The organism is Acidobacteriota bacterium (assembly GCA_035471785.1).
GTDB lineage: Bacteria > Acidobacteriota > UBA6911 > RPQK01 > DATIPO01 > JANQFM01.
This window is the reverse complement of sequence record DATIPQ010000017.1, coordinates 1-115,343: the sequence shown is the minus strand read 5'-3', so window position 1 is coordinate 115,343 and position 115,343 is coordinate 1. Positions and strand designations below refer to the sequence as shown.

Annotated in this window: 95 protein-coding genes (1 of these 95 running past the window's edge); 37 read left to right on the top strand and 58 right to left on the bottom strand. The window is 62.9% G+C overall.

What is annotated here, in order from left to right; genetic code table 11:
• From VLU25_02790 to recG, 4 genes are all read right to left on the bottom strand, one after another.
• Positions 1-2,451, bottom strand: partial view of a DUF349 domain-containing protein gene (locus VLU25_02790; GenBank protein HSR66844.1) — the 5' portion only. It extends 315 nt beyond the left edge of the window; the window shows 2,451 of its 2,766 coding nt (coding positions 1-2,451); its start codon is at positions 2,449-2,451; its stop codon lies off the left edge, out of view.
• Positions 2,452-2,637: 186 nt separating this feature from the next.
• Positions 2,638-4,215, bottom strand: a complete 1,578-nt coding sequence (locus VLU25_02785; GenBank protein ID HSR66843.1) for a GWxTD domain-containing protein — start codon at positions 4,213-4,215, stop codon at positions 2,638-2,640.
• Between the two features lie 160 nt (positions 4,216-4,375).
• On the bottom strand, positions 4,376-7,786 hold the full coding sequence (locus VLU25_02780) for a TonB-dependent receptor (protein ID HSR66842.1): 3,411 nt from the start codon (positions 7,784-7,786) through the stop codon (positions 4,376-4,378).
• Between the two features lie 449 nt (positions 7,787-8,235).
• On the bottom strand, positions 8,236-10,386 hold the full coding sequence (gene recG / locus VLU25_02775; protein HSR66841.1) for an ATP-dependent DNA helicase RecG: 2,151 nt from the start codon (positions 10,384-10,386) through the stop codon (positions 8,236-8,238).
• 77 nt (positions 10,387-10,463) lie between these two features.
• Here recG and VLU25_02770 point away from each other — a divergent pair, with 77 nt between their 5' ends.
• The 3 genes from VLU25_02770 (at position 10,464) to VLU25_02760 (ending at position 15,150) form a co-directional block, all read left to right on the top strand.
• Positions 10,464-11,030: a type II secretion system protein GspG gene (locus VLU25_02770; protein ID HSR66840.1), complete on the top strand. Its 567-nt coding sequence runs from the start codon at positions 10,464-10,466 to the stop codon at positions 11,028-11,030.
• On the top strand, positions 11,027-11,905 hold the full coding sequence (locus VLU25_02765) for a thioredoxin fold domain-containing protein (protein ID HSR66839.1): 879 nt from the start codon (positions 11,027-11,029) through the stop codon (positions 11,903-11,905). The genes VLU25_02770 and VLU25_02765 overlap by 4 nt, the downstream gene beginning before the upstream one ends.
• A 134-nt stretch (positions 11,906-12,039) precedes the next feature.
• A complete protein-coding gene (locus VLU25_02760; protein HSR66838.1) occupies positions 12,040-15,150 on the top strand; it encodes a TonB-dependent receptor in 3,111 nt (1,036 codons plus the stop codon).
• Positions 15,151-15,209: 59 nt separating this feature from the next.
• Here the strand turns inward: VLU25_02760 and VLU25_02755 are convergent, their stop codons facing one another.
• On the bottom strand, positions 15,210-16,604 hold the full coding sequence (locus VLU25_02755) for an MATE family efflux transporter (protein HSR66837.1): 1,395 nt from the start codon (positions 16,602-16,604) through the stop codon (positions 15,210-15,212).
• Positions 16,605-16,662: 58 nt separating this feature from the next.
• Positions 16,663-17,223, bottom strand: coding sequence for a hypothetical protein (locus VLU25_02750; protein HSR66836.1), 561 nt, complete (start codon positions 17,221-17,223; stop codon positions 16,663-16,665).
• A 119-nt stretch (positions 17,224-17,342) separates the two neighbouring features.
• Here VLU25_02750 and VLU25_02745 point away from each other — a divergent pair, with 119 nt between their 5' ends.
• Positions 17,343-17,498 (top strand): hypothetical protein, encoded by a 156-nt coding sequence (locus VLU25_02745; protein HSR66835.1) that lies wholly within the window; start codon positions 17,343-17,345, stop codon positions 17,496-17,498.
• 9 nt (positions 17,499-17,507) lie between these two features.
• On the opposite strand, the gene VLU25_02740 is transcribed toward VLU25_02745, so the two are convergent.
• The 9 genes from VLU25_02740 to VLU25_02700 are packed head-to-tail and all read right to left on the bottom strand — an operon-like array spanning position 17,508 to position 23,516.
• Positions 17,508-17,954: a DCC1-like thiol-disulfide oxidoreductase family protein gene (locus VLU25_02740; protein HSR66834.1), complete on the bottom strand. Its 447-nt coding sequence runs from the start codon at positions 17,952-17,954 to the stop codon at positions 17,508-17,510.
• Between the two features lie 40 nt (positions 17,955-17,994).
• Complete coding sequence (locus VLU25_02735) at positions 17,995-18,579, bottom strand: tetratricopeptide repeat protein (GenBank protein ID HSR66833.1); 585 nt, start codon at positions 18,577-18,579, stop codon at positions 17,995-17,997.
• Positions 18,576-19,511, bottom strand: a complete 936-nt coding sequence (locus tag VLU25_02730; GenBank protein HSR66832.1) for a class I SAM-dependent methyltransferase — start codon at positions 19,509-19,511, stop codon at positions 18,576-18,578. The genes VLU25_02735 and VLU25_02730 overlap by 4 nt, the downstream gene beginning before the upstream one ends.
• Before the next feature lies 1 nt (position 19,512).
• Complete coding sequence (locus VLU25_02725) at positions 19,513-20,322, bottom strand: hypothetical protein (protein ID HSR66831.1); 810 nt, start codon at positions 20,320-20,322, stop codon at positions 19,513-19,515.
• Between the two features lie 3 nt (positions 20,323-20,325).
• Positions 20,326-20,574 (bottom strand): hypothetical protein, encoded by a 249-nt coding sequence (locus VLU25_02720; GenBank protein ID HSR66830.1) that lies wholly within the window; start codon positions 20,572-20,574, stop codon positions 20,326-20,328.
• Positions 20,571-20,765 (bottom strand): hypothetical protein, encoded by a 195-nt coding sequence (locus VLU25_02715; GenBank protein HSR66829.1) that lies wholly within the window; start codon positions 20,763-20,765, stop codon positions 20,571-20,573. Before VLU25_02715 ends, VLU25_02720 begins: the two co-directional genes overlap by 4 nt.
• 21 nt (positions 20,766-20,786) lie before the next feature.
• Positions 20,787-21,098 (bottom strand): cytochrome C oxidase subunit IV family protein, encoded by a 312-nt coding sequence (locus VLU25_02710; protein ID HSR66828.1) that lies wholly within the window; start codon positions 21,096-21,098, stop codon positions 20,787-20,789.
• Between the two features lie 13 nt (positions 21,099-21,111).
• Complete coding sequence (locus tag VLU25_02705; GenBank protein HSR66827.1) at positions 21,112-21,720, bottom strand: cytochrome c oxidase subunit 3; 609 nt, start codon at positions 21,718-21,720, stop codon at positions 21,112-21,114.
• Positions 21,717-23,516, bottom strand: coding sequence for a cbb3-type cytochrome c oxidase subunit I (locus tag VLU25_02700; GenBank protein ID HSR66826.1), 1,800 nt, complete (start codon positions 23,514-23,516; stop codon positions 21,717-21,719). The genes VLU25_02705 and VLU25_02700 overlap by 4 nt, the downstream gene beginning before the upstream one ends.
• Positions 23,517-23,799: 283 nt before the next feature.
• On the opposite strand from VLU25_02700, the gene VLU25_02695 reads away from it, so the two are divergent.
• Positions 23,800-24,603 carry a carboxypeptidase regulatory-like domain-containing protein gene (locus VLU25_02695; GenBank protein HSR66825.1) on the top strand — a complete coding sequence of 268 codons (804 nt, stop codon included), beginning with the start codon at positions 23,800-23,802 and terminating at the stop codon, positions 24,601-24,603.
• Between the two features lie 116 nt (positions 24,604-24,719).
• On the opposite strand, the gene VLU25_02690 is transcribed toward VLU25_02695, so the two are convergent.
• The 8 genes from VLU25_02690 to VLU25_02655 form a co-directional block, all read right to left on the bottom strand.
• Positions 24,720-24,911, bottom strand: coding sequence for a hypothetical protein (locus VLU25_02690; GenBank protein HSR66824.1), 192 nt, complete (start codon positions 24,909-24,911; stop codon positions 24,720-24,722).
• 68 nt (positions 24,912-24,979) lie between these two features.
• Positions 24,980-26,542, bottom strand: a complete 1,563-nt coding sequence (locus tag VLU25_02685) for a S8 family serine peptidase (protein ID HSR66823.1) — start codon at positions 26,540-26,542, stop codon at positions 24,980-24,982.
• 260 nt (positions 26,543-26,802) lie between these two features.
• On the bottom strand, positions 26,803-27,507 hold the full coding sequence (locus VLU25_02680; protein ID HSR66822.1) for a PspA/IM30 family protein: 705 nt from the start codon (positions 27,505-27,507) through the stop codon (positions 26,803-26,805).
• Between the two features lie 36 nt (positions 27,508-27,543).
• Positions 27,544-27,942, bottom strand: coding sequence for a YbjN domain-containing protein (locus VLU25_02675; protein ID HSR66821.1), 399 nt, complete (start codon positions 27,940-27,942; stop codon positions 27,544-27,546).
• Between the two features lie 89 nt (positions 27,943-28,031).
• On the bottom strand, positions 28,032-29,570 hold the full coding sequence (locus VLU25_02670) for a polyamine aminopropyltransferase (GenBank protein ID HSR66820.1): 1,539 nt from the start codon (positions 29,568-29,570) through the stop codon (positions 28,032-28,034).
• Positions 29,571-29,583: 13 nt separating this feature from the next.
• Positions 29,584-30,432 (bottom strand): DUF350 domain-containing protein, encoded by an 849-nt coding sequence (locus VLU25_02665; GenBank protein ID HSR66819.1) that lies wholly within the window; start codon positions 30,430-30,432, stop codon positions 29,584-29,586.
• A gap of 28 nt (positions 30,433-30,460) precedes the next feature.
• Entirely contained in the window at positions 30,461-31,171 is a 711-nt protein-coding gene (locus VLU25_02660; GenBank protein ID HSR66818.1) for a hypothetical protein, read from the bottom strand.
• A gap of 37 nt (positions 31,172-31,208) precedes the next feature.
• Positions 31,209-31,748, bottom strand: a complete 540-nt coding sequence (locus VLU25_02655) for a DUF4178 domain-containing protein (protein HSR66817.1) — start codon at positions 31,746-31,748, stop codon at positions 31,209-31,211.
• 106 nt (positions 31,749-31,854) lie between these two features.
• Between VLU25_02655 and VLU25_02650 the strand changes: the two genes are divergently transcribed.
• Positions 31,855-32,418: a DinB family protein gene (locus VLU25_02650; protein ID HSR66816.1), complete on the top strand. Its 564-nt coding sequence runs from the start codon at positions 31,855-31,857 to the stop codon at positions 32,416-32,418.
• Positions 32,419-32,826: 408 nt separating this feature from the next.
• Here the strand turns inward: VLU25_02650 and uvrC are convergent, their stop codons facing one another.
• On the bottom strand, positions 32,827-34,641 hold the full coding sequence (gene uvrC, locus VLU25_02645; protein ID HSR66815.1) for an excinuclease ABC subunit UvrC: 1,815 nt from the start codon (positions 34,639-34,641) through the stop codon (positions 32,827-32,829).
• A 226-nt stretch (positions 34,642-34,867) separates the two neighbouring features.
• Between uvrC and VLU25_02640 the strand changes: the two genes are divergently transcribed.
• The 4 genes from VLU25_02640 (at position 34,868) to VLU25_02625 (ending at position 40,803) form a co-directional block, all read left to right on the top strand.
• The gene (locus VLU25_02640; protein HSR66814.1) at positions 34,868-35,068 is read left to right on the top strand and encodes a hypothetical protein; all 201 of its coding nucleotides are present in this window, start codon (positions 34,868-34,870) and stop codon (positions 35,066-35,068) included.
• Positions 35,069-35,681: 613 nt separating this feature from the next.
• Positions 35,682-38,135 (top strand): ABC transporter permease, encoded by a 2,454-nt coding sequence (locus VLU25_02635; protein ID HSR66813.1) that lies wholly within the window; start codon positions 35,682-35,684, stop codon positions 38,133-38,135.
• Between the two features lie 124 nt (positions 38,136-38,259).
• The gene (locus VLU25_02630) at positions 38,260-39,105 is read left to right on the top strand and encodes a hypothetical protein (GenBank protein ID HSR66812.1); all 846 of its coding nucleotides are present in this window, start codon (positions 38,260-38,262) and stop codon (positions 39,103-39,105) included.
• Between the two features lie 483 nt (positions 39,106-39,588).
• Positions 39,589-40,803, top strand: coding sequence for an ATP-binding protein (locus tag VLU25_02625; GenBank protein ID HSR66811.1), 1,215 nt, complete (start codon positions 39,589-39,591; stop codon positions 40,801-40,803).
• Between the two features lie 426 nt (positions 40,804-41,229).
• Here the strand turns inward: VLU25_02625 and VLU25_02620 are convergent, their stop codons facing one another.
• From VLU25_02620 to VLU25_02600, 5 genes are all read right to left on the bottom strand, one after another.
• Positions 41,230-41,913: a thymidine kinase gene (locus VLU25_02620; protein HSR66810.1), complete on the bottom strand. Its 684-nt coding sequence runs from the start codon at positions 41,911-41,913 to the stop codon at positions 41,230-41,232.
• Positions 41,910-42,557, bottom strand: coding sequence for an inosine/xanthosine triphosphatase (locus tag VLU25_02615; GenBank protein HSR66809.1), 648 nt, complete (start codon positions 42,555-42,557; stop codon positions 41,910-41,912). Before VLU25_02615 ends, VLU25_02620 begins: the two co-directional genes overlap by 4 nt.
• A 320-nt stretch (positions 42,558-42,877) precedes the next feature.
• Positions 42,878-44,818 (bottom strand): ABC transporter permease, encoded by a 1,941-nt coding sequence (locus VLU25_02610; protein ID HSR66808.1) that lies wholly within the window; start codon positions 44,816-44,818, stop codon positions 42,878-42,880.
• Positions 44,819-44,820: 2 nt separating this feature from the next.
• On the bottom strand, positions 44,821-46,698 hold the full coding sequence (locus VLU25_02605) for a hypothetical protein (GenBank protein ID HSR66807.1): 1,878 nt from the start codon (positions 46,696-46,698) through the stop codon (positions 44,821-44,823).
• Complete coding sequence (locus tag VLU25_02600) at positions 46,695-47,720, bottom strand: ABC transporter ATP-binding protein (GenBank protein HSR66806.1); 1,026 nt, start codon at positions 47,718-47,720, stop codon at positions 46,695-46,697. The genes VLU25_02605 and VLU25_02600 overlap by 4 nt, the downstream gene beginning before the upstream one ends.
• A 236-nt stretch (positions 47,721-47,956) precedes the next feature.
• Here VLU25_02600 and VLU25_02595 point away from each other — a divergent pair, with 236 nt between their 5' ends.
• From VLU25_02595 to VLU25_02585, 3 genes are all read left to right on the top strand, one after another.
• Positions 47,957-48,496: a UpxY family transcription antiterminator gene (locus tag VLU25_02595; GenBank protein HSR66805.1), complete on the top strand. Its 540-nt coding sequence runs from the start codon at positions 47,957-47,959 to the stop codon at positions 48,494-48,496.
• Between the two features lie 31 nt (positions 48,497-48,527).
• Positions 48,528-50,834 (top strand): mechanosensitive ion channel domain-containing protein, encoded by a 2,307-nt coding sequence (locus VLU25_02590; protein HSR66804.1) that lies wholly within the window; start codon positions 48,528-48,530, stop codon positions 50,832-50,834.
• 110 nt (positions 50,835-50,944) lie between these two features.
• On the top strand, positions 50,945-52,129 hold the full coding sequence (locus VLU25_02585; protein HSR66803.1) for an ATP-binding protein: 1,185 nt from the start codon (positions 50,945-50,947) through the stop codon (positions 52,127-52,129).
• A 281-nt stretch (positions 52,130-52,410) separates the two neighbouring features.
• Here VLU25_02585 and pcaF read toward each other — a convergent pair whose 3' ends face one another.
• Genes pcaF through paaA form a run of 7 tightly spaced genes read right to left on the bottom strand, consistent with a single transcriptional unit; the run spans position 52,411 to position 58,243 of the window.
• On the bottom strand, positions 52,411-53,616 hold the full coding sequence (pcaF, locus tag VLU25_02580) for a 3-oxoadipyl-CoA thiolase (protein HSR66802.1): 1,206 nt from the start codon (positions 53,614-53,616) through the stop codon (positions 52,411-52,413).
• A gap of 33 nt (positions 53,617-53,649) precedes the next feature.
• Positions 53,650-54,861: a 3-hydroxyacyl-CoA dehydrogenase NAD-binding domain-containing protein gene (locus tag VLU25_02575; GenBank protein ID HSR66801.1), complete on the bottom strand. Its 1,212-nt coding sequence runs from the start codon at positions 54,859-54,861 to the stop codon at positions 53,650-53,652.
• Between the two features lie 12 nt (positions 54,862-54,873).
• On the bottom strand, positions 54,874-55,662 hold the full coding sequence (gene paaG, locus VLU25_02570; GenBank protein ID HSR66800.1) for a 2-(1,2-epoxy-1,2-dihydrophenyl)acetyl-CoA isomerase PaaG: 789 nt from the start codon (positions 55,660-55,662) through the stop codon (positions 54,874-54,876).
• 25 nt (positions 55,663-55,687) lie between these two features.
• Positions 55,688-56,155, bottom strand: a complete 468-nt coding sequence (paaD, locus tag VLU25_02565) for a 1,2-phenylacetyl-CoA epoxidase subunit PaaD (GenBank protein ID HSR66799.1) — start codon at positions 56,153-56,155, stop codon at positions 55,688-55,690.
• Between the two features lie 7 nt (positions 56,156-56,162).
• On the bottom strand, positions 56,163-56,966 hold the full coding sequence (gene paaC / locus VLU25_02560; protein ID HSR66798.1) for a 1,2-phenylacetyl-CoA epoxidase subunit PaaC: 804 nt from the start codon (positions 56,964-56,966) through the stop codon (positions 56,163-56,165).
• Positions 56,935-57,279, bottom strand: a complete 345-nt coding sequence (gene paaB / locus VLU25_02555; GenBank protein HSR66797.1) for a 1,2-phenylacetyl-CoA epoxidase subunit PaaB — start codon at positions 57,277-57,279, stop codon at positions 56,935-56,937. The genes paaC and paaB overlap by 32 nt, the downstream gene beginning before the upstream one ends.
• Before the next feature lie 19 nt (positions 57,280-57,298).
• Positions 57,299-58,243 carry a 1,2-phenylacetyl-CoA epoxidase subunit PaaA gene (gene paaA / locus VLU25_02550; protein HSR66796.1) on the bottom strand — a complete coding sequence of 315 codons (945 nt, stop codon included), beginning with the start codon at positions 58,241-58,243 and terminating at the stop codon, positions 57,299-57,301.
• Positions 58,244-58,377: 134 nt separating this feature from the next.
• On the opposite strand from paaA, the gene VLU25_02545 reads away from it, so the two are divergent.
• The 3 genes from VLU25_02545 (at position 58,378) to VLU25_02535 (ending at position 61,215) form a co-directional block, all read left to right on the top strand.
• A complete protein-coding gene (locus VLU25_02545; protein ID HSR66795.1) occupies positions 58,378-59,655 on the top strand; it encodes an SLC13 family permease in 1,278 nt (425 codons plus the stop codon).
• Between the two features lie 150 nt (positions 59,656-59,805).
• On the top strand, positions 59,806-60,480 hold the full coding sequence (locus tag VLU25_02540; protein ID HSR66794.1) for a hypothetical protein: 675 nt from the start codon (positions 59,806-59,808) through the stop codon (positions 60,478-60,480).
• Between the two features lie 18 nt (positions 60,481-60,498).
• On the top strand, positions 60,499-61,215 hold the full coding sequence (locus VLU25_02535) for an HAD family hydrolase (GenBank protein HSR66793.1): 717 nt from the start codon (positions 60,499-60,501) through the stop codon (positions 61,213-61,215).
• Between the two features lie 85 nt (positions 61,216-61,300).
• Here VLU25_02535 and VLU25_02530 read toward each other — a convergent pair whose 3' ends face one another.
• Positions 61,301-62,032 (bottom strand): ZIP family metal transporter, encoded by a 732-nt coding sequence (locus VLU25_02530; GenBank protein HSR66792.1) that lies wholly within the window; start codon positions 62,030-62,032, stop codon positions 61,301-61,303.
• A 21-nt stretch (positions 62,033-62,053) separates the two neighbouring features.
• The gene (locus VLU25_02525) at positions 62,054-62,812 is read right to left on the bottom strand and encodes a ZIP family metal transporter (protein ID HSR66791.1); all 759 of its coding nucleotides are present in this window, start codon (positions 62,810-62,812) and stop codon (positions 62,054-62,056) included.
• Between the two features lie 321 nt (positions 62,813-63,133).
• On the opposite strand from VLU25_02525, the gene VLU25_02520 reads away from it, so the two are divergent.
• From VLU25_02520 to VLU25_02505, 4 genes are read left to right on the top strand one after another with little or no spacing between them, the layout of a single operon-like run.
• The gene (locus VLU25_02520) at positions 63,134-64,585 is read left to right on the top strand and encodes a hypothetical protein (protein HSR66790.1); all 1,452 of its coding nucleotides are present in this window, start codon (positions 63,134-63,136) and stop codon (positions 64,583-64,585) included.
• A gap of 33 nt (positions 64,586-64,618) precedes the next feature.
• Positions 64,619-65,239: an FMN-binding protein gene (locus VLU25_02515; GenBank protein ID HSR66789.1), complete on the top strand. Its 621-nt coding sequence runs from the start codon at positions 64,619-64,621 to the stop codon at positions 65,237-65,239.
• Positions 65,236-65,709 (top strand): hypothetical protein, encoded by a 474-nt coding sequence (locus VLU25_02510; protein ID HSR66788.1) that lies wholly within the window; start codon positions 65,236-65,238, stop codon positions 65,707-65,709. The genes VLU25_02515 and VLU25_02510 overlap by 4 nt, the downstream gene beginning before the upstream one ends.
• Positions 65,710-65,743: 34 nt before the next feature.
• Positions 65,744-66,823, top strand: coding sequence for an FAD:protein FMN transferase (locus tag VLU25_02505; protein HSR66787.1), 1,080 nt, complete (start codon positions 65,744-65,746; stop codon positions 66,821-66,823).
• On the opposite strand, the gene VLU25_02500 is transcribed toward VLU25_02505, so the two are convergent.
• Together VLU25_02500 and malQ are read right to left on the bottom strand one after the other, a co-directional pair.
• Positions 66,811-68,709 (bottom strand): alpha-amylase family glycosyl hydrolase, encoded by a 1,899-nt coding sequence (locus VLU25_02500; protein ID HSR66786.1) that lies wholly within the window; start codon positions 68,707-68,709, stop codon positions 66,811-66,813. The two genes, VLU25_02505 and VLU25_02500, sit on opposite strands and share 13 nt — an antisense overlap.
• 286 nt (positions 68,710-68,995) lie before the next feature.
• Positions 68,996-70,516, bottom strand: coding sequence for a 4-alpha-glucanotransferase (gene malQ, locus VLU25_02495; GenBank protein ID HSR66785.1), 1,521 nt, complete (start codon positions 70,514-70,516; stop codon positions 68,996-68,998).
• A gap of 152 nt (positions 70,517-70,668) precedes the next feature.
• Here malQ and VLU25_02490 point away from each other — a divergent pair, with 152 nt between their 5' ends.
• The 3 genes from VLU25_02490 (at position 70,669) to lipB (ending at position 73,830) form a co-directional block, all read left to right on the top strand.
• Positions 70,669-71,736: a methyltransferase domain-containing protein gene (locus VLU25_02490; protein HSR66784.1), complete on the top strand. Its 1,068-nt coding sequence runs from the start codon at positions 70,669-70,671 to the stop codon at positions 71,734-71,736.
• Between the two features lie 24 nt (positions 71,737-71,760).
• A complete protein-coding gene (locus VLU25_02485) occupies positions 71,761-72,684 on the top strand; it encodes a radical SAM protein (protein HSR66783.1) in 924 nt (307 codons plus the stop codon).
• 498 nt (positions 72,685-73,182) lie between these two features.
• The gene (gene lipB, locus VLU25_02480; GenBank protein HSR66782.1) at positions 73,183-73,830 is read left to right on the top strand and encodes a lipoyl(octanoyl) transferase LipB; all 648 of its coding nucleotides are present in this window, start codon (positions 73,183-73,185) and stop codon (positions 73,828-73,830) included.
• Here lipB and VLU25_02475 read toward each other — a convergent pair.
• Positions 73,812-74,390, bottom strand: coding sequence for a dihydrofolate reductase family protein (locus VLU25_02475; GenBank protein HSR66781.1), 579 nt, complete (start codon positions 74,388-74,390; stop codon positions 73,812-73,814). The two genes, lipB and VLU25_02475, sit on opposite strands and share 19 nt — an antisense overlap.
• Before the next feature lie 367 nt (positions 74,391-74,757).
• On the opposite strand from VLU25_02475, the gene VLU25_02470 reads away from it, so the two are divergent.
• From VLU25_02470 to VLU25_02455, 4 genes are all read left to right on the top strand, one after another.
• Positions 74,758-75,948, top strand: coding sequence for an RtcB family protein (locus VLU25_02470; protein ID HSR66780.1), 1,191 nt, complete (start codon positions 74,758-74,760; stop codon positions 75,946-75,948).
• Between the two features lie 48 nt (positions 75,949-75,996).
• Complete coding sequence (locus tag VLU25_02465) at positions 75,997-77,061, top strand: PA0069 family radical SAM protein (protein HSR66779.1); 1,065 nt, start codon at positions 75,997-75,999, stop codon at positions 77,059-77,061.
• A 46-nt stretch (positions 77,062-77,107) separates the two neighbouring features.
• Positions 77,108-77,728: a molybdenum cofactor guanylyltransferase gene (locus VLU25_02460; GenBank protein HSR66778.1), complete on the top strand. Its 621-nt coding sequence runs from the start codon at positions 77,108-77,110 to the stop codon at positions 77,726-77,728.
• Positions 77,729-77,848: 120 nt separating this feature from the next.
• Positions 77,849-79,537 (top strand): AsmA-like C-terminal region-containing protein, encoded by a 1,689-nt coding sequence (locus VLU25_02455; protein HSR66777.1) that lies wholly within the window; start codon positions 77,849-77,851, stop codon positions 79,535-79,537.
• Positions 79,538-79,888: 351 nt separating this feature from the next.
• On the opposite strand, the gene VLU25_02450 is transcribed toward VLU25_02455, so the two are convergent.
• Both VLU25_02450 and VLU25_02445 read right to left on the bottom strand, forming a co-directional pair.
• A complete protein-coding gene (locus VLU25_02450) occupies positions 79,889-81,538 on the bottom strand; it encodes a CRTAC1 family protein (GenBank protein HSR66776.1) in 1,650 nt (549 codons plus the stop codon).
• Complete coding sequence (locus VLU25_02445; protein HSR66775.1) at positions 81,535-82,791, bottom strand: tetratricopeptide repeat protein; 1,257 nt, start codon at positions 82,789-82,791, stop codon at positions 81,535-81,537. Before VLU25_02445 ends, VLU25_02450 begins: the two co-directional genes overlap by 4 nt.
• Here VLU25_02445 and VLU25_02440 point away from each other — a divergent pair.
• The gene (locus VLU25_02440; GenBank protein ID HSR66774.1) at positions 82,767-84,776 is read left to right on the top strand and encodes a sulfatase-like hydrolase/transferase; all 2,010 of its coding nucleotides are present in this window, start codon (positions 82,767-82,769) and stop codon (positions 84,774-84,776) included. The genes VLU25_02445 and VLU25_02440 overlap by 25 nt on opposite strands.
• Before the next feature lie 60 nt (positions 84,777-84,836).
• On the top strand, positions 84,837-85,667 hold the full coding sequence (locus VLU25_02435; GenBank protein ID HSR66773.1) for a ComF family protein: 831 nt from the start codon (positions 84,837-84,839) through the stop codon (positions 85,665-85,667).
• A gap of 471 nt (positions 85,668-86,138) precedes the next feature.
• Here VLU25_02435 and VLU25_02430 read toward each other — a convergent pair whose 3' ends face one another.
• The 5 genes from VLU25_02430 to VLU25_02410 form a co-directional block, all read right to left on the bottom strand.
• Complete coding sequence (locus tag VLU25_02430; GenBank protein ID HSR66772.1) at positions 86,139-87,200, bottom strand: hypothetical protein; 1,062 nt, start codon at positions 87,198-87,200, stop codon at positions 86,139-86,141.
• 756 nt (positions 87,201-87,956) lie between these two features.
• Complete coding sequence (locus VLU25_02425; GenBank protein HSR66771.1) at positions 87,957-88,388, bottom strand: hypothetical protein; 432 nt, start codon at positions 88,386-88,388, stop codon at positions 87,957-87,959.
• 19 nt (positions 88,389-88,407) lie between these two features.
• Positions 88,408-89,241, bottom strand: a complete 834-nt coding sequence (locus VLU25_02420; protein HSR66770.1) for a hypothetical protein — start codon at positions 89,239-89,241, stop codon at positions 88,408-88,410.
• Positions 89,241-90,020 (bottom strand): hypothetical protein, encoded by a 780-nt coding sequence (locus VLU25_02415; protein ID HSR66769.1) that lies wholly within the window; start codon positions 90,018-90,020, stop codon positions 89,241-89,243. The genes VLU25_02420 and VLU25_02415 overlap by 1 nt, the downstream gene beginning before the upstream one ends.
• Complete coding sequence (locus tag VLU25_02410) at positions 90,017-90,583, bottom strand: RNA polymerase sigma factor (GenBank protein ID HSR66768.1); 567 nt, start codon at positions 90,581-90,583, stop codon at positions 90,017-90,019. Before VLU25_02410 ends, VLU25_02415 begins: the two co-directional genes overlap by 4 nt.
• A gap of 346 nt (positions 90,584-90,929) precedes the next feature.
• Between VLU25_02410 and VLU25_02405 the strand changes: the two genes are divergently transcribed.
• Positions 90,930-91,331 (top strand): CBS domain-containing protein, encoded by a 402-nt coding sequence (locus VLU25_02405; GenBank protein HSR66767.1) that lies wholly within the window; start codon positions 90,930-90,932, stop codon positions 91,329-91,331.
• Positions 91,332-91,348: 17 nt separating this feature from the next.
• A complete protein-coding gene (locus VLU25_02400; GenBank protein HSR66766.1) occupies positions 91,349-92,533 on the top strand; it encodes an alanine--glyoxylate aminotransferase family protein in 1,185 nt (394 codons plus the stop codon).
• A 697-nt stretch (positions 92,534-93,230) separates the two neighbouring features.
• Here VLU25_02400 and nagB read toward each other — a convergent pair.
• The 7 genes from nagB to iolB form a co-directional block, all read right to left on the bottom strand.
• The gene (nagB, locus tag VLU25_02395) at positions 93,231-93,992 is read right to left on the bottom strand and encodes a glucosamine-6-phosphate deaminase (protein ID HSR66765.1); all 762 of its coding nucleotides are present in this window, start codon (positions 93,990-93,992) and stop codon (positions 93,231-93,233) included.
• 21 nt (positions 93,993-94,013) lie between these two features.
• Complete coding sequence (locus tag VLU25_02390; GenBank protein HSR66764.1) at positions 94,014-95,033, bottom strand: hypothetical protein; 1,020 nt, start codon at positions 95,031-95,033, stop codon at positions 94,014-94,016.
• A gap of 7 nt (positions 95,034-95,040) precedes the next feature.
• Positions 95,041-95,934 (bottom strand): sugar phosphate isomerase/epimerase, encoded by an 894-nt coding sequence (locus VLU25_02385; protein ID HSR66763.1) that lies wholly within the window; start codon positions 95,932-95,934, stop codon positions 95,041-95,043.
• 71 nt (positions 95,935-96,005) lie between these two features.
• On the bottom strand, positions 96,006-97,484 hold the full coding sequence (locus VLU25_02380) for a CoA-acylating methylmalonate-semialdehyde dehydrogenase (protein HSR66762.1): 1,479 nt from the start codon (positions 97,482-97,484) through the stop codon (positions 96,006-96,008).
• Positions 97,481-98,470, bottom strand: a complete 990-nt coding sequence (gene iolC / locus VLU25_02375) for a 5-dehydro-2-deoxygluconokinase (protein HSR66761.1) — start codon at positions 98,468-98,470, stop codon at positions 97,481-97,483. Before iolC ends, VLU25_02380 begins: the two co-directional genes overlap by 4 nt.
• Positions 98,471-98,503: 33 nt before the next feature.
• Positions 98,504-100,360, bottom strand: coding sequence for a 3D-(3,5/4)-trihydroxycyclohexane-1,2-dione acylhydrolase (decyclizing) (gene iolD, locus VLU25_02370; GenBank protein HSR66760.1), 1,857 nt, complete (start codon positions 100,358-100,360; stop codon positions 98,504-98,506).
• Positions 100,357-101,241, bottom strand: a complete 885-nt coding sequence (gene iolB, locus VLU25_02365; GenBank protein HSR66759.1) for a 5-deoxy-glucuronate isomerase — start codon at positions 101,239-101,241, stop codon at positions 100,357-100,359. The genes iolD and iolB overlap by 4 nt, the downstream gene beginning before the upstream one ends.
• Positions 101,242-101,512: 271 nt before the next feature.
• Here iolB and VLU25_02360 point away from each other — a divergent pair, with 271 nt between their 5' ends.
• The 3 genes from VLU25_02360 (at position 101,513) to VLU25_02350 (ending at position 107,693) form a co-directional block, all read left to right on the top strand.
• Entirely contained in the window at positions 101,513-102,559 is a 1,047-nt protein-coding gene (locus tag VLU25_02360) for a LacI family DNA-binding transcriptional regulator (protein HSR66758.1), read from the top strand.
• Between the two features lie 221 nt (positions 102,560-102,780).
• On the top strand, positions 102,781-106,098 hold the full coding sequence (locus VLU25_02355; GenBank protein ID HSR66757.1) for a TonB-dependent receptor: 3,318 nt from the start codon (positions 102,781-102,783) through the stop codon (positions 106,096-106,098).
• A 203-nt stretch (positions 106,099-106,301) separates the two neighbouring features.
• Positions 106,302-107,693: an APC family permease gene (locus VLU25_02350; GenBank protein HSR66756.1), complete on the top strand. Its 1,392-nt coding sequence runs from the start codon at positions 106,302-106,304 to the stop codon at positions 107,691-107,693.
• A gap of 16 nt (positions 107,694-107,709) precedes the next feature.
• On the opposite strand, the gene VLU25_02345 is transcribed toward VLU25_02350, so the two are convergent.
• A complete protein-coding gene (locus VLU25_02345) occupies positions 107,710-109,413 on the bottom strand; it encodes a CRTAC1 family protein (protein ID HSR66755.1) in 1,704 nt (567 codons plus the stop codon).
• A 6-nt stretch (positions 109,414-109,419) separates the two neighbouring features.
• Positions 109,420-110,289: a creatininase family protein gene (locus tag VLU25_02340; protein ID HSR66754.1), complete on the bottom strand. Its 870-nt coding sequence runs from the start codon at positions 110,287-110,289 to the stop codon at positions 109,420-109,422.
• Between the two features lie 102 nt (positions 110,290-110,391).
• Here VLU25_02340 and VLU25_02335 point away from each other — a divergent pair, with 102 nt between their 5' ends.
• The 3 genes from VLU25_02335 to VLU25_02325 all read left to right on the top strand — a co-directional run bounded on the left by VLU25_02335 (position 110,392) and on the right by VLU25_02325 (position 114,563).
• The gene (locus VLU25_02335) at positions 110,392-112,098 is read left to right on the top strand and encodes a tetratricopeptide repeat protein (protein ID HSR66753.1); all 1,707 of its coding nucleotides are present in this window, start codon (positions 110,392-110,394) and stop codon (positions 112,096-112,098) included.
• Positions 112,099-112,113: 15 nt separating this feature from the next.
• Positions 112,114-113,070 (top strand): carbohydrate kinase family protein, encoded by a 957-nt coding sequence (locus VLU25_02330; protein HSR66752.1) that lies wholly within the window; start codon positions 112,114-112,116, stop codon positions 113,068-113,070.
• Between the two features lie 122 nt (positions 113,071-113,192).
• The gene (locus VLU25_02325; protein ID HSR66751.1) at positions 113,193-114,563 is read left to right on the top strand and encodes a 6-phospho-beta-glucosidase; all 1,371 of its coding nucleotides are present in this window, start codon (positions 113,193-113,195) and stop codon (positions 114,561-114,563) included.
• A gap of 519 nt (positions 114,564-115,082) precedes the next feature.
• Here the strand turns inward: VLU25_02325 and VLU25_02320 are convergent.
• Positions 115,083-115,343, bottom strand: a 261-nt coding sequence (locus tag VLU25_02320; GenBank protein HSR66750.1) for a hypothetical protein, incomplete at its 5' end; no start/stop codon positions are given.

Genomic DNA, 115,343 nt, shown 5'->3' with positions numbered 1-115,343 from the left:
GGCTTGGCAGGCCTGATCAAAACGCCGGCGCATGCGCTGCTCGTCCTCTTTGGAGAGCTCAGGCAACTCCTCCCACTGGGCTTGCGCGCTTTCCACCATTTTCTTTGCCTTGGCTGCGGACAGGCCCTGCACAGCTTCTAGTTCAGCGCACAGATCCCCCTTGCGGCGCAACGACTGCATGCGTTCTTCGGCCTGACGGCGGCGGCGCTCCTTGGCCTGATCGCGCCGAATCGCCTTGAGCTTGCCGCTGAACCGCCCGCAGCACCGGACGAAGCGCCGCTCCAGACCAGGCGAACGCGACTCCGCCTCGGCCCAGGACTGGCGGGCTTTCTCGAACTCCTCTTCGGCCTTGACCAGTTGCTCGCCCTCCAACTTGCACAGTTTCTCGATCTCGGCACAGATCTGCATGAGTTCGCGGTTGTGTTGCTGCTGGGCTTGCTCTTCTTCCTTGCGCTTGGCCTTGAAGCGCTCGAATACGGCGTTGCAGGCCGCCCGGAAATCCTTCCACAGGGCCTGCTCGCGGGGGCGCGCGGTGGTTCCCGTTTCCTTCCACTGCTGTTGCAGGCGGCGGATCTCGGCGGTGGCCTGCCCGATGTCCTCGGCTTCGATCTGAGCCTTGGCGGCCTCGATCAACTGCTTCTTAGCCTCCTCGTGGGGCTTCTGCAGTTCCCGGAGGCGCCGGTCCAATCCCTTGAGCGCCTTGCGGATGCGGCGCGCCATGGGACCTCGCTTTTTGGGCTCGATCTCGTTGAGCCTGCGCAAAGAACGGGCTCCTTCGCGGATGAGGCGGTCCAAGGGCTTCCAGTCGGGCGGGTCCCCGCTCAGTTCGGGATCGGCTTCCAGGCGCCGGCAAACGGCTTCCAACTCGGCGGTCTTGGCCTTGCGTTTCTCGGCCCTCTCCTTGAAGAACTGCTTGCAGGGCTCGTAAGCCCGGTTGCAGGCGGCGTGGAAGCGCCTCCACAGCCCCGGCCCCGAGGCGTAGTGAGGCGGATCGTCGGGCAGCTTCTCGCTTTGCTCCAAGCGCATCCATTGGTTGCGGGCGGCCTTGATGCGCTTGTTCAACTCCTCCGGATGCAATTCGCTCCCGGCCAGGGCTTCCATGCTCTCGATCAGGCGCAGCCGCTGCTGGTTGTTGCCCCAATGATGCCAGTCCTTGAGTTCGCGAACGCCGGCATGCACGGCCTTGAGCCGGCTGCGCATGGTGTCGCGCTGCTTGCGGGTGAGTCCGGGCAGTCCCTTGAAGCGGCGCGAGCACTTGCGGAAGAGGAGCCGCGCCTCCCGCAGTTCCCCCTGGCCCAGATGCTGCTCCACCTGGCCCAGATGAGAGCGAATCTCGGAGAGAATTTCCTCATTGCGCTTGGATTGCTCTGCCAACAGTTGCTCAAGCTGCGACAACGCCGTCTTGAACTGCCGCGTCTCTTCTTCCGAAACCTCCTCCTCGCGTCGGGCCGTTTGCCAGGATTCCTTGAGGCGGGTGAGGAGGCGTTGCTGCAGTCCGGCTTTTTTGTCTCGGGCCAGACGCTCGGCCCGCTCGATGACGGCTTGAGCTCCGGCTTTCTGCTGGGAGGGAGCGGCGGCCTCGGCGGTCTCTCCTTCATCAGCCTCGCCGGTCGGAGCAGGCTCTGGAGGCTCTTGGGCCTGGTCTGCTGATTCTTTGGCGGAATCGACGGCCTCGTCGCGGTTCAATCCGCGGTGGCAAATGGCGTCGAAGCGCTCCTGAAGCTCCTCTTCGGCGGCTACCGGCAGGCTCTTCCATTCCTCCACGATGACTTCAAGCGACTTGGCGTCGCGATCGGCATCCACCGTCCACGCCAGTTTCTCGGCTTGCTGGCAGAGTTCCTCGCGGCGGCGGCGCACGGCCTTGGGATCTCCCCGCTGCAGGCGTTTTTGCTGCAGCTTGGCGCGGGCCTCGCGGTGGATACGCTTGTCGTGGCGCCGGGTGTCGCGCATCACGCGCGCCAGCAACGCTTCCTCCTCAAGGCGCTGGAGGGCCAGCAGGCGCAAGTCATGGTCGGTGTCGTCCACGGCCATGTCGGCCACCGCCTTCTGGCGCGGGCCCATTTCCAGCAAAGCCCGCCGCAGCTCGCTGTGCGGAGCCGTGCTCAAGAGGTCTTCGATCAATCCCTGGTCGTCGAGTCCCTTGAGGAAATCGATGCGCTGCGAGAGGGGGAGAGCGTCCTCGGAGGGATCGCGCAGAAGCTGGCGCAGGCGCTGGCCGGCGGCCTCGCGCACCTCTTCTTCATCCTCTTCATCTTCTCGACACAGCCGATGCAGGGTTTCCAAGGAGCGGGCCCGTTCCAGGGCCGCGATCCGCACCTGGGCCTCAGGATCCTCGAGCAACTCGCTGAGAGCCTCCTCAAGCTCCTGATCAGACAACTCGGCGATCACTTCCCGGCGCACCGAGGGATCACGATGCTGCCATTTCGGCTTGTTGAAAAGATCTTTGAGCATGTTGAGACTTCGGTCGCTGGAAAAGACCTGGATTTTACCGCAATCCGCTCCCCAAGTCCATGCCCCCGAAGTTCTCTGAAGTGGAGAAGTGGTCTTACCTGCGGCAACTTAGAGGCACCGGGCCGTCCGTCCCGCCGGGGGAGCGAAGGATCAGCCGTGGGGGAGTTGCCGCCGCCCATCGAGGCCTCAAGAGTCTGAGTCCTCTTTCTTGAGGATGCGGAAAGACGCCTCGCTCCGGGTGCTCTGGCCGCTGAGGCGGTCCTTGGCCTCGACCTCCACAACCACGGTGCCCGCGGGGAACTTGGCCAGCGGCAGACTGATGGTCACCGAGGCCTGCTCGCCCCTGACTTTGCCGAAGGTGCTGAGGTCGTCCTCGATGGTGACCAGGTTGCGGTCGCCCTGCTTGAAGCGCACCGTCAGCTCGACGTCCGGACGCAGCGAGGACTGATCGATCTGCAGGCCGTAGAGCTGGAAGAAGAGCCCCACCCGCTGACTGGAGCGGAATTCGTTGCCCACGTTGGGCACCACCTTGTGATCGCCGATGGCGAAGGGATCGGCCAAGGTCTCTTTTCCCATCAGCGGACGCATCACGTCGGCAAGAATGAGGGAGCTCAGGCTCAGTCCTTCTTGCACCTCGAGGTGGACGAGTTGCTGCTTGTTTCCCACTTTGCCCGAATGGACGTCCTTGACCACCACGTCCAGCAGGTGGCGGCCCGCCGGCAGCAGGATCTTCTTGGAGTAGAGGGCGTTGCCCCGCCGCATGGCCGGCAACTGCTCCTCGGTTCCCGTCAGTTCCAGGGTGTCTTCCACCATGGCGCTGATGCGCTTGGAAAGGTCCCGGGCCTGTATGAAGATGTTGACTGAGGCCTTGTTGGCCTCTCCCTCCTTCTTGAAGGTGAGATCCGAGACGGGCAGGGTGAAGGTCACCGGCACGTAGTAGGAGCTGTCGGTCACCTGCACGTGGGACACGGCGAGCTGAAAAGGGATCTGGTCGTAGGTGACCCGCGAAGAAACCACTCCCGCCAGATCGGCGAACTTGACGACGGGCGCCGAAGTCACCTTGCTCAACAGTTCGGTCTTATAGAACTGGCGGTCCTTGGAAAGGCGGAAAAGGTCGCTCTTGGCCGCGCTGGCCGGGTCGGCCAGGGGGTCCTTGTAGGCGTAGACGTTCTTTTCGTCTTCATCGAGGGCCAGCTTGTAGAGTCCGGCGCCGGAACGGTCCACGAATTCCAGGGTGATGCCGCTGCCGATGCCCTCGATGTAGTTGTAGTACCAGGTTTCAAAAGGAAAGGTGATGATCTCGCGCTGGGTGACGCCGCCCTCGATGCGTCCCTCGAGGGCGTTGGCCACGCCGCCCCGGGGATCGGCCAGGGTGGTCCCGGTGGGATTGACGTCGCGCTGGGTGGGAGGACCGAAGCGGATGTAGACGCGTCCCCGGTCGGTCTTCCAGCCGGGCAATCCGGCCGAAAAGTGTTCGTTGGCGTAGGCGATCCTGCGGTAGTGCTCTTCCTTGTAGCTGTTCTCGATCGTCTGGGGATCGGGATCGCGCCGCTTCCAGAAGGCCTCGATAAAGCGCGTCTTCTCTTCTTCAGTCCGCAGGTCCTCGAAAACGGCCCGCTCCTCGGGGGTGATGATGTAGAGGACGTCTTCCTGCAGCCATTTCTTAAAGTAGTCGCGGCTCTCTTCCTGGCGGGCCGCCGGCTCGTCCTGGCCCGGCAGAGCCGGAGCCGTCCATAAGAGCAAAGGGATAAGGGCTAAGATCAATCTTATCTTCATCATCGATAGTGTAGCGGATATTAAAGGCCCGCCGACGTCTTTGTAGAGGGACGAGGCGGTCCGATGTTTCAAAAACACTTTGTCCTAAACGAACGAGCCCCGCCGGATCGATCCGGCGGGGCTCGTAGTGTTGCATGCGCTCAGGCCCCTAGAAGGAGACGCGCAGCGCAAACTGGAAGGAGCGCGGGATGCCCTGCGAGAAGCTTCCCGATCCCAATCCGATGAGGTTGGTGCGGGTGCCCTGCACCGTGCCGTTGGGGGCGCCCGGCTGTCCGCTGAGGATGCCGTTGGCGCTGTTGCCCAGGCGGCCGTAGTTGGCCACGTTGAACAGGTTGAAGATCTCCACCGAAGGAGAGATGGTCACGACCCGGTCGCCGCCGCCGATTTCGAAGTGCTTGGTGACTCGAATGTCGGAGGTGATGAAGGAGTCGTTGAAGACCTGTCCGGCCGGAGCCAGTTGCAGGCTGGGAGCGACCGCTCCCAAGGCGATCAGTTGGGCCTCGGTGAAGAGTCCCGCGCTGACCAAGGCGCGGCCCGCCGGGGTGATATTGCCGGCGATGCTGCTGTTGAAGCCGTTGATCAGGGCGTTGAGTTCGTCAACGCTGCTGATTCCGCGGCCGAAGTCGCCGCGGTCGCCCACGAAGTCGCCCGAGGTTCCGTCGCCGTCCAGGTCGGAGGTGAAAATGTTGTTTCCACCACCGGCGCCGGACAGAAGCAGGTTCTGGGGCAAGGCCGTGGCCCAGCGCTGGTTCCAGTTCAGCCCGAATCCCCAGGGGAGATCCATGAAGAACTGGGCGCTCAACTGGTGGGTGCGGTCGGTTCCGCCGGGGCCGCGGTTCTGATCGCTTAAGAAGTTGTCGTTGAAGGCAACCGAGGGCAGAAAGTCCTGGTCGCCTGAGATCACTTCAAAGCGGCTCAAGTTGTAGGAAATGTTCATCCACATGTTGCGGACGAACCCGTCCATGTCGGTGAAGCGGCCGGTGGTGCGGAACTGCAGAGCGTTATAGGTAGAGCGTCCGCTCGACTCCAGCACGTTGATGGCCGTGAAGTTGGGGTCCACGCCAACAAAGAAGTTGGCCAGCCCGAAGCTGTTGATGGAAGCTCCGGCGGCGATGGCCTCGTCGATGCTGCCAACTCCCATGCTGTTGAGAGTGGACTGAATGGCGCCGGCGGCGCCGGCCACGTCCAGGGTGTCAGCAGCAAAGTGACGGTTGAAGTCACGCACCAGGTTGTGGTGCAGGCTCTTGTTGCGGAGGTAGTCGACCGACATCGTCCAGGTATCGCTCAACTGGTGCTCAACGCCCAGGTTGGTCTGGATGGAGTAGGGCGTCTGGTAATCCTGGGAGAAGATGGAACTAAAAGTGGTTCCGTTGACCAGGATCAGAGGCGTTCCGTTGGGATCGAAGGGGACCTGAGCAGAGGCGGCCTGGAAATCGGCTTGAGTCTGCCCGATCTGGTCGATCACCGTGCCCAGGGGGACGCCCGACCAGGCGGTGGTGTCGATGTTGTTGACGGGCATTCCGCTCACCAGCACGCGGCCCATGGCGTCGATGTTGCCCAGGGGCGGCACGGCGGTGTTGAAGCCCAGACCCTCGGCCAAGCGGTCGGTGCGGTCGAAGATCACGTTGTTGAAGATGTTGGTCTCGTAGTAGATTCCGGCTCCGGCGCGGATGACGGTCTCGTTGTTGCCGAAAGGCTGCCAGGCGAAACCGATGCGCGGTCCGAAGTTGTTCTTATCGAGATCAACCGGGTTGACGATGTCGGGGCCCAGCACGGTGGACAGTTGTGAAGGCAGTCCCAGGTCATCGTTGACCTGACCGGTGTTGATGTCCCAGCGCAAGGCCAGGTTGAGGTTGAAGGTGGGCGTGACGCGCCAGGAGTCTTCAACGTACCAGGCGAAACGGGTGTTGTTGATGCCGCCGCGGGGACGGTTGTTGTTGGCGATCTCGGTGAAAGACCCCTGCCCGTTGCCCAGAATGGCGAAGCTGACGGGGTATTCCAGCGGATCGTTGGGGTTGCCGCCACGGTCGATGATGGCCTGACGGATGTTGCCGTCGAAGGCCAGGCGGACCTCAGGTCCTACGCCGAAGAAACTGGCGAAGAGGTTGGTCTTGGTCCACTTCAGCTCGGATCCGAAACGGAAGGTGTGGTTGCCGCGAATGTAGGCACCGTCGTACTTCCACTGATGGTCGGTCTGATAAGTGGCCTGGGGCGCCAGACGGTTGGGTCCGGAGAAGAAGGTGGCGCGGCTGTTGATGGCCACCGAAACCGGAGTCCCGTTGGAAGCCGAGAACTCGGGCAGACCCAGGTTGTTGGTCGAGATCTCGTTGTCGAAGCTGGTGAAACCGTAACGCACCGAATGGGTCAGCGAAGAGGTGGCGGCGTCGAAACCGAAAGCGGTCACGTTGGTGACGTTCTGGTTGACGAAAGGCGCCAGGTTGGTTCCGCCGAAACCGGTGGCGGCGTCGTTGGTCTCGTGACTGAAGCGGCCAAAGGCCGTCATCGAATCGCTCAGGTTGAAGTCCAAGCGCCCGATTCCCAGGTTGTCGTTGAAGGGCGTGGTCACAGCCCCGTTGAAGTTGGGGAAGGAAGGCAAGGACGTAAAGGTGCTTCCATCCTGGTTGAGCTTCTCGTAGTTGATGAAGAAGAACACCCGGTCCTTGACCAGAGGTCCGCCGACTTCAAAACCGCCTTGCTCGCGGTCGAACTCAGCCGACTCCAGGTTGGCGATCGTCTGAGGGCTGCCGGTGCGGGTGGTGGGCAGGGCGGCCACTTCTTCGTCACGGTAGAAGATGAATCCGCTGCCGTGAAACTCGTTGCTGCCGCTCTTGGTGATGATGTTGACCGAACCAGCCGAACCCAGCGAGGTGGAGGCGTCGTAGGAAGACTGACTCACCTCGAATTCCTGAACGGCGTCCACCGAGATGTTCTGGGTGGTGGTTCCGACAGTCTCGTCGGAGATGTCGATGCCGTCAATGGAAATACGGGTTACGCGGCCGCTGCGGCCGGCCACCGAGATGCCGGTGAACTGGTTCTTGGTGGGGTCGAAGGATCCGCCGTCCACCAACTGCACGCCCGGCTGGGTTTGGGCCAAGTCGAGAAAGTTGCGGCCGTTCAGAGGCAGGTTGCGCACCTGCTCCGAAGTGATGGCCCCGCTCACCTCGTGGTCGACGGTGTCGACCCGGATGGCCTCGCCCGAAACCGTGATGACTTCGTCCGGCGTACCCACTTCCAAAGTGACGTCGCCGTTGGCCATGGCGCCGACTTCGATGGCCACGTTGATGATCTTGGTCTTGAAGCCTTCAATCGAGGCCTTGACCTCGTAGCTGCCCGCGGGCAGCGAGCGCACGGTGAAAAAACCGCTGTCGTTGGTGATGGTATTGATGGTGCGGCCCGTGCGCGGATTGGTAATGCTCACTTCCACTCCCGGGATGATGCCTCCCGAGGCGTCGCGCACAACGCCCTGGATGCCTCCCGCGCCGGTTTGGGCCATCAGCGGCAGACCCGCCAACAGCAATACCAGCAGAGCGGAAATGGTCCTGAAACCAGATAATCTCATGCTCGTTGCTCTCCTGTTGAGTTGATTCGCAATACGTCCATGTTCGATTCGTTCGTTTAACATCGTAGAGTCCGAAGATTCCGCTTCGGACCCGGCAAAATGGCGTCAGACGCACTGCGTCATCTTGGGTTGTACAACGTTGCACGAATCATGCCAAAGCTTCGGCCCTGATCCTCATCTTTTCCTCATTTGCCGCTCTATCCCTCTGTTTGCGTTGAAAATCAACCGTTTTCGCAGATTTAGAGAATCTCGGGCCGCCCTCTTCGGAGACATCTCATTCAAAGTTTTGAATTAGAAACCAATTCTTTGAATCAAATGTTTGAATGTCAACTTTTTCCCTGCTTAAGCCATGTTCTGCGCTTCAAGATCGTTTTTGCCAAGCGCGTTCGAAGGGTTTATTCCACATTGTTGAATAAAATTTGCCCAAGGCAGCGGCGGGACAGGCGCACTCAGCCCACTCGGGCCAAGGGAAGGCGCCCCTTGAAGAGGGCTTTGAGGCGCTTGAGGAGGCGTTGGCGGTCTCCCCCTTCCCGGCGCAGGCTTTCCTCAATGAAGTGACGGGCGTCCTGGTGGCTTCGGCTCACCCATTGGCGGTCCCGCACCAGGTTTGCGAAAGCGAATTCCGGCAGTCCCGACTGGCGGGTTCCGATGAATTCTCCAGGCCCCCTCAGTTCCAGGTCCTTTTCGGCGATCTCGAAACCGTCGTTGCTTTCGCGCATGATGAGCAGGCGTTGCCGGGCTTTCTGGCCCACCTTGGGACCGATCATCAGCACGCAATAGGAATCGTGAGAACCCCGGCCGATGCGTCCGCGCAGTTGGTGCAACTGGGAAAGCCCGAACCGCTCGGCGTGCTCGATCACCATGATGGAAGCGTTGGGAACATCGACGCCCACCTCGATCACGGTGGTGGAGACCAGGATGTGGTACCGGCCCGCCACGAAGTCTTTCATGACCGCTTCCTTCTCGTCGCTCTTGAGGCGGCCGTGCAGCAGTCCGACGCGCAGGTCGGGAAAGACTTTTTCCTGCAGGTGGGCGGCCATTTCCACGGCGGCTTTGAGATCCACTTTCTCGGATTCTTCCACCAGCGGATAGACCACGTAGGCTTGGCGGCCCTTCTCGATCTGGCGGCGCAGCCCGCGGTATATCTCAGCGCGCTTCTTTTCGCCCGCCAACACCGTTTCGACGGGCCGGCGCCCCGGAGGCAGTTCGTCCAGCACCGAGAGATCGAGGTCGCCGTAGAGGGTGAGCGCCAGAGAGCGGGGAATGGGGGTGGCGGTCATTACCAACACGTCTGGCAGCGGGCCTTTTTCCATCAGGCGCGAACGCTGCATGACCCCGAAGCGGTGCTGCTCGTCCACCACGATCATGCCCAGCCGATGGAAGTCGACCGGGTCCTCGATCAGGGCGTGAGTGCCGATGAGAAGGTCGATCTTGCCTTCTTTCAGATCGTTGAGCAGGTTCTCGCGCTGGCCTCCCTGTACAGCCGACGTCAAATATCCCGCGCGGAAGCGGGTGCGATCGTGAAGCAGGGGGGAAAGACTGCGCCAGTGTTGCTCGGCCAGTATCTCGGTGGGGGCCATGAGGGCGGCCTGGTAGCCGTTTTCCATGGCTACGGCCATGGCTTGCAGGGCCACGATGGTCTTGCCCGATCCCACATCCCCCTGCAGCAGTCTCGACATCACCTCAGGCCGGGCCAAGTCGCGCACGATCTCTCCCAAAACGCGCTTTTGAGCCCGGGTGGGGCGGAAGGGGAGGATGCTCTTGAGGGTGCGCCGCTCCTTCTCGCCCAGCTCGATGCGGCGTCCTTTGCGCAGCCGGGTGCGCTGGGAGCGAACCACTTGCACGGCGCTCTGAAAGGCGAACAGGTCTTCATAGATGAAACGCTGCTGGACGGGCGTGGCCATGTCTTCCAACTGCTTGAGGAGCGCCTCCGTCCTCGCCCCGCCCGGTTGGGGAAAGTGGAGTTGGCGGAAAGCCTCGGGCAGGGAGGGAAAACCGTAACGGCGCCTCAACTCCTCGGGTAAGGGGTCTTGGCACCTTCCCCCAGCCTTTTCCAGCGCATCCAGGGCGTTGGAGATGATGGTGCGCAGGATGCGGGGAGTGAGGCTGCTGATACGCCGGTAGACGGGGACGATGCGTCCGATGTGGGGAGAACCGGTCTCGTCCTCTTCCTCCAGCACCTCGAATTCCGGATTGGTGAGGGCGAGCCCGCGGCTGTACTTGTCGTATCGGATGGTGCCGAAGAAGACCCCCCGAACGCCCCGCGTCAGAACCTTTTCCAGGCCGGGACGGTTGAAGAACTTAAGGGCCAGCCTTCCGCTTTGGTCTTCGGCCACCGCTTCAAAAAGCCGGATGCGCCGGGGACCGGCCCGGTGTTCCCCGCAAGCCGCCACCCGGGCCACAACCGCCGCCGTCTCCTCCGCCTCCAGACTGGCGATGGGTTTCAAGCGGGTACGGTCCTCGTAGCGCATGGGCGGGTAGCGCAGCAAGTCGTCCAGATTGCGGATTCCCGCTTTGGAAAGCAATGCGGCTCTGACTTCTCCCACCTTCTTGACGAACTGAACCGATGTTTCAAGCTTCATGGGCCGAGAAACGGTTATGATAGCGCGCCGGCGCCCTGCCGGGCGAGTCCGCCGCGGGCTCTCTGCAATTCACCCTATGCTATTCTAATGAGGTTATGAGGCGGCTTACTTTCGCGCTTATTTTGACGGCTGTGGCCGTTTGTTCTTGCGGCAAGAGCACCCAGGATCAGGTTGCGGCGGCGGTGGGCGGATTCGACAGCGCCCAACTCGGCGAAAAGAGCGTCCAGGTCGAGAACCTGAAGGCCAGCGGCGACTTCGCCACCGCCGAGGTTACCGTCAGGACGGCCGTCAAGCTGCGCAAGAAAGAGGGAGTCTGGCACCTCGAGGAGATCCGCCTGGGCGACCGGCGCTGGGAAAAGGCCGAACATCTGCTGGCCCTGCTCAACGCCCAACGGGCCGAGACGGGCCGCCGGCATTTGAATTTGATCGCCCAGGGTCTGCAACGCTACCGCCAGGAGCACTCCAGGCATCCTCAGGCGGTCGACTTTCGGGCCTTGATCGACCTGCTCACCCCCAAGTACATGGCCCAGGTCATTCGTTTCGACCCCTGGTCCCGACCCTACCGCTACCAGGTCAAGGGCGGGGGATTCGATTTGCGCTCTGCCGGTCCTGACGGCATTTTCGACAGCGGCGACGACCTCGTCGCGGAGAACACACCATGAGCAAGCTGTTGACCCACCTCCTCATCTTCCTTCTCCTCCCTGTGGCCGCCGCCTGCATGAGCGCGCAGGCCGATGGATTCGACTGGATCCACGACTATGACGAGGCCCTGTTCCGTGCCCAGGAGCAGGGAAAGCCCATTTTCGCCTACCTTGAAACCGACACTTGTACCTACTGCCGCCAGATGGAGGCGACCACGCTCAAGGACCGATCGCTGATCGAAGACGTCGGTGACGATTTCATCTGGCTCAAGCTGGACGCCGAGAAGGACCAGCATGGCATCGCCTTGCGGGAGCGATTTCGCGTCGACAGCTTTCCGGGAATGCTGGTGCTCGACGCCAAAGGCCGCGAGTGGGACCGTTTTACGGGATATACGCCGGCTGACGAACTGCGGCGCAAGCTCGACCAGGCCACCGGCCCCAACAGCTTCCGCGTCCTGCTGGAGAGGATCGACGCCGATCCTTCCGACGCCCAAGCCCAGTTCCTGATCGCCGAAAGGCTGCGCGACAGGGAGCAGTGGAAGGAGGCTGCCCAAGCCTACGCCGATTATCTGCGCGCCGATGCCGGGAACAGCCTGAAGAGGGCCGATCAAGCCCTTTATTATCGCGCCGTAGGACTGTCTATGTCGGGCCAGGTCATGGAATCGCTGAAAACGCTCGAAACGCTCGAAGCAGGCTATCCGTCCTCCCCCTTCATGCCCGACTCGGTGCTCTTTCGGGGCCAACTCCTGCAACACCTGGAACGCAACCAGGAGGCCCGCATCGCCTTCGAGACGTACTTGCAGCGCTATCCCGAGCATGGCTACGCCCCCCAGGTCCGCGACATCCTCTCCAAGCTGCCGGGCGGGACGGCACTCCCCATGGCCCGATCCCATTAGCCAGACCCTCAACGGTCTGCTGACGAGGCCGTTTCAGGGGAATACTCATTGCGTCCTGCATACCCCCCTTCTATAATCGAATTCCAGCCGAACAACGAATCGATTCACGCTCAAGGGGACCTAGAAATCTACTGATGGAGGACCGAACGATGCAGCTACCGAGAAGAGGGGTATTGTGCGTCCTGTTCGTCTTGCTGGCCGGAACGGCGGCACTGGGACAGGCGCAAATCACAACCGGCGTTATCGAAGGAGTCGTCACCGACGAATCGGGCGGCGTCGTGCCTGGCGCCTCGGTTCGGGTGGTGAACGTGGGGACCAATCTGGAGAGAAATTTCATCACCGGCGACGACGGCCGTTTTCTCGCTCCCCAGCTTCCCTCAGGCCGGTACAACGTCGAAGTGACGATGGAGGGCTTCGCCAACCTGCGCCAGGAGGACGTGCAATTGACGGTGGGGAAAGTCATCTCCCTGGACCTTCAACTGAAGGTCTCTTCGGTGGATGAAACCGTCGTTGTCACCGGAACGCCTCTGCTGGACACGGCCAAGATCGAATCCTCCACCACCCTTGATTCCGCCACCATCGAATCCACGCCGGTGCTGGGACGCAAGTTCGAAGACCTGCTGACCCTGACGCCGGGCGTCAGCATCGTTCAGGGACCGGACGGCGACGAGATCAACTTCAACGGCCAGCGCGGCATCTTCAACAACATCAGCTTGGACGGAGGCGACTACAACAACGGCTTCTTCGGGGAGCAGGTGGGCGGACAGCGGGCCGCCGTCGACATCACCATGGAAGCCGTGCAGGAGTTTCAGGTCATCGCCACCGGCGCCAACGCCGAATTCGGACGCTCGGCCGGCGGCATCGTCAACGTCGTCACCAAGAGCGGCACCAACGAAGTCCACGGCAGCCTCTTCCACTTCCAGCGGCTGGAGTCGCTGAGCGCCAACACCTCGGACGGCAGGCCGCTGACAGACTTTCACCGCGAGCAGTTCGGGGGAACCATCGGCGGCCCCATCCAGCGCGACAAGATGTTCTATTTCTTTGCCTTCGAGCAAATCACGGGAAATCTCACCCGCGACAATCTCAGCGCCGTGGTGGGCGACACGCCCTGCCCCACCGCCAGCCCCAACCTCATGGACAACCAGGACCTGATCGGCTCCAACGCCGATTGCCAGCGCTTGGCGCTGATCGATTTCTTCCAGCAATCACGGGGACAGAACGAGGGAGCGCCGGTTGAGCGTCCCGTCAACAACAGTTCTCTTCTGGCCAAGTATGACTGGACCATCAGCGACACCAACAACCTCTCGGCCTCCTACAACTACACGCGCTCCAAGAAAGAGAACGAAACCTTCGACGTGCCCACTTACGGCAACTCGGCCAACGGCACCGAGGGGCCGGGCGAGATCCAGACGGCACATTTGAATTGGTTTTCCAGCATTACGCCCACTGCGCTCAACGAGTTTCACTTCACTTACTCGCGCGAAAACAGGCCCCGCTCGGCTACCGAATCCAATGTCCCCGCCGATACCGCCATCGGATTCGAGACCACCTTCCGCTTCGGCAACCCTTTCTTTCTGCAGCCCGATATCGACGAACTCTTCTGGCGCACCCAGTTGCGCGACAACTTCACCTTGATCAGGGGCGACCACACCATCAAGTTGGGGGGCGAATGGCTGCATTCGCTCAACGAGCAGGTCTTCCGCGGGTTCTTCACCGGACGCTACATCTTCGGCGACGTGGTGGGATTCCTGCGCTATGCTTCTCCCGCCGACATGGGACCCGGCTTCGGGCCTGACGTGGAAGCCTGCGCCGACGGAAGCTTCACCGATCTATCCATCGGCTGCCCGGACGGCGTAGGCTCTTTCGGAAGCCCGCTGCTGCTCTATCTGCAGGGAGCGGGAGTGCGCGGTCCGACGAGCGACGCCACCGGCTTTTCAAACATCACCAACGAGGACCTGGCCTTCTTCATCCAGGACAAGTGGCAGTTGCATCCCACCTTTACGCTGAATCTGGGCCTGCGCTATGAAGCCCAGCTCTTCCCCGAAGTGGTCGTTCCGCCCTCTCAGACGGCTTACGGAAACCTCTTGGGCGATCCCCGTTTTCCCTCCGACGGCACCATCCCCGACGAAACTTCGATGTGGCAGCCCCGCATCGGCTTCGCCTGGGACGTGGGCGGCACCCGCAAGTCGGTATGGCGGGCCAGCGCCGGCGTCTTCAACGCGCGCCAGAACATGCTCACCCAGGTGGGATCGATCACCACCAACGGCGAGCAGCAGCAGACCATCGCCGGAGGCGCTTTCGCCAATCCCACCATCCGGCCCACTTGGCCCTTCACGGTGGAACCCGATCCCCTGCCGCCCGGCGAGTTCCCGCTCTTCACAGGCGTGCGCATCTTTGCCGAGGACTACCGCAATCCGCGCATCTACACCGTCAATACGTCCTTTGAGCAGCAATTCGCTCAGGATTGGGTGGCCTACGTCGATTTCACCTGGTCGAAGGGCGTCTACCTGACCCGTTTCTTGAACATCAACAACGGTTCTGCTCCCACGGCCCTGCCCGAGAACGGCGACGTCGTCACCTATCTCGGCCCCAACCCCTTCGGCCCCCAGTTGGGCGAAGTGGCGCTGACCAGTTCCAGCGCCAAGTCGCTTTACCGCGGAGTGGTGGTGGGAATGCGCAAGCGCTTTTCCAACGACTTCTCGATGGAGTGGAACTACACTTACGCGCGCGACTACGACGACGATTCCAACGAGCGCGATCCTTTCACCTTCCGCGCCTTCAACCGCTTCAACCTGGACGCCGACTATGCCCTCAGCGACCGCGACATCGCCCACAAGTTCAATCTGGTGCTGTCGGCGCTGCTTCCCGGCGGCATCGACTTCAGCAGCCGCGTCCAGGGCCGTTCGGCACAGCCCATCACCACCAATCCGGCCGGCAACGGATCGGGCCCTCCCTGCAACCCGCAGAACATCCGCACCCGGGTGGTGGACGGCATCGACTGCGGACGCAATACCTTGAGGAAGGACAACGAGTTCTTCTCCTGGGATTGGCGCATCCAGCGGCCCTTCCGCTGGGGAGACGGCCGCTACGCCCTCATTCCCCTGGTGGAGATGTTCAACACCTTCAACAACGACAACAACATCAATCCGCTCACCACGCCCGGATTGTTCAACTTCGACGGTTTCCTGCGGGCCGGAGTCGGCGATCCGCGTCAAGTGCAACTGGGCCTCAAGTTCACGTTTTAGAGCGGCGCGTCCTCTCATGAGGCGCAAAGAGCACTCAAGGCCCGCCCCGGCGGGCCTTTTCAGTTGTCGATATCGACTTTGATGTCGATCCAGCGGCCCTGGTGGAAGCGGATGACGTTGAGGGTGCCGCGAAGGAAGTGTCCGATGACGATGGCCAGCCAAACATGGCCGGGCTGAAGCGTCGAGTAGTGCTGGACGGCGAAGAGGATGCCCACGGGGACGATCAGTTGCGAGATGACCGTGACCACCATCGGAGAGCGGGTGTCTCCGCTGCCCTGGAGGGCTCCGTTGTAGTTGAGCGCCACTGTCACGAAGAGTCCCGACACGCTCAGATAGCCCAGCAATTGGCGGCCCAGCGCCAGCACGGTTTCGTCTTCCAGTCCGAAGATCTTGAGCAGCGGCTCGGGGAAGGCAAGGTAGAGCGTCCCCATGGCTATGGCAACCAAGAGGCCGATAGCGGCTCCGGTGACGGCTGCGCGTCTGGCCCGGTGGAGCAGGCCGGCGCCCAGGTTCTGTCCCACCACGGTGGAGGTGGCGGCCATCAGTCCTACCGAGGTCCAGGTAATGAGCGAGAAGAGCTGAGTGTAGGCCACCACGTAGGCGGCCTGGGCCTCCGCGCTGTTGGGCAGGGCCCCCACGAATCCCATCAGCAGCACGCCTCCCAGGTTCATGGCGATTCCCTGGAATCCGGTAGGCAGTCCGAAGCGGAAGAGTTGGCGGATGATGCGGAAGTCAGGCTTCCAGCAGCCGCCCATGCGCACCACCAGTTGCTTGCTCCAGAGCAGGTAGAAGGCTATCAGCGACACCAGTCCCGAGGCGATCACCGTCCCCATGGCGGCGCCTATGGTCCCGAAGGCGGGGATGGGGCCCAGTCCGCGGATGAGGATGACGCTCAGCCCCAGGTTGAGGAAGGTCATCATCAGGCCCAGCCGCAGCGGAGTGCGGGCGTCCCCGGCGGCGCGCAGCGCGCCGGCGATGAGAAAATAGAAGAGCATCCCGATGCTGAAGACCAGGATGGTGCGCAAGTAGGGCAGGGCTTCGGCCTGGACCTCGGGGGCGGCGTTGACCCAGTCGAGCAGGGTGGGGGCCAGCAGGTATCCGGCGGGGGCCAGGATGCCGCCGGTGATGATGAAGGCCACCAGGCAGGCCTGGTAGACGACGCGGTTGACCTTTTCCGAGTCGCCGGCGCCGGCGAAGCGGGCCACCAGGATCCCCATGCCGGTGAAGACGGAGCCCACGAACACCACCACCACCAGAAAGATCTGCCAACTGACGCCCACGGCGGCGTTGCCTTCAAAACCGACATAGTGGCCGATCAGGGTGTGGTCGACGATGCCTTGCAGTCCGGCTACCACGTTCTGCAGCATGGTGGGCCAGGCCAGCTTCCAGACCGCCGAGTGAATGGGGCCCTCGACAATGTGGCGGTCGAATTTCTGAGACTTGACGCGCGCCATGGCGGTGCATTCTACGACGGTCGAGCGCTCTTGTGCGATTCGGGAGCCGCTTTGCGCCTCAATCGGTGGCGGCCTCGAGGTCCGACCAGCGGATCAGCAGGCAGACAAACCCCGGCAGGAAAGCGAACGTCCACTTGAGAAAGAAAACAGGATAGTCGGGGCCGCCGGGGGGAGGAGAAAGCCACATGTCGGAGACGGCATAGAAGGCGGCTCCCGAGAGGAGGGCGGCGCACAGGCCACGCAGCAGGCCGACGGCCGCAGTGGAGGTCTGGGCCCTGATCCAGCGGTTGAGCATGGCCGTCAGCAGCCACAGGATCATCCAGGAAGCGAATAGGGCCGACCAGCCCAGCAGGGGAGCCAGCAGATAAAAGGAGGCCGCCGAGGCCACGCCCACCAGCAGCGCGCCCGCCCCCGCCCGCATCCAGGGGCGCCGGGGAGCCAACAGGCCCAGCACCAGGCCCAGAAGAAGGCACAGCAGCGCTCCGTGCAGGAGTCCGTAAAGCATGCGGTGAGGAAGGCTCCAGTAAGCCCATAGGAAATCCGCCAGCGTGCTGGCGGCGCCCATGGTTGCCGCGGCTATCAGGGCCTCCTTGAGGCTGGAGTATTCGACTCGCGTCATGGCCCGACATCATACCGTCGGTCTCGTCCATGCGCGACCCTGGGCACATTGAGGGAACTTCCGCCTCGCCAAACCGTGTGTGCATGAGAGCTCGCGCTTTTCCGTGGCCTACGGCACCTATGCTGCGCTTCCTGCCCGACGCTCTCGACCTCATCAAGGTTCTCGAGGGAGCCGGCGGAGAGGTCCATGTCCTGGAGTTTCCGGAGGGCCACAGCACCAGAGCCTGGCGCCCCATCATCGACGATGTGCTGCGTCCTCTGTTGGCGGACGACTGAGGCGGCTTACTATTCGCTGTCGAGAAAGCGCTGCTTCCAGTTGTCATCCGGAAGCCAGCATTGCTCCTTGCGGCCGAACCAGCGGTAGCGGTTGCGGGCGATGAAGCGATAGAGCAGGTCGCGCAGGGGACGGGGAACGATGACAAAGGCGTATAGCAGCGGCCAGGGGAATCGCAACCGCCGGGCAATGCGCAGCGCGGCGGCGGAACGCGCCCAGCAGCCGTCCCGATCAACCAGCACCACGCTGTCCAGATCATCCTCGTCGAAGCGGCAGCCATCCAAAATCTCGGGTGCCACATCGGACTGCAAGGAAGCGAACCGAAACACCCCCTCCCGGTCGCGCTTGAGAACGAACTGCACCGACCAAGCACAAAGATTGCACACCCCGTCAAAAAGGATGACTGGACGTTCCTTACCTCTCCAAAGTGAGTCGTTGCGCGGCGCTTGCTTGTCCATAACCGTGCTCGCCCACATCTTAGCAGGGGAGGCGGGTGCTTCACCCTGCCGACTGCTGCTTGCGTTTGCGGCGGATGGCGTTGGCGCGGGACAGGAGGCGGTCGGATTCTTGGTCGCGGTGGAGCTTGCGCATGACGGCGGCCAGATTGCCTAAGAGGACGGGGATTTCCTTGTCTTCGGGGCCGCGCGCGTCCTCGATGATCTTGAGGACACGCTGGTAGAGAGGGACGGCTTCTTCGAACTTGCCCTGGGCGTAGTGGAGAACGGCCAGGTTGTTCATGGTGCGTCCCAGGTCGAAATGGTCGGGTCCCTGGATTTCCATGCGGCAGCGGATGGCTTCTTTGTAGAACTCCTCGGATTGGACATAGTCGCTGGCGTTCTCGTAATAGTCGGCCAGATGCTCGACGCTTTCTACGTAGCGCAGGTCGTCCTTGCCGAAGGACTGGGCCAGCTTGTGGGCGGCTCGCAACTCAGCTTCCACCTTGCGGCGGTCGCGACGGGCTTCGGCTTTGTCGGCTCGGCGCAGATAGCGGCGCCAGAGGGACTCCCGTCCCAGGTCGGAGGCAGGGGAGAGGAAGCGCAGGAACCAGCCTGCGAGGCGGCGGATGGGGCTGGGGTTGTTCATCGTAGGTCTCTCATGTCCGCCTTCTTGCGGGCGACGATCAGGAGCATTCCGTAGCGGGCGCTCAGGCGCTCGGCCCAGTTTAAACAGAAGACGCTCCATTTCAGCAAGTAGTAGGGCAGGCGCGAGGAGAAGCGGTGAAGGCTCCACTCCAGCAGGCTGTGCTTGATGTGGTGAATGTTGACGGGAGAGGACTGAAAGCGCTGCTCCACCAGGGTGAAGCCGGCGTCCTCCACCAGCTTGCTGAGGACGTGGGGCGAGTAGTGGAAGAGATGGCGGGGAACATCCAGCCCCATCCAGTGACGAGCGAAGAGGCGGGCCTGCAGGCTGTCCAGGTTGGGGACGGCCAGCAGCAGGAATCCGCCCGGCTTGAGCAGCGCGTTAAGGCGCTGCAGGGCCTGAGGCGGACGGGGCAGATGTTCCAGCACGTGCCAGAGGGTGACGGCGTCGAAGGAGGACTCGGGCAGCGACTCCTGCCCCAGCCTCCCGGCGGTCAGTTGCAGGCCGGGCATCTCCCGCGAGACCAGGCCCACCGTCTCCTCCAGAAACTCCAGTCCGCAGCGCTGCCACCTCTGCGGATCAAGCGCCCACAGAAATTTGCCGTCGGCGCAGCCCACGTCGAGGATGCGTCCTCTCTGCAGGTGGCGCTCCAGGTGACGCACCTTGTCGGTTTCATTGCGCCAGGAGCGCGACTTCTGCAATTTCCCCCTTCGGAACTCCAGCATCGTCTTCTCGGTGTCGCCCAGGTAAGCGGAAGGATAGGCCTGGCGGATCTGTTCGGGCGTGGGCTGGGGATGGGTCCAGCCGATGCCGCATTGCCGGCAGCGGCGCACCTCCCAGCGGGGGCGCGGACGCTGAGGCGATTGGCGGTCAGGGGCCTTGCACAGGCTCAGGCTTTCCCCCGACCCGCACAGGGGGCAGCGGGGCTGAGGCAAATTACTGGTTCCAGAAGTCGTCGCCCGACGCAGGCGCGGCTTGCTCGGCCCGCTGCTTGAGCCAGGCTTCGAACTCTTCTTCGCTCTCCACGGTCAGGAAGCCGCGCATGCGGTAATGGCCCAGTCCGCACAGTTGGGCGCAGGCGATCTCGTAAGTGAAACCGTCTTTCCCCGTGCGCTGGGCCATTTCGGCGTTGGTCACGGTGGGGACGAACCAGACCGGAATGCTGAGCCCCGGAATGGCGTCCTGCTTGACGCGATGGTGAGGCAGGTTGAAGCTGTGGATCACGTCTTTGCTGGAAAGGTAGATGAGAGCCGGCTTGTCGACGGGCAGATGGAGCTGATTAAGAGTCGTGATGTCGTCCTTGGCATAGGGATCGCTGGTGTCCAGCCCCAGTGGGTTGGTTTCCACGTCGATGAGGTTGATGTCGGTGCGTCCGAAGACGCCGTCCGCTCCCGGGTAGTGGACGTTCCAGGCGAACTGCTCACCAACGACGCGGGCCACCACGGCCTCTTCCTCGGAGGGGAACTCGTTGACCCGCTCGGCCCACAGTGGCATGGAGAACCCGATCAGCAGAACGGCCTCGGCGATGGCTACCGCGGCTTCCACGTAGCTGGAAGCCTTGCCCTTGACTCCGGTGGCGTCGGCAGTCGGCTGCCTGGAGGCGCGGAAACGGTAGAGGACGTAGAGGAAATAGAATCCCCATCCTACGAAGAGCAGCAGCATGAGGATGTGCACCAGCCCCATCATGTAGTCGATTTGTCCGGCGTGAGCCGAAGCCTGTTCAGGTAGTCCCAGAAACCGTTCCATGTTCTACGATCCCTCCTCGCAGCGCTTCTTGGCCAGCGCCTTGCGGCGCAGCACGAAGAACCCTCCGGCCATACCCACGATGAGGACATAGGTGGTGGCCAGCATAAAGAGAACCGACATGTTCATGCCGTCGATGATGGGCGACTCGGCCTTGCCGTAACAGACCTCGCAGGCCCAGGCGTCCGAGGCCCAAAACTGCAGCAGCAGGCACAAGGCCAAGCCTCTTGCAAGTACTTTGGCGATTCTTCTCATAGCGTGCTCACGTGCTTGAGTTTTCTCAAAAACCACAGGCCATAGCCCACCAGTCCCGCTCCCATGGCCAGCGAGAGGACTGCCAGAGCCGTGTACCCGCCACCGTCCTGTTGCAGCGCCCACAGCCCCACGACGAAGGCCATGGCCGAGGACAGAACGATGAATACGATGTGAAATCCTTTTAACGACATAAGTCCATTTTAGACGACGGCTCAAGTCTGCACTTGATCAAGCTTCGAAAAGAAGGGCAGCAGCAGCAGCCCGACAAAGAAAACCGCCGTCAGGATGAGCGTCCAATAGATCATCTTGCGCTCGTCGATCAGGTGCATGAAGTAGCAGGCCACCAGCGATCCCTTGATGATGGCGATGAAGAGCGCGATGACGATGGAAACCGACATCGGCACCACGTGATGCAGGTAAGAAGCGGCCACCGTGATGACCGTCAGCGCCAGCAGGGCGCCGAAGACGAACAAGTAGACGCGGACGTGTTTTCTGATTTCCTCTTCACTCATCTCATGGGCCATGAAGAACTCCCTCCTAGAGCAGATAGAGAACGGGGAACAAGAAGATCCAAATGAGGTCGACCAGGTGCCAGAAGAGCCCGGCAGCCTCCACCCGGTTGGTGAACATCTCGGGATCGGTTTTCCACAGCTTGGCCCCCGGTCCCCAAAGGTAGGCGTTGACCACGCTTCCTCCCACCACGTGAAGGGCGTGCAGCCCGGTCATGGTGAAGTAGATGGCCAGGAAGGTGCTTGAACTGGGCAGCAAAGGCGGATCGTGGGCGAACTTGGAATTGTATTCGACGGCCTTGATGACCATGAAGATGACGCCGCAGAGGATGGTCAGGCCCATGTAGAGCTTGTATTTGCCCAGGTCCTTGCGCTTGAGCGAAGCCCAGGCCATGACCATGGTCACCGAGGAGGTGATGAGCACCACCGTGTTGACGAAGGCCAGAGGCACGTTGAGTATCGACGCTCCTTCCGGCCAGGTCCCCGGCGCCGCGCCCACGCGCAGAAGGATGTAGGAGGCGAAGAAGGACCCGAAGAGCATCACTTCAGAGGCCAGAAAGAGCCAGATGCCGATCTTGACGTTGTTGAGTCCGGTATCGGGCCGGACGTCGACCGTGTAGGGAATCTCGCTGCTCATTCTCCACCTCCCTTGGACTTGTACTGGGGAATGTAGCCGTCGTCGCCCGATCCGGGGACGTTGTACTCATAGGGCCCGCGGTAGACCTCAGGCACGGTCTCGAAGTTGCCGTGAGGCGGCGGCGAGGGAGCCAGCCATTCCAAGGTGGTGGCTTGCCAGGGGTTGCGTCCCACCTTGGCGCCTTTCCAGATGCTCCAGAAGAAGTTGAAAATAAAGGGGATCTGGACAAGTCCCAGTCCCCAGGCCGAGTAAGACATGACCTGGTTGAGGTAGAGCGTGTCCTGGGCGAAGTCGTAAATGGCGCCGCCGTCGTAAAGACGCCTGGAAACGCCCGCCATCCCCTGGATGAGCATGGGGAAGAAGATTCCGTTCATGAAGATCAGCGAGGGCCAAAAGTGAAGCTTGCCCAAGAACTCGTTCATGCGGCGTCCGGTGGCTTTGGGGAACCAGTAGTAGACCCCCGCCATGAGGGCGAAGATGGTGCCGGGCGCCACCACATAGTGGAAGTGCCCGATGACGTAGTAGGTATCGTGCAGCGGAATGTCGGTCGCCGTCAGTCCCAAAGGCAGTCCGGTCAGTCCGCCGATGCCGAACATGGGCAAGAAGGCCAGGGCGAAGAGCATGGGGGTGTTGAAGCGGATCGACGCCCCCCACAGCGATAAGAGCAGGGCCGTCAAAATGATCACCGAGGGGATAGAGATGATCATGGTCGTGGTCTGGAAGAAGGCGGCCATGGCCGTTCCCATCCCAGTGATGAACATGTGGTGGGCCCACACGATGAAGCTCATGAATCCCAGGAAGACGAGCGCGTAGACCAGCGACTTGTAGCCCCACAGGGGCTTGCGCGTGTTGTTGGCGATGATCTCGGACACGATTCCCATGGCCGGAAGAATGAGGACGTAAACCTCGGGGTGGGCCAGGAACCAGAACAGATGCTGCCACAGAATGGGGCTGCCGCCGCCGCTCAGCTCCAGCACCTGTCCGCTCACCACCAGGCCCGAAGGCATGAAGAAGCTGGTATCGGCCAGACGGTCCATCAACTGCAGGATGGCGGCCCCTTCCAGCGGCGGGAAAGCCAGCAGCAGCAGGAAGGCCGTAACGAATTGGGCCCAGACGAAGAAAGGCAGACGCATGAAGCTGAGCCCGGGAGCCCGCAGTTGAATGATGGTGGTGATGAAGTTGATGGCTCCGAAGAGCGAAGAGGTGATGAGGAAGACCATTCCCAGCAGCCAGAAGGTCTGTCCGATGGTGGCGATGACCGAGAGCGGCGGATAGGCCGTCCAGCCCGAGTTGGCGGCTCCTCCGGGAAGGAAGAAGCTGGCCAGCATGACCACGCCGCCGATCCAGTAGACGTGGTAGCTGAACATGTTGAGGCGGGGGAAGGCCATGTCGGGGGCCCCGATCTGCAGGGGCACCACGAAATTGCCGAATCCGCCGACCGCCAGCGGGACGACGCCCAGGAAGACCATGATGGTGCCATGCATGGCCCCCAACTCGTTGTAGAAGTCGGGCAGCATGACCCCGCCCGGCATCCCGTCTCCCAGCAGGGCTCCCAGAAAGGGCAGCGGCTGCTCGGGAAAGGCCAGCTGCCAGCGCATGATCATCATCAGGCAGAAGCCGAAAAACAGGAACAACAAAGCGGTGATGGAGTACTGGATTCCGATGACCTTGTGATCGACCGAGAAGACGTACTTGCGCCAAAAGCCCAGTTCGTGATGCTCATGGTGCCCATGCTCTTCCGGGTGGTCGAATTCCTCGGGATGGTCGGTCCTGGTATGGTCGTGGTTGCCCCCCATAGGCAAAGATCCCCCCTTGACGGTTGCGTTTTAGTCCCGCTCGCCGTCGAACCGGCGCGCGACGGGACGCAGTATAGCAGCAGCGCCGCACCTTTCCAACAGGCTGTCCCAAAAATAGGGGATTCTTGACCCTGTAGGGGCTGCGGGATACAATCCGATGCACTTGCCGACCCACGTAAGAAGCGGGGGCGTTGCGGGGAGTTCCCGATTCGGGATCGCAATGAAGAGCGATTCGGCGTCCCCTGCGGGCGATAATTGGATTTTGAATGGAGGGATTGATTTCATGAGCAGATTGAGAGGATTACTGGCCTTGATGATGATGCTGACGTTGGTGGTTTTCGCCGCCGCCTGCGGAGGCGGGGGCGGAGGCGGCGAAGAAGGCGACTCGGCCGGCGGAGGCGGGGACGAGGCCTCCGGCACGGCCCAGACCGCGCCCAGCGGCACTGCCAAGATTTCGGGGACCGTCGTGTTCGAGGGCACCGCGCCCACGCCGCGTCCTCTGAGCATGGAAGCCGACCCCAAGTGCCAAGAGATGCACGAGACCCCGCCCATGAACGAAATGCTGATGCTGGGCGAAGGAAAGACTTTGGCCAATGCCATCGTGCGCGTGACCGGCGGACTTCCCGAGGGCAGCCACGCCACTCCTTCCGATCCCGTCATCATCGACCAGAAGGGATGCAAGTACGTGCCCCGCGTAGTGGGCCTGATGGCCAACCAGACGCTGCGCTTCCATAATTCGGACGGCATCCTGCACAACGTGCACGCTTTGCCCAACGTCAACCGCGAGTTCAACGTGCCCATGCCGGCCTCGGTCACCGAAACGGACAAGACCTTCTCCAGGCCTGAAGCCCCCTTCGAGGTCAAATGCGATGTCCACCCCTGGATGAAGGCCTGGGTCCAGGTCTTCGAACATCCCTACTTCGCCGTCACCGGAGCCGACGGGAGCTATGAGATCGCAGGACTTCCCGCCGGAACCTACACGGTGGAACTGTGGCACGAGGTGTTCGGAACGCAAAGCCAGGAAGTGACCGTTACCGACGGCGGAACGGCCACCGCCGACTTCACCACCAAACCGCCCCAGCGGTAGGGTCGGCAGAGAACAATCAGGCTGGGAAAAAGGAGCGCCGCCTACGGCAATCGCCGGGCGGCGCTTTTTCTGTCGGCCCCCTTCGCCACGGCTATGGAGGGCAGGCAGGCACCTGGTTAGATGGCTTTTAAGACCCGGGCGGGCAGAGTCAGGACAGCCCACAGGAAGTCGAAGACGGCTCCCACGGCGATTCCCAGCAATCGAAATGGCAGCAACACAAGCCATACGAAGGGGTAGAGAATCAGGGCCAGAATGGCAACCGGCCAGCACAATACGAAGAGCAGGCACCAAAGCAAAAACTTCAACATCGTCTTCTTTTCACCTCCGTAGGATCTCTACGCAATGGGGACGCCGATTGTTCAGGCCCGAGGGTCGGTTATTCGGGGTCTTCAGTGGTGCTGTCTGTCCAAATGGCGCCGTCGGTCCAGATGGCGCCGTCGGTCCAAATCGCCCCATCGGTCCATATCGCTCCGTCGGTCCAGATGGCGCCGCTTGCGGCGGGGGTCTGTGACGGGGTGAGGAGCAGGGCCGAGACGGGCAGTCCGTTCAGCGATTCGGCCAGCCTCAAGGCCGAAGGGAGATGGGGGAGTCCGCTGCCTTGCTCGAGCAGATGGGGACGCGCCAGGCGGCGGGAGGAGAGCGTCAGGATGCGCTTGAGCATGGAGGGCTGCATCTCGGGAGCCGCCTGCAAGAGCAGCGCGGCGGCGCCCGCCACGTAAGGCACCGCCATGCTGGCGCCGCTGAGTTCGAGAGTGCGGGGATCCTGCCCGCTGCGCCAACGCTGACGCTGCAGGCTGCTGCCCGGCGCCGCCAGCGAAGGGATGCGGTTTCCGGGAGCGGTCAGGTCGGGTTTGAGTCCGCCGTCCCAGAGGGCCGGTCCGCGAGAGCCATAGGTGGTGGCCAGGTCGTCATCGATGTGAGCCGAACCGCGGGTGTTGAGAGGCGAAACCGTGATGAGGTCGGGATGGTGCGCGGGAGAAGCGATCAGTCCCCACAGGCGGTCGCCACGCGGCGTGCGTCCGAAGTTGCCCGCCGAGGCCACCGTCACGATTCCCGCTGCTGCCATGCGGGCGGCGGCCCGGGCCAGGGGATCGGTGTGCGGCGACTGCAGGGGAAGGTGACCCAGGGAAAGGTTGGCCACCCGAATGTTGAAGCGGCGGCGGTTGTCGATCACCCATTCGATGGCTGCGATGAGGCCGCTGGCCCGTCCGCGTCCAGCGGCGTCGATCACCCGCACGTCGATGAGGTGAATGCCCGGGGCTATGCCCCGAACGTCGGCGCTCAAGCCCGAAGCGGCCAGGATTCCGGCCACGTGGGTGCCATGGCCGTAAGGGTCGAATCCGGCGCGCCGCCAGCCGGATTGCTGCCCCGCCCCATCGCTGAAGTCGACGCGATGCACCACCTTGCCCTCCAGATCAGGAAGGTCGGCGATGCCGGAGTCGAAGACCGCCACTCCCACGCCGGCTCCGTCGCGTCCTTGGGAGGCCAGGCCGGCTGCGCCCAGGGATTGGAGGAAGGGCTCCGACAGGCTGGCCGGAGAAGGCGGCGCCAAGCGGGACGCTGAGCTGAAAGTCCGCAGCGGCGCGTCGTAGGAGATCCGCACCACCTCGGGGTGACGGTCCCACAGGCGCAATTCCTCAAGGCTGAGCCTGGCGCTGAGAGAGCTTGAGCGGCCGATCATGCGAGCCGAGCGCGAGCGGGGCAGGCGGTTCCAAGCCTGCCGCCCGCGCACTTCGACGATTACAGGGAGTCGGGCGGTCGCGCCGCCTGCCTCCAGCTTGCGCTGGAGAAAGGGCGAGAGCTTGCTTTGGGGAGGACCCGAAGCCTGGCCGTTGGCCGTCATCAGGACGCATCTGGCCCAGAGCAAAGAACCCGCCACAATCACGCAGAAAAGAAGAAAGCGCGAAACGAATCGGGGGAAATCGGATGGAACGTACATGTCTTGACCTCCAATGCGGTTGTTAGTGGCAGCCTGTCGGCGGCCGCACTGGAGAGACTAGACTGCAGAGAATGCGCTAAGAACCCCCCGGGAGGGGCGAATCTGAAGCCGGGAGCCTACCGCTGGTTCGAGATCAAGACCCGAGGGTCACTTGAAGCGCATCAGTCGACACGAACAGCCGGCAAAGATCCCCAAGCCAGCACCCATCCCCAGGGGCCGCGGGCGCTCTAGAAGATCATGGCCATTCCTTTGCTGGTAGCTTATTGAATGCCCATCTTCTTCTTCAAATCGGCCAGAGAATCGGCGGCTTTAGCGCTGGCCTGAGTCCCCAGGGCGCCTTCGATCTCATCGTCCACGCTGGTTTCCTGTCCGGCGATTTCGCCGTAAGCCTCGGCCAAGGTTTCTTCTTCCTGAACCTTGGCCTTCATCTTTTCCAGCATGGCGATGGTCCCTGAGGAATCGATGGAAGACATCTGCTGGTTGATCTTGCGCATCGACTCGGCCGTCTTGGCCCGGGCTTTGAGTGTCGTCAGCTCGTTTTCGTAGCGGGCGATGGAGCGCTTCAGCTTCTCGATTTTGGCCTGCAGTTGGTCGGCCATCTTCTGCTGGGTCTCGTGCTCGCCCATTTGTTGCTTGGACCTCATGTCGCTCTCCTCTTTCTTGGTGAGAGCTTCCTGGGCCAGCGATTCGGCCCGCTCGGCTTCCAGCTCGCCGGACTGCATCTTCTTGAGCAGCATCATGGCCTTGCGCTCGTAGTCGGCGGCACGCTTTTTGGCGTCCTCCGATTCCTTCTTGAGGCGGATGGCCAATGATTTCACCTGGGCCAGGCTGGCCAATGCATCGCGCAAGTCGTCCTTGAGGTCGCGCAACCCTTGTTCGGTCATCTTGATGGGATCCTCCAGTTGGTCCACCACCGAATGGGCTTCCGATTGGGCCACTCTGAAGATTCTTCGAAAGATGCTCATGTTGGTCTCCTAATGATCCTGGCTGGGGCTGACAGCTTAGTTCGATTTGGCGTAACGCAAGAGTTCGTCGGCATGCTCGGCCATGGCCAGCGAAAGAGCGCTGATGGAAGCCTCCAGCTCGTTGTGGTCCAAATTCTCCAACTGCAAGGTGTCGCGAAAGTAAACCCTCTTGCCGTCATCATCGAGCACGAAGGCTCCGTGCACCAAGGTGCTGTTCATTTTGAGAAGGCGCTCGAAAAGATCGCCCGGCTGGGACGGCACCGGCATGATGAACTGCTCCAAGATGACGATGGGGGGTTCGCAGTCGAGAATCAGGTTGTGGATGCCGTTGTCGTCGTCCCGCACCACGATGACTTCTTCGTTTTCGTCCTCGTGGACGACATCCAGGTCCATATCGAGCACGTAATTTCTTACCAAGTCCATGTTGTCGGACATCGAATCTCGCCTCCATGTTCAGTTGACACTGCCTAGTACGCAGCCTTGTCTGACATATTCAAAGCCTCGTTCGAAAAGGGACCTGGAACTCAATAGAGGTCCCAATCGCCCCCCTGATAGTAGCGTTGCAAGCGTAAGGACATCTGGCGGTTGACCTCGATTGCCTCCAGGTCGCGGAAGGTGTCCTTGCCGAAATAGAGTAGCGTGTGGAGGGCGTCGCGGTCGAGGTAGCGCGTGGACAAGTCCTGGAAATCCAGCTCCAGCAAGCGCTCCCTCACCTGCTCGCTGCTCAGCGGCGGTCCCTTGATTCCCACTACCCAGCCCCACTCTCCCATGGTGGGGACGTGGTTGTGCATGGCGGCGGTGGAGAGTCCGGCCTCGCCCATGGTCTTGTAAATGCACAAAAAGGCGCGGCGGGCGAAGAGCGGACTGGTGGCTTGAGTCACCAGAACGCCTCCCTGAGCCAACTGACGCGAGGCCAAGCTGTAGAACTCGAGGCTGTAGAGGCGGGCCAGTTCCACCGACTTGGGGTCGGGCAAATCGACGATGATGACGTCGTAAATCTGCGAGCTTTCGTCGAGAAAAGCGTAGGCGTCCTGGTTGACGACCGTCACCCGCTCATCTTCAAATGCCTCCTGATTGAGTTGCAGCAGAACCGGATGATTGCGGCCCAGCCGTGTCATGGCCGGATCGAGGTCGACCAGGTCCACCGCCTCCACCTCGGGATGCTTGAGGACTTCGCGCAGGGCCAGTCCGTCGCCGCCGCCCAGAATCAACACCTGATGACGGGCGGCAGCGGCTTTCATGGCCGGATGCACCAGAGGTTCGTGGTATCGCTCTTCGTCATAGCTGCTGAACTGCTCGGCTCCATTGAGATAGAGCCAGTGGTGGTTCTTCCAGCGGGTGATGACGATCTTCTGGTAGGGCGTTTGCTCCTGGTAGACGACCAGGTCGCGGTATCGGCTCTGTTCCGCGTAGAGGACGATGGGCCGGGCCAGCAAGAGCAAGGCGGCCAGCAACAGGGTAAGGGCGGCGAAAGCGAGGGTGAAAAAGCGGGGGCGGGCCAGTTGGGAGCGGAACTGCCAGAAGAGCGCCGCCGCCACGGCGAAGTTGACCGTCCCCAGCAGTATGGGCGTGTAGGTCAGTCCCAGGTAAGGCAGGGCCAGGAAGGCGAAGAGGAGTCCGCCCAGGAGGGCGCCGTAGTAGTCCTTCTCCATAACCGAGGAGATGTTGATGCGCAATTCCTCGTAGTAGTCGTTGAGGCGGGTAGCCAGCGGCATTTCCAGTCCGATGAGGAGTCCGATGGCGAAGGCCAGCGGGTAGACCACCATGCTGACGGGCTCGATCCACACGGCCAAGGTGTAGGTGAGCAGGGCGGCCGAGGCGCAGAGCAGCGAGAGCAGCAGTTCCACGGCCACGAAGGCGTCCAGCAGGCGGCGGCGGAAGCGGCGGCTGAGGCGGCTTCCCACCCCCATGGCGAAGAGCATGAGGGAGACGGTGAGCGTCCACTGGCGTACCGAGTCGCCCATCAGGTAGCTGGCCAGGGTAGCCATCACGTACTCGGCCACGATGCCCGCCAGTCCGGTGGCGAAAATGCAGGCTTTCAGCAGTTGGTTTCGCGCGGCCATTGACGTAGAGGACTTACACGATCCAGCCGATCAGAAAAGAGGCGGCGATGTAGGAAAAGGCTTCGATGATGCCCGCTCCCAGGTTGGGATGTTCCTGATTGACCAGCTCGTCGGTGAGGCTGGCCCCCGGCAGCAGCACTTTGTCGGTCACCCAGCGCACCACGGGCAGCAGGATGAAGCCGAAGAGGACGAATTGGCCCAACACCGTCAGATTCTCGGTCCAGGAGTAGAAGTCGCCGTAGATTCCGGCCCCCACGATGTTGCCGAGGGCGACCAGCACTCCGGCGAAGGCCACGCCCACGGCCACGTTGTCTTTCTCGATTTCGTCGTGCAGCGAGTAGGGGGTGATCCAGTCGTAGATGCGGGCTCCCACGATGAGCACGGCTTGGGCGATGATCCAGAAAGCCAGCGCGGTGCCGATGCCGCCGCCCTGCCCTGAAATGGCCCCTGCCACGATGAGTCCCACGGCGACGTGGTTGCCCGCCTCCACCGCGCCCATGCCGGCGTTCCGGTCTTGAATGATCTCCTTCTCGTTGGAAAAGCTGGAGAGAAGGATGCGGTCGTTGACCCAGATGGAGAAGTTGAGGAGGACGATGGAGAGCAGGCCGTAGACGAAAATGTCGATGAGGTCATTGACCAGTCCGCTGGAGGGCCCGAAGAGGACGCCTCCCAGCGCTATGACGAGTCCGAAGTAGTACCCGGAGACGGCCAGCGCCAGAGCTACGTTGTCTTTCTCCAGCAGTTCGTGGCGCAGTGAGAAGCTGCGGTGCAGGATCTTGTCGAAGACGAAGCGTCCGATGAGAAAGAGGATGAGGACCGAAACGAGGTAGACGAGTCCGCTCAGGACTTGATCGAGGGTCATGGCGAGCTTCCTTTCCGGCTCTTTGCCGCTACTTGCCGGAGCTGAATCCGCGGGACCGGGCTCCGCTGCTGCGGCTGCGTCCTGCGCGGGAACGGACTTTCTGGCCGAAGCTGGCTTTTCGGGCCGCCTCGCGGGCCTGACGCCGCTGAAAGAAGTTGGGGCGCATCTTCCGGGTGTGAGTGCCGCTGGTGCCGTAGGTCCCGTTGCCGAAGTAGGGACGGCTGTTCTGGCGGGCGGTGCGGTAGCTGTCCCATTCGCCGCGGCCGATGTTTCGGTCGCCCCAGTTGAAGATGGCCCTTGCCACGGCGTACTTGCCGGCGAATTCCCAGAAGGTGTTGCCGCGGCTGTCGGTCCGCCATCTTCCATAGCGGCGGTCGCCTAAGTACTGAAATCCGGCCGGATAGCAGTCCTGAGACACGTCGCCCTGCCCGCCCTTGGAGCGCAGCGCCATGCCCAGGCAATCTTCATAGCGGCGGAAGGTGCTCTTGTCGACCCGCTCCCAGTCGGTCTCGCGGCTGCGCAGTTGCCCGTCCTCTCCGGGCTCCTGCCACACCAACTTGTACTTGTGGTAGTAGTCGGTGAAGAAGTTGCCTTCCCGGTCCATGTCTTCCAGGACGATGGAGTATCGCGGGTATTCCCTGAGCTGGTCCTGAAGACCGTCGAGAGGGTCGCGCCGGCAGGAGGAGGTGGCCAGCGAAACCAGGATGATCAGGATTGCCGGAATGGTTCGTTTGCTCATAAGACAGCGCCTCTGCTTCTTCGCATTCGCACCCGGATCAGCCGGGCAGGACGTTGGTGAATTGGTACTCTTCCACCGGATGTCCCTCGGAGGCCTCGAAATCGGTTTCGCCCCACTGCTCGATGGTCAGGTAGTGCTTCTCGCTCTCGTCGGCAAAAGACCAGTAGACGAATCCCTCTCCAGAGCCTTGTTCGTTCTTGAAGAAATATCCCGCGCCCGACTCTTCCAGGTAATAGGTGCGGCCCTTGCAGGTGATGCACTCGGGCGGGTCGTCCTGCTCGATGATGGTTTTGCGGACGTCGCCGTCGATGGCCGCCAGGGGGATCTTGCGCGACAGCGACCAGTAGGCTTCGTCGTCGACTTCGCGTTCCAGAAACCAGGTCTCGTCGCCGTCCTGCAGCTCCCACTCCAGAGTGGTGTCACCGTCGAAGTCGTAGCGGTGGCGGGCCGTCACCTTCCAACTGCGCATGTCGTAGTCGACGATGTAGCCGGGCTGCATCTTTTCGAGGCTCAGATCATGAAGGGGATCGAGGCCCTCGGGCTCTTTCTTCTTTTTCAGGAAATCGAAAAGTCCCATAACTCGGCAGCGCTTTTCAGTCTATCGCAAGCACCTGGTCTACGCGAACGACTACGCAAGGGGCCGCCGATTATTCAAGACGAGATTTTGTTGTATATTCACCGTCATGAGCACGCCTTCACCCCGCATGAGCTCCCAGGAACATCAGCAGGTCATGACTTTGCTGCAGGAAACTCGGCAGGACTTCCTCAAAGCCTTGCAGCAGGTGGCTGAGGAAGACTGGAACCGCTGTCCCCGGGAAGGTTCCTGGACGCCGGCCCAATTGGCCCAGCATGTGGTGTTGGCCGAGACTGCGGTATTGGAGGGGTTGCTGAGATCTTTGCAGAGGGAGGCCGATCCGCAGTGGCAGGAGACCCTGGGCAAGGAAGAGCTGATCATCCGCCTGCTGCCGGCCCGCCGCCGCAAGGCTGAAGCGCCTCCCCACGTGCGCCCCCGCGAGGAAGGCTTGCAGCGCCAGGAGGCTGTCCGCCTCTTCGAAGAAGTCCGAGCCCGCACCCTGGCCCTGGCCCAGGAGACGGAGCGTCCTTTCAAGCAGCACACCCGCGTCCACCCCTTGCCCGCCATCGGCAAGCTCAACGGCCACCAGTGGCTGCTCTTCAACGCCCAACACCTGCGCCGCCACATCCTGCAACTGGAAGAGATGCTCAGCCTTTTGGCAGCTCAGCCGTAGCGAGCGACCTCATACAAGGATGCGCCTGCCACCCGGCCCGGACACCGCCCGGCGGCCTATCCATCTGGCCGCGTTGAAGCGTTGCCAGGCTCGCACGGATGTGCCTGCTTCAGTTGCAGTCTCCTATGCTACTCGCCTGGTGGGAGGCGCATCCTTGCGGCGATGGAGGTAATGTTCATCTGGGACGAGCTGGCGCAGGCCTTCGAGGGCGGTCAAAAGAACAATCTCCCAGCCTCCAGTCCTCAACGCTTTGGATGCGCCTCCCACCTGGCCGGGGACGGCCCGGCGACCTGCCCCATCTGGGCGTGTTGGGACACTGCCTGGATCGCCGCAAGGATGCGCCTCCCACCCGACCTGGGGACGGTTCGGCGGCCTGACCTGGTTCTTGGACATTGGAAGTTGCGCAGCCTAGAGATGCTGTTTGATGGCTTCGGCTACCTTCTTGCCTACGAAGGGGGTGAGTTCTTCTACGCTGGCGCGGCGGATGCGGGCCAGGGAACCGAAGTTTTGCAGCAGGCGCTTGCGTCGCTTGGCGCCTACCCCGGGGACCGAGTCGAGTGCTGAAGCGAAGTCGCGCATGGAACGGCGCTTGCGGTGAAAAGTAACCGCGAATCGATGGGCCTCGTCGCGGATCTCCTGAACCAGATGCAGGACCGGCGAAGTGTGGTCGAGCACTACCGGCTCGGCCTGACCCTGTACGAAGAGATGCTCTTCTTTCTTGGCGATGCTGGCTAGAGGAAGGTCCTCGATGCCCAGCTCGGCCAGCGCCTGATAAGCCGAGTGCAACTGGCCTTTGCCGCCGTCGATGAGGATCAGGTCGGGCAAGGACGCCTCCTCGTCCTGAAGCCTCTTGTAGCGGCGGCGCACCACTTCGAACATGGCCCTGAAATCGTCGGCCTGCCCCTTGACGCTGCGGATCTTGAACTTGCGGTAGTCTTTGCGCTGCATGATGCCGTCGCGGCAAACCACCAGCGAGGCTACGTTCTCGGTGCCGTGGATGGTGGAAATGTCGAAGCCCTCGATGTGCTGGGGCAGACGGGGCAGGCTGAGGGCCTCCTGCAGATATTCGAGCACTTCGAGCTTGCGCGACTTGAGGATGCGGAAGCGGGTCTCGAAGGCGATCTTGGCGTTGCGTTCCACCAGCAGCAGCAAATCGTGCTTCTCGCCCTTTTTGGGAACCACGATGCGCACCTTGCTGCGGTTGCCCTTTTCCTGGTGCTTGGCGGTCAGCCATTGCAGCATCAAGGCCTGGTCTTCGATCTTGACGGGCAGGTGAATCTCGCGGGGGACGAATCCGGCGTTGTAGTAGTACTGCTGCAAGGCGTCGCGCAGGAACTCGGTGGGCTTGAAGAACTGGAGGTCCTCCCAGAAGAACTCGCGCTTGCCCACGATCTTGCCCCCGCGCAGGGTGAACAACTGCAAGGCGCAGCGGGGACCCTCGCGGTAATAGGCGAAGACGTCCACGTCGTCGACTCCCGACAGCACCATCTTCTGGCGCTGTCCCAGGTCGCGGATCATCTTGAGGCGGTCGCGGTAGAAGGCGGCGGCTTCGAAGTGCTGCTTGTCGGCGGCCTCCATCATGCGCTTTTCGATCTTCGCTTCCAGCTCTTCAGTCTTGCCGTCGAGAAAGAGGATGACGTCGCGCACCGCTTGCAGGTATTCCTCTTTGCCGCACAGTCCTGAAACGCAGGGTCCCAGGCAGCGCTTGATGTGGTATTCCAGGCAGGGACGGTCGAGGTTGCCGTCGATATCGATGGAGCAGGTGCGCAACAGAAAGTGGCGGTTGATGATCTTGACGGTATTGCGGGCCAGCGAGGCCGGCAGGTAGGGACCGAAATAGCGGCCTCCGTCTTTCTTGATGCGCCGCGTCAGCAGCACCCGCGGAAACTCTTCGTTGGTGGTCAGCTTGATGTGCAGGAAGGCCTTGTCGTCCTTGAGACGGACGTTGAAGGCGGGCTGGCGCTTCTTGACCAACTGGCTCTCCAGCAGCAGCGCCTCGACCTCGGAGTCGGTTTCCACGTAGTCGAGATCGGCGACATGAGACTTGAGCACCTCGGTCTTGTGATCAATCGCCCGCGCCGCCTGGAAGTAGGCCCGCACCCGGTTGCGCAGCACCTTGGCCTTGCCGATGTAGATGACCTTCCCCTTGGCGTCCTTGAGCAGATACACTCCGGGCGTCTCGGGAAGATTCTCCAACTTGGCCCGCAGCGCCTCGTCCGACATGCCCCCATTATATCGTCGGCCTTCTGCCGGTCCCGCTTCCACCCGTGTCAGAGGAGCTTGGCATTCCATATCAAACCTTGATCAATTCATATCTGCGTGACTGCTCGACCAAGAAGCGGCGTCTCTCTATGAGGTGGAAGCCCGCACAAGGGACCTCCGATCCACGTAGAAGTCCATCGCTTTTCCAATAGCCATCCACGAAAAACCGTTATACTTATAGGCAGCCGTGGCACGAGTACTCAAATCAGGTCTGTGGATAGTCCTCTTCATGCTGGTTGCCGCGCCGGCTTTGGCGCAGGATTCTAAGACGCTGGCGTTTTCGATCAAGCCTGATGCGGAGAAGAGAGCTCTCTTCGGTACCGTTGCGCGTCAAGACGGCTTGTGGAAAGTCCACAGCATCGGCCTGACCGTCCATTCAGTGATGTAGTTGGAGACCTGTCGTTTAGGTTTCAAGACCCGAGGGGAGTTCTGTCGAGGTGGAAGGACGAGCATGGGTGCTGGATCTCCGATTGCCATGTTTCCGACTGCCGAGAATTGTGGCCGCCCTTTCGCTGGTTTCGATCCTCTGCCCAGCCTGTTCAGAATCCCGTCCGGCTGATTCGCACGAGCCTGCTGATGCGGCCTCGATTTCCACGGCCCGGGCTCGTTACAAGGAGTTCTTCGATGCCCACCGGCAAGAGAGCCCGATCGGGATCCTGCCTCGGGTTGCTCTCTACGGCGGCCCAGATACATTCGGCTTGCTCACGAGACTGGCGGTGGTTGATCACAGAATCATCGCCATCGTGCAAAACGATTCTAAGCGGATGGGCATTAGGAATGCCTGTGCCCAAACAGGCACCTGCAAAGCCAGCATGGGCGACATCTGTTTTGTCAATGGAGAACAGTTCGACGACCGCAGGTGGATAGGCGCCGCCTCAATCGGTGTCCGAGGAACCGCCGGTCTGGTCCGATAGAACGGCGACAACCCTAGGAATCAAAACTGAAAGAACGCCTAACGACTTGCGTGCGTCATTTTCCAGGAGGCGGTTTTTTTGCAGGCGATGAGGCTATGGGATGAATTGGTCGTCGATGGACGCTCCGCCTTCCGCGCCTTGCGCGCCCGCACCGGGTTGGCGGCCGTATCGGTCTTGATCCTCGCGATCGGTCTCGGTGCCTCGAGTGCGGTCATCCGGTTGATGCGGGGACTCCTGCTCGACCCTCTGCCGGCTGTAGAGCATGAGGCGCTCTTTGCGTTAGGCCGCAACACCCTTTCCCACCCGGACTACCTGGACCTGCGGAGCGCGGCCACGGATATTGCCGATGTTGCCGCCTACGTGAATGTTCGTTTGGGAATGGCGGACAACGACGGCGAGAGGCTCGTAAGAGGAGCGTTGGTTTCTGACAACTACTTCGAGGTCTTGGGCATCAAGCCGCTTCTGGGACGGTTTTTTGACGCCGCTGACGAGAAGAGTCCGGTGGCAGTGATAGCGAACAGTTTACGGCGCAGCCATTTTCCCAGAGAGACGCAGGTAATCGGTTCCGAAATCCGATTGGGAGCCGAGACATTGACCGTTGTCGGCGTGGCGCCTCCCGGCTTTGGGGGAATCGACCTGGAATACCCAACCGCCGTCTGGGTGCCTCTTGGGCTGCAGCCGCTGGTGCAGCCGGGCCAAGCGCGATTCAATCTGTTGAACCGCCGATCAGTACGCTGGCTTGGGGGCATCGCTCGAGCCTCCCAGGGCATTGACCTCAATCGCGCCCAGGAATGGATTGATTCGTGGACAGCCCGCATGGCGGAATCGTTTCCCAGAGGACGCGCCGGCTGGTCGATTGCTCTCACCCCGCTGGCACAAGCAGTGATTTCTCCGCAGCCCCGAGTCACCGTCATTAAACTTCTGCGGGTTGTCGGCATTGTCGCGCTGCTGATTCTGCTCATCACGAGTGTCAACCTCTCTATTCTGTTCCTTCTCGGGCTAGTCTCCCGCAACGAGGAGCTGGCCGTAAGACTGGCTCACGGCGCCAGCCGGGCAAGGATCGCCCGCCAACTGGCCCTGGAAATGTTCCTGCTGGCCGCCGCCGGCGCGGCTGGCGGCTTGCTGGTCGGAGGCTGGTTAGCGCGGCTTGGGCAGAGGCTCGTGTTACCACCCCAGATCGCTCCTCAAGTTCTTTCCCTCGATGGCTGGAGTTTTGCGGCAACACTGGCTGCGGCGGTCATATCCTGTTCGCTGGCTAGCCTTCCGCTCCTGCGGCAGCTTCGCCAGGTTGAAATTTTCCATGTGATTCGCCGTGCATCAGCGGGACTGACCGGCTTGGGGCCGGCTGGCCGCAACCGGTTCGCCCTGATCTCGGGACGGAGCGGTCTAGCTCTCTTGGTGGCCGGCCAAACCGCTTTGAGCCTGCCCTTGCTGCACGGGGTTCTCCTCGTGGGCAGCAGCCTGATGGCGCAAAAACGCATCGACTTGGGCTTTACCGTCAATGGAGTGACACTGGCGAAGGTGACTCCCAGCGTAACGCAACTAGGGCGGAGTGAGGGCCTGCTTCTCTACCAATCGCTGTTGGAAGCACTCAAGGCGGCCTCAGGCGTGGAAGCGGTCGGGCTGGCGGCTCTGGCACCGATAGGCGATAATCGCCTGCTCTGGGAAGTGATCTTATCGCCGGGCGAGGACCCCCAAGAAATCGCCGGCAATGTCGTCTCCCCCGGGTACTTCGCGAGCATGGGCGTGCCGCTGCTGCGCGGTCGCGACTTCGACTTCGAAGTCGACGGCCCGGGGCGGGAGCCGGTCGTTTTGATCAACGAATCTCTGGCCAGTCGGCTGTGGCCCGGCCGGCAGGCCGTAGGGCGCGAACTCGCCTTAATGAGTTTCGACGGCCCCGAGCCGCATCGTGTAATCGGCGTCGTGCGAGACATGCGCCATGGTGACATGCAAGCGGCGCCCGAGCCCTTCCTCTACCGTCCTCTGGCTCAAGACTATCAGTCTCACGTCACTTTGCACGCACGTACCTCCCTGCCCCCGTCCGCACTGACCCAGCTCATCCGAGAATCCCTCCAGCGGCTCAACCCCAGGGTTCCGGTCGACCAGGTACGGACCCTGGCCGACGATGTCGATTCTGCTCTGGCGCGAGCCTATTACCTAACCCTTGGAATGGGACTCCTGGGTGCAGTCGCCGCACTTCTCGCCGCAGTCGGCCTCTACGGAGTCTTGGCCTTCGCCGCCCGGCGGCGAGCACGAGAGATCGGCATCAGAATGAGCCTTGGAGCCCGTCCCGGCACGATCCATGGCCAGGTACTTGCTCGGGGACTCCGCCTGGCCTTGGCCGGGATGGTTCCCGGTACCGTCCTGGCCCTGATTTTCGGTCACTTTCTGTCCGCTCGTCTCTATGGCCTCTCTGCTTTCGAGGGGTATGCCCTGGTCATAGCCGCCTGCCTGCTGACGGCAGTCGCGCTGCTGGCCAGCGAACTGCCCGCCTTCCGGGCAAAGACAGTCGATCCCGCAGAAATCCTACGGCAAACCTGACTGCTCTCAAAGCGCCCTGACCTGCTGGAGCCGACTCCGATTCCGCGGACTGATTGATTTTTGAGCATTGTGTGAGAAGGCAGCATCTAATCGGGTGTAGTTGCTTTCTTTCTGGAGGAAACTCATGAGAAGATTAGGATTATTCGGGTTCTTCGCTCTTTGGGGGTGGCTTGCCGCTTCCTTCCTGTTCGCGGGCGAGGGACAAGCGCCTGACCTCGAAACCACCTATCTGGCCCATTTCGTCAACGCGCCACTCGATGGCGGTGCCACCCAGTCGACCATCCTGGTGCTTTCCAATCCCGGTGAAGAGGCGGCCCAGGCCACCCTCAGCTTCTTTTCCGGCAACGGTGATCCGGTCTCGCTTTTCGTTGACGGGAACGAAGTGGAAATCGTCGAGCGGACCCTGGCGCCCGGGGCTTCGAGCATCGTCTTCACTCAATCGTTGGAGCCGGTGTCAGGCTGGATTCAGGTCGTCTCGCCGGAAACGCTTCGGGCCACCGGCATCCTCAGCGCGTTTGTTCCCGGGCTTAATCGTGAGCCGGGAACTCCCGTCGTGTATAGCCGCATCGAGGCCAGCATCTTCGCCGTCGAGGCCACCTTGCGCGCCAGCGTCCCGGTGGAACGCTCACTGCCCGGCTTTTTGTTCTTTCCCGACTTGAGCACGGCGGTCGCCGTGGTCAATCCGTCGTCCCAAGCGGCCCGGGTGACTCTGACATTGCTGGACGATGAGGCAAGCGAGTTGTTCGAGGTCGAGTTGGTTTTGGAGCCACGCACCCAACAGGCCCGCTTCGTGGAGGAGCTCTTTCCCGACATTCCCCTTGAGCAGGCCAGCTTCGATGCGCCCTTCCGCTTTGCCGGCAGCCTGCGGGTGTCATCCGACACGCCCATCGCCCTGACCGCCCTGCGCACCCAGGGCGGCGTGCAGCTCTCCAGTCCGCCGGTGGGCCAACTCAGGCAAGTTTCGCCCTAGTGAGCTTTCCAAGCGCCCAAGAGGCGACGCAAGTCGACCAGTTGGCCCAGGTGGTAGGCATTGTGGTCGGCCGCCACATGGCGACAATCTATATCAACAGGGGAAGACACGCCACATGCTTGTGCATGCTGTCGTCCTGGAGCCTGGCGGCTGCCGGGGGCTTTTGGTGGAAATGTCCGTGAGGATGCGCCTCCTACGGGTTGCTGCCACCCCACCGCGGTTGCTGAGAGAGGGTGGTGCTGCCGACAAGGCTGATCTTGCCAATATCTTGCCGGCTTGACTCGTGCTGCCCCAGTTAGCCCTTACCTCCATCGCCGCAAGGATGCGCCTCCCACCAGGCCGGGAAGTGGGTAGCTGGTCCTGATGACGCGGGGTGGGCTGGGGGCATTGTGGGGGCCGCAAGGAGGCGCCTCCCACCTGTCTTGCGGGTCCATGGAGCCGAGCTTGATTTCGTACGATTTTGCAATTAAAATGCAAAGTTGCATGGAGCCAGAGCATTACATCGAGCGTGGACTGGAAGCGACGGTGGGGAAGGCTGCCGCGGAGTTTCCGGCGGTGGTGGTGACGGGGCCGCGGCAGAGCGGGAAGACGACGCTGTTGAAGCACCTCTATCCCGAAGCCCGATATGCATCGCTGGAGCGGCCCGATGTGCGCGAGAGTGCGCAGGCCGATCCGGTCGGGTTCTTGGAGCTGCATCCGCCGCCCGTCATTCTTGACGAGATTCAGTTCGCCCCCGATCTCTTGCCCTATGTCAAGGAACGCATCGATGCCGAGCGCGACCGCAAGGGTAGCTATTTGCTTACCGGATCGCAGAACCTGCTGCTGATGGAGAAGGTCACCGAGACGCTTGCCGGCCGAGCCGCCATACTCAGGCTCCTGCCCCTGTCGGAGCGGGAGATCAGGGGGCGGCTGCATGATCCGCTGCCCTGGGAGGAGGGATGGAAACCTTCTCCATGCCCCGGAATGGACCAGATTTGGGAGGGCTTCTTGCGGGGAGGATTTCCGGAGTTGGTGCAGGAACCCCAGAGAGACCTGGTGCTGTGGTACGCCAGTTATGTGCAGACTTACCTGGAACGGGATGTACGCCACCTGCGCCAGATCGGGGATTTGACGCAGTTTCAGGCCTTCTTGCGGATGTTGGCCTCGCGCAGCGGACAGTTGCTGCAATACAGCGATATCGGGCGTGACCTGGGCCTGAGCGTCAATACCGTCAAGGCCTGGGTGTCGGTGCTGGAGGCCACCCATCAAATCGTCATCATCCGGCCCTACTTCGCCAATATCGGGAAGCGTCTGGTGAAGACGCCAAAGGTCTATTTGACCGACGTCGGACTGCTCTGCTACCTGACTGGATTGCGGGATGCAGGACACGCGGCCCAGGGGCCGATGCGGGGAGCCATTGTGGAGACGGCGGTGCTCAGCGAGATTCGCAAGATCTACCTGAGCCGGGGCGAGGATCCTCAAATTTACTTCTGGCGCACGTCCAGCGGGCAAGAAGTCGATTTCTTGGTCCAGCATGAGACGGAGACCGTGCCGGTGGAGGTGAAGGCTTCGGCCACTCCCTCCCCTTCCATGGCTTCGTCCCTGGCGCGTCTCAGGCGAGATGTCGACGGAGTTCGGCCAGGATTCCTGATTCACCTGGGCAAGGATGTGCTTCCACTGGGCGAAGGGGCGCTTGCTGTTCCCTTTCATCTGTTGTGAGCTTTGGTCCGGGCCGCCTGCCTTCGGTGTCGCGGCCTGAACTGCCGTGAGGATGCAAGCCGGCTACGGTCGTATTTGCCAACTGTCTTGAGTGGCTTGGAGCGGGCAGCCCTGGTTGGCCGTTGCCTCCATCGCCGCAAGGATGCGCCTCCCACCAGGCCGGGAAGTGGGTAGCTGGTCCTGATGACGCGGGGTGGGCTGGAGGCATGGCTGGGTCGCCGCAAGATGCGCCGCGGCTACGCAATCACCAACTTCCAAGCCTTCCGAGCATCAACTCCCAAATCTCCCAAGCAGGGAGAGGACGTCTCGCCCCGTCGCCAAAGCCCTCCGTAGCCTCGGCGAAGGAGGGCGAAGGATGCGCCATGGCTGCGCAACTCCCAGTTGGCAACCACCAACTCCCAAGTCTCCCAATTAGGGGGCAGCGGGTCAGGCTTTGGCGGCTACTTTTACGGGGCGGGGGGAGGTTTTTTCGGAGTGCTCCCGGATGGGTTGGGAGTTGGTCTCTTGGGCCTTGGGAGTTGCGCGCTCCGAGCGCGCCGGGGCTTCGTCGGGGGGTTCGTAGCAGCGCCGGCAGCGCGCTTCGTAGGCGTCGTCGGCGCCCACCAGGATGCGTTCGCCGCTTTCGACCAGGCGCTGGGTGCAATTGGCGGCCGGGTTGCCGCAGCGCATGCAGATGGCCAGGGTCTTGGTGATGTATTCGGCGATGGCCAGCAGTTCGGGCATGGGATCGAAGGGGCGGTTGCGGTAGTCCTTGTCGAGGCCGGCCACGATGACCCGCTTCCCCATGTTGGCCAGCCGCTCGCAGACCTGTACGATTCCGGCGTCGAAGAACTGGGCCTCGTCGATTCCGATGACTTCGCAACGGTCGTAGATGGTCTCGAGGATCTCCTGGGAATTGGAGACCTGCTGGGAGCGGATGCGCAGTTCGCTGTGGGAGACGATGTGCTCTCCCGAGTAGCGGTCGTCGATTTTGGGTTTGAAGACCTGAACCCGCTGACGGGCGATTTGGGCCCGGCGCAGGCGGCGGATGAGCTCCTCGCTTTTGCCCGAGAACATGCTTCCGCAGATGACTTCGACCCAGCCCGTGGAATTGAGGATAAGCGGCTTCATAGCGCCTCTGCCTTTGTTGAAGTGATGGTTGGTTCGGGTTCGATCCTGCGGTAAGCGGCGGCATTATAGAATGGCGCCAAAGCTGCGATCAAGGCGGTGACGAAGGAGTCGCGCCGTGACACCAGATCGCGGGTGAGGATGCCCCAAGTGCCCATTCTGCTGCGCACGTCGCGATGTCCCGCGTAGTCGTCGATGGCCTCCCCCAGTTCCAGACCCTCTTCCAGCACCATGGCCGCCAGTGCTCGCGGGATGGGGATGCCTCCGCTGCGGGCGTAGTAACCGGCCGGCTCCTGCCCGGAGCCCTCGACGTAGACCCAGCTTTCCAGGAAGACCTGTCTGCCGGGAGCCGAAGCTTGGGGGTCATCCACGGCCTGGAAGAGGGTGAAGCCGCCCTCCATTCCGATCCACAAGTCGACTTCCTGTTCTTCCGGGGCCAAATCCCGGCGCAATTGGCGGACGCGCTCGAAGGCGCCCCGCGTCAGTTCTTCCACGCCCACCGGCATGGAGGGCGCGGCCCAGGAAACGTCGCGGCTGAGCACCTGCGGCCGGCGGGCCGGCCAGCCCGTCCGCCGGCGGATGCGCCGCAAGGCCTCGTCAACAGCTTCGACTTTGGGGCGGCGGGTTGTGCCAACGGCGATCTTCATTGGCCGCTAGTTTAGCGTCCGGGTCTGATAGGCGCCCGGGAGGTTGGGGGACTTGGCTTTGAAGTAACGCACGAGTCGGCATAGCGGCTTCCGGGCACTCCGGTGGGGATCGCCGCAAGGATGCGCCTCCCACCAGGCCGGGGGCCGGGTAGCTGATCCTGAAGACCGGGGTGGGCTGGAGGCACTGTGGAGGGCGCAGAGATGTCCCTCGGCTGCGCAAATCACCGTCTTCCAAGCGCTTCCAAGCCTCCAAGCATCAACTCCCAAGACTCCCAAGGAGGGGGAGGAGCGTCCTGGCGCCTGCGAGCGGAACCGAGTCCTCAGGGAGAGGAGTCGAGGGTGGCTTGGAACCAGGGCTCGTAGACGGTCTGGCCGGAGTCGAAGTCGAGCAGGCCGATCTGCAGGTAGAAGGTGCCGTTTGGAGCTGTGGACTCGGCAGGGGCAGTGCAGAAACTCTCTTCTCCAGTGGCCATGGCGTATGAGACGTGGATCTCGTCATGTCCTGAAGAGAGGTCAGGCTTGAAGCGGCAAACAGGTTCCCATGGGTGTGGCAGACCGGGGGCCAGCACCCACACTTCGATCACTCCCTCTTCCTCATCGAACTCGATGCGTCCACGGGGACGCGGCAGGGCGTCGATGCGGGGGCGGAAGCGGCGGGCGTCTTTGTCGAGGGCGCGGAAGAAGGCGCCCAGCAGGCTCTCGAGGTCGTAACCGCAGGACTGCATCCAAGCCTGCCAGAAGGGAACGCCCTGCAAGTCGCGCAAACCGCCTTCCAGATGCGGAGATGTGAGCAGGCAGACAATGCCGTCGCTACCCATGCGCTCCACCATCACCGCGGCCAGGCGCTCGCCCAGCGAATAGACCGTCTCGGCGCCCAGCTCGGCCTCAAGGCGGGAACTGTCGGCCATGGTCTGAAAGTCGAAAAGGCGCCGGTCGCGCATGACGGCGGCGGGGAAGCGCAGCTCGTCGCGACGATGGCTGAGGACCCACTCGTGCTCCAGGTAGGACGCCAGACCTTCGTGGAAGACGCGGATGGTGTTGAAATGATCGCGCAGACGGCGCTGGGAGAGCTGGTCGATGAGTACGTGGACGGTCTCATGAACCAGGGTGCCCTCAAGCTCGCGCAGGTCGTCCTGATAGGCCAGGGCCAGGGTGATGCTTTGCCACTCGGCCAATCCGGCGTAATGGGTGCGGCTGGCCGAGGTGGCGTCCACCGCCAGGGGCTGGGCCGGCTGGGTCTGAAAAAACTCAAAGACCTTGCGGCCCCAGGCATCGGCCTTAGGGGCCAATTTCAGGACCCGCCCGCGCAGGTTTGAAGGGTAGGAGATGCGGTAATAATCGGTATCGAGCGTAGACGTTTCCCAGGAAGGGAACTGCACTTCCACATTGCCCAGATCGCTATCGACTTCGACGTCTTGAGCATTGTCTTTGTTCTCGCTCCAGGCCACGAAGGCCACCAGGGTGATGCCGACCACGGGCACGGCCAGCACGATCAACACCAGCTTGCCCGCCAGCGAGCGTTGGAAGCGTCCCCAGGCGGGCATAAGCCAGTCGCGGCCCCGGCAAAACTGGATCCAGGAGATGAAGAAGGCCAAGACGGCCAGCACCCCCAGCAGCGTCACCGTGTCCCAGGGAACGATGTAGAGTCCGCCCCGCATGGGAGGCGCGATCAGGCGCACGGGATTGAGCGTCCGCAGCGCGGGGGCCAGCTTGACGGCCACGGGAAAGCTGAAGAGCACCATCAGTGCCACGATCCAGGAAAAGCGCCGCAGGAAGGACAACAGCGTCCCCGCCGCCGTCAGGAAGAAGAACAGGACGAAGTCGAGAAGGAGCGATTGGGTCAGCAATCCCAGGTGCCATGAGCTGTGAAGGGAATCGCGGGAAAGGGCGTGCAGCGGCAAGCTGATGACGCTGCTGAGCAGGGGCCAGGCCATCAGAGTGCCGAAAGCGGCTGTGGTCTTGACCAGGAAAAGACCGCTGCGGGAAATGGGAAGACTGTCGAGAAACTCCAGAGTCCTCTCGTCATATTCTCTCACCAGCAGCCCCGCGGTGATGGCCATGGCGAAGATGGCCATGATGACGAAAATGGCCAGGGCGGAGTCGGCCTCCTCGGCGGTGTAGAAGTTGATCCGAGCCTGGGACGGATATTCGGTGAGCAGGACGAACACCGCGTCGAGAAGGACCAGAAAGACGGAAAAGGCCAGGAAAGGCCGCAAGGCCAGAAGCTCTTTCCTCATGAGCGCCGTGAAAGAACCGGCCATAGCTACGGCACCTCCTGGACGCGCCATCCCGACACCACGTTGCATCCCAGAAGCGGCACGTAGAGCAAGGCGGCGGCGTAGAGGCGTTCGCCGGGAGTATAGGTCCCGGGCAGGATTCCCTGGAGCTGGGAGGGATAGCGCACGAGCTGCAACTGCAGCTTGGCGATATCTTTGCGTACTTCAAGCCCCTGCAGACGTCCGTAACGGATCTCCAGGAAAAGCGGCTGGGGCGGCGGCGGCATTACCGACAGCCGGTACTGAAGCCCCCTGGAGAGAGGCGAGAACTCCTCCGGTTCGAACTCCAGGACGAGGCGGGGGATGGACTGCAGAAAAGCCCCCGACTGGCGGGCATTGTCCAGCAACAGCCGGTTCCACTCCTCGATCAGTTCGTCCAGGGAAACTCCGCAGGACTCCCGCAGGGCCGTTGCTGGACGCGTGGGGCCGATTCGCCAGAGGGCTCTGAAGTCGCGGGGAACGTCGGCGGCCAGGACGCGCCGCAAGAAGTCCTGCACGCCCTCGGGCCCGCAGCGTTGGCGCAGCGCCGTCAAGCCCGAGTGGGCCAGTCCGGCGGCCACTTCGCGGCCCAGGAGTTCGCGCTGGGAGAGCCAGTTTTCCAGGTGGCGGCGCTCGACGCCTTCGGGAGCCGCCCACAGGGCCCTCAACATGAAGGCTTCGCGGTCGCCTTGAGAGCGCAGGTCGAGCCAGTAGAGGGAGAATCCGTCCAGCACCCATCCGTACTCTTCGTCGGCCAGGCGCTGGTTGGAAGCCTCCAGAAGGATCCGCCGCAGCAGCCAGGCCTGGAAGCTGAGACGGCGGAAGTCGGGATGAGTGATGTGGGCCCGCGCCAGCACTCCCGAGGCGTCCTGAATCTGGCCTTCCTCGAAGAGGTCGGGATCGAGGTCGGTGCGCTCCACGATAAAGACCCGCGGCAGCGAGGAAAGGCCCAGGTAGTCGCCCAGGGCCGCCAATTCGTGGCTCCAGTGCCGAGCCATCTCCAGGTCCGCCTCCTCCGGCTCGTAAGAGGTGAGCACGGTGGTCACCGCCGGACCTTCTTCGGCGGTGCTTCCCGCCATCAGTTGAAAAGGCTCGGGAGCGGCCCGCTCGTCCAGGTAGGTAAAGCTGGTCAGGAAGCCCAGGATGAGCATTGTGAAGGCGATCTTCTCGCGATAAGACATCTTCTCAGCGGTCAAGGCGGCGACCGATCCCTCGCGTGTCAGTGCCAGCGCGAAGGCTGCGCCGATGAAGGCCAGGGCCAAAGCGGCGCTCCAAGCCAAGGCCGTCCAGGGAAAGTCAAAGCGCTCGAAGGCCAGGGTCGGGTCGACGAGGGCGAAGGGGCCCCAGCGGGTCAGGTCGATGTCGGTGTACTGCTGCAACGCGATCAGACCCAAGGCCGTGAGAATGTAGTAGGGGAAACGATAGCGCCCCAGGAATCCGCCCAGGAAACAAAAGGAATAGACGGTCCAGACGAAGACGCCGCCGCGCAGGGTCATGATCAGCACCTGACGGCTGTCAGGAGTGACCGAGGCCGTGAGCAGTGCCAGCAGAAGCGCCGCGGCGGTTGCCCCGAGAAGCAAGGTCAGTCCCAAAAGGTATTTGACGATGACCAGGGTGGAGCGGGCCAGCGGAAGGGCTTCCAGAAAAACCTGGGTGCGGGCGCTGTACTCGGCTGCCACCAGACGTCCGGCCAGCACCAGGGCCGTGACCGGCGCGTAGACGACAAGGAACAAGCGCAGCGCCTGCCAGGAGACCGCGGCGGTTTGCTCGAGGAAGGCGTAGAGGAGCAGGTTGAGGTAAGCCCACAGGCACAACAAGAGCAGCCCCGCCAAGGCCAGGACATGCTGACGAAGCTCCTTGCGCACCAGAATCAGCCAGGTCTTCATAGCTCGGGCCTCTTTCCGGTCAGAGCGATGAAGATGTCTTCCAGAGACATTTCCTGAGACCGGCCGGGAGGGATGCGCCACTGCTCCCAGGCCAGGGGAGTTCCGAAAAGCACCATGTCTCGGCTTCCGTCGGGCAGCACTTCTTCGCGCAAGGGCTCAAGATCTTCCAGCACGGGACGGTGCAGTTCGCCCTCCCCCAGGGGCTCGGGACCGGCTCCCATGGTTTCCGCCGAAGTATCGTCCCAGGCCGGCCCGGAAGCGTCCATCGGGGGCTGCACCACGCGGCGGACGGAGCGCTTGAGCGTCTGCAAGTCGCCTTCGAAGAGCAGACGCCCCTCGTGAATAATCCCCACCACGTCGGCCACCCGCTCCACCTCGTCGATGATGTGGGAGGAAAAGAGGGTGGTGCGGCCGTACTTGCGGGCCTGCCCGGCGATCATGTCGAGGAACTCGCGGCGGGCATAAGGATCGAGTCCCGAAGTGGGCTCGTCCAGAAGCAACAGCGGCGGACGGTGAGCCAGGGCCAGCGCCAGCGCCAACTTCACTTTCATGCCGCCCGAAAGGGCGGAAATTTTGCGTTGGGGAGGCAATTCCAGGAGTCCCGTCAAACGCTGGTATTCGTCCCCGTCCCAGGTGGGGTAGAAGCCGGATACGAATTCGCCGATGCTCTGGCAGGTCATCCAAGGATAGAAGTACTGCTCCTGGGAGACGTAGCCGATGGAGCGTTTCTCCTCCTGCCCGATGCGCTGAAAGGACCGGCCGTCGAGTTCGATGCGTCCCTGGTCGGGACGAATGATCCCCATCAGCATGCGCAGGGTGGTGGTCTTGCCGGCGCCGTTGCGTCCCAGAAAACCGTAGATCTTGCCGCGCGGAACGGAGATGCTCAGGTCTTCCACGGCGCGCACTTTGCCGAAGCTCTTGCCCAGATGCAGCGTCCGCAGCAGCGGTTTGGGCGGGGCGGTGGTGAAAGTTTCAAGTTGAGGCGGCGTTTTCAGGTCGGATGACATCGTATTGGCAGCCATTATAGAGATCCCGACAGGAGTGTGAGATGCAGCCAAGGCGACAAAGGCCTAAAGAGAAAAAGGGCCTTAGGGGAAAAGGCCCTTTTTCGACTGCATCCAAGTGGGAGGTACTTGTTCTGATTAGATATAACGCAGGGGGATCGGGATTCACCTCAGCCCAGGGTCATTTTTCCCGGCAGCGGGACCGGCGACGACACGTGTCGGGTCCAGGCCTCCTTTGGAAACACGCACTTGGAATGAGCGTGCCTGATAACATGGACGCCATGGATGGGGAGCAAGGAAGTGCGCTTAGGTGGTACGCGGTCCATACCCGTCCCCGCCACGAAAAAGTAGTCGCCGAGCAACTCTGCTTCAAGAACATCGAGTGCTTTTTGCCCTTGCGGGAGGTCCTTTCCAAGTGGAAAGACCGCCGCAAGCGGGTGCAATTTCCCCTGTTCCCCGGCTATCTCTTCGTCCACGCCTCCCTCCCCAGCTCCCGTCTCGACATCATTAAAGTGGACTCAGTGGTGCAAATCCTGGGATTCCAGGGCAAACCCGAACCCGTGCCCGAGAATCAGATCGACGCCGTCAAGCGCTTAGTCTACAGCGAGCTGCCTTACGATCCTTATCCCGATCTGGCCCAGGGAGACCGGGTGCGCATCGTGAGCGGTCCGCTGCGCGGCTTGGAGGGCGTCCTGGTAGAGAAGAAGAACCGATTCCGGTTTGTGCTCAACGTCGATTTGATCCGTCAGTCGGTGGCTTGCGAGATCGCCGCCGCGGACGTGGAGAAGCTCTAAGATCGGGCGGTTCAGCAAGGGAGAGCAAAGAATGAAGCGAGCTTTGGGGATTTGGCTGCTGATCGCCTTGCTGGCCCCTTCTCTTCCACTGCTTTACGGACAGCAGCGCAATCCTCTGCAGTTTTTGAGTCAGTCCGAAGATGAGGAGAAGGCTCCTGAGGGGCCTTCGCTGCAAGAGCGCAGCCAAGAGCTTCAGAGGCAGCTCGCCCAAGTCCGCAGCCGTCTCCGGCAGGAGGAGGAAGCAGACTCGGGGGCGGCACGGCAACTGAGCCTGCTGCAGCAGATCGAGTCGCTGCTCGATCAACTGCGCACCCAGCAGAACATCGTCCAGGACCTGGAAAGCGAAAAGCTGCAACTGGAAGAGGACCTCCGGGCGATGCGCGACAGCGGACCGCCCGGGGAACGTCCCTTCAGCTTCTTGCGCCTTTCAGCCGTCCGCAGCGAGTTGCGCTCCCACCTGCGCCAGGGCGGCATGCTGCAGTCGGCCCGCCAAGCGCTACAGGAAGCGGTGGCTTCGGCCCGCCGGCAACACCAGGAGAAGGAAGCCGAGCGGCGCCGCGTCAAGGAGCTTCAAGAGAACAACAGCGATGCCGCCCGCATCCCCGAACTCTCGCGGCGCCTGCGCTTGGCCGAGTTGGAAAGCTGGTTGGCCCTGGAGCGGCTTAATCTAAGGCGAGCCGAGCTGGAAGCCCGCCGCATCTCCGACGAGATCTACGGGATGCGCAGCGATTACCTGCGCCAACAAGTGGCCTGGATCGCCCGCGAAACCCAGTTTCCTGAAGAGTTGCTGAACCAGGAGTTAGCCCAGATCCGCGTGCGTCAGCAAGACTCGGCCGAGCGCCAGCAGCAGTTGCGAAGCCAACTGGAAGAAGCCCGCCAGCAACTGCGGGAAGCCGAAAACGCCGAGGAGAGCGGACAGGAGCCGCCCCAATCACGACGCCTGGAAGCCTTGCGCAGCCGTCTCGACGCTCTCCAGGTCAAACTCAAGCTGGAGAACGACTTCCAGTCGCAACTGGCTCTGCAACGACGCGTCTGGAACCGTCGGCGGGAGGTCTTTCAAGGAGGAGTCGAAAACGGAGTGCTGGCGGAGTGGCGAGCCGAGAGCACCCAATCCGTCCAACAACTGGAGGTGGACCGCCAACTCGACCGTCTGCAGGCTGACGACGTGCGCCACCGGCTGCTGACTCTGCAACAGCAGTTGCAGGCGGTCAACGAGGGGAGCCCGGCCGCCCGGGCTCTACAAGCGCAGATCGACAACGCCCAATCCCTGCTGGAGGCCTACGAGAACGCCGTTCTGCGCATCGAGGACGCTCTGCGGCTGCTCAACGGACTGCAGGAGGAAATCACTCTGGCGCTGGGAGGCGAAGACCTGGGCCAGCGCCTCAGCCGCTACTGGGACAACCTGGTCAGGATCTGGTACATGGAGCTGACCTCGGTGGACGACAAGCCCATCACGGTCGCCAAGGTGGTCGGGATCCTGCTGGCCTTCCTGCTTGGGCTGTGGGTGTCGAGGCGCATCAGCACCATGATGGGGAGACGGGTCCTGCCCCGCATGGGCATGGACGAGGGGTCGTCGGCCGCCATCCAAGCACTCTTCTACTACACGCTGGTGCTGATCTTCGCCATCATCGCCCTCTACGCCGTCAACGTCCCCCTGACCGCCTTTACCGTGGCCGGCGGAGCGGTGGCCATCGGAGTGGGGTTCGGTTCTCAGAACGTGATGCGCAACTTCATCAGCGGCATCATTCTGCTTACCGAGCGTCCCATCCGGGTGGGCGACCTGGTGCAACTCGACCAGATCTACGGCACCATCAAGCGCATCGGACTGCGCAGCACCCAGGTGCTCAGTTCCGACAACGTCGACATCATCGTCCCCAACAGCACTTTCCTGGAGCAGAACGTGGTCAACTGGACGCTCTCCGACGACCGATACCGCGCCAAGGTCACGGTGGGAGTGGTTTACGGCTCGCCTACCCGCGAAGTGGTGCGCATGATCGAGCGGGCCGTCAGCGAACACGGCAAAGTCCTTAAGACCCCTCATCCCATCATCCTCTTCTCGGAATTCGGCGACAACGCCCTCATCTTCGAGGTCCACTTCTGGCTGCGCATGCGCCGCCTGATGGACTCGCGGACTATTCAAAGCGACCTGCGCCACCGCATCGATACCCTCTTCCGCGAGGCCGGCATCACCATCGCCTTCCCGCAGCGGGACGTCCATCTCGACTCCCTCAGCCCCATCGAAGTGCGCATCAAGCGCGACCGTCCCAGCCTGTCTCAGGAGAATGCCGACGGACCCTCGGGCAGCGACCCGCACACGGAACCCTCCGACAAGAAGTAAAGCCGAATTTGGTAATCCTGCGCACATAGTTTTCGCCCCCCCTGCCGATAAGCTAAGCGAGACGAGCCCTGCTTCCGTTTAGCGAGCCGGAAGCTTGAGGAGTAAATGGCATGTTTGATTTTCGTCTGAGTACTACGGCTGTCGAACCTCTGCTCAAGGAGGCCGAGGAAGGCTTTTTGCTGCTGCTTCCCAGCGGACGCATCCTGGAAGCCAATCCGGCCTGCTGCCGTATGAGCGGATACGACAGGGAAGACTTGGTCGGCAGCGACCTCATCGAACTGGTGCCTCCCGCTGACCGCAGCACCCTGCGTCGCAAGCTGGAACGGGCCTCCAACTCGGGAAGCGCCCGCATGGAAACGGTTTTCAGCCGTCCTCACCAACCACCCCTGCAAGCCGAGTTAAGCCTTTTCTACAGCCGTTCAGAAGAGGGGCGGATCTGCTGCTTTCTGCGCGACCTCTCCAGCCTGCGCAAGGCGACCCCCAAGCATCGCTCACGGCTGGAAAGCCTGGGCATCCTGGCGGGCGGCATCGCCCACGACTTCAACAACCTGCTTTCCGTCATGATGGGATACTCCAACCTGGTGCTGGACGACCTGCCGGCTGGCGGACGCAACGCCGAACGCCTGAGCGAAGTGCTGCAGGCCGGCGCACGGGCCCATGAACTGGTCGAACAGATGCTCACCTTCAGCGGCAGCAACCGGCTGCAGCGGCGGCCTCTGGTGCTTCGGGAATCGCTTCGGGAGTGCCTCAGGAGCCTGGCTGAAGAACTGCCTGAAAACGTCCGCCTGGAAACCCGCCTGCCCGAACTGGACGCGCGCGTTTCGGCCGATCCGGCAGAGCTGGCGGAAATCTTGCGCCAACTGCTGCGCAACTCCGTCAAAGCCATGAACGGCGACGGCGGCGTGCTTCAGGTTTCACTGAGCGAGGCCGAAGGCGACTGCCTGGGACTGCTGGCTGAGGACCGCAACGAATACATGGGACCCTTCGTCAAGTTCACCGTCGGCGACAGCGGGCACGGAATCGATGCGGGCTTGACCAAGCACGTTTTCGATCCCTTCTTCACCACCCGCGAGGTGGGACAGGGCACGGGATTGGGACTCTCGGTGGTGCACGGCATCGTGCGCAGCCTGGGAGGCGTCATCACCCTGGAGAGCGAACCCGGCCAGGGCACCACTTTCGAAGTCTACTTGCCGCGCCTGATCCGGGACGAGAGGGGACACGACTACCAGCCCAGCCGCTCTCTCACCCACGGCGTCCCCTGGCCCTCGCCGAGTCAGAACCTGCGCCGCAGCTAAGACGATTTTTTCACCATGGCGACTTGCCTGTGCTGTGCTGCCCCGCTTGGCCGTCACCTCCATCGCCGCAAGGATGCGCCTCCCACCCGCCGGGGACCAGCCAGCTTCAGAAGTTGAGTGGAAGGAGCCTGGCGCCCTTCCAGAAAGCAACCTGCCCCAAGATAACTGGTCGGCCACACGCCTGGTGGGAGGCGCATCCTTGCGGCGATGCAGGCAGTGGCCAACCGGGGCAGCATGACCCAGACCAGTCAAATCCCCGCCAAAAACCTCCTACCAGTCCACTAAACCCGTTCAATGAGGGCCGCCATGCCTTGGCCCACTCCTACGCAAAGGGTGCAGAGGGCATAGCGTTTCTCCCGCACTTCCAGCTCATTGAGGGCGGTGGTGAGGAGGCGGGCGCCTGACATTCCCAGGGGATGGCCCAGGGCAATGGCGCCGCCGTTGGGATTGACACGGGGATCGTCATCCTCCACTCCGAGTTCCCGCAAACAGGCCAGCGACTGAGCCGCGAAGGCCTCGTTGAGTTCGATGACGTCGAGCTGGTCAAGGGTGAGTCCCGCCCGCTGCAGCACCTTGCGAGTCGCGTCCACCGGTCCCATGCCCATCAAGCGCGGCTCCACTCCTACAGCGGCGGCGCTCAGCAGGCGGGCGCGGGGAGTCAGCCCGTAACGCTCGGCTCCCTGCCCGCTGGCCAGCAGGATGGCGCAGGCGCCGTCGTTGAGTCCGGAGGCGTTGCCCGCCGTCACCGTGCCGTTTTCGCGAAAGACGGTGGCCAGCTTGGAAAGGACCTCCAAAGAAGTGTCAGGACGAATGAATTCGTCCTCTTCAAAGAGAACGGGATCGGCCTTGCGCTGAGGAATCTCCACGGCCACGATCTCGCGCTTGAAGCGGCCCTTTTGGCGCGCCTGGGCGGCCTTCTGTTGAGACCGCAGGGCGAAGCGGTCCTGGTCCTCACGCGAAATGCCATACTTCTCGGCCACGTTCTCGGCCGTTTCACCCATGGCGTCGCATCCGTAGAGGCGCTTCATCTGTGGATTGACGAAACGCCATCCCAGGCTGGTGTCGAAAAGCTGAGCGTCGCGTCCGAAGGCGTAGGAGGGCTTCGAAAGCACGTAAGGAGCCCGCGTCATCTGCTCGACGCCTCCCGCGATGAAGACATCGCCCTCCCCCACCTGGATGGCTCGGGCGGCATTGACGGCGGCGCTCAGCCCCGAGGCGCACAAGCGGTTGACCGTTTCTCCGGGGACGCTCTGCGGCAGTCCGGCCAGCAGCAGCGCCATGCGGGCCACGTTGCGGTTGTCTTCGCCGGCCTGGTTGGCGCAGCCCAGGATCACGTCCTCTACGGCGGCACCGTCCAGCGAGGGGCTGCGGCGCAGGATCTCAGCGATGACCAGGGCCGCCAGGTCGTCGGCCCGGACGGGTGAAAGAGAGCCGCCGATCTTCCCGACCGGCGTGCGTACGGCGTCTACGATGAAAGCTTCGTGCATGTCAGTTCCTGCAAAGGTCGATGTCGGCCCCGCCTAAAAAGTGTCGCGAAAGCGCCGGCCCTGGCGCACCACGCGGCGCAGCAGTGGATTGGGGCGGTAGCGGTCCTCTCCATACTCGGCCTGCAGTTCCTGAAGGCGGCCCAGGACCACCTGAGGACCGATCTCGTCGGCCCACTCCAGAAGTCCGCGGGGGTAATTTACGCCTTTGGTCATGGCCAGGTCGACGTCCTCGGCGCTGGCCACCTGCATGAAGACGGCGTCGGCCGCCTCGTTGATGAGCATGGCCAGGACGCGATCCAGGATACGCTGGCCCAAATCGAGGTTTTTGTTCGGCTCGGGCCTCTCGGCTCCCTCAGAATAGTCGTAGTAGCCGCGCCCCGTCTTGCGTCCCAAGCGCCCCGCCTCAACCATGCGCTTCTGGGTGAAGGAGGGCTTGAAGCGGGGGTCGTAAAAGAAGGCTTGGAAAACCGTCTCGGTGACCTTGAGGTTGACGTCGTTGCCGATCAGGTCCATCAGCTTGAAGGGGCCCATGCGGAAGCCCCCCAGTTCTTCCATGGCCCAATCGATGGTGGGGACGTCAGCGATGCCCTCGTCCAGAATCCGCAGCGCCTCGCCGTAGAAGGGGCGGGCCACCCGGTTGACGATGAATCCCGGGGTGTCCTTGGCCAGGACGGTGGTCTTGCCCCAGGAGTCGATGAGTCCGCGGCAGCACTTGACGGCGCTGCTGCCGGTGGCGATTCCCGGCACCACCTCGACCAGATCCATCAAGGGCGCAGGATTGAAGAAGTGGGCCCCCAAGACCTGCTGAGGACGCTTGCAGGCCGAAGCCACCGAAGTCACGGAAAGGGATGAGGTGTTGGTGGCCAGCAGCGCTTTCTCGTCGAGGATCTCCTCCAATTGAGCGAAGACGCCGCGCTTGACGTCGAGGTTCTCGACCACCGCCTCGACGACCACGCCCGAGGGGGCCAACCGGGAGAAGTCCTCGACGTCGCTGATGCGGTCCAGCACCGCGTCCGCCTCTTGACGGCTGAGGCGCCCCTTCTCGACCAGCCGGCCATGAATCTTCTCCAAGAACCGTCGCGACTGGCTCAGCACTTCCTGGTCGGAGTCGTAGAGCAGCACCTGGTGACCGGCGGTGGCGGCCACCTGGGCAATGCCGCGTCCCATGGTGCCGGCCCCCACCACGCCAATCACGGTGGCGGACTGGTGGCCTGCGGCCTGGGTATGTGCTTGCTCTTGGCTCATGCAGTATCCTCTTTACTCGCCGGTGAACTTGGGCGGACGCTTTTCCATGAAGGCGCGCACGCCCTCACGGTAATCTCGCGTGAACCCGGCCTTGGACTGCAGGTCTTTTTCCAGCTCCAATTGCTCCTCCAGGGAGTTGCCCAAGGAACTGTTAAGGGCGCGCTTGATCAGACCCAGTCCGCGGGTAGGCTGCTTGGCCAGGTGGCGGGCCAGTTGCAGCGACTTCTCTTTCAGCTCATCGTGTTCCACCACGCTGGAAATCATTCCCCACTCCAAGGCCTCCTCGGCGCTGATGGTTTCGCCTAAGAGCATCATGGCCTTGGCCCGCGCCATGCCCACCAGGCGCGGCAAATGGTAGGTGCCTCCGCTGTCCGGGATGAGCCCGATGTTGCAGAAGCTCTGAATGAACTTGGACTTGTCCGAAGCCAGCACGATATCGCAGGCCAGCGCCAGGTTGGCGCCGGCCCCGGCCGCCACTCCGTTGACGGCGCAGACAACCGGCTTTTCCAGCCGCGTCAGGGCGCGGATGATGGGATTGTAGCTTTCCTCCACGATCCGGCCCAGGTCGGGTGCCGAGTCGTCATCTTGGGCCGCGGCCTCGGAGAGATCCTGGCCGGCGCAAAACGCGCGTCCGGCGCCGGTCAGCAGCAGGCAGCGCACTTCGGCCCGATCGGCGGCGTCGCGCAAAACCTCTTGCAGGCGCCCAGCCATGGCGCGCACGAAACTGTTGAGCTTCTGGGGACGGTTGAGGGTAATGCGGCCGACGCCCTCGTCATAGCCGTAAAGAATCGTTTCACTCATGGAAATACCTTAGCGAAGCGGGGGATCAGATGCACTTGAACTGTTCGAAAGGCTGACTGCACTGGTTGCAATAGTAGAGAGCCTTGCAGGCCGTGGAGCCGAACTCGCTGCGCAGCGAAGTGTCCGGGGAGTCGCAATAGGGACAGGGTACGGGCTTTTCACCGCCATCGCTGGTGCGTCCCGGCGGAGCGATGCCGAAGTCTTTCAGCTTCTTCTTGGCCTCCTCGCTCATCCAGTCGGTCGTCCAGGGCGGCGAGAGGACGGTGCGCGTGCTGGCGGAGTAGCCGTGCTTGCCCAAGGCGCCCAGGATGCCTTGCTTGATGGCGTCCATGGCGGGGCACCCCGAATAGGTGGGCGTGATCACCACCTCGACCTGGCGGCCGTCCACCTCGACATCCCGCACCACGCCCAGTTCGACCACGCTGAGGACGGGGACTTCGGGGTCCTTGACCTCTTCCAGAATGTCGATTACGGCTTGCTTGTCGCTGGTCATAACGTGCCTACCACTTGGCGTCGGGATATGAGCGGGGCAGGATCTGCATCTCGCTGAGCAGGTGTCCGAGGTGCTCCGTGTGGCGGCCCTGGCGGCCGCCTTCGGCCATGTACTGGTCGGGATCGGGAAGCTCCAGAGTGGCTTCCTCGAGGACTCCTTCCACTTCTCTCTTCCACCGCTCGCCCAGCTCTTCCAGATCGGGCGCCATCTTCTCGTCCCAAAGGCGCCGGTCGACGTCGTCGGGCTGAAAGATCTCGCCGCTGTACATCCAGATCTCGTTCAGGGCCTTCTGCAGGCGTTGATGGCTTTCCTCGGTCCCGTCGCCCAACTTCAGCACCCAACGGCGCGAGTGACGCAGGTGATAGCGGGCCTCTTTAAGCACCTTGGCGGCCACATCGGCCAGGGGCTGAAAAGAAGACTCCAAAAGCGCCGTCATCAGCTCGACGTCATAAACGTCGAAGAGGAATTGGCGGGCGATGGTGAAGGCGAAGTCGCCGCGTGGAAGCTCCACCAGCTTGAGGTTGCGGTAGTCGATGGCTTCGCGGAAGTAGACCAGGCGATCGGCATCGCGTCCGGCGCCTTCGACCTCTCCCGCCAGTCCCAAGATGTACTCGGCCTGGCCGATGAAATCCAGAGCCACATTAGCCAGGGCGATGTCTTCCTCCAGGATGGGGCCGTGACCGCACCATTCCGACAGCCGATGGCCTAGCACCAGGCGGTCGTCTCCCAGGCGCAGCAGGTATTCGAAGAGGTCGGCGCGAAGGCTCTCGCTCTTGATCTCAACCTCGGTTTTGGATTGCTTTTCGTTCAATCTCAGTTCTCTTTCCACGGGGGACGTCGTAGAACTGCGGATGGCGATAGATATTGTACTTGGTGTACTCGAAGAACTCGGGGTTGTCTTCCGACTCCACGGTTCGAATATAACGGGACTCCACCACCCAAATGCTGGTTTGGGGATCGCCGTGCCGCAGATAGACGTCGCGGGCGTTTTCTAAAGCCGATTCGAAGTCGGGCGCGTGCAGGCTTCCGGCGTGCTCGTGAGGGCTTCCTGTCTTGGATTGCAGGAAGACTTCCCAGATGGGCCATTGGGTGTCCTGCATGCGAGGCGTGTAGTCATCCGGCATCGCGGGCTCTCTCCTTGACTCAGGCGGGTTGCTTGAGGGCCTCGGCTTTGCGCTTGGAGGCGTAGGCTTCGGCGGCCTCCCGCACCCAGGCGCCCTCTTCGTGGGCCTCGCGCCGGGTCTGCAAACGTTCCCGGTTGCAGGGGCCGTTGCCGCGAATCACGTTCCAGAACTCCTCCCAATCAATCTCGCCGAAACGCCAGTCGTCGCTTTCCGGGTCGTACTCGAGATGAGGGTCGGGGATGCTCAGTCCCACCGCGTTGGCCTGGCGCACCGTGAGATTGACGAAGCGCTGCCGCAATTCGTCATTGCTCTTGGTCTTGACCTTCCACTTCATCAGTTCCGGCGTGTTGGCCGACTCCGAATCGTGGGGACCGAACATCATCAAGGTGGGCCACCACCAGCGGTTGACGGCATCCTGAACCATCTTTTTCTGGGCAGCAGTTCCCTTGGCCATGGTGGCCACGATCTCGAATCCCTGTACCTTGTGGAAGTTCTCTTCCTTGCAGATGCGGATCATGGCCCGCGAGTAAGGACCGTAGGAGCAGCGGGCCAGCATGGTCTGGTTGACGATGGCGGCTCCGTCCACCAGCCATCCGATGACGCCGATGTCGGCCCAGGTCAAGGTCGGATAGTTGAAGATGCTGGCGTATTTGGCCTTGCCGGTGTGAAGTTGATCGATCAGCTCGCGCCGGTCGACGCCCAGCGTCTCAGCCGCGCAATACAGGTAGAGTCCGTGGCCGGCCTCGTCTTGCACCTTGGCCAGCAAGATCTTCTTGCGCTTGAGGCTGGGGGCCCGGGTGATCCAGTTCCCTTCGGGCAGCATTCCCACGATTTCCGAGTGGGCATGCTGGGAGATCATGCGGATCAACTGCTTGCGGTAACGCTCGGGCATCCAATCGCGGGGTTCGATCTTGGCTCCCTGGTCGATCCTTTCTTGAAATTTGTTTTCTTGACTTTCGCTCACAGCTATTCCTTGTCCTTATACAGAGCCGGCTCGAGAGGAATCAGCCGACGTCCATGCGCTATCTTCCAGTCTAAAATCTTAGCATTCGGCCTCGGACGCTTCAAGCAGGCGGAATGGGCTAAGATATTCGCTTCATGGAGTTTCTGGCGGGTGACCGGATACAGATCATCGTCATTTTCCTGCTCGGATTCCTGGCCTCTCGCCTCTTCGTGCGCAGCGGTCTGGCCGAGTGGGTGGTGATGGGCCTGATCAGGCGAGTCCACCGCAACCTGCCGCTGGTGTCGCTTTTCCTGCTGCTTTCGGCCACCCTGCTTTCTTCCTTCATCCCCAACGTCATCACCACCTTGACTCTCCTGCCGGCGTTGCTGCTTCTCATCCAGCATCTGACGCCCCAGGAGGCCGGCGCCGTCGAGCAAAAGCAACTGACGACCTATCTGGCCTGCTCGCTGATCTGGGGATCAAACATCGGCGGCAACGCATCCGTGATCGGATCTCCCGCCAACCTGGTGCTGCTTTTCTTTCTGGAGGTCTTTCAGGTTCCCGGGGGCGATCAGGTCGGATTCCTGACCTGGCTGACCTGGGGACTGCCGCTGGTCCTGGCGCTGGATTTGGCGGCTTGGCTGTTGGGCATGGCCTTCTTCCGCAAGGCCCGCCTGCGGGTGGACGCTCCGGCTCCCCGGGTGCCGCCCCGCGACCGGCGCATGAACGCGGCTATCTGGGCCTCGGCGCTCACCCTGCTCTTTTCCGCCTTCCTGGCCGTAGCCGGCTTCCTGCTGCGCGACTTCCCCGGCTGGATGGTGGCCCTCAACATCGCGGCACTGGCGGGAGGAACGCTGCTGTCGCTCTTGCTCTTTTCTTCCTGGATGGGAAGGCGTGTGCTGGGGCTGGAAGGTCCGCTGCTGGATTTTCCTGATCTGTGGTCGCGCCTGCCCTGGAGAGGGCTGGCGCTGGTGGCGGCGGTCGGGGTCTTTTTCGTCCTCACGGGCCAGTGGGCCGAGCGGAGCGGATTCAATGATCGGCTGACCGAGTACCTGTCCGGACATATTGCGGGCGACACCGCTCCGCTGATGGTGCTCTTCCTGATGATTCTGGCCACCATCTTCCTGACCGAATTCCTCAGCAATACCCTGGTCGCGACCGCTTTTCTGACCAGCGCCGCCGCCTTGTCCCCGGCACTGGGCCTGCATCCGCTTCCGCTCTTCGTGGGCATCGGAATGGCTTCAACCTGCGCCTTCATGTCCCCCATCGCCACCCCCGTCAACAGCCTGGCTTTCGGAGAGATCCGTCAGCTTTCACTCTGGCGCTTCGCCCTGGCCGGACTGGCCCTTAACCTCATCGGCGCCGTCCTGCTGACACTGGTCTGCGGCGAGCTCCTGCCCTGGCTGCTCGATATCCCGTTGCAGGCCCCTTGAAATTTCAAGGGGCCTGCCCTCCATGGCCTTGGCGAAGGAGGGCCATTCGCTTCGACAACTGCAATAGTCTGCCCAGCACCTCAGGATGCTAAGATGAGCCCTCGCCGGTGCAATCGGAGCGAGCCGCTTTCAAGGGAAAAGGATGAGCCAATGGATGTGAGTCAATTCAGGTCAATGACCTTGACCGCCGTCATTTCAGTGGTAATCAGCGTCACCGTGTGTTGGATGTTGCTTCCCCAGGCCGCCTGGGCCCGTCAGGAAGTTCAGGACACCGATTCGCTCAGTCTGCGCCGCCTTGAGATCGTGGACGCTTTGGGCAACCCGCGCATGCGCATGGAGGTTGACGATGAGGGGCGCAACAGCATCTACCTCTATGACCGCGACGGCAACGCCCGCGCCATATTGGGATTGCTGCCCGACGGCAGCCCCGGACTGGCCCTGCGCAGCCGCCAAGGGGCCATCCGCGTAGGACTGGCCATCTTTCCCGACGGGACGCCCAATGTCACCCTGCATGACCGGCAAGGAGGCATCCGGGCCCGCATGGGAGTGGCCGACGACGGCTATCCGCTGCTGCGCCTGCGCGACGCGGACGGAAACGACCGGGTGGCGCTTCTGGTGGACCAGAGCGGCCAGCCACAGTTCTTTCTCAAGGATGAGGGCGGAAACTCGCGGGCCGCCTTCGTGCTGGACGAGCAGGGACGTCCCGCCTTGACCTTCTTCTCTCCCCAGGCGCGCCCCCGCCTCAACCTGGCCATCCAGCCGCCCCGCGACGAACCCGCGGTGGAACTCTATCCATCGCTGGGACCCATTTGGAGAGCGCCTTAAGGTTCCGCTTCCGGCATCATGAGAGAAACCTTCGACTTGATCGCTTTCGACGCCGACGACACGCTCTGGCATAACCTCGACCTCTTTACCCGCACCGAGGAGCGTTTCGCGCAGATGCTGTCGGCCTATCACGACCCGCAGTGGATCGCCCAGCGTCTGATCGAAACCGAACGCCGCAACCTGGAGATCTTCGGTTACGGGGTCAAGGGCTACACCCTCTCCATGATCGAGACGGCGGTGGAACTCAGCGAGGGCCGGGTCACAGGCAAGGAGATCGAACGCATCCTTGAGTTCGGCAAGGCCATGCTCAAGGCTCCCATCGATTTGCTGCCGCACGTGGAGGAAACCGTCCGCGCGCTTTACCGCCGCATCCCCTTGATGATCATCACCAAAGGCGACCTCTTCGACCAGGAGGCCAAGATCGCCCGGTCGGGATTGGCTGACTTCTTCGAGCATGTCGAAATCGTAAGCGAGAAGGAGCCAGAAACCTACCGCCGCATCCTCAAGCGCTACAGCATCGTTCCAGAACGCTTCCTGATGGTGGGCAATTCCCTCAAGTCCGATGTGCTGCCCGTGCTGTCGCTGGGAGGCCGGGCTGTACACGTCCCCTACCACGACACCTGGGTCAACGAGTTGGCCGACGAAAAGAAAGTCCGCGACGCCGACTACGACGAACTCGACCACCTGGGTCAATTGGTGGAATGGCTGGAATCGCGCACGGCCCAGAGAGCATAAAATCCAGCAGAATCCCCGCCGTCAGTCCCCAAACCGCTTCGAAGTTCCAGTGCATGACTCGGCTCACCTCCCCTTCCGGGCGGACTTAAAGATATTTCTGAAAAAGGATCATCGCGCACAAGGTCAGGCTGACCAGCAAGCCGACGCGGCTGGGATCGGCTTCTTCGAAGGCCTCGGGCATCAGTTCGAGAAAGACCATGAAAACCATGGCTCCGGCGGCGAAGCCCAATCCATAAGGCAGCACGGCACGAAAGGTGTCGACGAAGATAAAAGCCGGAACCGCCATGAGAGGCTGAGGGAGAGAGGAAAAAATGCTCCATCCGGCACAGGCCCATACGCTGCTCCCTCGCGGACGCATGACGGCGCTGATGGCCAGTCCCTCGGGGACGTTGTGAACGGCGATAGCCACGGTGATGAGCACCGCCAAGGTTTCGCCGCCGCCGAAGCTGACGCCGACCGCCACGCCCTCGGCGAAAGAGTGGAGCGTCATGATGGCGACGATGAGCAGAATGCGCTTGGCTCCCGCCCCCGTTATCCGGCCGAACTGGACCTCCTTGTCCTGAAGGGCGCGCTCACCGAAATAGACGAAGGCCACCCCGACAGCCGCACCCACGACCGTCTGCCAAAGTCCGTAAACGCTGCCTTCGCTGAAGAGTCCGAAGCTGGCCCCCAACATCAGCCCCGAGGCCAGAGCGTTGGCCAGCCCCACGGCCCGTTTCGAGACCGTTCGCAGGAAGGCAAATGGAACCGCTCCCAAGCCCGTGGCCAAAGCCGTCACCAATCCGGCCAGGAGAACGGTCAAGCTTTCATAGGCCATCGGCAACTCCCCCGGCAGTTCTCAAGATGAAACAAAGAATGAACGCAACAACACCACGGTCCCGGCACTGACACTGACAAAGAGGGCCACTGCCGACTTGGGCATACGGCGGTAGGAAGAAGGAAGCAACTCTGAAATGACCAGATAAACCATGGCCCCGGCGGCAATTCCCAGCGCCAGCGGAAGCCAGGGACGCAGAGCCGAACTGAGCGCAAAGGCCGCCACCGCCAGAACCACCTGAGGGGTCTTGACGGAGACGCAAAGACCGGCCGCTTGGCGCACCGTCACCCCTCGCTGGGTCAACAGCGACGTCATCGCGGTGGCCTCCCCCACGTTGTGCACAGCCAAGGACAGGGCGATGAAAATCCCCAGCGAGAGGTCGAAGGCCATCGATACCCCGATGGCCACCCCCTCGGCGGCCGAATGAATCGCGTTTTGGAGAAGAATCTTGTAGCCGTATTCGGGTCGGTCGGGCTTGGCTTGGGCATCCCTTTGCAGCTCGTCCGTGCCGGCATAGGACTGAGTCCACCAGGTGAAGCCGATCCCCAGGCCGGCTCCAATGATGATGGGGACAGCCCTGCCCTTCCCCAGCGCCTCGGTCATCAACAGATAACCCGTCCCCAGCATGAGCCCGGAGGCAAAGCCGTAGGCCGAGCCGATCCAAAAGGCCCCCGGACCGCCAGGTCGACGGAAAGGCAACGCCCCCAGCATCGACAAGGCGGCGGCTAAACTGCTGTAAAGAAGCACCAGCAGCACCGGCTGATAATCCATTCCTTGCATGGTGGACGCCTTCCCCTGACACGCCCCTGAGCGGTCCCTTTTTTTTCGGTTGACATAAAAGGGACCAACCTAGTACTCTTTTGCCGGTAATTGAGAATGATTCTCAATAACAAGATGCCGGGCCCGGGCAGCAGGCATCTCAGACGGAGGCTGAAACAGTCAAAAAACGCTACTAGCGGCGACCGAGAAAAGGGGCGCGCCGGCGTACGACGCACCCCTTCACACGTGAATTCTTACCCAATGTCTTTCACGTTGCTTCCAGTATAGGTCCAGCCTGTAAAGGGAGTCAATTCGCCGCCTTGTGGAAAGGACCGAGGAGAGATGGCACTTTACCGGATGATCCTGAGGCTTTGCACAGGAGTCGTGCTCGCTACGGCTTTGCTGATGACGGCAACCCTCCCGCTTCAGGCGCAGGCCACCAATGAGGAAATCTTGAAGAAGCTGGAAGAAATCGAAAAGCGCCTGCAACGGCTGGAGCAGCGGCAACAGGAGCAGGAAGCCGCCAAACCGGAAGTGGAACCGATGCAGAAAGAGGAAGATCGCAAGCCCGGCGGGCAGGAGATGACGGTCGATGTCGAGCAACTGCGTCGCCAGGTGGACGTGCTGGCCGAGGAACTCGAGAAGGTCCGCAGCGGCGAAGAAGAACTGGTGGTCACCCCGGATGATGCCAAGTCGCTGGGCGTGGGTCCGGCCGCAGCCTCCGTCTACCGCAAGAAGAGCGGCGTCTCGCTGGCCGGTTACGGCGAAATGCTCTACCAGAACTTCGACTCCGAGAACGAGTCTGGAGCGGCCGTCAACCAGAGTTCGCAGTTGGACTTTCTGCGCGCCATCATCTATGCCGGATACCGCTTCAACGACAAGTTCATCTTCAACTCCGAGATCGAAGTCGAACACTCGGCCACCGACCGCGAAGGCAGCGTCTCCATGGAGTTCGCCTACATCGACTACCTGGCCAGCGATCACTTCGCCTTGCGGGGCGGACTGCTGCTGGTGCCCATGGGCCTGGTCAACGAATTTCACGAGCCCAACGTCTTCGTGGGGGCACGGCGTCCCGAGGTGGAGAGCCGGATTATCCCCACCACCTGGCGCGAAAACGGATTCGGCTTCCACGGATCAGCCGGAATCTTCGACTACCGGGCCTACGTGGTCAACGGGCTGCGGGCCAGCGATTTTGATTCCAACGGCCTGCGCGGCGGACGTCAAAAGGGATCGGAAGCCCGGGCCGACAACCTGGCCTTCGTCGGACGCCTCGACGTCAATCCCACTCCCGGCGTCTTCTTCGGCGGATCCCTCTACCGGGGCGGATCCGGCCAGGGCGAGGTGGTGGTCAACGGGCAGGATTTCGACGTCACCACAACCATCGCCGAAATCCACGGGCAAGCCCAAGTGCGCGGTTTCGACATCCGCGGACTGTACGCCACAGCCGATCTCGACGACACCCTGGAACTCAACCAGTTCCTGGGCTTGAGCGGCGAGGACACGGTCGCCGAGAAGATGCGGGGAGGCTACTTCCACGTCGGCTACAACGTACTCAACGAATTCGGCGAGCGAGCCAGCTTGATGCCCTACTATCGCTTCGAGTTTCTCGACACTCAAGACGAGGTGTTGCCGGGCTTCATCAAGGATCCGTCGCGGGAGCGCATCTTCAATACTCTGGGACTGGAGTTCAAGCCCATCTACAACATCGTCCTCAAGGCCGATTACCAGTGGATCAGCAACGAAGCTGACACGGGCGTCAACCAATTCAACGTGGCCCTGGGCTATTCCTTCTAGGGCGGCAGCGGGGAGCGGAAAGAAAAAGCTACCGTGTTGACTGCAAGAGAACCCAACAGAAGACAGTGGCTGGCAGGCCCTTGGTCCGCTCTTGCCGGGCCGCTTCTCGGCAAGGCCGCCTGGGTGACCGCCGCGGCGCTGTTGGCCTGCCTTCCGGCCGTTGCCGCCATCGGACGCCAGGAAGCTCTTAAGGCAGCCTATCCGGGAGCTGAGTTCGAGGCCGAAAGGGTCTTCTTAAGCGAAGAACAACAGAGCCGAGCCGCCCGCCTGGCGGGCGTCGAGGTCCCCTCGGCCTTGATCGCCCGATACCTGGCCCACCGCAAGGGGCGAAGGGTAGGACGCGCCTATGTCGACACCCACGTGGTGCGCACCAAGAAGGAAACTTTGCTCATCTGCCTCAATCCGGACGGATCGGTGCGAAGAATCGAGACCACGGCCTTTCTGGAGCCCCCCGAATACGAGGCTCCGCAGGAATGGCGGCGCCAGTACCGGGACCGGCAGTTGAACGACGACCTCAATCTGAACCGCAGCATCCGTCCCCTGGCCGGAGCCACCTTGACCACGCGCGCCGTCAACGAGGCGGTGCGGCGGGTGCTGGCTATCGACCAGGTGCTTCAGGCCGACGCCAAGCCCGCAAGGGAGGGACGGCCATGAAGGGCTTGTACAACTGGTCGTTGCACCTGTTGACGACCGGCGTCAGCGCCACCGGCTTAGTCTACTTCTGGATGAAGTACCTGCTGGAAAACGACGACCCCTTCAGCCTGGTCAACCACCCCTGGCAGAACCTGATGCTGCATGGACACGTGCTGCTCTCTCCTCTCCTGATCTTCGCCTTCGGGGTCTTCTTCAGCGGTCACGTGATGAGAAAGCTGCGCAACAACCGTCGTCAAGGGCGTAGGAGCGGCCTCATCAGCCTCTTCACTTTCCCCGTCATGGCCATCAGCGGATACGCCCTTCAGGTGCTCACTTCGGAAACAGCCCTGCAAGCAGCGCTGATCATTCATCTGGCCAGCGGCGGACTCTTCATCGTCATCTACGCCGCCCACCTGGTGGTGGGCCTGACCGGACGGACTCCGGCCCTGCGCAGACAGGATGAAGCTGTAGAGAAGCGGATTGCGGCCTGACGGGCCCCAGAAGACGACCCGGGAATATCCAGCCATGGCAAGCAAAAAGACCGCCTTCCTCCTCTCGGCCCTCCTGTCGGCGTCCGCCGCATTGAAGGCGGGCGGCTCTCTGGGGGACAGCGTCAGGCTGGAGCGTGAAGTCTACTTGATGGGGACGCGATGCCGCCTGACCGCCGCCGCCTGGGACCGCGACGGCGCCCTATCGGCCCTGGAACGCCTGCTGGAAGCGCTGGAAGCCAGCGAGCGCCAACTCAGCACCTGGCGCCAGGACAGCCGGCTCAGCCAGCTCAACCGTCATCCCCTCCATCAACCCCTGCCGCTGGAACCGGGCCTATGCCGGCTCTTCCAGCAATTAGGGCACTGGCATGCCCTCACAGAGGGCGCCTTCGACCCCGCCATCGGACGCCTCATCGCGGCCTGGGACATTCGGGGTCGAGGCAGGACGCCCCCGTCCGCGGACCTGGCCGAGGCCCTCCGCGCAAGCGGATTCGAACATCTCGAGTTGGACGCCTCGGCCTGCCGCATCGAGCGCCGCCGCGCCCTGCAAATCGATGCCGGAGCCTTCGGCAAAGGAGAAGCCCTCGATCGCGCCTTGGCCTTGTCGCCTCAGTTGCGATCCGAGCTGGGATTGCAGGGCTGGCTGATCGACCTGGGCGGACAGATCGGCGTGTGGGGAGAGCCTGAGCCGGGCCGGCAGTGGGAGGTCTCGCTGGCCCATCCCAAGCAACGCGGCCGCGGCGTCCTGAGGCTCGAAGTTGAGAGCGGCACCATCGCCGTCAGCGGCGGCTCGCAACGCGACTTGACGGTGGACGGCGCCGTAGTCTCCCACATCCTCGATCCGCGCAGCGGCCAGCCGGTGGTCTTCGCTGGATCGACGGTCGTCTGGCGCCCCGACGGCCTCTCATCGGACGTCCTTTCCACGGCGCTCTATGTCATGGGGCCACGAGAGGGACTGAAGTGGGCGTCCCGCCACCAGGTGGCCGCCTGCTTTCTTATCCCCCAGCCCGAAGACGGGGAGGAAGACTCCGTCCGTTTCAAGTGCTCCGATCTCTTCAGGCGCCACTTCCCGTCAAGCTCTCACGCCACGCTGAGTGCGGGAATTCACCGGCGGTAGAGGTAGAGTGCCGCGCTGCGGGCGGGCAGGGACAGGGTCATGGTCGAGGACTGGGTGGTGGCCGGGGAACCACTTTGCAACTCGTCGCTGAGCGCCAACCCGTCGGGGAGTCCGGCGGCGTGGACGTTGAAACTGACCTCTCCGGCCTGGGATGCATTGTTGAAAACCGCCACTGCGATCTCTTCCTCGCATACACGGGCGTAGGCATAAAGGTCATCGCCCACCTTGAGGTGAATCATCTCGCCCCGCCGCAGGGCCGGACTTCCCCGGCGCAGGTGAGCCAGGCGGCGGACGTGGGAGAAGACCTCCTGCTGGCGCTGGCTGCGTCCCTGCCGGGTGAAGGCGTTGCTGGGATCGGAGTTCCACCCGCCGGGAAAGTCGCGCCGGTTGTCGGGATCGTTGTCGCCTTCCATGCCGATCTCGCTGCCGTAGTAGATGAGGGGGATGCCGCGGGCCGTGAAGATCAGCGAGTAGGCCAGCTTGAGCCCCTGCAAATCGGCCCCCGGCTCGCTGATGAAACGGCGGGTGTCGTGCAGGTCGATGAAGGTCACCAACACGCCGGCATCGCTGTAAAGGTAGTCATGGGCGAAGGTCTTGGCGATGTCGCGCAGCGAGTTGCGCCTGGTGAAAGCGCTTTGAATCCCGTAATAGAGAGGAAAGTCGAAGAGCGTGTCGAGGCGGGTGTCGATGCCGTCGTAGCGGGCCTCTCCTCCCTGGAAGAAAGCCACCAGCGATGGATTGCCTTCGAAGAACTCTCCCACCACGCTGAGGCGCGGATACTCGCGCTTGATGGCCGTCATCCAGTCCCTCCAGAACCAGCGGGGGACGTAGGGCAGGGTGTCCTGACGGATGGCGTCGAGTCCGCTGATGCCCACCCACCACAGGGTGTTCTGAATGATGTAACGGGCCGTCTCGGGATCGTTCTGATTGAGGTCGGGGAGGATATCGATGAACCAGCCGTCCAGGGTGGGCTTCTGAACCGCCGGGCTGGCATTGGGATCGGCCAGCGTCCAGGTCTGCCACTCGTTTGGGACGTGGTCTTGTTCGGTTCCGTTGTACCAGGTGGGGGTGGGGGAGTCGTTGACCCAGGGATGGTAGGGTCCGCTGTGGTTGGCCACTTGATCCTGAATGATCTTGACGCCCAGCTTGTGGGCCTCGTCCACCAGCTTGCGCAACAAAGCCAGGTCGCCCAGGTGTTCGTCGACGGCGTAGAAATCGACCGCGCCGTAGCCGTGATAGTCGGTGATGGCCTCTCCGTCGTAGGTTTCGCGCCGGTTGAGGTGGTTGACGTTGTCGTACCAGGGATTCATCCAGATGGCCGTCACGCCCAGGTCCTTGAGGTAGGGCAGCCGGTCGATGACGCCCTGCAGGTCGCCTCCGTGGTAGTAGCGGGCCTTGGAGCGGTCGAGCAGTCCCGGCGACTGGGCGGGGTCGTCGTTGGACGGGTCGCCGTTGGCGAAGCGGTCGGGCATGAGCAGGTAGATCACGTCGTCGCGTCCGATACCCCGGAAGCGTCCCGCCCGGGACAGGGGCTCAAGAATCTCGAAGGAGGCTTCAGCCGTCCCCTGGGCGCTTTCGACCTGCAGCGACAGGGTCTGAGGCTGAGCCTGCGGATCGATATGCAGGTCGGCGAAGAGATAGGTGCCCGCAGCGTTGACACGGGTGAGTCCGATGGAGGCGTCCTCTCCCGGCACCCGGACTTGCGCGCCTTGCAGCCCTTGGCCCCGGATCAGCAAGCGCACCGGATTGATGGAGTGCCCCGCCCACCAGTCGGGCGGCTCGATCTTCTCAATGCGGGGCTGAGCCAGCAACGCCTGGCCACCTGAGAAAAGGCAAAGAGCCGCCACAACCAGACGCACACGACCTAGCCAAAGAAGACACTTCATGAATACAATTCCCGGATACTTTTCCTCGATGTGTCGGAAGAAGAACCGCCATCATACGCCAAAATGTACCGACCTCCAACTCCCGCCTGCCAACTCACAAACAGCGGAGTTGCCCTGAGAAGTAGACTTGTGGGCCGGGGAGTTTTGGAAATTGGTCCCCTTGGAACTTGGAAGTTTGCCCTCCAAGGGCCTAGCGAGCTGCCCCATACCGCCGACAGCCATCAGGCCTTTCAGCGCGGTCGCTGAAACTTGATTCGTGTGTGAACTTGTTGGCCACCTAATGGCCCTAGCGTTCGTAGAGGCGGGAGAGTCGGGCCAGGCGGCGGCGGATGGAGGAGCCGAGGTCTCGGCGGCGGAAGCGCCAGGTCCAGTTGCCGCGGCCCTGGCCGGGAGTGTTCATGCGGGCCTCGCTGCCCAGTCCTAGCAGGTCCTGCACCGGAATCACGGCCAGGTCGGCCACCGAAGAGAGGACGGCGCGAATGTAGTCCCAATGCACTTCGGACTCGTCGCGGATATTCAAGTATCGGCGGGCGAAGTCTTTTTCCTTCTCGGCCTGGGACTCGTCGCGGGTACTGGCCCCCACGCCTCCCGACCACCACCCCTGTACGGTGTCGTTGTCATGTGTGCCCGTGTAGACCACCAGGTTGCGGGTGTAACGGTGGGGTTGAAAGTCGCTGGCCTTCATATCGGTGCCGAAAGCGAACTGCAGGATGGCCATCCCCGGCAGTCCGAAGCGCTCGCGCAAGCCTTCGACTTCGGGCGTAATGACGCCCAGGTTCTCGGCCACGATGGGGGCGTCTCCCAGTTCTTGCCGCACCTTGGCGAAGAAGGCGTCGCGGGGACCCGGACGCCATTCGCCCACGATGGCCGTCTCCTGGTCGGCAGGGACGGCCCAGAAAGCCTCGAAGCCCCTGAAGTGGTCAAGGCGGACGATGTCCACCAGCGAGAACTCTGAGCGCAGGCGGTCCATCCACCAGGCGAATCCGCGCTCTTCCATGACGTCCCAGCGGTAGAGCGGATTGCCCCACAACTGTCCGGTGGCGCTGAAATAGTCGGGCGGCACTCCGGCCACCTCGGTGGGGCGTCCGTGGCGGTCAAGCTGAAAGAGGTCCTGGTTGGCCCACACGTCGGCGCTGTCGTGAGCCACGAAGATGGGGATGTCTCCCATGACCTGCACTCCGCGTCCGTAGCAATAGCCCTTCAGATCGTCCCACTGACGGCGGAAGAGGTGCTGGCAGAACTTGTGGAATTCAATCCGGTCAGCGTACTCGGCACGAGCATTGTCAAGGGCCTCGGCCCGGCGGCGCACCAGATCCTCTTCCCACTCGGTCCAGGCCTTGCTCTGACGGTTCTCCTTGATGGCCCGGTAGAGGGCATAATCCTCCAGCCAATGGGAGTTGAACTCGCAGAAGCTCGAGAAACGGCGGGTTTCCTCGTCCTCGACCCGCTCGATGAAGCGCTCGAAGGCGCGCTGAAGGCGGGCGCCCTTGTAGTCGATGACCCGTCCGAAATCGACCTTTGAGGCCGGAAAGTCGGGAGGATCGGCGATGTCCTGAGCCTCCAGGAAGCCGTCCTCGACCAGCTTTTCCAGGCTCACCAGCATGGGATTGCCGGCGAAGGAAGAGACGCACTGATAAGGCGAGTCCCCGTATCCCGTGGGACGCAAGGGCAGCACCTGCCAGACTTTCTGGCCCGATTCAGCCAGGAAGTCGACGAAGCGATAGGCCTCCGGTCCCAAATCGCCGATGCCATGGGCCGAGGGCAAGGAAGTGATGTGGCAGAGCAGTCCGCTGCTTCGTGCGATCATACGCGGCGGATTCTAGCATGAAGGCGGCGCCCTCCGACCGCCCCCGGCGGACCCCTTCGACCCGTCTCTCCCCCTCAAACACCATTGTCTAAGACCCGACAATGGAGCGCCGCAAAGATGACAGCAGGTCTGAGACGTTGGCATAATGACAGATGATGACCACCACGGTAACCGACAACGTAAAGGAATACTACGGCAAGGTTCTGCAAGGATCGAAAGATCTTAAGACCAGCGCCTGCAGCAGCGGAGCGAGCCTGCCGCAGCATGTCCGTAGCGCGCTCGACCAAGTGCACGAAGAGGTCCGCCAGCGCTATTACGGATGCGGCTTTGTGGTACCCGAATCGCTGCAAGGCGCGCGCATCCTCGACCTCGGCTCAGGTTCGGGACGCGACTGTTACCTGCTCTCGCGCCTGGTGGGCGAAAAGGGCTCGGTGGTGGGCGTTGAGATGACCGACCAGCAGATCGAGGTGGCCCGCCGCCACATCGGCTATCACACCCGCAAGTTCGGATACGCCCGCCCCAACGTCGATTTCCGTCAAGGCTACATCGAGCGCCTGGACGAACTGGGGCTGGAAGAGAACAGCTTCGACATCATCGTCTCCAACTGCGTCATCAATCTCTCGCCCGACAAGCAGGCCGTGCTGGAGCAGGCCTACCGCCTCCTCAAACCGGGCGGCGAACTCTACTTCTCGGACGTCTACGCCGACCGGCGAGTGCCCCAAGACCTGGTCGACGATCCTGTCCTCTACGGAGAATGCCTGAGCGGAGCGCTCTATTGGAACGACTTCCTCACGCTCAGCCGCAAGGCCGGCTTCCAGGATCCGCGCCTGGTGGAAGATCACCCCATAGCCATCGACAATGAAGAGATCGCCCGGCGCATCGGCCACATCAGCTTTTTCTCGGCCACCTATCGCCTCTTCAAGATCGAGGGACTGGAAAGCGCCTGCGAAGACTACGGGCAGGCCGTCGTCTACCGGGGCACCATCGCTTACTGCCCTCAGGCCTTCGTGCTCGACAAGCACCACCGTATCGACCGGGGCAAGGTTTTTCCGGTGTGCGGAAACACTTATCGCATGCTCAAGGAGACTCGCTTCAGTTCGCATTTCAAGTTTGTGGGCGACTGGAGCACGCACTACGGCATCTTCGAAGGATGCGGAAGCGGACTGCCCTTCGACGTCGACGCCCAGGGACGAGCGCAAGCCACCAACGGTTGCTGCTGAGCTTTCTAACGGAACGAGATCCCCATGGCTACCCAACCCGCAGCACACCAGGACCCCTGGATGGTGACGCCCGACGGCAACCCGCGCGGATACATCCAACCCCAGTCTTTGCGTGAGCTGTGGTTTCACACCGGAACCGCCTGCAACCTGTCCTGCCCGTTCTGTCTTGAAGGATCGAAGCCGGGAGACAACCGCCTCAACCTCATCCGCTTCCAGGACGCCCGGCCTATCATCGAAGAAGCGCTAGACCTGGGTGTCGAGCAGTTCTCCTTTACGGGAGGCGAACCCTTTGTCTGCAAAGACATCGTGCACATTCTCGACTACGCCTTGCAGCACCGTCCCTGCCTGGTGCTGACCAATGCCACCGATCCGCTGCTGCGCCGCTTGCACGAAGTGGCTCCGCTGGCCTCGGCCAAGAATGAACTGAGTTTCCGGGTCAGCATCGATTATCCTGATGCCCGGCGTCACGACCAGGACCGGGGAGAAGGCAGCTTCGAGAAGTCCATGCTGGCGATGCGCCGCCTTCTGGGAGCCGGCTTCCCCATCTCGGTAGCGCGCCAGATGAAAAAAGACGAAGATCGCCAGGCGGTGGACGCTCAGTACCGCCAGCTCTTCAAGCAACAGGGGCTGCCCCAGAACCTCCTGATCGTGCCCTTTCCCGACTTTTATCCGCCAGGGGCCCAGCCCAGCGGCATTCCCCACATCACCGAAGACTGCATGACCCGCTACCAGGACGCTGAATCGCGCTCCCGGTTCATGTGCGCCTTTTCAAAGATGGTGGTCAAGCAGGACGGCCGGATGCGAGTCTACGCCTGCACTCTGGTCGACGACGATCGCGATTACGACCAGGGGCCGTCCCTGGAGGAGGCGCTGCGGGAGCGAGTCATGCTCAAGCACCATCGCTGCTTCAGTTGTTTCGCCTACGGCGCTTCCTGCTCCCAGATCTGAAGAACGGCGCCCCCGGGCTCCGGCCGGGATGAGGAGAAGCCGGGGGCGCTGCCGTTCCAGGGCGGCCGCCGTCATGGCCTGACGCCACATCACTCTAGGCGCAAAGACGCAAAGCCGAAAGCGTGATTACTTCGCACTGCATTTGGCCGATGCTGAACGAACTTAACCTGTAATGCTCAGGCTTACGCGTTCTTTGCGCCTATGCGCCTAGGGTGACGAAAAACCAGAAATGAATGACTTAGCGACCTTGAAAAGGCTATCACTGCGGAAGAGGCCTGAACAGCCTGAATCGACGGGATAGAAAAATGGCGGCTCCTCTCCCCTTCAGATCCGTTCATCGCTAGACGTTGGCGGAACAATTGCTCGGTGCGTTGAGTGCTTGCCTCTCCGTGTCCAATGCGCTGCGGGCCCGAGTCGTTCCCAACACCCGTGCACGAGCAGACGTGCAACCAGGCGGTGACGGCATTCCCTCGGCAGCAGACATGCGACAATGGGGGCATGAGGTTCGTTGATCTGGGACGGATTTCCTTCCGCGACGCCCTGCAGCGCCAGGAAGCGGCGGTGGAGGCCATCGCCTCGGGGGAGATGGAGGAGACCGTCCACCTGCTGGAGCATCCCCACACCTTTACCGTGGGACGCACCGGCGACGCCTCCAACCTGCTTGCCCGCCAGGATTGGGATGGCAATCCCATCGACCTGGTGCGCATTTCGCGGGGAGGCGACGTGACCTATCATGGCCCCGGACAACTCGTCGGCTATCCCCACCTCGACCTGCGCCGCCGCGGACGCGACGTCCACCGCTATCTGCGCCACCTGGAAGAAGCCGTCATCAACGCCGTGGCCGGCCTGGGCGTAGACGGATATCGCCGCCAGGACTACACCGGCGTGTGGACCGAGCAGGGCAAGCTGGCCTCCATCGGCGTGGGAGTGCGGCGCTGGGTCACCTTCCACGGATTCGCCCTCAACGTCTCCACCGACTTGCGCTACTTTGACCTTCTCAATCCCTGCGGAATCCCCGACTGCCCCATGACCTCGCTCAGCCGCCTCATGAACGGCCAACCTTTTCCGCTGGACAAGGCCAAGCAGCTCGTCCAACAAGCCCTCCTGCAAATGTTCTCTGCTGCCGATCAGGACCCGATGCGGTAGTGGAGGATGGCGTGACCGCTGGCAAAGGTCTTGCTGTCGGTAAGTCGCAGCAAGGTGGGAGAGATGCCCTTTCGGAATAACGGAATGCCGGAGCCGAAGAGGACGGGGTGGAGTTTGACGATCAATCGCTCGATCAGTCCCGCCCCGAGCAACACGGAAGCCAGTTCAGAGCCGCCGCAGAGCCAGACGGCCTTTCCCGGCTTTTCCTTCAAGCCTGTGACGAATTCGACAGCGTCGCCGCTGACCAGTTCAACCTGCGCATCAGGGCTGGACTCGAGGCTGCGCGAGAAAAGGTATTGATCCAGGGTGGGGTAGGGATTGCTGAAGCCCGCGTTGAGGCCGACTTCGTAGGTCTTGCGTCCCATCAGGACGGCATCGAACCACTTGTGGTCAGTACGGCTGAACTCCCCGTCCTGAAGATGGGCCGGGAACGTCTCCGGGAAGGCCCTGAAGAGCTCGGCCCCAAAGTCGTCATCCCAGGGGAAATCACCCAGCGAACCATCCTCGCGTGCAATGAACCCGTCCAGCGTCGAAGCCACGTAGTAAACCAACTCCCTCATAGCCACCAATCATGCCACCCGAGAGGTGAGAGGCGCATCCCGGGGGTCTCCAGAGCACTCAGGTTGGGGCCTCAATGCTGGCTTGGCTCATTCAGTCCGGGTGTGAGGTTATCTCCATCGCCGCAAGGATGCGCCTCCCACCAGGCGTGGATCCCATCGCTTCCTCGAGGCAGGTCGCTCTCTGGAAGGTGGGCGGCCCTCCCCAGGTTCCTCCCCAGACTCCTCCCGCCTTGCAGGGACCTAGCAATGCCAAGAGGCCACAGTGGGAGAGGCCTGGTGGGAGGCGCATCCTTGCGGCGATGGAGGAAAGGCTCCAGGCATGCAAAAACCAACCCTGGTTACCCGCCTCCTCTATACTGGTAAGCCCATGAGCGAAGACTACCCAAGCAAAGCCTCTTACCGGAAATGGGGCGAAAACCTGGATCCCATGTCCATCGAGCAGATGGATAAAGCCTGCCGCCTGCCGGTCTCCGTGCGGGGCGCCTTGATGCCCGACTGCCACGTCGGCTACGGACTCCCCATCGGCGGCGTGCTGGCCACCGAGAACGCCGTCATCCCCTACGCGGTGGGAGTCGACATCGCCTGCCGCATGCGCCTGAGCGTGCTCGACCTGCCCACCAACCTGCTCGACAAGCCGCGCAAGCTGGAACGCCTCAAGCGCGCCATCGAGGAAGAAACCCGCTTCGGAGTAGGCGCCACCTTCGAAAAGGGCAAGCGCCGAAGGCACCCCGTCATGGATGAGGACTGGGCCATCTCCAAAGTCACCCGCGAGAACAAGGACAAGGCCTGGGCCCAACTGGGCACCTCAGGCAGCGGCAACCACTTCGTCGAATTCGGCCTGCTGACCCTGGATGAGCCCGACCTGGGACTGCAGCCGGGCCAATACCTGGCTTTCCTTTCCCACAGCGGCAGCCGCGGACCCGGCGCCCTCACGGCCGGACACTACAGCCGTCTGGCCCGCGACCTCCACTCCGAACTGCCCAAGGAACTCTCGCACCTTTCCTGGCTCGATCTCGGCAGCCAGGAGGGACAGGAATACTGGAAGGCCATGCAACTGATGGGCAAGTACGCTTCGGCCAACCACGCCTGCATCCACCGTCACGTGCTGGAGCACCTGGGAGCCGAAGCCATCGCAGGAGTGGAGAACCACCACAACTTCGCCTGGCTTGAGGAACATGACGGCAAGCAGGTGGTGGTCCACCGCAAAGGCGCCACTCCGGCCGGGGAAGGCGTGCTGGGGGTGATCCCCGGCTCCATGGCATCTCCGGGATACGTGGTTCGGGGCAAAGGCAACGAAGCCGCCCTGCAGTCCGCCGCTCACGGCGCCGGCCGCGTCATGAGCCGTACGCAGGCCAAGAAGAAACTGCGCTGGCGCGACGCCAAGGACCTGCTCAACCGGCAGGGAGTGACCTTAATGAGCGCCGGCCTCGACGAGGTCCCCATGGTCTACAAGAACATCGACGAGGTGATGGGCGCCCAGTCCGACTTGGTCGATGTGGTCGCCCGCTTCGACCCCAAACTGGTCAAAATGTCCCCCGGCGGCCCCGCTGAAGACTAGAACCACCTCATTCCGTCGCAGGTGAAACTAAGGTATAATGCCTGAGTCATGAAGCCGATCAAGGGACGGGGGGCGGTGTCGAATCCGGCCAGCCGCTTCCACAAGCAGAGCATCTCGCCCTTTGACGACGGGTGGGGGACGATTGAGGAGGAGCCGGGACGGCCCCGGACCGAGGTGCGGATCGAGAAGGTGCGGCGGATCATCGCCACCAATCAGTCGCCTGACATCCCTTTCGACCAGTCCATTAACCCCTATCAGGGGTGCGAGCATGGCTGCATTTACTGCTACGCCCGCCCCTCTCATGCCTATTGGGACCTTTCACCGGGGCTGGATTTCGAGACGCGCATCTTCGCCAAGCCCGAAGCGCCCGAGCGGCTGCGCGAAGAGCTGCGCAAGCCAGGATACCGCTGCAAGGTGATGGCGCTGGGCTCGAATACCGATCCTTATCAGCCGGCCGAGGCCAAGCTTGAGATCACGCGGGGAATAATCGAGGTGCTGGGGGAATTCCGCAATCCGGTCAGCATCGTGACCAAGTCGAACATGGTGCTGCGAGACCTCGACCTGCTGGTTCCCATGGCCCGGCGGGGGCTGGCTTCGGTCTACATCTCCGTGACGAGTCTGGATCACAAGCTGGCCCGGGTCATGGAGCCGCGGGCGGCCACGCCGCAGCGGCGCCTGCAAACGATCAAGGCCCTGGCCGAGGCCGGCGTGCCGGTGGCGGTGCTGGCTTCGCCCATCATTCCCTGCCTCAACGACGAGGATTTGGAAGGCATCCTGGAGGCGGCCGCCGAGGCTGGGGCCGAGCGGGCCAACTACTTGCTGGTGCGCCTGCCTCACGAGGTCAAGGAGCTCTTCCTGGAATGGCTGCAGAACCACTTTCCCGACCGGGCCTCCAAGGTACTCAACAAGCTGCTCGACCTGCGCGGCGGACGCCTCAACGACCCCCGCTTCGGCTCGCGCATGCGCGGCGAGGGGCGCTACGCCGAATTGCTCAAGCGCCGCTTCGAGATCGCCAGCAGGCGACTGGGCCTGAACCGGGAGCGGAGCTCGTTAGACACCACCCTCTTCCGCGTCCCCCTCAAGCCGGGAGACCAACGCCCGCTGTTCGATTGACGAGAGGCCGTTGCAGGTCCTCCATCCCCGTGCCATGCTGGCTGCAATGGTCGAAGCGACGGCTCTAGTTCTGGCGGGAGGACGCTCGCGGCGCATGGGACGCGACAAGCGTTTCCTGCAAGTGGAGGGAGAGACGCTGCTGAAACGGACCTTCGATCTGGCGCAGGAAGCCTGCCGCAATGTCAAGGTTCTGATCTCTGAGCCGGAGGACGGGAAGCGCATTTCCAAGGCTCTGGGACTGCCGAGTGCCCCTCCCCAAGGAGAGTCGCCGCTTGTGGCCGACTCGCGTCCGGGGAGCGGCCCCCTGGCTGCGGTGCGTGAGGCGGCAGCGCACTGCACGGCGGCTTGGATTCTGGTCTTGGCCGTTGACTACCCGGCACTCACCTCCGGCTTCCTCGAGGGACTCTTGGAACGAGCCCAAGACTTGGCCGAAAGCAATCTGGCGCTGGTGCCGCAGTCTGGGGGGCGGCTGCAATACGCCTGCGCCCTCTATCGGCGATCGGCGCTGTTGAAGCTGGCCCGCCGGAATGACCCACCCTCCTCGTTTCGTTCCTGGCTGGAAGATCAGCCTGCGGTCGTTGTGTGGGCAGAAGAAGAATGGCGCCCACTGGCCTCTCCCGACACCCTGGTCAACTGGAACCGTCCGGGTGACTGGCGCGGGCCTTGAGCATGGCGCAAGAAGGACTTTAAGCTCGCTAAAAGGTCTATTGGGTATCCTTCCAGCAGCCTGCTCTTAAAAGGCCCGCGACCGCACAAGGCGGGGCAGTTTGGCGATAGGATAAAAGGCATGACGTGGCGCAAGTGGCTGTTGATTGCGGCGGTGGTTCTTTTGATCGTGGCGGTGGGCGGCGGGCTCTACGTGCGTTCCTGGATCGGCTCGGATGCCGGGGAGCAGATCGTAGCGGCGCTGCAAGAGCGCCTTCAGGTGCCGGTCAGCGCCGAGAGCGTGGAGGTCGAGCTGGGAAAGATCCTGCTGATGACTCCCAGCGTCACCTTGAGGGGATTGACCATCGGCAATCCCGAGGGATTCACCTCGCCCCACCTGCTGCACGCTGATCAGGTGTCAGCCCAACTGCGGCTCGGGCCGCTGGCATCCAAGCGGCTGGAAATCCCCGACTTTTCCATCTTCAGCCCCGACGTGAACCTGGAACGCAATCCCCAGGGACGCTCCAATCTGCAAATGGTGATGGAGCGGGCCTCCCAGCGCGAGGCGTCCGCGTCGGCTGCGGGACAGGAGTCCCCAAGCTGGACGCTCTCCATCCAGCGCCTGTCATTGCAATCGGGATCCTTCAGCTTCATCGACCGCCGTTCCGATACGCCTCAGACCACCTCGGCGCAAGAAATCGACCTGGAGCTGTCCGATTTTTCACCTGGCCAGTCCAGCCCTTTCACCCTCTCCGCCAAACTCTTCGGAGGCCAGCGGTCGGGCCTGGACTTCCAAGGACATGCAGGCCCCTTCGCCCGCCGCGAGTTCCCCATGCAGGGCGCCCTGACGCTCAATGCTGCTCTGCAGGAGATGGACCGGGAAACCCGCCTGCGCTTGCTGGGCAACCTGCTGGGAGAACCGGGAGAAGACAGCCTGGCGCGCTTGCAGGTCGACCTGCAGGGCGATGCCGCCCAGTCCCTGGCGGGCCAAGGCACGCTTGCCCTGAGCGACTTCTACCTGGGCAAGAACCAGGACAAGCGGCTGCCCGCCCGGGGTGAATTGCCCATTACCCTGACGGCCCGCAACCTGCTCGACGCCCCCCGCGTGACAGTGCAAAGCCAGGACGGCTCCTTCCAACTGGGCCAGGGGACCTGGAAAGGCCAGTTGCAGTTCGAAATCGCCTCGGGCGGACTCTCGGGCAGCAGCCGCGGGCAGATCGAAGACATCGACATCAACCAGCTCCTGAGCGCCTTCACCGAGTCCGAGGACAAGGTGTTCGGGACCCTCAGGGTCCCCGAATACCAGATGCAGTTCCAGGGAGCCGACGCCCAGCAGATTCAGGATTCGCTGCGTGGAGAGGGGCAGTTCGTGGTCAAGTCGGGACGCATCGCCGCCTTCGGGCTCATCGACCGCCTGCGACGCGCCCTCAATCCGCAGCAAGCCCGCGCGGAAACAGCGACCGAGTTCGATGAGATCGCCTCTCCTTTCCAGATCGAGAACCGCCGCTTCCGTACGCCCGACTTGAGACTGGCGTCCTCGGCTCTGACCTTGACGGCCCAGGGGGACCTGGGCTTCGACCGTTCGCTCGACTACCGGGCCCAACTCGACCTGCGGGGAGGGTTGGAGTCGATTCTGGGTCCGCAGGCCGCCGCCATGGCGCGCTTTCTGCCCCAAGGCAAGATCCCCATGAAGATCAGCGGCAGCTTCGACGATCCCAAGCTTGAACCCGACCTCTCCGGCGGGACTCAAGGGGCCATCCGAGGCTTGTTGGAGCAATTTCTGCGCCCCAAGAAGGAAGAGAAACAAGAGCCTCCCGAGCAGCAGAACTAGTGCAGTGCGTCAGAAGTTTTGAGCCACCTTGTGGCGTTATCCCACGCGTTCAGCGTTGGCACATTTGGCGTCTGAAACCCAGGGTGGCGCCGCCGTCTCGCTGGCGCTCGCCGGGGCTGACCCTGGGCTAGCGAATCGCTCGCCTTCAGCGAGCCCGGACTTGACTTCCAACACAGTCGCTGGGCTGGCGAATCTGTCCCTTTCAGGGACAAAGAACGGCGGCCCTGGCTCAGAACTTATGACCGGCAGCACTAGGGTCACCAGGTGGCCAACAAGTTCACACACGAATCAAGTTCAGCGACCGCGCTGAAGGCCTAATTGATCTCGGCGGTATGAGGCTGCTCGCTAGCGCTATTCGGGTTCTTGCAGGGTCTGGTAGGCGTTGAGTTTGAGGTCGGTGACGGTCTGGGTGCGGCCGGAGGGCCAGCGGATTTCCAGCTTTTCGATCTCGGGGGCGGAACCGAGTCCGAAGAGGAGGCGCGGGTCGTGGGAGGAAAGATAGCTGCCTCCCGCCGAGGCTTCCCGGGTCTGGGCGCGTCCGCCGGCGTGGAGGCGCAGGCGGGCTCCTACGCCGTCGCGGTTCGATGCCGTTCCGCGCAGGCGCAGGCCGATCCAGTTGCGGCCGTCCAGCGGGGTGCGGTTCCAGTAGAGGGCCGGGGCGGAATCGAGGCGGTTGACGACGATGTCGGGACGTCCGTCGTTGTCGAGATCGCCCCAGGCGGCGCCGCGCGAGTTTTCCACCGCCTGGATTCCCGAATCCAATCCCACCTCTTCAAAGCGCTTCCCCTCAAGGTTGCGGAAGAGAAAGTCGCGCTGCTTGTAGGCGGTGCCGATCTGGTAGCGGTCCACCTCGGGATAGACGTGCCCGTTGGCGACGAAGAGATCGGGGAAGCCGTCCAGATCGGCGTCGAAGAAGAAAGTGCCCCAGCTCAGGTACTGCCAGGCGATCTCGGCCACGTTCCAGCGATAGGAAGCGTCCTGGAAGAAGCCTTTTTGATTGAGGTAGAGGGTGTTCTTGTCGTCGGAAAAGTTGGTCTGCAGGAAATCGATCCAGCCGTCGCCGTCGGGGTCTCCCAGCGCCAGTCCCATGCCGGCCTGCTCGTTGCCGTCCTCGTTGAGAGCCATGCCGGCCAGCATGGCCACTTCCTGGAAGCGTCCGCCGCCCTCATTGCGGAAGAGAAAATTGGGACAGGAATCGTTGGCTACAAGCAGATCGGCATCGCCGTCATTGTCGTAGTCGGTCCAGGACGCGCCCAGCCCGTAATAACGCGAGTCGAGACCCAGCCCGGCCGAGTCGGTGACGTCTTGAAAGCGTCCCCCGCCCAGGTTGCGGTAGAGGACGTCGGGGTGCCCCGGCAGTCCTCGCGGGCCGCACTGGACGTCGATGCCCCGGTACTTGCACAGGGCCGTCCGCTGAGGCGGGTCGGAGGGATCGAAGACCACGTAGTTGACCACCGCCAGGTCGAGGCGTCCGTCGCCGTCGTAGTCGCCGAAAGCGGCTGCGCTGCTCCAGCGCGGATCGGCCGTGCCCGAGGACTCGGAAATGTCCTCGAAGGTGCCGTCCCCCCGGTTGCGGTAGAGCTTGTTGGGCCCGAAGCTGGTCACGTAGAGGTCTTGATCGCCGTCGTTGTCGAAGTCGGCCGCCACCGCCCCCATATCCCACAGGCTGCCGGGGACTCCGGCCCTCTCGGTGACGTCCTGGAAGGTGCCGTCCCCGCGGTTGCGGTAGAGGGCGTTGCGCACCGTGCGGCGCCCTTGCAGCACCTCCTCCCAGCGTCCTCCGTTGACCAGGTAGATGTCGAGCCAGCCGTCCCCGTCGTAGTCGAAGAGGGCCACGCCTCCGCTCATCGATTCCAGGATGTATTGCTTTTCTGGGCTGCCGCTGACGTGCTGGAAGGTCAGTCCCGCAGGTGCCGCCCCCTCTTCGAAGCGGAAAGGCGCCGGCTGGGCCGCCAGGACGCCGGCCAAGGCCCCCGCCAACAACACCGGCGGCAGCCTCATGGCTGGTTCCTCTGGCTCTTGGCGTCCTTGATCTGGCGGGAACGCTGGAAGGCTTCCTGAGCCTGCTGGGGAAGGCCTTGAGCCTGGCGCAAGCGTCCCAGGAGCCAATAGGCCTGATCGTTTTCGGGCTCCGACTCCAGCGCCGCCTGAAGGTGCTGGTCGGCTTCCTCATAACGCTCTCCCTGCAAGGCCAGCTTGGCCGCCAGCAGGCGGTATTCGGCGTTGTCAGGACTGATGCGCAGCGCTTGGGCGATCAACTGGCTGCTGCGCTCGTCCTCGCCCCGGTTGGCGAGCAGGTCGGCCAGTTGAAAACAGGTGGCCGCCGACACGGTGCCCAGCGCCAGTTCGGCTTCGAATTCGGCGATGGCCTGGTCGAACTCGCCGCGGCCTCGATGCAACAGCCCGAAGTGGTGGTGAAGCAGCGGTAGCTCAGGATTGAGCCGGCGGGCCTCTTGAAACGACTTGAGCGCGTCCTCGGCAAAGTTCTGGTCGTGCAGGGCCCTCCCCAGGTAAAGGTGGGCCCGGGCCCATTCGGGCTGCATCTCGATGGTCTTGCGGAACTCGGCTTCGGCTTCCTCAAGCTGCTCGTTTTGCAGCAGCGCCAGCGCGTAGTCGTAATGGATGCTGGCGTTTTCGGGCTGACCTTCGACGGCTTTCTTGAGGTAAGGCAGGGCTTCCTGAAAATCGTTGTTGCCGAAGTAAGCCAGTCCCAGCAGATGGTGGAAAGGAGGCGTGGCCCGAGGATCGTCGGCCAGAGGCTTGACGGCCTCGATGGCGGCCTGGAAGTGGCCTCCCCGGAATTCGGCCAAAGCCAGATTGTAGGCCATGCGCGGCGTGTAGCGCGCGATCAGAGCGTCGCGATAAACCTGAGCCGATTTGTCCCACTGTTGGCGCGAGTTGTAGATGTCGGCCAGCATGATGTAGTGGGGCGGATTGGCGCGTCCGCTTTCGATCACTTGCTGCAAGGTCTCCTCCGCCGCCGTCACCTGTCCTTGGCGCAGCTCCAGAGCTGCCTTCCAGTAAGACAGCTCGGGATGATCGGGCGTTTTTTCCAGTTCGCTGTCGAGAATCCGGCGGGCCTCCACCAGGTTGCCCTGGTTGATCAACTGGCCCAGTTGGGGGAATTCCTGGCCCCAAATCCAAGCGACCGCTAGAATGAAGAGCAACGGCGCCCACACCGCCGCCGCCGATAAGCGGGGGCGGGTATTGCGTCCGTCAAACGACGACCATGGAGTTGCCAGCAATCGAATCACGTGGACGGATTATAACAAAAGCCCTGTGCCTGTCAGCCCTGCTCTGCCTCCTCCATGGCTCCGCGGCGCTGGCGGAGGACGGCAGACCGCCCCTGGTGCTGATCACCATCGACACGCTGCGCGCCGACCACGTCTCGGCCTTTCACTCCGAAAGCCCGGTGCAAACCCCCGTCATGGACGCCCTGGCAGCCGACGGAGTGGCCTACTTGAGGGCCTTCACCACCAATCCATTGACGTTTCCCGCCCACGCCTCGCTGATGACCAGCCAATGGCCGATTCAGCACGGGGTCAGGGACTTTACGGGTTACCGCCTTGAAGACGAGGTGCTGACGCTGGCCGAAGTGCTGTCGGGACGCGGCTACCGCACGGCGGCTTTCGTCAGCGCGGCCGTACTCGACCACCGCACCGGCATGGCTCAGGGATTCGACATCTACGACGACGAGTTCGCCGGCGAAGGCTTCCTGGGACAAGGCAACCGGGTGGCCGAGCGTCCCGGACGCCAGACCCTGGACCGGGCACTGCAATGGCTGCAGGAGCAGTCGAGCCAGCAGCCGTTCTTTCTCTGGCTGCACCTGTTCGAGCCTCACGATCCTTACGAGCCGCCCCAACCCTACCGCTCCCGGGCCTCCTCGCCCTACGCCGGCGAGGTGGCTTACAGCGACGCCCTGACCGGCGAGCTGGTGGAGGCCCTGAGGGCCAAGAAGCTCTACCGGCCGGCCCTGATCAGCATGCTCTCAGACCACGGCGAGGGATTGGGAGAGCATGGCGAGTCGCGTCACGGGTTCTTCATCTACCAGAGCACCATGCACGTGCCCTGGATCCTCAAATTTCCCTCCAACCGCCACGCCGGCGCGCGCCCCACCGAGCCCGTCAGCCTGGTGGACGCCTTGCCGACTTTTCTGCAAGCCCTGGAGGTGGAACGCCGCCACTGGCCGCCTCACCTGCAAGGACGCAGCCGCCTGCGCCAGGCCATGGGGCAGGACTCGGGCCGCCTCGAGCCGCTCTATCTGGAGAGCCTCACCCCTCTCAACCAGTTCGGATGGAGCGACCTGCGGGGACTGGTCAGCGGCCGCTACAAGCTCATCGAGGCCCCGCGTCCCGAGCTCTACGACCTGCTGCAGGACCCGCGCGAGCGCCACAACCTGTTCGAGCAGGAGGGTGCCCGCGGCCGCCGCCTGCAGGACGCCCTAAGGGAGTTCGAAGCGCGCTACGCCGCCGCCCGCAACGAGGATGCGTCCGCCGACCCGCAACCCGAGATGGACGCCGAGCTGCAGGAGCGCCTGCGCTCCATCGGCTATGTGGGCACGGCTGCGCCCGCCACCTCCGGCCTGTCACGAGAGGGACTGGCCGATCCCAAGGACAAGATCGAAGCCTACGAGAAGCTGCAGGCGGGAGTCGAGGCTGCCCGTCAGCGACGCTGGACCGAGGCTCTGGCCTTGCTGCAACGGGCTCACGAGTCCGCTCCCGAGGCCCCGGCCATCCTGTCCAGCCTGGCCTTGACCAGCCGCGATGCCGGACGTGCCCAGGAGGCCCTCAAGTGGTTCCGCCAAGCGCTTGAGGCCGTTCCCGACGACCACTACCTGCGCCTGCAGATGGCCCAGTATCTGTTGCGTCTGAGGCAAGACGACGAGGCCCGGCTGCAGTTCGAGGCCATCCTGCAAACCCGGCCCCGCCATTTCCTGGCCCATTTCAACCTGGGCGTCCATCACGCCCGTTCAGGCGACTTCGAGACCGCGGCCCGCTACCTGAGTCAGGCTTTGGACATCCGCGACGACGCCGAGGCCGCGCGCATGCTGGGACTTTGCCAGATCCAGTTGAAGCGGCTGCCCGAGGCCGAGGCGTCGCTTCTGACTGCTCTTGAACTGGCCCCTGAGAATCCCGCCGTACACGCCAATCTGGCCTCCCTCTACAGCGCCCTCGGGGATAGCGAGAAGGCCCTGCAACACCAGCGCAAGGCTCGTTCGTTGGCCGGGAAAAATCCCTGAGATCAGCGAGAAAAAGCCGAAATTCGCCGCTCAAACGCCTCCCGGCGCGTTATGGGAGGTATGAGAAGGATCGAATTAAGCGCCCTGCAGGGCGCCCTCAAGGTGCTGGGGAGGACGCTGCTGCGAGGCTTGGCGCCCCAGAGCTGCGTCCTTTGCGGCGACTGGGTTGAGGCTGAGGACCTGCGTCCGCTCTGCCGTCCCTGCCGGCAGGACTTGCCGCCCATTCCGCCTCGGATCTGCCACTGCTGCGGCATTCCGGTCGGCGGCAACCTGCTGGACCGGCTGGTCTTCTGCAGCGCCTGCCGCAGCGATCCGCCCAGCTTTCTCAAAGCCCGCTCCTTCGGACTCTATCGCGGCCCGCTTCGGCGTCTGGTGCGAAGTTACAAGTTCGATGGAATGCGCCGGATAGCTCTGCCCCTGGCTGAACTGCTGTGGGAGTCCTACTGCCGCCACGACTTCGAGGCCCGCGCCCTGGTCTGGGTGCCCTCTCATCCCAAACGCGTCCGCCGCCGCGGCTTCGATCACATGCGGCTGTTGGGAGAAACCTTCGCCCAACGCTGCCGGCTGCCGCTGTTGAACGGTTTCAAGCGGGTCCGCCATACCCCAGCCCAGAGCGGCCTCAGCCGCCGTCAGCGCCGCATCAACCTGTCCAACGCTTTCGACCTCGATGCCCCCGCCGACGGAAGCCGGGTGCTCCTGCTGGACGACATCTACACCACCGGGACAACCCTGCAAGAAGCTTCCTCGACCCTACTTCGAAGCGGTGCCGCCTCGGTGGAAGTTCTCACCGTGGCCCGCGTTCCGCTCTACTCCACGCCCGACTGGTCAAGCGTCGCCGATAACAGGCGCGACGGCTTCACCGACAGCTTTCCAGAAAGGATCTCGACATGATGAAACTGCTCTTGACTGCGCTTCTGGCCTCCACTGCCCTGCCTGACCCCGACGGACTGCACCGCCGCGTGATGTGCACCGTAGAGGACGCGGCAGGATGGCACATGCACCTGCGTCTGGACCGCGACGCACTTCTCTTAGGCCTGGAACGGCGCCTGCTGGCAGAAACCCGCTTGCGGCGCCCTCAGGCGGGGGCCGAGACGGCTTTGGTAAAGGTGGAGATACTCAACGAGGCGGGGGAGCGCTTGTGGCGGCAGCCTCAGTCTCTGCCCTGCGACCGGGAAGGAGCCTACTGTCAGCTCCGCTGGGAGGTAGAGGCTTCGTCCCTGATGCTTCCCGGCCTCTACCGCCTGCGGACGAGTTGGCCCGAGGCAGGGTTGGAACTGACGCTCGACTTTCGCCTGCGCCCAATAAAAAAGGGACGGCCGCACACAGCGGCCGCCCCGGGGCATGCTAACGGAGGATGCCCTATCAAATTTTCTTGTAGGACTTCTTTAGCGCCTTGGCGACTTTCTCGACCTCGCGGGCCAGTTCAGGAGCAGAGGGCTCCTGATACTCTTCAACCGAGATGGTGCGGAAGTCGTCGCGGTTGCGCAATTGGTCCAGTTGCGACTGGAGTTCGTTGACCTTCAGGACCAGATCGGCCAGGAGAAGTCGAAAGTCCTCGATGTCACGGGCTTTGTCGAACTTCTCCACATCCATGTCTTCACGCGGATCGATGAATCCCAATTGGTAGTCATCGGAGATCTCTTTGGAGTTCTCGAGGATGTAGCTGAGCCCGCGCTTGAAGGTTTCACGGAACTCGTCACGGGTAATGTTGCCGGCTTCGTATTCCGCCAGAGAGTCCTGCAATACCCTTACTTGTGACGCCAGACTCGCGGCCAATTGATCAGCTTCGGCCAAGGCCAAATTAACGACGTCGCCGCTGAGCACGGTATCTCCCAGCGCGTAGCGGGCCAGAGCCGCGTCGGCGATAGCTCCGTAACGGCCCCAGTTATAACGCGTCAGTCCCGAGATGAACTGAGAGCACCGGCTGATGTGACTGCCATGGTGATAGTGCCACAGGTACGGGTTGTAAAAGTCGATGAAATAGGACAACCGGTCGTAGCAGAAATTGGTGCGGCCCAGAGCGCTGGCCGGATAGCGCCAGTAGAGTCCTGTGGCCGGATCATAGAAATAGACCCAATAGAAGCCCGATGGGTAGTAGGGCTGCGGCCGGTGCCAGGAGTGGTTGTCTCCGTTAATCCAGCCGTTGCCCGAGTTGGCATCGCCGTTCCCGGCTCCCTCGTCCCCTTCGGAAGGAGTATTCCCGGTGGGGAGATTGGGATTCAGGGCGGGACGCCGGTCCCCGTCGGGCGTGGGCCTCAGGATCGGAATATCGGTGATCTCGGAACGGCTCTCCCCGTTGGGATCCCGGAAGGTGAATACGGTGCCGTTGGACAGGTTGGGACGCCCCCTCAGGTTGCTGTCGCCGGCTGGACGCACGGTGGGACGAGCATGGGCGGGCGAGGGGCTGACCCGGGCCGGATTCACATTAGGCCTTGCACGCACCGAAGGCCGGCTTGAAGGACGTGTCGTCGAGGGACGTACCGAAGGCCGGGTCGAGGGTCGGTAAGAAGGCCGGGCTGAAGGCCGAGCCGTGGGCCGCGTCGCAGGACGCACTGCCGGACGCGGGGCCGGACGCGACTGCGGACGTACCGTCGGCTTGGGCGTAGTAGGCCGTTGCTGCGGCCGCTCCTGAGCCCAAAGAGCAGCGGGCATGAAGAGTGCAACAGCCATCAAGTAACTTAAGTTCCGTCTTAGCGACCTCATCAGGGACCTCCTGATCCGCCCTCCGCGATTCTCAGGCGGGCGATATTGCGCTGATCAACCTGCGTCCATCGGAACCACGACGGTTCAATGGGAGACAACCTCGTTTACATAGATGGTTGTCGCGGGCAATCGGTTCACATCTGAGAGTCTCAGAGCGCAACTTTCTTGCCCGGTTCCCTGCCCTTAGTGCTGCCGGTCATAAGTTCTGAACCAGGCCGTCGTTTTTTGTCCCTGTAAGGGACAGATCCGCCACCCCGGCGACTGTGTTAGAAGTCAAGTCCGGGCTCGCTGAAGGCGAGCGATTCGTCAGCCCAGGGTCAGCCCCGGCGAGCGCCAGCGAGACGGCGACGCCACCCTGGGTTTCAGACGGCCAATGTGCGAACGCTTCTGAAAGCGTGGGATAACGCCACAGGGTGGCTCAAAACTTCTGACGCACTGCACTTAGTTTATCGCCGGGAGAGGTCGCTTGGCAAATGATCACTCCACCCAAACACGGAACCAGCCTTCGTCGCCCCGGATCTCGAGCAGTTCGCTGGGCCCCAGATCCCTGAGGGCCTTGACCAGATCCTCAAGTTTGACGTCGCCGTCCCCGCCGATGTCCTGAAGGCTGGCGTCCTCGTCGAAGGAAGCCAGCAGCTCGACCAATGCCAGGGGAACGGAAATGGTCAATTCCTCGCTTTGGGGCCCGCCCATCTCCATTTTGAGATAGCGGTTTTGCTGGGACTGGGCGGAAGCCCTCCTGTTGGAGCGAGTGGCAGAAGCCGAGGGGGTTTGCGCGCCGGGACGCTTCACCACCTTCATAACGGCCGCCAGATCGCGGTCCTGCGGTCCCAAACCCGCCAAAGCCTGCACGGGGACAAGCCAGGTCATCAAGGTTGCAGCCAGTGTCAAAGCAATGCTTTTCATCACGATGGTCTCCTCGCCTACTTTACTCAATCCAGATGCGGAAGTAACGGTCACTGGAGCGGAACTCCAGCACGTTGGTCTTGCTTTCCAGCAGTTCTTCGAGCAGCTTCTCGGCGTCGCCGATGCCGTTTCGCTCCAGTTCATCCTTGGCATCGCGGGGTATGGCCTGAAAGAGAGCCCGGGCCAGCGAGAGCGGCAAACTCAGAGAGACCACTTCTTCGCCGTCGGCCTCGATCTTGATGCGCAGACGCCTGCCTTGGGTGCCGGCGGAGGAGCCGCTGTTGGAAGGCGACAGGCGGGGGTCGATGCGCAGCAGGGCCAAAGTGGCACGATTGCGCAGGTCTTCATCCGCTTCTTTTTCGAGGATCTCTCTCAGCACCGGCACGGCGCGGCTGGCCACCGACTTGTCGTCGACGTAACTCAGTCGCAAGGCCGCATAGTAGCGGGTGCGCCGGTTGTCTTTGCCCAGTTCATCCAAGGCCCGTCCGATATAGTCGGTGTCTCCCTGCTGCCACAGTTCCACCGCCAGATCGATGATGGAAAGGCGGGCCTGCTCTTCCAGCGTGTCGTTGAGACCGGCTTGCCTGGCCGCCTCAAAGCGCCTCAAGGACTCGGCGCGCCGCTCCAGCCCCTGCAAAGCGTCGGCTTCATAGTAGATGGCGTGGGCTTTCCTGCGGTCGTCTGGAAAGTCCCTCTGCAGGCGGCGGGCCTTGCCCAAGGCCTCTTCCCAGTTCTGGTCGAAGAGAGCCACCTTGATTTCCAGCAGCAGTTGGTCAGCATCGGACTGGGCTGCGGCAGAGGCCGCCAGGGCGCACACCAGTGCCGCAGTCAGCAGCAGTGAAAGGACCTTGTCCATCAGATGGCAGCCTCCTTGCTGGCCATGCGCAGGCGCATCAGGGTGGACCGCGAATCGATCAGGTGTCGCCACTGCTCGATCTGTTGGGCGTCCACGCAGTTGTCGGCCGCCGCCACATCCACCAGCACCAGCTCAAGCTCGTCGCAGAGTTTGCGCACGCCGCCGTTTCCAGGACGCGAGAGGTGGGTTTCCAAAAGCTGTTTCTCAAAGAGCAGGCTCTCGGCCAGGCGCCTTTCGTAAGCGATCTCGACCTGGTTGCCGTCGTTGCAGTCGCGAACCGTGTCCATCAGGGCAGCCAGCACCAACTGGCTGCGTTCCAGATAGCGCAGGATCTCCTCACGGGAGGATTCGATCTCGACTTGACGCAACAGTTCCTGCCCCGCCTGCGAGGCTTGCACTTGCCCCTTGGAGCCGTCGGGCTGCAAGGCGGGAGCGCCGCCCGGCGGAGTCAGTCCCTTCCACAGCAGCACGGCCGCCAGCAAAGCTGCAGCCACCGCCGCCAGATGGATCCAGGGACGGTGGCCGACCGGCGCGGGACTCATCTGCCCTTGCAGACGGCTCAACAGTTCTTCTTCCACTCCCTGGGAAGAGCGCTCGGCTTGCCCGGCCCAATCCTCCAGGCCGCGGCGCAGGATCTCCGCCTGGTGGAGGGCGGCGGCGCAGGAACGGCACTGGGACAGGTGTCTCCGGTCCTCTTGCGAGGCGCCGATGGGGGAGGAGTCGGCCAAGCCTGCGGCGTAGGCGTCGATGCGTTCTTGAATCTGCCGGCAGTGCCTCATGTGACTTCTCCCTCCAGTTCCGACAGAGCCTCGCGCAGGCGCCGGATGGCGGTGTGCAGGGTCGATTTTACCGCTCCCAGGCTAATGCCCAGGGCTTGGGCGATCTCTTCCAGTTTGAGTCCGCTGAGGAGGCGAAGTTGCACGACCTGCCTCTGCCGCCGGGGCAATTGCTCGACCGCTTCCTGCACTTTGAGCATCGCTTCGTTGCGCCGGGCCGCCCGTTCCGGATAATTGGGCCGAAAGCCGGCGGGGGGCGAGACCCATTGCTCCTTCAATTCCACCGAAGCCGCATGCACCTTGTAGTTCTTCTTGCGCAAGTGATCATGAAAGATATTGTGGGCGATGCGAAAGATCCAGGGGGCCAGGGGCGCCTTGGGGTTGTACAGGTGGGCTTTCTGGTGGATGCGCATCAACACCTCTTGGGTCAGGTCGAGAGCGTCCTCGCGATTGCGGGCCCAGCCGTAGAGATACTTGAAGATACGGCGGCCAAAGCGGTCCACCAAGAGCCGCATGGCTTCCGGATCGCCCCGCTCCAGGGCTTGCATCAGCTCGAGGTCCGTCATGCGGGCACCGTTTGCGGCCTGTTGGGAAGTCCCGGAGTCCGCTGCTGCGGACGTCCAACCGGGGAATGGTATTACAGCACCGCTCATGCCGGCCTTCGACTCCCGCGGCTCATCAACTCGACTCCTTTCAAAATTAGCAGCTTCAGGCAGCACCGCTCGAACCTTCGAGGGGCCGTCGTAGAAGTGAAACGGAAAGGGGACGCAAAAGGTTGCCCCGGAGAGCGCTTTTTTTCAGGGCTTTCAATGCCTGGGCAGGGGTTCCAACCTGGACAAGAAGTGGTATAATTTCCCGCGACAACCCTAAGTCATTCGATGTGCTTCGCTGCCTTCAGAGGCGCAACAGGTCATGAAGATATCCGACATCGCTCAGTCGCCTCCGCCCACCTGCAAGGCCACCTCCATGGTCGACGAGGCGGTTCGAGTCATGCAGAACGCCCGCGGAGGGGCCGTGGTGGTGATCGACAACGGGCGAGTACGGGGCATCTTCACCGAACGCGACGTGTTGCTGCGCGTGGTGGCGGCCTCCAAGGATCCCGAAAGCACCTTGGTGCGCGAGGTGATGACCTCGGCGGTGGAAACCGTCCATCAGGACAGCGAGGCCCTGCGCGGACTGGAACGTATGGTTTCACGCCACATCCGCCACCTGCCGGTGGTGGATGAGAATGAAAACCTGGTGGGACTGGTTTCCATGCGCAACATCCTGCTCAACCATTTCGACATGCTGCTGGAAAAAGCCTCCCAAAAGTAGCCCCGCCGCCCAAATTTATGAGCATTTCGCCCGCTACTCCCGACCGGCTGCTTCTCGGACCCGGACCGTCCAACACCCACCCCCGCGTACGCGAAGCCCAGAGCCGTCCGCTGCTGGGCCATCTTGACCCGGCCTTTCTGGAGGTCATGAACGAAGTCCAGGATCTGCTGCGCTACGTCTTCGAGACCAGCAACCGCATGACCATTCCCATCTCCGGCACGGGCAGCGCCGGGATGGAGTGCGCCGTCTGCAATTTCGTGGAAGAGGGCGATTCGGTCCTGGTGGGCGTCCACGGCGTTTTCGGCGCACGCATCGCCGAGTGCGCGCGGCGGGCCGGCGGAGAGGTCCACACCGTCGAGGCGCCCTTCGGCGAGCCTCTCGACAGCGCCGACCTGCAACGGTCCGCAGAGGAACACCGTCCCAAGATCATTGCCGTGGTGCAGGCCGAGACCTCCACCGGAGTCCTGCAGCCGCTGGAACCGATCCGCAGTATCTGCGACCTCTACGACGCCCTGCTCTTGGTGGACGCCGTCACATCTCTGGGAGGACATCCGGTGCGGGTCGACCACAACCGTATCGACATCTGCTACAGCGGCACCCAAAAGTGCCTGAGCTGCCCTCCGGGACTGGCCCCCCTGACGGCCTCGGAAGAAGCCATGCTCAAGCTCTCCTCCCGCCGCCGTCCTGTGCGCAGTTGGTATCTCGACCTCAGCCTGCTGGCCAGCTATTGGGGAAGCGACCGTGCCTACCACCACACGGCTCCGATATCGATGAACTACGCCCTGCGAGAAGCCCTGAGGCTGGTCCACGAAGAAGGTCTGCAGACCCGCTGGGGCCGCCACCGCTCGGCCCACCAGGCACTGGTGGCCGGAATCGAGGCCATGGGCTTGAAGATGCACGTGGAAGAGCCCTACCGCCTCTGGCCCCTCAACACCGTGTCCATCCCCGAGGGGATCTCCGACGCCGACGTGCGCAAGCGCCTGCTCTCGGAGTTCAACATAGAGATCGGCGGCGGACTGGGGGCCTTGGCCGGCAAGGTCTGGCGCATCGGCCTGATGGGCCACAACGCCACCCCCCGCAACGTCCTCTTCTTCCTCCACGCCTTGGAACAGTGCCTGCAGGCCGAGGGCTTCTCCCTAACCCCAGGCGCCGCCCCCCAAGCCGCCAGCACCGCCTTCCAACACCCCGCCCCCGTCGAGTGAATCCCCGGCGACCCTTGGAAGAAGCCTGGGAAGGGCTGCCCGCCTGCCAGAAAGCAACCTGCCTCATAGGAGCGACGGGAGACACGCCTGGTGGGAAGCCTCTCCCGCTGCAACTTCTTGGTACCGTCAGGTCCCTGGAAAGCGGAAGGAGTCCGGTGAGGGCCGCCTGCCTGCCAGAAAGCAACCTGCCTCATAAGAGCGACGGGAGACACGCCTGGTGGGATGCCTCTCCCCACTGCAACTTCTTGGTACCGTCAGGTCCCTGGAAGGCGGAAGGAGTCCGGGGAGGGCCGCACGCCTGCCAGAAAGCAACCTGCCTCATAAGAGCGACGGGAGACACGCCTGGTGGGAGGCGCATCCTTGCGGCGATGGAGGCAACCTTGCAACCGGAGCTAAGTAGGCCAGTCCAAGGCGGGGGAGCAACCTGAATGCAAAGAGTTAACCTTTGACCTTGCCGCAAGTCTGCACTGGTTCGCCAAAAACGGGCCTTCCCTCCATCGCCGCAGGGATGCGCCTCCCACCAGGCGTGTCTCCCATCGTTCGCTTGAGTCAGGTTGCTTTCTGGAAGGTGGTTTGGCCTCCCAGACTCCTCCCACCATCAGAGGACCGGCTCAATTGCGCAGCCCTCCATAGCCTTGGCTACGGAAGGCCGCCAGGATGCGCTCCACAAGATTCAAGGTGGGTCATGAGACTCAGTTCACGACTCGGCCCGCTGGGAGGCGTAAAAGGCCTGGTTGTGCAGTTTGGAGGCGGCCGGGTGGTCGAGGAGGAACTGGCAGGCGGGATGAAACTGCAGGGCCGAGGCGGGGACCATGGCGGTGACCGGACCCTCGGCGGCCTGGGCTACCGCCTCGGCCTTGGCTTCTCCGAAGGCCAGCAGCAGGCAGCGGCGGGCCTGCATGATGGTTCCGATGCCCATGGTGATGGCCGAGGAGGGCATGGGTTCCTGATGGAAGTGACAGCGGTTGTCCTTCAGCGTCTGCGCGGCCAGCGGAGTGACCCGCGTCCGCGAGGCCAGCGAAGAGGAGGGCTCGTTGAATCCGATGTGGCCGTTGCGTCCGATGCCCAGCAACTGCAGGTCGATGCCCCCCGCCCGCTCGATGGCCCGCTCGTAATCGGCGCAGGCCTGCGACATGTCCTGGGCCTGTCCGTCGGGAATGTGGGTGGCGCGAAGATCGATGTTGACCAAGTCGAAGAGATGCTCGCGCATGAAGCGGTGGTAGGAGTCGGGATGCTGAGGATCGAGACCGACGTATTCGTCGAGGTTGAAGGTCGTCACCCGGCTGAAGTCAAGCCCCTCTTGGCGATGCAGGCGCACCAGTTGACGATAGAGGGCCAGCATGGTGTTGCCGGTGGCCAGTCCCAGCACGGCGTCGGGCTTGTCGGCCAAGAGCCGCGCGATGGCTGCGGCCGCCACCACCGTGGCCTCTTCAGCACTGTCGTGAATGAGGACTTCCATGTCCGTTCCTCGCGATGAGCATCAAAGATCGAGAGGTTCAGGGGCCTGCCCGCCTCCCTGAGCGTACAAGTCCATGGCCTGGTCGACGCTGAGCCCGTCATGCACGAGTCCGCCCAGGGCCGAGGCCATGGCGGCGGGGTCGTTGTCGCCGGGAAAGAGGATGTTGCGACCCACCAGCACGCCGCGGACGTTGCCCGCCGCACTCATTCCGGCGGCGAATTCGCTGATCACCTCGCGCGGGTCGTCCCTCGATCCGCCGCCCAGCATGAGCAAGGGGCAGGTGGAGGCACGAGCCACCGCAGCATAGTCTTCGACATAGGGCACCTTGAGCCAGAGCAGCCGCGAGGAATTGCCCAGAGCCGTGGCCACGCCGATGATGCGGGCCATGGCCTGGGCCGTCTTGATGACCTTGTACTTGCCCTCCACCCGCTCCACCGGCAGCGGTTCCAGGAAGGCCGTAACGCCCGCCTCCGCAAGCTGGCGCAAAGCCTCGGCGCAGGCCTGAATGGTAGCGCCCGAATCGGGGTTGTCCAGGTCGAGGCGGAACATCATCTTGGCGCCGTCGATGCGCATGCGCTTCAACTCCGAGGCCTGGTAGGCCCCGAAGCGGTCGTTCATCTCGAACGAAGCGCCGGCCAGTCCGCCCCGGTTCATGCAGCCCACCATCACCTTGCCGTCCAGAAAGGACTCCCCGCGGCGGCGGCGCATGAAGGAGCTGAGTATGAGCAGTTCGTCGAGGACGTCGGGCGTGGACATGATGCCGTCCACATTGGGCTGGGTGAGCAGGCGCAGGATGCGCGCCAGGTATTGGCGGCGCACCGACATGGCCAGCGGATCCCCGGCCGCGGCTGTCACAAAACGTCCCGGGTGATCAGCCGCCACGATCACCAGGCGTCCGTCGTTGGTCAAGTGCGGACGGATGCGGCGGGCGGCGGCCTCCTGCAAGACCCTGGAAGGCTCGTTGACCCGCACCTCGGTGATGCGGTCCATGACTTGGCCGGGAAGAAACTCCTCGGCCTTGAACTGCGCACTCATCTTCATATCTCCCTCACAACCCGATCTGGTCGTGCAGATAGCGCCGCGAAGCCAAGGAACTGTCCAAGGCTGTAGGCAGGCTGGTGTGGTCGGTCTCCACGATAACCCAGCCGCCCCACTTTTTCTCTCGCAGCAGGGAGAAGAGGGCCGGAAAGTCGATGTCGCCCCGGCCCAATTCCGTCCACACGCCCAAGGCGCAGGCCTGCCGGTAGTCGAGCCTCTCGCGGCGTGCCTTGTCGACGATTTCTCTGCGGACGTCCTTGATGTGCAACGATCCCATGCGGTTGAGATAGCGTTCGATGAGGGGCAGAGGATCGCCGCCCCCGTAGAAGAGGTGGCCGGTATCCGGCCCCAGCAACACCAGACCCGGGTCGGTGGCCTCCATCAGCCGATCGATCTCGTGAGGAGCCTCGATATAGGTGGCCACGTGGGGATGGAAGCACAGGGTGATGCCGTAGGACTTCCACAGCCGGGCGATCTTGTCCAGCATCCTGGCCATGCGCTCGAATTCCCGCTGGGAAAGAGCGGTCTCGGTGTCGGGACGGATGCGTCCGGCCAGGGCGTGGCGCTCGGGAGGCGAAACGTAGGCGCTGACGAAGAGGCAGTCCTGTCCAGCGGCCCGGGAGAACTCGGCCTGGGCGCGGGCGTCCGCCAGGATGGCGGACTCCTGCTCGGCCAGGTGAAAGTGGGCATGGAAGAATCCCGAAGCGATCTCGAGTCCTAAGCGGGAAGCGATCTCCAGCGCCCGCTGCGGCGTCAAGCCCTCCTGACGGTCGAGGTTGACGGCGGGATAGCAGGCGTCCGCCGCCTCCCGCGCCCTCTCTTCGAACGACTTGAAAAGCAAAGTGTCGGAAATCGCCAAAGGCGTCGTATCGGCGTTGAGCGCCAAGCGAAGAGCCTGGGGCATGTTCATACTCCGTTTCAGTGGCCTGATAAGAGCATGAGATCCGGAAAGACCCTTCCTGTGCCTTTCGTGATCTAGAATTTTCTCGACCAATCTTTGGGCCAACGTTCCACCACCACTTTCTTCTGGGTGTAAAAGTCGACGGCATCCCGGCCCTGGCCGTGGAGGTCGCCGAAGAAACTGTCTTTCCATCCGGAAAAGGGGAAATGGGCCATGGGGGCCGCCACTCCCAGGTTGATGCCGATGTTGCCCACGTCCGCCTCGTGACGGAACTTGCGGGCGGCCGCCCCGCTCTGGGTGAAGAGGCAGGCCATGTTGCCGTAGGCGCCGCTGTTGACCCATTCGATGGCCTGCTCGATGGTTTCGGCTTGCACCAAGCTGAGGACGGGTCCGAAGATCTCCTCACGCGAGATGGGGTTGTCGGCGCTCACGCCGCCGATCACCGTCGGACGCAGGAAGTTCCCCTGCTCGTAGCCGTCGATGCGGGCCTGACGCCCGTCCACCAGCAGGCGTCCGCCTGCCTGGACGCCCTGCTGGATGAGCGACTCGATGCGCTCTTTGCTCTGGGGAGTGATGACGGGGCCCATCTCGACTCCTTCCTGCAGGCCGTAGCCGACCTTGCGTTGGCCGGCCAGACCGACGATGGCCTCGGTGAAGGACTTCTCGGCCCCGCCCACAGTGATGGCCACCGAAGCCGCCAGACAGCGCTGGCCGGCGCATCCGAAGGCCGAGTCGGCGGCAATGCGGCTGGTCATCTCCATGTCGGCGTCGGGTAGCACGATGATGGGATTCTTGGCCCCGCCCTGGCACTGGGCCCGCTTGCCCTTGGCGGCGGCACGCGCATAGACCGCGCGCGCCACGGGAGTCGATCCCACGAAGCTGACGGCGCTGATGCCGGGATGGTCCAAAATGGCCTCCACCGTGGCCCTGGATCCGTTGACGACCTGAACCACGCCCGGCGGCATTCCGCTGCGCTCGATCAGCTCGGCAAGGCGGGCCACGGTCAGGGGGTCGCGCTCGCTGGGCTTGAGAATGATGCAGTTGCCGCAAGCCACCGCATAGGGCAAAAACCAGAGCGGAATCATGGCCGGGAAATTGAAAGGCGTGACGGCGGCCACCACTCCCACCGGTTGGCGGATCATGATCTCGTCGATGCCGCGGGCGATATCTTCGCTGTTGTAACCCTGCATGAGGACGGGAATGCCGCAGGCCACTTCCACGTTCTCGATGCCCCTTTGCAGTTCGCCGCGGGCTTCCTCGAGGGTCTTTCCGCACTCCTCGGTGATGCAGCGGGCCAGGCTGTCGCGCTCCTCCTCCAACAACTGCTTGAGCTTGTAGAGGTGCTGGACCCGCTCGCCGGGCGGGGTGCGCCGCCATTCGGGAAAAGCTTCTTGGGCGGATTTGACCGCCTTGTCGACGTCCGCGGCGCCCGACAGCGGCACCCTCACCAGTTCCTTGGCTGTGGCGGGATTGTGCACGGTCACAAAGTCGCTCGCGTCCGCCTTCCGGCGGCTTCCGCCTATGTAATTGGGCAAGATTTCAGCTTGACTCATAGCGATTCGACATCCTTGCTTGCCGCGGCCACGGAGACGCGGCGGGGACTGGGCTCGGGATGGGCTTGCAGCATCGACTGCAGTTGGCCTTCACGCGGCATGGCGTCGGCGCACATCAATTGGCTCACGACCAGGGCCGCGGCGGCGTTGCCCTGGCGCAACGACTCGGCCAAGGAGAGTCCCCGCACCTGTCCATGCAGGAATCCGGCCGCGAAACCGTCCCCGGCGCCGATGGTGGAAACCACCGGCACCTCGAAAATGGGCAGGAACCAGCTCTCCCGGCGGGTCGCCGCCAGGGTCCCTTCCGAGTCGAGTTTGGCCACGACGGTCGAGGGGCCGCTGTGGAGGAGAAAATCGATGGCCCGTTCCCGGGGACTGCCTCCAACCAAATGCAATTCCGCCTGGTTGGCCAGCAGCAAATCAATGAAAGGCAAAGCCAGCCGGCAATAAAGAGCCGCTTCCTCTTCTTTTTCCCAGGACATTTCACGGTAGTCGACGTCGAAAGCCACGGTCACGCCTTGGCGCTTGGCATGCTCCATGGCCCTGAGGGTGGACTCGCGCGAAGGGGACTGGCAAAGGCTGGTACCGTTGGTAACGAGGAGGCGGCAGTTGCTGATGGCTTGCAGATCGTCCTCTTGCAGACGCAACTGGGTATCGGCTGCTTGAGTCCTGTAAAAGACCTGGGGGAAGCGGTCGGGAGGCGAGGTCTCGCACAGACACAGCGACGACTGATAGCCCTGCAGCCGCCGTACCCGCTCGGTCGAGATCCTCTCCTTTTGCAGGTATTCGATGAGGAAGTCGCCCAAGGCGTCGTCGCCCACACATCCGATCATGCTTGCTTGCAGTCCCAGACGGGCCAATCCGACCGCCATGTTGGCCGACGACCCGCCCAAGTGGCGGCTGAAACGGCTCACGTCCTTGAGGGCGACGCCTCTCTCTTCGGCGAAGAGGTCGTAGCCGATTCGTCCCATGACCGCGACGTCCATACTGCCTGATCCGTCCTTCGGCGGCATTCCGCCTTACAAGAAAAAGCGCTCCTTGCGCCGCTGCTTTTCGTACTCGCGCCGCGCCTCTTCGACTTCATCGATCTGCGACACTTCGGCCACCGGAACGTCCCACCAGGTTTCGTAGGAGGGGACGCCCTTCTCCTTGTCGACGGGAATGACGACGGCCGCCGTGCGGTCGGATTGCTTGGCCTGCTCCAGGGCCCGGTCGAGTTCTTCGATGCTATTGGCGCGGAAAACGCGGGCGCCCAGACTCTCGGCATTGGCGGCGTAGTCGACGGCCAAGAGGGGTCCGTCCAACTGGCCGCTCTCGGGGTCGCGCTGCTTGTAGTCGGTTCCGAATCCCCCCGAACCCAGCGACTTCGAGAGTCCGCCGATGCTGCCGAAGCCATGGTTGTCGAGCACCACGATGATGAGCTTGCGCCCTTCCTGGATGGAAGTGACGATTTCTGAAGACATCATCAGATAGGAACCGTCGCCCACCATCACGAAGACCTCTCTTTCGGGAGCGGCCATCTTGATGCCCAGCCCCCCGGCCACTTCGTAGCCCATGCAGGAGTAGCCGTATTCCAGGTGGTATCCCTTGCGGTGGCGGGTGCGCCACAGCTTGTGCAGGTCTCCGGGAAGACTCCCCGCCGCGCACACCACCACGCCCTCGTCGCCGGCGGCCCGGTTGACCGAGCCGATGACGGCGCTTTGGCTGACGGGCGGATCATGGCGCAAGTTGAAAAGACGATCGTTTTCCTGCTCCCAGAAAGCCTTTTCCTCTTTCACTTTGGCGGAGTAGCCGGCGTCTGCCTTGAAGTCGGCTTCCATCAGGTCCTGCAGGGCGGTGCGGGCGTCGGCCAGCAGCGGGAGTCCGGAGTGCTTGGCGGCATCCAGGCCGGTCAGGTTGATGTTGATGAAGCGGACTTGAGGATGGCGAAAAGCCGTCTTGGAAGCCGTGGTGAAGTCCGAGAGGCGGGTTCCCACGGCGATCACCAGATCGGCCTCGGCCGCCAGCCGATTGGCTCCCCGCGTCCCGGTCACTCCCAGGGCGCCCAAGTTGAGAGGATGATCGAAGGCTAAAGAGCCCTTGCCCGCCTGGGTCTCGGTGACGGCGATTCCGGTCTTTTCGGCCCATTGCCGCAGAGCTTGGTCGGCGCCGCTGTAAAGCACGCCGCCGCCGGCCACGATGAGCGGACGCTTGCAGGATTCGATCCAATCCATCGCGATCTTGAGGAGTTGGCGGTCGGCCCGGGGACGCTGAATGTGCCAGACGCGTTCTTCGAAGAGCCGGGAGGGATAGTCGTAGGCCTCGCTTTGCACGTCCTGGGGCAAGGCCAGCGTCACGGCTCCGGTCTCGACAGGCGAAGTCAGCACGCGGACGGCTTCAAGCATGGCCGTGGGGAGCTGGTCCGGACGGTTGATGCGGTCCCAGTAGCGGGAAACCGGCCTCAAGCAATCGTTGACCGAGACGTCCTGAGAGTGCTCCGACTCCAACTGCTGAAGCACCGGAGCCACGTTGCGGCGGGCGAAGATGTCTCCGGGCAATAGCAATACCGGCAGACGATTGACGGTGGCCGTGGCCGCGCCCGTCACCATGTTGGTGGCGCCCGGACCGATGGAGGAGGTACAGGCGAAAACCGAGAGGCGGTCCTTCATCTTGGCGTAAGCCGTGGCGGCGTGGACCATGGCCTGCTCATTGCGGGCCAGATAAAATGGGAAGTCGGGATTCTCCTGCAGAGCCTGACCCACTCCCGCCAGATTGCCGTGTCCGAAGATGCCCCAGCAACCGGCAAAAAGCGGCTGACGGCTACCGTCGCGGCTTACAGACTGCCGCTTGAGAAAGCGGATCAAGGCTTGGGCAACGGTCAGGCGCTGGGTGGTCATGGCTTGCCCTGTACGATAGCCGCCTCGGCGGCTGCGGGACGCGGCACCACCGGCAAGCGGGGGTCGGGCGCCGGCCAATTGGCCTTGAGTTGAGCGTACTGGGGATCATCGCAGGAGGCCATGGATCGACGATCTCCGGCCAGGAAGTTGAGATAGTAGGCGTGGTAGCCGTAGGCCGTCACGAAGGGATGATAACCGCGCGGTATCATCATCAGGTCCTGGTCGGTAACCCGCACCGTCTCGTCCAGCGAGCCGTCGCCGCTGTAGACGCGTTGAAAGCCGTAGGCCTCGGGTTGCTGAAAACGGTAGTAGTAGACTTCCTCAAGCTTCACTTCGCCGGGAGGCCGCTCTTCGTCGTGCTTGTGGGGCGGATAGCTGGACCAGTTTCCGCTGGGCGTGTAAACCTCGCACGCCAGCAGCCGGTCGGCGGGAAACTCGGGCGGCACGATGTCGACGATCTGGCGGCTGGCGTTGCCGCCTCCCCTGATCTCGTATCCGCAGTCCTGGGGTCGGATGACGCGGGACGGCAGGGACTTGCGGGCCGGAGCCCAGCCTTGCGCCAGTTCGCAGTCCTCCAGCGCTGTCAGTTGCCAGGAGGTTTCACGCCCAATGTAGGCGGCATGAGGATAACTGTCGAAGACGTTGAGCCGGGGCCCTAGCTGCTGTCCCGCTTCCCCGTTGAAGGAGATGCGGCAAGTTCCGGCCTGCAGCACCAGGCAGTGCTCCTTCTCGCCCGTCTCTCCCGACCAGCTTTGCCCGGCCTTCAGCTTATGGGCGCTGAACCCGAGCAGGCGCCATCCCGCTCGCTGCGGATCGACGTCCACAACGACCCCATTGCGGCGAGGAGCCTCCCTGTCCGGGCGAAGAAGCAATTCCGACATGGCCGTGTCCTTCCTTAATAGATTGGCGTGGTCGCAGAAGGAGCCCTCACTCCCCCTGCCGGCAGCCGCTCGAGGCCGCCAACTCGGGCGATTGTAGCGAAGCGCTTAGCCAATGTCTAGTCTCAAGCCCTTCTATTTACCTCCGCTCCAGGCTATAATTGTGCGGCTTGCCATTAGCAATGCGGTTTCACGCGGGGCGGGAAAGCCGCCGCAGAACTCGGGAGGGGTCGTGCGTCCGCGGCCTGAGCGACCCGATAGACAGGTCTGAATCATGGCGAACATCTACGACGTGGCCAAGGAAGCGGGGGTTTCCATCGCCACGGTTTCGGCGGTAATCAACGGCAGCGCCTACGTCAGCCCCAAGCTCAAGCGGCGCGTCATCAGCGCCATCGAAAAACTCGACTACCACCCCAACCTGATGGCCCGCGGCCTGGCCAAGCGCCAGTCGCATACCTTGGGGATGGTGGTGACCGACATCTCCAATCCCTTCTTTCCAGCCGTCATCCGGGGCGCCGAGGACGAGGCCCGCGAACACGGCTACAACCTGCTGGTGGCCAGCAGCGACGACGACCCGCGTCAAGAGAGGATGTATCTGGAGCTCTTCCTGGCCAAGCGGGTGGACGGGATCCTTCTCACCAAGGCTCCCGGCAAGCTGCCCGAGGGAATCGTGGCCAAGCTCAAGTCGTCGGCCACGCCGCTGGTGCAGGTGATGCGGGTGATCAGCGGATACAAGTCGGACGCCGTCCTGGCTGACGACCAGGGAGCCGCCTTCCAGGCCGTCTCGCACCTGCTGCGCCTCAACTACCGCCGCATCGGCATGATCACCGGCGTCAAGGGCGTCAGCACTACTAGACAGCGCATCAAAGGGTACCGCCAAGCCCTCAAGGAGTGGGGGCTGAAGACCGACCGCAGCCTCATCACGCGGGGCGATTTCAGGCTGGAATCGGGCTATCTGGCGGGGGTCGACCTGCTGCGCCGCAAACCCGAAGCGGTTTTCGTCTCCAACTACATGATGACGGTGGGCTTCATGCGCGCCCTCTACCAGTACCAGTTGCGCTGTCCTCAAGACGTGGCCGTGGTGACCTGCGACGATTATCCCTGGCTCGATTCTTTCTCGCCCCGCCTGACCACGGTCGACTTTCAGAAATACAAGCTGGGCACCCAGGCGGCCAAGTCCCTGATCAGGCGCATCAAGAGTCCCGAGGGGGCGGCCGAGACCATCCAAATGAAGAACCGCATGTTCATTCGCGAATCCTGCGGTATCGGATTGGCCGGCCACAGCGAGGAAGCCGTCTCCAAAGCCGGCGAATCAGGCTGAGGCAGGCCGGATTCCGGCTGCCGAAGCCTAAAAGGATCGCCTGAGGCAGGGCCGCAATTGTTTTTGTCCTTGACTTTTCTTTCTTGCTGTTCTTTAATCAAGCCCATCATCTAAGCGCTTCGGTCAATCGACGTTCCTCCCCCCGGCGTCAGCGTAGCTACAGGAGCGCCGGCTCGTGCAGACGAGGGAGCATAACGAGAAAGAATGAGGAAGGGCGTGTCATGCGTACATCACGATTCTTGATTTGGGCCGCCGCTATCTGGCTGCTCATTCTGACCCCGCTGGTGGGTCAGATCAACACTGGATCGATTGCGGGGACGGTCACCGACCAGGGCGGGGGCATCATCCCGGGCGCAACCGTGACCATCACCAACTCCCAGTTGGGGGTGCGGCTGACGCTGATCAGCAATGACTCCGGGGCCTTCGCGGCCCGGGCGCTGAGACCAGGCATTTACGAAGTGAGCGTGGAGGTGACCGGCTTCAAGACGGCCGTCCTGCGCAACATCGACGTCAGGGTGCAGGATCGCGTCAACCTGGCCGTCGAACTGGAAGTCGGCGAGGTCAGCGAGACCATCGAAGTCACCGACAGGGCCGGGCGGATCGACACCGAAACCGCCCAGCAGGGAACGGTCATCGAGGCGCAGGAGATCGTCGACCTGCCGCTGGACGGGCGGCGCTACTCCGATTTGATCCTGCTCACGCCGGGCGCCGTGCCGGCACCGGGAACGACCAGCAATCCCCGTGAGGCCCGCCTCAACGTGGACGGCAACTTCTCGCTGCAAAACTACTTCGCCCTCAACGGCGTCGACAACAATACCTTCACCACCAACGCCCAGGAGCGCAGTCCGCAGGCGGTTTCGCCTCCGCCCGACGCCCTGCAGCACTTCAAGGTGCAGACGCGCACCTACGACGCCGAGTTCGGATGGTCGCAGGGAGCCGTCATCAACGCCGAACTGAAATCGGGCAGCAATGCCTTTCACGGAAGCGGCTTCTGGTTCCACCGCAACGACAATCTCAATGCCGCCAACTTTTTCGCCAACCGGGCCGGGATCGGCAAGGCCGAGGAGCTTCGCCATCAGTATGGGGGCATCATCGGCGGTCCCATCGTTCCAGACCGCACCTTCTTCTTCTTCGATTACCAGCGGACCGACGCCCGCAAGGGCACGACCTCGTCGGGGACCGTTCCGACGGCAGCCATGAAGCAGGGCATCTTCACCGGCGTACGCGACCTGGTCATCCAGCGCGACGCTGAAGGCAACGCCTTCTACCCTGAAATCGAGCCTTGCATCGACGAGGTCAACGACGTCATCAACGTCAACGCCAACCGCACCGACGGGCTGCCCTGCGTGGATCCGGCGGGACTGGCGCTGGGCCAACTCTATCCTGATCCCAACCAAGGGACCTTCGGTTTCGTGGCGGCTCCCGACATTCCTCTGGAGCAGAATTCATTCGACGTCCGCATCGACCACAACATCAACGACAGCAACTTGCTCTACGGCACCTACAGCTTCCTGCAGACCGAAACCATCGTTGAGCGCGGACCCTTCCCCAACCCGCTGGCAACCGGAGGGTTCTCGGGCAACAGCTTCTTGCGCGGGCAACTGGCGGCCCTGACCTGGAACAACGTCCTCAGCCCCAGCGTGGTCAACAGCCTGCGCTTCGGATTCAACCGCATCTTCTCCGACACCGCGCCGCTGGCGCCGGAAGGCAATGCCGGCCCCGACTTCGGACTCAACAACCTGCCGGGAGCCTTCGCCTTCGGCGTGCCGCCCATCCGCGTTTCCGGCTACTCCCTGCTGGGCACCTCGGAGTGGCGTCCCCAGTACCAGGTTTCGCAGGTCTACCAACTGCTCGACAACCTCTCCTGGGTGCGGGGCAACCACACCCTCAAGTTCGGTTTCGAGTTCAAGCGGGCCATCAACAACTTTCTCGACATCAAGGCGCCCAACGGCCGCTACATCATTCCCAACTTCTGGACCAACGACGGCTTCGCCAACCTGCTGCTGGGCAACGTCCAGCGGGTCGAGCAGACCACGCCCCTGGTGCCCCACAACTACACCGACGGCTACATGCTCTATGCGCAGGATTCCTGGGCCGTCACGCCCAACGTAACCCTCAACTACGGGCTGCGCTACGAGTACTTCACTCCGCTCATCGAGCGCGATAACCTGACCTCCAACTTCGTGGCCGACGCCAACGGCGGACGGGGAGCACTGGTGACGGCCAATCCGGCCGCTCTGCCTCCCATCCCTTGCGACTTCGAGTGCGTGCAGAGGACCGACGGCGAGGGTATCTTCGGACGCACCCTGATCAACCCCGACCGCAATAACTTCGCTCCCCGCGTGGGCCTCTCGGTGCGGGTTTCCGACACCATGGTGGTGCGCGGCGGCTACGCCATCTTCTACCAGGCGCTGGACCGCATGGGCAGCTCCGCAGTGCTGCAGCTCAACCCGCCCCAACTGGTGGAGTTCCGAGGCGTAGAATCCGACTTCAACGAGCCTCCCCAGGTCCTGCTAAGGGACGGTTTCCCGGCCGGCTCCACGGAGTTCGATCCGCTCACCATCGACTTGCGCGGACGCGATGTCAACGAAACGGCTCCTTACTCCCAGCAGTACAGCCTCTCCACCCAGTTTCAACTGGGGCGCGACTACCTGCTCGACCTGGCCTACGTGGGACAGACGACCGACGACATCCGTAAACTGCGCCGCCTCAACCAGGGCATCCTGCGAACGCCGGGGGTCAACGACATCGTCTTTCCCTTCCCCGATTGGTCGAACCTCAGCGACTTCCTGAGAAGCGACGGTTCGGCCAACTACAATTCCTTCCAGATGCAATTGCGCAAGGGATTCTCCAACGGGTTGGCCTTCAACCTGTCCTACACCTGGAGCAAGGCCCTGGGCGATACCCAGGACAACCTGTCGGGCGGTGCCGGAGCCAGCAACATCCGGCCCCAGAACACCCACAATCCGGAGGCCGACTACGGACGCCTGGTCTTCGACCAGAACCACCGCGTGGTGGCCAACTGGGTCTGGGAACTGCCGTTCGGAGCCGGGAAGAACTACCTCAACGACGGGCCCATCGCCAATATCCTGGGCGGCTGGCAGTTCAACGGCATCTGGAGTTCCACCAGCGGCGCGCCGCTGGGCGTCAGCGCATCGGACGTGAGCGGAACCCGCAGCCAGAACTACCGCGCCGACTGCATCGGGGATCCCTCGGGAGCCGAAACCGTGGAGAGCTTTTTCAACACCAACGCTTTCGCCCAGCCCGCCAACTTCACCTTCGGGTCCTGCGGGGTGGCTTCGCTGAGCGGATGGCCTCACCACGTCTTCGACCTGTCGCTGTTCAAGAACTTCCAGTTGCCATGGAACGAAGAATCGAGGCTGCAATTCAGGGCGGAATTCTTCAACGCCTTCAATACGCCTCAGTTCTCTTCGCCCAGCACCAACGTCAACAGCGGGCAGTTCGGCCAGACCAATTCGGTCTTCGATCCTGAGAAAGAGGCCCGCGTGATTCAGTTTGGACTCAAGCTGATCTTCTGAGAGCCCTCTCAAAAGCCTTGCGCGGCGGTCGTTTGCGGCCGCCGCCTTCTTCATCCCACTGACGGTTGAGGGGGAGGAGACCCGCAGAGGGCGGCGTTGCCGACACGGCGGACGCCGCTCCTGCGGGTTTTTCTTGATACGCTGCCGCCCGGCGCCGGATTCCCCACCCTCTTCCTGGGAAAAGCGGTCAGAAAGCGGAGGCTATGAACGACGAACAGACACGGCCCACTGAGAACGACGACGGACTGATACGCGGATTGGGACTCAAGGAGGCAACTTCGGCCAACATCGTCGAGATGCTGGGCATCGGTCCCTTCATCACCATTCCCTTCCTGCTGGCGGCCATGGGCGGTCCCCATGCCATGCTGGGATGGGCCGCCGGGGCCGTGCTGGCCATTTGCGACGGTCTGGTGTGGGCCGAACTGGGCGCCGCCATGCCCGGCGCCGGAGGCTCCTACATCTACCTGCGCGAAGCCTACAACCCCAAGAAGGCGGGCCAGATGATGTCGTTCCTCTTCGTCTGGATGATCTTCTTCACGGCGCCCCTCTCGGTGGCTACGGGAGCCGTGGGCTTCGCCGAATACTCGCGCTTCTTCTTTCCCGAAATGTCCGAGCTGGGCACCAAGATGATCGCCGTGGCCCTGTGCGCGGGCGTCACCTTCGCCCTCTACCGGGGAATCCGCACCATCGGCAAAGTGTCGTTCCTGCTCATGATCATCGTGGTGGGCAGCATCCTCTGGGTTATCGTCTCGGGCTGGCCGGTGATGAGTACCGAGTTGCTCTTCGACATCCCTCCCGACGCCTTCAGCTTCTCCTGGGGATTCTTCAACGGACTGGGGGGGGCGGCCCTGATCGCCATTTACGGCTACGGCGGCTACAACAACGTCTGCTTTCTGGGAGGCGAGGTGCAGCGCCCCAGCCGCAACATTCCCCTGGCCGTCATCGTCTCCATCCTGGTCGTCGCCACCCTTTACGTGCTCCTCAACATCTCGCTCATCGGAGTGGTGCCCTGGCAGGAGGCCATTGCAACCAAGCACATCGTCTCCGACTACATGCAGATCATCTACGGCGACTGGGCCGCCCAACTCATCACGGTGCTCATCCTGGGCGCTTCGTTCGCCTCCATCTTCGCCCTTCTGCTGGGCTACTCGCGCATCCCCTATGCCGCCGCCAAGGACGGGCGCTTCTTTTCGGTCTTCGCCAAGCTGCATCCCGTCAAGCGTTTCCCCCATGTCTCGCTGCTGGTGCTGGGAGGATTCTCGGTCTTCTGGTGCTTCCTGGAACTGAGCGAAATCATCGAGAGCCTGATGAGCATCCAGACGCTCATCCTCTTCCTCAGCCAGATCCTGGCCGTGACCCTGGTGCGGCGCAACCGCCCCGACATCAAGCGTCCCTTCAAGATGTGGCTTTACCCGATTCCCAGCATCGTGGCCGCCACCCTGTGGCTGCTGGTGGTGTTCTCGACGGGGACCAGGACGGTTGTGCTGGCTTTCGGGGTACTGGCTGGAGGCGTGGGAATCTACATGCTGTGGGCGTACTATGCCGACGCCTGGCCCTTCCAGAACGATGGAGACCAAGGGACGCCGGGAACTTGATCGCTGCGGCTGCGGCCTATTCCTGATGGACTTCCAGCCTCTGATCAACAGCCACGTCGGTCAACACCGTCTGCTTGCCGTCCGGCCAGCGGATCTCGAGGCGCGAAACCAGGGTGGCGGATCCCAGTCCGAAGTGCAGGCGCAAGTCGTTCTGGGACAGATAGCTCCCCCCGCTGCGCACCTCCTGCATCTGCCATCCTTGATCGGTCCGCAAGCGGACGCGCGCCCCGATGGCGCTGGGGACGGTCCTGGACTTGAGCTTGAGGCTGAGGTAATGGCCGCCGGAAGCCCTCGAGTTCCAGAGCAGCGAAGGTCCTGCGTCGAGGTTGTTGACCACCAGGTCGAGGGCGCCGTCGTTGTCCAGATCGCCCGCCGCCGCTCCCCGGCTCACCAGTTCCTGGGTCAAGCCGGCCTCCAGTCCGACTTCTTCAAAGCGTCCCTCTCCCAGGTTGCGGAAGAGCAGGTTGCGCTGGGCGTACCCCGCGCTGGAGGAAGACTGGGCCTTATCGATCTGGGGAAACACGTGCCCGTTAGCGACGAAAAGGTCCACCCGCCCGTCGTTGTCGTAGTCGAAGAAGACGGTTCCCCATCCCACGTAGGGCAGGGACGGCACCAGCAATCCCGAGGAGGAGGTGATGTCGGTGAAGTTGCCCTGCTCGTCGTTGCGGTAGAGGGTGTTGTATTCCTCGGAGAAATTGGTCACGTAAAGAGAAAAGAGTCCCGAGTTGCGGTAGTCGGCGGCGGCCACTCCCATGCCCGCCTGCTCCTGCCCCTGCTCTCCGAAGGCCGCGCCCGACAGCAGTCCCGTCTCGACCAGCTTCCCCTCGCCCTGGTTGAGGTAAAGCTGGTTGGGCGTGGAGTCGTTGGCCACGTAGAGATCGAGGTCTCCGTCCAGGTCGAAATCGCTCCACAGGACGCCCAGTCCGTAGTAGCCCTGGGGGTCATGCAGGCCCAACTCGCGCGAGCGCTCGCGGAAGGTTCCGTCGCCCTGATTGACGAAAAAGGAATCGCCGGCTCCCCGCAGTCCCCGCGGACCGCACATCACCTTCAGACCCAGGTACTGGCAGCCCAACTGACCGCCTCCCATGGAACCGTAGCGGGGATCGCCGGGCTGGGGCAGGTTGTCGCGGTCCAACTCGATGTAGTTGGCCACGAAGAGGTCGAGATCGCCGTCCCCGTCAAAGTCGGCCCAGGCCGAACCGGTCGACCAACGCCGATCGTCGCTTCCCGAGTCCTGGGTGACGTCGCGAAAGGTGCCGTCCCCCAGGTTTCGGAAAAGCATGTTGGAGCCGTAGGCGGTGACGTAGAGGTCGAGCCGCCCGTCGTTGTCGGCGTCGCCCACCGAGCATCCCATGCCCCAAGCGCCGTTCCCGGCCACTCCCGCTTGGGCTGTCACGTCGCGAAAGCGCCGTGCGCCCAGGTTGCGGTAAAGGGCGTGACTGAGGCCGGAAGGCTCAGCCTTGCGGAAGGCTTCCAGGCGCCCGCCGTTGACCAGAAAGATGTCGAGCAGGCCGTCGTCGTCGAAGTCGAAGAGACACACCCCTGCCGAATTGGCCTCTACGATGTACTTTTTTTCGGGAGTGCCGCTGATGAGGCGAAACTCAAGCCCCGCTTCAGCCGCCCCCTCTTGAAAGACCGCTTTGGCAGAGCCGGCGGCTGCAAAGAACGGGGCTGCCGTGCCCAGCGCAGCGAGGAAAAAAAGCGTCCTGACGTGAAGCATAGGCGGCTACCAACTGCCGGGCTGTTTGTCGTTCTTGAGCCAGTTTCCGACGAAAGCGGCCAACTTGCTCAGCGACACCCCGACCAGCCGTTCGCCTTTCTCGGCCGAGATCTCGCTCAGCTTGCCGGAATAGCCCGGCCAGCCGGTGACGTCGCTCTTCTCCAAATAGTAGGGGAAAGACGCCTGGCCTTGCAGGGCCGGCAGATCAGGCCCCCTGCCCGGCTCCACCGAATGGGGAGCGAACACCGCCGCCACCGACAGTTCCAGCGGACCGCCGTGACCATGCCCGCCGTTGCCCGAGGTGAAGAGTTCCATGGCCTCCACTTCCTCTCCCGGAAGCGTCTCCCACCAACTGACCAGCGCCATCTGAGTGTGCTTGGCCTGGTTGGTCACCACCGAGATAGCCGCCCGGGCGGGGCCGATGTTGCCGTCGTGCCCGTTGAGCACCAGGACCTTGTCGAAGCCGGCCTCCACCAGCCCCCTCAAGATATCGGTCAGCAACTCGGTGACCACTTCGGGACGCGTCGATATGGTTCCTTTGAACGCCGCCGAATGGGCCGGGGAATGGGTATAGTTGAGCACCGGCAGCAGCGAAGCTCCGACTTGTGGGGCCAGCCGCTCCGCCAGTCCCCGGGCGATGATGCTGTCGGTCAGCAGGGGGCCCGAAGGGCCATGGTATTCGATGGAACCCAGCGGCAGGATGGCCAGCCTGGCCCCTTGAACATGGTCCTGCAAGAGGTATCCGGGCCGATGCACCATGGAAACCGAGTCCGGGTCCTGGGGCTGCGCCACAGCCGCCTGCGAGCCCAAGGCCCCTATGAGCAGGAGAAGGGTCAAAGCTGGGGGGACGTGTTTGCGGAAAATGTCTTTATTCATGGCGAGTTTCATGGAAAGCCTCGGGTCCCGCCCGGATGCGGGCCTCTCTGCAGTTCACGCGACTTGCACAAAGAGTATATTGTATAGACGATGAAGGTTGCAATGATGGGATCTAAGCGCTTTGCAGGGTTGGCGGCGATGGCTGTGGCGCTGTTCCTGTTGAGCCTTCCCCTGCTTGGGCAACCCCTGTCCGGCAGTGATTCCGAGCGCTTCCGTTTGGCCCTCAATGATTTCAGGGCGGGACGCTTGCAGGCGGCCCGCGACAAGCTGCTGGAACTGGAAAGGAACCATCCTCAGCACTTCGACGTCCAGCACCTGCTGGCCATCGTGCTCGACCTGTCGGGCGATCCCGGGCAGGCCAACCGGCACTTCCGCAAAGCCGTGCAGATCAATCCGCAGGCCATACAGGCCCGCACCAATCTGGGAGCCAACCTCAACCGGCTGGGGCGAGTTGATGAGGCCGTGCAGGAGTTCAGGGCGGTTCTGGAGATCGACCCCGCCAACGCCACCGCCCATTTCAACCTGGGCACGATTCACCTTGCCCGACGCCGCTACCGGGAGGCGGCGCCCTGGTTGGAAAAGGCCTACCAGCTTCAGCCGCAGGTCTACGAAACCGGATACCAGTGGGCCTTCTGTCTCTTTGCGCTGGACCGTCACCAGGAGGTGACCCAGGTGCTGGATTCGCTGGGGACGGTGGCGCCCTCGCGGGGCGAATTCCACCTGCTCAAGGCGCTCAACCGGCGGGCCCTGGGCCAGGAGGGCTACCAGCGCGACCTGGAGCAATCCCTGCGGACGCTGGCCGACAGTCCTCAGGCTCATGCCCAGGTGGCGGCGCTGCTGTTGGGACAGGGGATGATGGCGGAAGCCCTGCCCATTCTGCGGGCGGCGGTTGAGCGCTTTCCCGCTTCTGACGAGGCCTGGCTCAACCTGGCGCGGGCCGAAATGGCCATGGGAGAAGACACCGCCCGCAGCCGCATCGAGAAGGCCCTGTCACTGCGCCAGAGCGCTCAAGGCCATCACCTCCTGGGCGAGCTGCTGGACGGCCAGGACGACTTCGCGGCGGCCGCTTCGCATTATCAGCGGGCGCTGGAACTGGAGAACAGCGAAAGCAGCTTCTACGAACTGGGATATTTCTTCCTGCGCCATTGGAACTGGGAGACAGCGGAAAGGGTGTTCGCCTCGGGAGCGGAGAGGTTTCCCGAGTCGGGACGCCTGCTGCTCGGATGGGGGGCGACCCATCTGGCCCAGGGCGATGACGAGGCGGCGGCGCGGGCTTTTCTGCAAGCCAGCCAGAGTCCTCAGACGGCTCTCCCGGCCCTGCGCATGCTGGCCGAGTGCTTCGCCCGTACCGAAGACCAGTTCGATCAGGCCGTGCGGCGATTCGAGGACTACTACCGCCGTCATCCGCAGGACGCGCGGGCAGGATATTTCTATGCCCTGGGCGTCTTCCGGCAGAGCGAGAAAGGAGGGGATTCCAGCGACCTTTCATCCGTCATCGAGGTCTTGGAGGAGTCGCTGCGGCGGCAGCCCGATTTTTTCCCCGCCCGCTTGCTGCTGGGGGAGATCCACTTCCAGCAGCAGGACTGGGAGGCCGCGCAGCGGGAGTTGCAGCAGGCCTGCCAAACCGATCCCCAACATGCCCAATGCCGCTACACGCTGGCCTTGGCCCTGCAGCGCAGCGGCCGGCCCGAGCAGGCCCAGGAGCAACTGCGGATTTATCAGCAACTCCAGGCCCGGCAGTCCGAGCTAGCCCAGCAGCGCATGGCTCAAACCAAGAAACTGATTGTTGAAATGGACTCCCAGCACTGAGCAGGCCCAGGACCTATGAGAAAAAGCAAAGCCAGGCCAGGGGACGGCCGCAACGGAGAACGCTCCCTGATCGCCGCCGGAGAAGTCTTCCACGACCTCATCTTCTACGACCTGCAGCGGTTGCCCGCCATGGGCGAGGAACTCAAGACCGACACTTTCACGGTCAGCGTGGGAGGAGGCGCCGCCATTACCGGCGCGGCCGCCGCCGGGCTGGGGCGGAAGTGCCGGCTGCTGACGGTGTGGGGCGATTCTCCTCTCGACGTGGAGGCCCGGACGCGCCTTCTTCAACTGGGCCTGGAAGTCGATCTCTCGGCACTGCGGCGCCGGGAGCGGGCGGGATTGACAGTCGCCGTCTCAACCCGCGAGGACCGCTATTTCCTGACTTGCCCCGGGGCCAACCGCTTCGTGGAAGCCCGCTTGCTGGAGTCCGATGCCTTTGCTGCCGCCCAGGCTGGCGACCACGTCCACCTGGCACTGGCTCCAAAGCGTTGGCAGCCCTTCCAACAACTGGTGAACCGGCTCAAGGAACGCTCGGTGACCAGTTCCTGGGATCTGGGGTGGGATCCCGAGGCGGCTTCCCAACCGGCCTTCGCCCAGTTGCGCCGTGCGCTCGACGTCCTCTTTCTCAACGAGATGGAAGCCCTGCGCTATACCGGGGCGGAGGATGCAGAGACTGCCCTGGATGCCTTGTGCAAGCAGGGCGATACCGTCGTCGTCAAGCTGGGCAGCAAGGGAGCCATCGCCGGTCGGGGTGAGCAGCGTGCCGAGTCGGCCCCCCTTTCTGTCGAGGCCATGGAGACCACCGGCGCTGGAGACGCCTTCAACGGCGGCTTCCTTCATCGCTGGATGGAGGGCGATTCGCTGGAGGACTGCCTGCGGGCCGGCAACATCTGCGGCGGGCTCTCCACCCGCCGTCCCGGCGGCCTGGACGGGCTGCCTACGGCGCGGGAATTCGCAAGCAAGTTCGACTGAGTCCACACCAGATCTAGCGAGCGGCCTCATACCGCCGAGCGCAATTAAGCCTTGACCGCGGTCACTGAAACTTGACGCGTGTGAACTTGTTGGCCACCTAGTGGCCCTGGAAAGACGAGAGCATGAAAATCACCATCATCGGAGGGGCCGGGGCCCGCGTGCCGCTGGTTACCCATGGACTGATTCAGTTCCGGCGCGAGTTGCCCGTCGAAGAGCTTTCCCTGTGGGATATCGACGACCAGCGGCGTTCCACCATCGCCCGCATTTCGCAGGCCATGGCCGTAAGGGCCGGCTTCGACTTCAAGGTCACCCAGCCCAAGACGGTCGAAGCGGCTCTGGAGGGGGCTTCCTTCGTCATCTCCAGCATCCGGGTGGGCGGGATGCAGGGGCGCATACTGGACGAGACCATCGCCCTCGAGCACGGGACGGTGGGCCAGGAAACGGTGGGCGCCGGAGGGTTCTGCCTGGCTCTGCGCACCATTCCTCCCCTGCTCGACTACATCCGCCAGGTGGCTCGTCTGGCGCCGCAGGCCTGGGTGCTCAACTTCACCAATCCGGTGGGGATCATTTCTCAGGCCATGATCCTGTCGGGGCTGGGGGGACGCGTCATCGGGGTCTGCGATACGCCGCGTGAACAATTCGAGATGCTGGCCCATTCCCTGCAAGTGCCCATGGAGAAAGCCTACTTCGACTATTTCGGGCTCAACCACCTGGGGTGGATCCGCGGCGTGGAAGTGGACGGGCGCGACCACATGAAGGAACTGCTCGACTCTCCCGAGAAGCTCAGCCAGGTCTACCGCATCCCTCTCTTCGAAGCCGAGTTTCTGCAAGACCTGGGACTGTTCCCGACCGAGTACCTTTATTACTACTACCGCACCGAACACGCTTGCCGCCACACCGCCGGAGGCGACCGTACGCGGGGGCAACTGATCCAGGACCTGGAGGACGAGATGATGCGCAGGGTGGCTGAGGCCGGCTCCGACTCCTCCAAGGTGGCGGAGGCCTACGATCACTACCTGGCCTCCCGCAACGCCAGCTATATGTCGGTGGAGACGGGAGAAGAAGTCAGCGAGGAAGCCCTGCGGCGGGCCCGGCGCAACCTCTACAGCCAGGCCGCCGGCTACGACCGGGTGGCCATCGACGCCATGCGGGCCATCTGCGGCGACGTCGCTTCGGTGATGCCGGTCGACGTGGCCAACATCGGAGCCATCGAGGAACTGGAAGACGACGATTCGGTGGAGGTTCCCTGCGTGATCGGCGCCAACGGCCCTCATCCCTTGGCTACCGGAAAACCGCCCAACCAGATCCGCGATCTGCTCTTCAAGGTCAAGCGCTACGAGCGCCTGACGGCCCAGGCCGCCCTGCAAGGCTCAGCCCGCCTGGCCGAAGACGCCCTGGCCTCCAATCCCCTTATCGAAAAGCGCGAACTGGCCCGGGCCCTGCTAACCGAATACCGCCAAGCCCACCGCCCCCACTTGGACTACCTGCGCTGAGGGTTTGGGGGCCTGGCAGACTGTTTCTTTGACCGGCCCAGAAGCCTGTACCGGCTCATCCTAACGTCAGGTCGCCTCCATCGCCGCAAGGATGCGCCTCCCACCAGGCCTGCCTCGCATCGCTCCTTTGAGGCGGGCCGCTCTCTGGGAGGTGGGTGGCCCTCTCCCAAACTCCCCCCTACCCTTCCCGGGACCTGCCAACTCCGGAAGTTAGTTGTGGGAGGACTCTGGTTCAGGGAGCAACCAGCCCCACGGGAGCGATAGGACACAGGCCTGGTGGGAGGCGCATCCTTGCGGCGATGGAGGTGACCTGACACCGAGGCTGAACGGGCCGGTCATTGGAACCGCCAACAGGAAGTCCCCCTCCCGCCTTCCCGGAAACTGCCCGCTCCAGAAGTCGGTCGAGGAGTCCGGGGGGGCACCCACCTCCCAGAGAGCAGCCCGCCTCAAAGGAGCGATGCGAGGCACCCCTGGTGGGAGGCGCATCCTTGCGGCGATGGAGGCGACCTGACACTTGGCCTAGATGGGCCAGACCAAGGCAGTGCCCCAACCTGAGTGCTGCGGATGGGCACTTGACTGCTCCCACTCCTCAGGCAGGGCAACCAACCCCTTCACGACCGGATTCCCATGAATGTACTCCTTGACCCGATAAAAATGCTCCCGGCCGCGGATCTCATTCTCATAGTAACCGTCCTGCCACCTGGCGCCACGCCGCCGAATTGCCTGCAGCGACCGCCCGGACACATAACGCCCCACCTTGCCCATCAACTTGGGAAGCGT

Coding starts and splice junctions, on each gene's coding strand:
- VLU25_02740 (HSR66834.1), bottom strand. CDS start 17,954: ATGGACAAGCAAGCGCCGCGCAACGACTCACTTTGGAGAGGTAAGGAA.
- VLU25_02400 (HSR66766.1), top strand. CDS start 91,349: ATGAGCATTTCGCCCGCTACTCCCGACCGGCTGCTTCTCGGACCCGGA.
- paaG (HSR66800.1), bottom strand. CDS start 55,662: ATGAGTGAAACGATTCTTTACGGCTATGACGAGGGCGTCGGCCGCATT.
- VLU25_02685 (HSR66823.1), bottom strand. CDS start 26,542: ATGTACGTTCCATCCGATTTCCCCCGATTCGTTTCGCGCTTTCTTCTT.
- VLU25_02325 (HSR66751.1), top strand. CDS start 113,193: ATGAAAATCACCATCATCGGAGGGGCCGGGGCCCGCGTGCCGCTGGTT.
- VLU25_02340 (HSR66754.1), bottom strand. CDS start 110,289: ATGAATAAAGACATTTTCCGCAAACACGTCCCCCCAGCTTTGACCCTT.
- VLU25_02450 (HSR66776.1), bottom strand. CDS start 81,538: ATGAGGCTGCCGCCGGTGTTGTTGGCGGGGGCCTTGGCCGGCGTCCTG.
- VLU25_02780 (HSR66842.1), bottom strand. CDS start 7,786: ATGAGATTATCTGGTTTCAGGACCATTTCCGCTCTGCTGGTATTGCTG.
- VLU25_02610 (HSR66808.1), bottom strand. CDS start 44,818: ATGGCCGGTTCTTTCACGGCGCTCATGAGGAAAGAGCTTCTGGCCTTG.
- VLU25_02620 (HSR66810.1), bottom strand. CDS start 41,913: ATGAAGCCGCTTATCCTCAATTCCACGGGCTGGGTCGAAGTCATCTGC.
- iolC (HSR66761.1), bottom strand. CDS start 98,470: ATGGACGTCGCGGTCATGGGACGAATCGGCTACGACCTCTTCGCCGAA.
- VLU25_02475 (HSR66781.1), bottom strand. CDS start 74,390: ATGAGGGAGTTGGTTTACTACGTGGCTTCGACGCTGGACGGGTTCATT.
- VLU25_02600 (HSR66806.1), bottom strand. CDS start 47,720: ATGGCTGCCAATACGATGTCATCCGACCTGAAAACGCCGCCTCAACTT.
- VLU25_02335 (HSR66753.1), top strand. CDS start 110,392: ATGATGGGATCTAAGCGCTTTGCAGGGTTGGCGGCGATGGCTGTGGCG.
- VLU25_02680 (HSR66822.1), bottom strand. CDS start 27,507: ATGAGCATCTTTCGAAGAATCTTCAGAGTGGCCCAATCGGAAGCCCAT.
- VLU25_02745 (HSR66835.1), top strand. CDS start 17,343: ATGCTGCGCTTCCTGCCCGACGCTCTCGACCTCATCAAGGTTCTCGAG.
- VLU25_02535 (HSR66793.1), top strand. CDS start 60,499: ATGAGAGAAACCTTCGACTTGATCGCTTTCGACGCCGACGACACGCTC.
- VLU25_02755 (HSR66837.1), bottom strand. CDS start 16,604: ATGGCGCGCGTCAAGTCTCAGAAATTCGACCGCCACATTGTCGAGGGC.
- VLU25_02605 (HSR66807.1), bottom strand. CDS start 46,698: ATGAAGACCTGGCTGATTCTGGTGCGCAAGGAGCTTCGTCAGCATGTC.
- VLU25_02660 (HSR66818.1), bottom strand. CDS start 31,171: ATGAGCAAACGAACCATTCCGGCAATCCTGATCATCCTGGTTTCGCTG.
- VLU25_02540 (HSR66794.1), top strand. CDS start 59,806: ATGGATGTGAGTCAATTCAGGTCAATGACCTTGACCGCCGTCATTTCA.
- VLU25_02695 (HSR66825.1), top strand. CDS start 23,800: ATGAGCAGATTGAGAGGATTACTGGCCTTGATGATGATGCTGACGTTG.
- VLU25_02385 (HSR66763.1), bottom strand. CDS start 95,934: ATGCCCCAGGCTCTTCGCTTGGCGCTCAACGCCGATACGACGCCTTTG.
- VLU25_02650 (HSR66816.1), top strand. CDS start 31,855: ATGAGCACGCCTTCACCCCGCATGAGCTCCCAGGAACATCAGCAGGTC.
- VLU25_02735 (HSR66833.1), bottom strand. CDS start 18,579: ATGAACAACCCCAGCCCCATCCGCCGCCTCGCAGGCTGGTTCCTGCGC.
- VLU25_02455 (HSR66777.1), top strand. CDS start 77,849: ATGACGTGGCGCAAGTGGCTGTTGATTGCGGCGGTGGTTCTTTTGATC.
- lipB (HSR66782.1), top strand. CDS start 73,183: ATGAGGTTCGTTGATCTGGGACGGATTTCCTTCCGCGACGCCCTGCAG.
- pcaF (HSR66802.1), bottom strand. CDS start 53,616: ATGCACGAAGCTTTCATCGTAGACGCCGTACGCACGCCGGTCGGGAAG.
- VLU25_02655 (HSR66817.1), bottom strand. CDS start 31,748: ATGGGACTTTTCGATTTCCTGAAAAAGAAGAAAGAGCCCGAGGGCCTC.
- VLU25_02435 (HSR66773.1), top strand. CDS start 84,837: ATGAGAAGGATCGAATTAAGCGCCCTGCAGGGCGCCCTCAAGGTGCTG.
- VLU25_02420 (HSR66770.1), bottom strand. CDS start 89,241: ATGGACAAGGTCCTTTCACTGCTGCTGACTGCGGCACTGGTGTGCGCC.
- VLU25_02390 (HSR66764.1), bottom strand. CDS start 95,033: ATGAAGATGAGTGCGCAGTTCAAGGCCGAGGAGTTTCTTCCCGGCCAA.
- iolD (HSR66760.1), bottom strand. CDS start 100,360: ATGACCACCCAGCGCCTGACCGTTGCCCAAGCCTTGATCCGCTTTCTC.
- VLU25_02615 (HSR66809.1), bottom strand. CDS start 42,557: ATGAAGATCGCCGTTGGCACAACCCGCCGCCCCAAAGTCGAAGCTGTT.
- VLU25_02345 (HSR66755.1), bottom strand. CDS start 109,413: ATGCTTCACGTCAGGACGCTTTTTTTCCTCGCTGCGCTGGGCACGGCA.
- nagB (HSR66765.1), bottom strand. CDS start 93,992: ATGGAAGTCCTCATTCACGACAGTGCTGAAGAGGCCACGGTGGTGGCG.
- VLU25_02625 (HSR66811.1), top strand. CDS start 39,589: ATGGAGCCAGAGCATTACATCGAGCGTGGACTGGAAGCGACGGTGGGG.
- VLU25_02460 (HSR66778.1), top strand. CDS start 77,108: ATGGTCGAAGCGACGGCTCTAGTTCTGGCGGGAGGACGCTCGCGGCGC.
- VLU25_02545 (HSR66795.1), top strand. CDS start 58,378: ATGGAGTTTCTGGCGGGTGACCGGATACAGATCATCGTCATTTTCCTG.
- VLU25_02690 (HSR66824.1), bottom strand. CDS start 24,911: ATGTTGAAGTTTTTGCTTTGGTGCCTGCTCTTCGTATTGTGCTGGCCG.
- VLU25_02410 (HSR66768.1), bottom strand. CDS start 90,583: ATGACGGACCTCGAGCTGATGCAAGCCCTGGAGCGGGGCGATCCGGAA.
- VLU25_02720 (HSR66830.1), bottom strand. CDS start 20,574: ATGAGAAGAATCGCCAAAGTACTTGCAAGAGGCTTGGCCTTGTGCCTG.
- VLU25_02520 (HSR66790.1), top strand. CDS start 63,134: ATGGCACTTTACCGGATGATCCTGAGGCTTTGCACAGGAGTCGTGCTC.
- VLU25_02490 (HSR66784.1), top strand. CDS start 70,669: ATGATGACCACCACGGTAACCGACAACGTAAAGGAATACTACGGCAAG.
- VLU25_02380 (HSR66762.1), bottom strand. CDS start 97,484: ATGAGTCAAGCTGAAATCTTGCCCAATTACATAGGCGGAAGCCGCCGG.
- VLU25_02510 (HSR66788.1), top strand. CDS start 65,236: ATGAAGGGCTTGTACAACTGGTCGTTGCACCTGTTGACGACCGGCGTC.
- VLU25_02405 (HSR66767.1), top strand. CDS start 90,930: ATGAAGATATCCGACATCGCTCAGTCGCCTCCGCCCACCTGCAAGGCC.
- paaD (HSR66799.1), bottom strand. CDS start 56,155: ATGACCAGCGACAAGCAAGCCGTAATCGACATTCTGGAAGAGGTCAAG.
- VLU25_02470 (HSR66780.1), top strand. CDS start 74,758: ATGAGCGAAGACTACCCAAGCAAAGCCTCTTACCGGAAATGGGGCGAA.
- VLU25_02590 (HSR66804.1), top strand. CDS start 48,528: ATGAAGCGAGCTTTGGGGATTTGGCTGCTGATCGCCTTGCTGGCCCCT.
- VLU25_02360 (HSR66758.1), top strand. CDS start 101,513: ATGGCGAACATCTACGACGTGGCCAAGGAAGCGGGGGTTTCCATCGCC.
- VLU25_02665 (HSR66819.1), bottom strand. CDS start 30,432: ATGACCCTCGATCAAGTCCTGAGCGGACTCGTCTACCTCGTTTCGGTC.
- uvrC (HSR66815.1), bottom strand. CDS start 34,641: ATGTCGGACGAGGCGCTGCGGGCCAAGTTGGAGAATCTTCCCGAGACG.
- VLU25_02530 (HSR66792.1), bottom strand. CDS start 62,032: ATGGCCTATGAAAGCTTGACCGTTCTCCTGGCCGGATTGGTGACGGCT.
- paaB (HSR66797.1), bottom strand. CDS start 57,279: ATGCCGGATGACTACACGCCTCGCATGCAGGACACCCAATGGCCCATC.
- VLU25_02635 (HSR66813.1), top strand. CDS start 35,682: ATGAGGCTATGGGATGAATTGGTCGTCGATGGACGCTCCGCCTTCCGC.
- VLU25_02355 (HSR66757.1), top strand. CDS start 102,781: ATGCGTACATCACGATTCTTGATTTGGGCCGCCGCTATCTGGCTGCTC.
- VLU25_02760 (HSR66838.1), top strand. CDS start 12,040: ATGGAGGACCGAACGATGCAGCTACCGAGAAGAGGGGTATTGTGCGTC.
- VLU25_02330 (HSR66752.1), top strand. CDS start 112,114: ATGAGAAAAAGCAAAGCCAGGCCAGGGGACGGCCGCAACGGAGAACGC.
- VLU25_02765 (HSR66839.1), top strand. CDS start 11,027: ATGAGCAAGCTGTTGACCCACCTCCTCATCTTCCTTCTCCTCCCTGTG.
- VLU25_02575 (HSR66801.1), bottom strand. CDS start 54,861: ATGAGCCAAGAGCAAGCACATACCCAGGCCGCAGGCCACCAGTCCGCC.
- VLU25_02350 (HSR66756.1), top strand. CDS start 106,302: ATGAACGACGAACAGACACGGCCCACTGAGAACGACGACGGACTGATA.
- VLU25_02505 (HSR66787.1), top strand. CDS start 65,744: ATGGCAAGCAAAAAGACCGCCTTCCTCCTCTCGGCCCTCCTGTCGGCG.
- VLU25_02770 (HSR66840.1), top strand. CDS start 10,464: ATGAGGCGGCTTACTTTCGCGCTTATTTTGACGGCTGTGGCCGTTTGT.
- VLU25_02630 (HSR66812.1), top strand. CDS start 38,260: ATGAGAAGATTAGGATTATTCGGGTTCTTCGCTCTTTGGGGGTGGCTT.
- VLU25_02440 (HSR66774.1), top strand. CDS start 82,767: ATGGAGTTGCCAGCAATCGAATCACGTGGACGGATTATAACAAAAGCC.
- VLU25_02750 (HSR66836.1), bottom strand. CDS start 17,223: ATGACGCGAGTCGAATACTCCAGCCTCAAGGAGGCCCTGATAGCCGCG.
- VLU25_02700 (HSR66826.1), bottom strand. CDS start 23,516: ATGGGGGGCAACCACGACCATACCAGGACCGACCATCCCGAGGAATTC.
- malQ (HSR66785.1), bottom strand. CDS start 70,516: ATGATCGCACGAAGCAGCGGACTGCTCTGCCACATCACTTCCTTGCCC.
- VLU25_02675 (HSR66821.1), bottom strand. CDS start 27,942: ATGTCCGACAACATGGACTTGGTAAGAAATTACGTGCTCGATATGGAC.
- VLU25_02710 (HSR66828.1), bottom strand. CDS start 21,098: ATGGCCCATGAGATGAGTGAAGAGGAAATCAGAAAACACGTCCGCGTC.
- VLU25_02415 (HSR66769.1), bottom strand. CDS start 90,020: ATGAGGCACTGCCGGCAGATTCAAGAACGCATCGACGCCTACGCCGCA.
- VLU25_02670 (HSR66820.1), bottom strand. CDS start 29,570: ATGGCCGCGCGAAACCAACTGCTGAAAGCCTGCATTTTCGCCACCGGA.
- VLU25_02525 (HSR66791.1), bottom strand. CDS start 62,812: ATGCAAGGAATGGATTATCAGCCGGTGCTGCTGGTGCTTCTTTACAGC.
- VLU25_02500 (HSR66786.1), bottom strand. CDS start 68,709: ATGAAGTGTCTTCTTTGGCTAGGTCGTGTGCGTCTGGTTGTGGCGGCT.
- VLU25_02595 (HSR66805.1), top strand. CDS start 47,957: ATGAGCGTGCCTGATAACATGGACGCCATGGATGGGGAGCAAGGAAGT.
- VLU25_02485 (HSR66783.1), top strand. CDS start 71,761: ATGGCTACCCAACCCGCAGCACACCAGGACCCCTGGATGGTGACGCCC.
- VLU25_02465 (HSR66779.1), top strand. CDS start 75,997: ATGAAGCCGATCAAGGGACGGGGGGCGGTGTCGAATCCGGCCAGCCGC.
- VLU25_02585 (HSR66803.1), top strand. CDS start 50,945: ATGTTTGATTTTCGTCTGAGTACTACGGCTGTCGAACCTCTGCTCAAG.
- VLU25_02725 (HSR66831.1), bottom strand. CDS start 20,322: ATGGAACGGTTTCTGGGACTACCTGAACAGGCTTCGGCTCACGCCGGA.
- VLU25_02705 (HSR66827.1), bottom strand. CDS start 21,720: ATGAGCAGCGAGATTCCCTACACGGTCGACGTCCGGCCCGATACCGGA.
- VLU25_02715 (HSR66829.1), bottom strand. CDS start 20,765: ATGTCGTTAAAAGGATTTCACATCGTATTCATCGTTCTGTCCTCGGCC.
- iolB (HSR66759.1), bottom strand. CDS start 101,241: ATGTCGGAATTGCTTCTTCGCCCGGACAGGGAGGCTCCTCGCCGCAAT.